Source organism: Kineococcus sp. TRM81007, assembly GCF_022669155.1.
Classification (GTDB): domain Bacteria; phylum Actinomycetota; class Actinomycetes; order Actinomycetales; family Kineococcaceae; genus Kineococcus.
On record NZ_JALBVB010000024.1, the window covers coordinates 1 to 82535 of the forward strand.

Consider the following 82535-nt stretch of genomic DNA (forward strand, 5'->3'; position numbering starts at 1 on the left):
GGCGGCCAGCTGGACGGCCTGGCTGCGCACCTGCTGCAGCAGGTCCCACACGCGGGCGACGACGAGTCCGATCAGCAGCACCGAGCCGGTGGCCAGCCACGCCACCGGTGTCGCGCGGCCGGTGGCGGCGAGCCCGGCGAGGACCAGGGAGGGCAGGGCCGCGGCGAGCGCCAGCACCGTCAGCCGCAGCGGCGTCAGGCCGCCGGTGGCGGCGGGCTTCTTCTCCGCCAGCTCGGGCGCGGAGGCGCTGTGCGCGGCCAGGGCGATGCCCAGGTAGAAGGACAGCCACAGGAGGTTCACCCAGCGGGGGGCGTCGTCACCGCCGACGGTGTGCTGCAGGACGGTCCAGGTGACGTCGGCGGTGACGGTGGCGGCGACACCGGCGACCAGCAGCCAGTACGCGCGGGTGCGTGCGCCCGGGCCGGTGACCATGCGGGCCAGCAGGTGCACGAGGACGACGTCGGCGACCGGGTAGGCGCAGCTGGTCAGGCGCACGAGCGCGCCCTGCGTGCTGTCGGTGGCCAGCGGCAGGACGACGAAGACGCCGAAGAGGGTGGCGGCGCTCAGCGTCACCACGCCGGCGTCCAGGAGGTGCCCGTGCGCGCCGCTGCCGCCGCGCTGCCGGTTCAGCCCGAGCAGGCCGATCGTCACCGGCACGTACGCCAGCAGGTAGGCGACGTCGGCGGGGGTGGGCCACGACTCGCTGCCCAGCAGGTTCAGGACCGTCAGCGCGCTCTCGCCGACCAGGTACAGCAGCTGCCCCGCGAACAGCCAGCGCCACGGTCCACGGCGGCCGCGCGGCACGCGCGGCACGGCGAGCGCCGTGAGGGCGACCGCGAGGACCACGGGAACGAGGTAGGCGACGGACCCGGCGCGCGAGGCCGGGTCGGGCAGGGCGGACAGCGGTACGGCGATCACCGCGACCGCGCTCACGACCGCGAGCCGCAGCCGTCCCGGGCCGGCGGCCCTCTCCTGGTTCACCTGCGCTCCTTCGGTGCGCGCGGGCCCGTCCTGGAGGGCGGGGCGGGCGCGTCACACGGGTGGCGCACCCCCCCGGTGGCGTCGGGGGCGGGGGTTAGGCTCGGCCCCGTGGTGAGCATCCCTGGCCTGAAGACCGTGCTGGACCGCCCGGCCGCGTCCGCGGAGGACCCGTCGCGCGCGCCCGCCCGGCTGACCGGCTGGGGCCGCACCGCGCCGACCACCGCGACGGTGCTGCGCACGGCGGACCTCGACGTGCTGGCCGAGGCGGTGCGCACCGCCGGCCCGCGCGGCGTCATCGCCCGCGGCCTGGGCCGCAGCTACGGCGACCCGGCCCAGAACGCCGGCGGCCTGGTGATCGACATGACGGCCCTGGACCGCATCCACGACATCGACGTGGACACCGCCGTCGCGGACGTGGACGCGGGCTGCTCGCTGGACAAGCTGCTGCGCGCGGTCGTGCCGCACGGGCTGTGGGTGCCGGTGCTGCCGGGTACCCGCCAGGTCACCGTGGGCGGCGCCATCGGCGCCGACATCCACGGCGGCAACCACCACACGCAGGGCACCTTCACCCGCCACGTGCTGTCGCTGGACCTGCTGACCGCCGACGGCGAGGTCCGCACCCTCACCCCGGACGGCCCGGACCGCGAGCTGTTCCTGGCGACCACCGGCGGCATGGGCCTGACCGGGATCGTGCTGCGCGCGCGGATCCGCCTGGACCGGGTGGAGACGTCGTACTTCATCGCCGACGTCGAGCAGGCCCCCGACTTCGACGAGATGCTCGAGCGGCTGACGAGGAACGACGAGAACTACACGTACTCCAAGACGTGGTTCGACTCGGTGACCAAGGGCGCCCACATGGGCCGCGGCTTCCTGCTCCGGGGTTCCTCCGCGAAGCTGGAGGACCTGCCGGCGAAGCTGCGCAAGGACCCGCTGAAGTTCGACGCCCCGCAGCTGGCGACCTTCCCGGACGTGTTCCCGCCGGGGATGCTGAACCGGCTGACGGCCAAGGCGCTCAACGAGTTCTACTACCGCAAGGCCCACACCCAGCAGGGCGTGGTGCAGAACATCACGCAGTTCTACCACCTGCTCGACCTGTTCGCGGACTGGAACCGGGCCTACGGCCCGCGCGGTTTCCTGCAGTACCAGTTCGTCGTCCCGATGGACCGCACCGACGTGCTCAGGGCGAGCATGGAGGCCATCGTGGAGTCCGGGCACATCTCCGCCTTGAACGTCCTCAAGCGCTTCGGGGAGGGCAACGACGCGCCGTTGTCGTTCCCGCGCAAGGGGTGGACGCTCGCGGTGGACCTGCCGGTCAAGCCGGGCCTGGACGCGCTGTGCGACCGGCTCGACGAGATGGTGCTGGACGCCGGCGGGCGGCTGTACCTGGCGAAGGACTCGCGCACCACCGCCGACCGCTTCGCGCAGATGTACCCGGAGCTGCCGGCGTGGCGGAAGGTGCGCGACGCGGTCGACCCGGAGCGCAAGTTCGCCTCCGACCAGTCCCGCCGCCTGCAGCTCGTCACCGGCTGAGGCGTCCCGCCGTGTCCGACCCGGTCACCCCGGAACCGGCCGCGAGCACCCCGGCGCTGAAGGAGTGGGGTGCGGTGGTGCACGCCCTGCTGCAGGGCCGGCAGTCGCTGCTGCTGCGCAAGGGCGGCATCCACGAGAAGCGGTTCACCGTGGGGGCGTCCCGGTTCGTGCTGTTCCCGACGGTGGCGCACAGCCACGCCGAGTCGGTGCGGCCCGAGCACCGCGACCTGCTGCCGCCGGGGGCCGCGGACGCGGCCGAGGTCGACGGCGAGGAGCTGGTGGTGCGCGCCGGTGCGGAGGTCGTGGCCGTCGTGCCCGTGGCCCTGCCGGAGCGGGTGGAGGAGCTGGAGGACCTGCACGTGTGGACGAGCGGTTCCGTGCGCTCCTCCCGCGTGGACTTCCGGCCCCGCCACCAGCTGACCGCTCTGGTGGTGCGGGCGGTGGAGCTGCCCGAGCCGGTGCGGCTGGTGCGCCGCCCGGAGCACCGCGGCTGCACCAGCTGGGTGGACCTGGACGTGCCCTGGCCGGCCGGGACCGGCCGCGTCGTGCACGACGACGAGCACCTGGCGGCGGTGGAGGCCGCCGTGCGCAGCCGCGTCGGCTGAACCGGGGCGGGCCGGCTCAGCGACCGCGGGGGCCGCAGCACCCGTCGGCGCAGCTCCCGCCGTCCTGCGGCCCGGAGGCGTCGACGTGCAGGGCCGCGCCGGGTGCGCAGCAGCCCTCCCCGCGCCAGGCCCGGAGCCCCTCCCTGACCGCGGTGCCGGCGATGACCAGGCCGGCGACCGGGTCGGCCCACGAGAGGCCGAACAGCGCGTTCAGGCCCAGGCCGATCAGCAGGACGGCCGACAGGTACGTGCACAGCAGGGTCTGCTGGGAGTCGGCCACCGCGGTCGCCGACCCCAGTTCGCGCCCGGCGCGGCGCTGGGCGTACGACAGCAGCGGCATCACCAGCAAGCTCAGCGCCGCCAGCACCAGCCCGACGTTCGACTGCTCGGCCTGCCCGTCGCCGAGCAGGCCGCGCACCGACTCGACGCCGACGAAGGCGGCCAGCGCGAAGAAGGAGACCGCGACGACGCGCAGCGCCCGGTGCTCGCGGGCCTCGCGGGCGGCGTGGTCGGGCGCGGAGAACTGCCAGGCGACCGCGGCGGCGGAGGAGACCTCGATGACCGAGTCCAGCCCGAAACCGATCAGCGCGGTCGAACCGGCCTCCGCGCCGGCGGCCAGGGCGACCACGGCCTCGACGACGTTGTAGGTGATGGTCGCGGCCACGAGCCCGCGCACCCGGCGGGTCAGCACGTCCCGGCGCGCGGCGCTCAGGGGTGGGCGGGTGGTGGTGGCCATCAGCAGCAGTCCTCCCCGGCGCGGGCGGCCAGGCACGCCTCGGGGTCGGCGGCCAGCACGGTGCCCAGCAGGTCGTCCAGCGCCTCGCGCAGGCCCCCGTCGGCCAGTTCGTAGCGCATCCGCTTGCCCTCGGGCACGGCCACGACCAGGCCGCAGCCGCGCAGGCACGCCAGGTGGTTCGACATGCTCGTGCGCGTCACGCCGAACTGCTCGGCCAGTTCGGTCGGGTACGCCCCGCCCTCGCGCAGCGCGATCAGCACCCGGGCGCGGGTCGGGTCGGACAGGGAGTGGCCGAAGCGGGCCAGCACCTCGACGTGGGTGAGCGTCTGCACGACCCCGACGCTACACGATCCGCTGACGTCAGCGAATGCTGAATCATCAGCTCCGGGTCACCCCTCCTGCCGAACCCCGGCCCGCCCGGACGCCCGCGGCGGCGTACCGTCGGACCGTGACCTCTGCCACTGACCTGCACGGTGACCCGCACGTCGAGCGGTACCTCGAGACGAACGGCGAGGACGGCTACCACTGGCGCAACGGCACCACCATCCTGATCCTCTTCACGAAGGGCCGGAAGTCCGGCGAGCAGCGCTCGCACGCGCTGATCTTCCGCCCGCACGGCGACGCGTACCTCGTCGTCGCCTCCAAGGGCGGCAGCGACGCCCCGCCCGCCTGGTTCCTGAACCTGCAGGCGGACCCGGACGTCGAGGTCCAGGTGAAGGGCGAGCGGTTCCGCGCCCGCGCCCGCGTCGCCACGCCGGAGGAGAAGCCGGAGATGTGGTCGTCGATGGTGGAGGTCTGGCCGGACTACGAGGACTACCAGCGCAGCACGTCGCGGGAGATCCCCGTCGTCGTCCTCGAGCGTGCCGGAGACACCGCCTGACGCAGCAGCACCGCGCGAACCGGCCCGGGCCCCCGCGGTGGGGGCCCGGGCCGTTCAGCGCCGCCAGTCGGCGATCGCGTAGCGCAGGCCCGCGCGGGAGGTGGACCAGCCCTCGGCGGGCGTGCGCTCAGCCAGGCGCCACCCGTCGCCGAACGCGGGCGCGCGGGTGTCGCCGTCCACGTCCACGTCCACGGTGGTGACCACCAGCCGCGTCGCGCGGGGCAGCGCCTCGCGGTACACCTGCCCGCCGCCCGCGATCCACACCCCGGGTCCGCCGCCCTCCTCGTCGGCGCCCAGCAGTTCCAGCGCCCGGTCCAGGGAGGGCACGACCTCCGCGCCGGGCAGTTCCAGCCCCGCCCGCCGGCTCAGGACGACGTTGCGGCGTCCCGGCAGCGGCCGGTAGCGCGGCGGCAGCGAGTCCCACGTGGCCCGGCCCATGACGACGGCCGAACCCCGCGTCAGCTCCGAGAAGTGCGCCAGGTCCTCGGGCAGGTGCCAGGGCATCCCGCCGTCGCGGCCGATGACCCCGTCGCGCGACTGCGCCCACACCATGCCGATCACGCGCGTCCCCGTCCCCGTCGTGCCGTCCCACCTCGTGCAGCGGCCGTGCCGGCCGGGACCACCCTAGGGTCGCGGGTGGTCCGCGCCGCCGTCCAGCTCGGCCGCCCACGCCTCGCGCGTCGTCGTCACCGCCCGGCCCGTGGCGGCGGACTCGGTGATCGCCGCCGCCACGAGCTGGTCCTGGGCGGCGGCGGCCAGCGGGTACGGCGCCGGGCCCTCCGCGCGCGCCCACGCGGCCGTGCGCACCAGCAGCGAGGCCACCGCGATCTCCTCGTCGGACAGGCGCTCACCGGGGAACGGGTTGCGGTGCAGGACGTCGCCGTCGAGGGAGAGGTGGTCCAGGGCGAAGCCCTGCACGTCCTGGTGGACGCCCGTCTGGCGGCGAACGATCGACGACTCCACGACCGTGCGCTCGTCCACCAGCCGCACGACGCGGTCGTCGACGATCTCGCCGGAACTCCCGCGCACCACCAGCCGCCGCGTGCGCAGCGGGTTGCGCGTCTGCGTCTCGGTGAAGTCGTACAGGCCGCCGCGGCCGTCCCCGGCGTCCAGCACGGCCACCGTCGAGGCGGTCGGGTGGGCGGCAGTGTCCCCGGTCCAGCCGCGGCGGTCCACCGGGTTCGCCAGCGGGGCGGTGCGCGTCACCGCGCTCACGCGCAGCGGCTCGGCGCCCAGCCCGGTGAACGCGCGGATCAGCGCGACCGCGTGGTGCAGCTGCGTGGACGAGACCTGCGCGTCGGAGACGGCGCCGATGAGGCCGCGGCGCACCACCTCCAGGCGCGCGGCGTTGCCCGGGTTCAGCGGGTACTGCTCGGCGACCTGCACCCGCCCGCTCGCGCCGACCTCCTCCCACAGCCGCCGCAGCGCGGGCACGTCCGCGCCGGGCGGGGTCTCCGCCAGCACCGCCGCACCCGCCGCCACCAGTTCCGGCACCAGCGTCGCGCCCACCGCCGGCGGTGCGGTGGTCACGACGAACTCCGGCGGCGTCGCCAGCAGCGCGACCGCGTCCCCGACGACCGGGGGCCCGAACCGGCGGGTCACCTCACCCGCCGCGCCCGGGTGGCGGGTCAGCACGCCGGTGACGCGCAGGTGCTCCGGCAGCCGGGCGGCCAGGCGCAGGAACATCCCTGCGCGGTAACCGGTGCCGACGAGCGCGAAACGCACCGGCCCGGCGCCCGGGCCCGCGACGCTCACACGCCCACCGTGGACTCGCGCACCACCAGGCGCGTCGGCATCGTCGTGGTGCCGGGGGAGGCGGGGCGCCCGGCCACGGCATCCAGCAGCAGCTCCCCGGCGCGCCGGCCCATCGCCTCCAGCCCGAGGGCGACCGTGGTCAGCGGCGGCCGCGAGGCCAGCGCGATGACGTCCCAGTCGTCGAAACCCACCACGGCCACGTCGTCCGGGACGCGCCGCCCCGCGTCCCGCAGCCCGTCGCACACCCCGCGCGCGATCTGGTCGCTGCCGCAGGTGATCGCGTCCACGTCCGGGTGCCGGCGCAGCAGCAGGTCGGCGGCCAGGCGTCCCCAGCGCTCGCTCCAGTCCCCGTGCAGCGGGTCGCACACCAGGTGCCCGGCGGCCTCGGCGGCGGCGGCCTCGCGGCGCACGACCGCGGCGTGGTGGTCGGACGGGCCGGTGACGTGGGCCACGCGCCGCCGCCCCAGGTCCAGCACGTGCCGCACGGCGGCGGACGCGCCGCCCGCCTGGTCCACGACGAGGCTGGCGTCGGCGGGGTCCTGCGAGGGCGTGAAGGCGTACACCACCGGCACGTGGCCCGGAGCGGCGATCGGCGGCCGGGGTTCGGTGCGCCGGCCGGTGACGATGATGCCGTCGACGCGGCGGGCCAGCAGCGTGCGCAGGTGGTGCTGCTCGCGCAGCGGGTCGTCGCGGCTGTCGCACAGCAGCACCACCATCTCCCCGGCGCCCAGGGTGTTCTCGGCGCCGAGCATCACGGGGATGGAGAACCGCCCGAAGCTGTCGGTGGTGATCAGGCCCACCGTGTAGCTGCGCCCGGAGGACAGCCCGCGCCCCAGTGAGTCGGGGGTGAACCCGAGCTGCTCGGCAGCGCGGCGCACCCGCTCGCGCGTCTCCGCACGCAGCTGGCCGGTGCCGTTGAGGGCCTTGGAGGCGGTGCCGGGGGAGACGCCCGCGAGGGCGGCGACGTCCACGATCCTGGGCGGCGCGCCCGCCGGAACGTTCGTTTCCGTCATGCCGCGCCTCCTCGTCCACGCCAGGCGCCCTCGTCGGCCCGGGAGCCCTCGACTGTACCTCCCTTGACGGGCGGGGGTGCGAGTCGTAGCGTGCGGCGCAGAAAACGTGTTCCGTCTTTTCCTGCGGAAGCGGCGGACGACTCGACGGAGAGCTGATGACCACCACCGCGCCCCCCACGCCCAGCACGGCCCCTGCCGCCGTCGCGCCCGCCGCCCCCACCGCGGACGCCGCGGTCGCGCTGCGCCCGGTGCCCTCGGGCGAGGCCCGCATCACCGGCGGTTTCTGGCACGAGCGCCAGGACGCCAACCGCCGCCAGGCCATCCGCACCGGCTACGAGAAGCTCGAGACCGCCGGCAACCTGCAGAACCTGCGCATCGCGGCGGGCACCGCCACCGGCGAGGTGCGCGGGCCGATCTTCATGGACTCCGACGTCTACAAGTGGCTCGAGGCCGCCGGGTGGGAGTACGGCCGCGAACCCGACGAGGAGGTCCTCGGCTGGATCCGCGAGATCACCGACGTCGTCGCCGCCGCCCAGGCCGAGGACGGCTACCTCGACTCCGTGCAGCAGGTCCGCGGGAACGGCGCGCGCTACGTCGACCTGCCGTGGAGCCACGAGCACTACTGCGCCGGGCACCTGTTCCAGGCCGCCGTGGCGATCCACCGCACCACCGGCGAGACCGGCCTGCTCGACGTCGCCGTCAAGCTCGCCGACCACCTCGTCGCCACCTTCGGGCCCGGGAGGACCGAGGAGGTCGACGGGCACCCGGTCGTCGAGATGGGCCTGGTGGAGCTGTACCGGGAGACCGGGAACCGCGCCTACCTCGACCTCGCGCAGTGGTTCGTCGACGCCCGCGGCCACGGCATCATCGAGCAGCACGGCAAGGAACCCACCTACTTCTCCGACCGCGTGCCGGTGCGCGAGGCGACCACCGTCGAGGGCCACTCGGTGCGCGCGGTGTACCTGACGGCCGGTGCCGCCGACGTCGCCGCCGAGACCGGCGACGCCGAGCTGCTCGCCGCGCTCACCCGGCAGTGGGAGGGCATGACCTCCACCAAGACGTACGTGACCGGCGGCATCGGTGCGCGCTGGGACTTCGAGCAGTTCGGCGACCACTACGAGCTCGGCCCGGACCGCGCCTACGCCGAGAGCTGCGCGGCCATCGGCAGCGTGCAGTGGTCCTGGCGGATGCTGCTGGCCACCGGTGAGACCCGCTACGCCGACCTGGTCGAGCGCACCCTGTACAACGCGTTCCTGCCCGGCGTCTCGCTGGCCGGCACCGAGTACTTCTACGTCAACCCGCTGCAGATGCGCGCCGGCGCCCACACCGACGAGGAGCGCAGCGCCGCGCACGGCCGCCGCCCCTGGTTCGACTGCGCCTGCTGCCCGCCGAACATCATGCGGACCCTGTCCAGCCTGGACGCCTACCTGGCGACCACCTCCGGCGACGGTGTCCAGCTGCACCAGTTCGCCACCGGCACCGTGCACGCGGACGCCGCCGGCGGCGTGGAGCTGGCCGTCAGCACCGACTACCCCTGGGACGGCACCGTCCGCGTGGAGGTCCGCGGAGCCGGCGAGGGGGAGTGGGAGCTCGCGCTGCGCGTGCCCGGCTGGGCCGAGGGCGCCACCGCCACCGTCGCCGGCGAGGACGTCGTGGCCACGGCGGGGGAGTACCTGCGCGTGCGCCGCACCTGGGCCGCCGGGGACGTCGTCGAGCTCGTGCTGCCGATGGGCGTTCGCGTCGTCGAGGCCGACCCGCGCGTGGACGCCGTGCGCGGCGCCGTCGCCGTCGAGCGCGGCCCGCTCGTGTACTGCCTCGAGCAGCCGGACCTGCCCGCCGACCTCGTCGCCGACGACGTGCGGGTGCGCGTGGCGGAACTGCGCGGCGCCCGTGCCGAGCACCGCCCCGACCTGCTGGGCGGGGTGTCCGTGCTGCAGCTGCCGGTGCACCGCGCGCTCGGCGCGGCCAGCGGGCCGCTGTACCGCCCGGCCGCCGACGAGGCGCCCGAGCAGGCCGCCCCCGAGACCGTCGAGGTCCCGGCGATCCCCTACTACGCCTGGGCCAACCGCGAGATCGGGCCCATGCGCGTCTGGCTGCCGCGGGCCTGACCCGTCCGCACGAGATCCGACGAGGATCAGAGACCGGAGGAGAGCGATGGTGCTTCCCCGCAGGAACGTCCTGGGCCTGGGAGGGCTGGCGGCGCTGAGCGCGCTGCTGCCCTCCTGCGCCTCCACCCTGCCCGAACCCGACGTCACCGCCGCCGGCTTCGGCGAGGACGCCACCGGGACCGTCCGGCTGTGGTGCCGGGCGGCGACCGTCGGCGGCGTCCGGCAGACCGTCGACGCCTTCAACGCCTCCCAGGACCGGGTACGGGTGGAGCTGACACCCGTCCTGGACGGGCAGTACGTCACGAAGCTCGCCACCGCGATCCGCGGCGGCAACGTCCCGGACATCGTCGACATCGACGACATCAACTCGATGCTGTTCATCTACCGGGACACCTTCACGGACCTCACCCCCCTGGTGGAGCAGCTCGACTTCGCCGACCGGCTCAACCCCGGCCAGCTCGGGCTGGCCACCCGCGACGGGCGGCACTACGGCGTGCCCTACATCGCCGACAACTCCGCGCTCTTCTACAACACGGAGCTGCTGGAGCGGGCCGGGGTGGACGTCGAGACCGCCACCGCCGACCTGGACGGGATGCTCACCGCGGCCCGCGCGGTGGGGGAGCTGGGCGACGGGACCTACGGCCTGTCCATCGACGGCAACGCCGCGGGCATCCTCGGGTTCGTCGTGCAGCCCCACGTGTGGGCCGCCGGCGAGCGCAACGTCGTCGGCGAGGTCGGCGACCAGCAGGGGAACATCGTCGGCAATGACGCCGTCCGGCGCACCTTCGAGTTCTACCGGACGCTGTGGGAGGAGGGCCTCATGCCGCAGGCCAACTTCTCCGGCGACGGCGCCCGCTGGGGCGCGGCCTTCACCGAGGGCACGGTGGCGCTGTTCCCGTCCAACTACGCCGTCGCGGTCCTGGGCGCCTCCCCGGAGATGCAGGCCAAGACGGGCGTGCAGCTGCTGCCCGGGCCGGACGGCGGCCGAGCGACCTTCGCCGGCGGCGACAACCTGTGCATCCCGCGCGGGGCGTCCAACGCGTCGGGGGCGTGGCAGTTCGCCCGGTTCGCGCTGGACCTGCCGCAGCAGACGAACCTTCCCGCGGGCGGTTTCATCCCGGTGCGCTCGGACGCGGCGACCGAGGAGTACCGCTCGACGTACCCGCTGGCGGTGCCCCCGCTGGAACAGATCGAGGAGGCGTACGCACCCGTGACCCTCGCCTACAACCTGCTGTTCAACCAGCAGGACTCCCCCTGGATCGCCGCCTTCCGGCAGGCCGTCTTCGACGGCGACGTCGACGGTGCCCTGGTCACCGGCCAGGAGGGCTTCGACCGCATCCTCGAGCAGGCGCAGCTGTGAGCGCCGTCGCGGACCGGGCCACGGCCACCCGGCCGGCCCGGGGCCGGAGAGCCGCCGCCGGCAGCAGCTCCCGGGGCAACTCCCTCACCCACCCGACGCGCACCGGCCTGCTGCTGGTGCTGCCGGCGCTGGCCTTCGTCGTCGTCTTCGTGCTCGTCCCGCTCGTCTTCGCGGTCTACATGTCGATGACGAACTGGCCGCTCATCGGCTCCTACGAGTTCACCGGCCTGCGCAACTACGTCGGCGTCGCGCAGGACCCGGTGTTCTGGAAGTCGGTCGGCTACACCCTGCTGTACACGGCGATCGTCACGCTCCCGATCCTCGTGGTCGGCTACGCGCTGGCCGTGGTGGTCCGCTCCAACCGGCGCGGGTCCACCTTCTTCCGCACGGTCTTCTTCCTGCCCTACGTCATCGGGCTGACCACGCTCAGCTTCCTCGTGGTGCTGGAGGCGCAGCCGAGCTCGGGTGCGGTGAACATCGTGCTGGAGCGGCTGGGCATCACCGACGGGACGACGGCCTGGCTGGCCGACGGCCCGCTGGCCACCGGCCTGATCTGCGTGATGATCATCTGGGCGGTGTCGGGGCTGACCATGGTGCTGCTCATGGGCGGCATGCAGGGCATCCCGCGCGAGGTGTACGAGTCCGCGGAGATGGACGGCGCGAGCTGGTGGCAGCGCGAGCGCAGCATCACCGCGCCCATGCTGCGGCGCACCATCGCCATGAGCCTGGTCATCTCCGTCATCGGCTCGCTGCTGGCGTTCACCCAGTTCTACGTCCTCACCCGCGGCGGGCCGGGGACGGACACCCAGACCGTCGTCATGTACATCTACCAGCGCGGTTTCGTGCAGCTCCAGCTCGGCGCCGCCTCGGCCCTGTCGATCGTCCTGGTGCTCGTCATCGGCCTGGTCACCGCCGCCCAGTTCCGCCTGCTGCGCGAGAAGGAGTGAGGGAGTCCCCGTGTCCACCACCGCGCCCACCACCGTCGCCACCGCACCCGCCACCGCTCCCCGGCGCCGCACCCGCACCCGCCCCTCGGGGGGTCCGGACCGCGCCCGGGCGGAGAGCCGCACCAAGATCACCCTCTACGTCCTCGGGGGGACCCTGGCGACGCTGGTCTTCCTCGTCCCGCTGGTGTGGTCCGTGCTGCGGTCCTTCCAGCCCAACGACGCCATCGTGTCGACCACCCCCACCTGGTCGCAGCTGACCGACTTCACGGGCGAGAACTTCCGCGCGCTGTTCAGCGGGAACGCCGACATCCTGCGCTCGGTCGGCAACAGCCTCGTCGTCTCCATCGCCACGGCGTTGCTGACGGCCTTCCTGGCCACCCTCGCCGGCTACGGGTTCGGGCGGTTCGGCTTCCGCGGCCGCAACCTCCTGTTCGGCCTGGTGGTCGTGACCATGATGGTCCCCTTCCAGGCGATCATCACGCCGCTGTACCTGCAGATGAACGCGATGGGACTGACCGACTCCCGGCTCGGCCTGGTGCTCTTCTACTCCACCGTGAACCTGCCGTTCGGCGTGTTCGTCATGCGCAACGCGTTCGAGTCGATCCCCGCGGAGATCGAGGACTCCGCCCACGTGGACGGCGCCGGGACGCTGCGCACGCTGACCTCCGTGCTGCGCCCCATGCTCGTGCCCGGCATCGCCACCAGCGCCCTGTACGCCTTCCTGGCGTCCTGGACGGAGTTCCTGGGGGCGCTGACCTTCCTCACCGACGACCGCAAGTACACCCTGCCGCTGTCGCTGGTGAACCTGCAGTCCGGTGCCTACGGCGCGGTGAACTTCGGCTACCTGGTGGCCGGCGCCGTCGTGGCGATGGTGCCGTGCGTGATCCTCTACGTGGCCCTGCAGCGCTTCTACGTCGCCGGCCTCGCCTCCGGCGCCGTCAAGGGCTGACCCCCGCCCCCTCCCGACGCCCCACCCCGTCCCTCCACCCGCGGTGATCCTGCACGGTTGAACGCTCACCCGTGCAAGATCACCGCGGGTTTCGTCGTGGGCGGGGCAACCTGGTGGGGGTGTGCGGCGTCTTGGAGGGCAGTCGTCGTGGAGGAGGGGCCGTGGAAGGGTCGTTCGAGGAGTTCGTCACCGCGGGCGGCGGTCGGCTCCTGCGGACCGCGCTGCTGCTCACCGGTGACCGCGCCGCCGCCGAGGACCTCGTGCAGGACGTCCTGGAGCGGGCGTACGTGCGGTGGCGCTCCATCGAGGACCCCAACGCCTACACCCGCACGGCGATGACGCGCGCCGTCACCGACCGGTGGCGGCGGGTGGCGCGGCGACCGCGGGAGGTGGAGCTGCAGGGCTGGCACGGGCGCCCCGTTCCCGACGGCGCCGCGGACCGGGCCGTGCGCGCGGACGTGGTGGACCACCTGCGGAAGCTGCCGCCGCGGCAGCGCGCCGTCATCGTGCTGCGCTACTTCGAGGACTGGTCCGAGGAGCGCATCGCGGACGAGCTGGACATCTCGCGCGGGACCGTCAAGAGCCAGGCCTCCAAGGGCCTGGCCAGGCTGCGCGAGCTCATGGGTGTCGACGAGGAGGCGATGAGCCGGTGGTGAACGAGGTCGAGGAACGGCTGCGGCGCGAGATGGCGGCCGCGGTGCAGGACGTGGAGTCGCCGGCGTGGCTGCCGGCCGCGGCGCGCAAGGGGGGACGCCGGCGGGCGAACCGGCGCCGGGTGCTGCTGGCGGCGCCCGCCACGGCGGCGGCGGTGGGCGCCGTCGGCGTGGCCTCGTGGGGCGGGTGGTCCCGGCCGGGGGAGACCTCGGTGGTCTCCCCGGCGGCCCCGGGCGCGCCGGCGGCGCAGCCCGGCGGGCAGGAGGCCCGGCAGGAGGCGGCGCGCGCCGCGGTGGAGCAGGCCAGGGCCCTGGAGGCCTACTTCGCGGCCGGGTACGACTACGACGACGCCGTGGAGCTGGGCCGGTCGTGGAACGTGGAGCCCGGTGAGGCCAAGGTGAGCGCCGGAGCGGACCTGCTCGCGGGCCGCCCGGTCCCGCTGGAACCGACCGGCGAGCCGTACGTCGGCGCACCGGCGGACGAGGAGCTCGTGGCGTACTTCGGGGCCGGTTACGGCTACGCCGACGCCGTGGAGCTGGGGCGGCTGTGGAACGTCGAGCCCGCGGAGGCCAAGACGACCGCGGGAGCGCACCTGCTGGCCGGTGAGGAGCTGCCGTTCGAGCCCGTCGAGCAGCCCGCCGAGCAGCCCGTCGAGCAGCCGGCCGTGCCGGCGGACGACCGGGCTCCGCAGCGCGAGGCGTTCTTCGCGGCCGGGTACGACTACGACGACGCCGTGGAGCTGGGGGAGGCGTGGAACGTGGACGCCTGGGAGGCGAAGGCGCTGGCCGGGGAGCGCCTGCTGGCCGGTGGGACGCTGCCGGTGCAGCCCTGAGCACCTCCGGCGGCGAGCCGGTCCTGCGCCGGCGCACCGGGGTGGAGGTGGAGCTGCTCGCACCGCGCGGGTCCAGCCGTCGGCACCTGGCCGACGAGCTGGCCCGCCGGTGCGGCGGCTCGGTGCGCCCGGTGTTCCACGCCGACAGCGAGACGTCGGCGACGGCGGGCGTCGAGCGGTTCTGGCACCTGACGCCGGGTTTCGAGGTCCTCGGCGCGGACGGCGCGGTCCTGTGCCGCCTGGTGGACGACACCACGATCGTGCAGGACCTGGACCCCTCGGCCGCACCGCTGCCGGGCTGGTACCGGGTGCTCACCGACGACGCGCGCCTGCTGCGCCTGGTCGCCGCCCGCACCGATCCGGCAGAGGGGATCGGGTCGGTGCTGGGACCGGTGGCGGAGCTGTTCGGCACGCGGGTCGCCGCGGTGGGTGCGGTGTTCCGCGTGGACGACGGTGCGGGGGCGAGCGTGGCGATGGCGGCGCCGCTGCCGGGGGAGCGTGAACGCCCCTGCGAGGTGATCACCCCTCCGCTGGAAGCGGACCACCTGGACGCGCTGGAGGCGCTGCTGGCGCCGGCGCGGGAACTGGGTTTCACCGTGCCCGCCGAGGCGGCGGTGCACCTGCACCTGGACGCGGCGCCGTTCCGCGACGTCGACGCCTTCCGGGGCGTGCTGCGGCTGTTCGGGCCGTGGGGGCCCGGGCTGCGGCTGCTGCTGGGCACCAACCCCGCCTGCCGGCGCCTGGGCCCGCTGCCGCCGGAGCTGGTGGCCCTGGCGGAGCGGGAGTGGACCGGCTGGGAGGAGCTGCGCGCCGCCGCGGCGGGCACGGGCGCCTCGAAGTTCCGCGACGTGAACCTCACCCACGTGCTCGGGGTGCGGCCGGGGCCGCCGACGCTGGAGGTGCGGGTCCTGCCGGGGTGCGCCGACGGCGGGGGGGTCGTGCGGCGGGCCGCGCTCGTCGAGGCGCTGCTGGACCGGTTCTGCTCCGGGGAGCCGCTGCCGGCGGCCCCCGGGGACGGTGCGGAGGCGGCCGCCGCGCTGCTGACCCTCGCCGGGCCCGTGCCGGCGCGGCGGTAGCGTCCCGGGCGACAACCGCCACCGCAGGAGGGGAACCCCGTGCCGTACTTCGTCGCCACCTACGCCTACACGCCCGACACCACCGCCCGCGACGAGGTGCGCCCCGTGCACCGCGAGTGGCTCGCCGGTCTGGGCGAGCGCCTGGTGCTGTCCGGGCCCACCGACGCCGACGGTGCCGTCCTCGTGTTCGAGGCGGCCGACGCGGCCGCCGTGGAGGCGCTGCTGGACGAGGACCCCTTCACCACCGGCGGGATCGTCGCCGAGCGCCGCGTCGTCGGCTGGGACCCCGTCCTGGGTCGCCTCGCCGGCTCCCTCTGACCGAACGCCCGGCGTCAGCGTCGCGCGGACGCGTACAGCTGCCGCACGACGTCGGCGACGTCAGGTTCCTCCACGGACAGGTCCCGCACCTCCGCCAGCCGCGACACACCGGCGAGGACCTCGGCGGCGGTGGTGGCGGTGGGGTCGAACGCCAGGCGCTGGCGCAACCCCTCCGCCTCCACCGCCACCAGGTCCGCGCCGGGCACGTGCAGCGGCGGGACGGGTTCGCGCAGGTCCACCACCAGGACGCGGCGGGCGCCGACGCGCCGCGCCAGGCCGGGCAGGTCGCCGTCGTAGGCGAGGCGCCCGGAGTCCACCACCAGCACGCGGTCGCACAGCCGCTGCACGTCGCCCATGTCGTGGGTCGTGAGCAGCAGCGTCGTGCCGTGCGCCTCGCGCTCGCTGCGCAGGAAGCGCCGCAGCCGTTCGCTGGACAGGACGTCCAGGCCGATGGTGGGTTCGTCCAGCAGGAGCAGCTCGGGGGAGTGCAGCAGCGCCGCGGCGACCTCCCCGCGCATGCGCTGCCCGAGCGAGAGCTGCCGCACGGGTGTGCCGAGGAACGCGTCCATGTCGAGGCGGTCGGCCAGTTCGTCGCGGCGCGCCCGCCACCGCGCGCCGGGCAGGCCGTGGATCGCGGCCAGCAACCGGAACGACTCGGCCAGCGGCAGGTCCCACCACAGCTGGCTGCGCTGGCCGAAGACGACGCCGATGCGGCGGGCGAGGTCGCGGCGGTTCGGTGCCGGGTCCAGGCCGCAGGTGCGCACGGTGCCGGACGTGGGCACGAGGATCCCGGTCAGCAGCTTCACCGTGGTGGACTTGCCCGCGCCGTTGGCGCCGATGAACCCCACGGACTCGCCGCGCTCCACCCGCAGCGACAGCCCGTCGACGGCGCGCACGACGCGCCGCTGCCTGCGGAAGCGCCCGCGGCGCACCCGCAGCACGTACTCGCGCACCAGGTCCTGCACCTCCAGGGCCGGGGCGCTCACGAACCCGCCCCGGTGTACCGGCGCACCCCGGCCCGCCACAGCAGCAGCGCTGCCGCCCACACCGGCACCGCCGCGAGCGGGGTGCACCAGCCCAGCCACGACGGCAGGCCCGCCGGGCCGGTGCGCCCCGTCAGCGCCAGCACCGGCAGGTACGCCACGAAGCTCGCCGGCACCACGTAGGTGAACACCCACCGCAGCGGTCCCGGGTACAGCGAGGCGGGGTGCTGGGCGGCGTTCGCGCCGCCGTAGGTGAACGAGTTCGCGGCCTCGCGGCCCTCCAGGAGCCAGAACTGCAGCGCGCCGGCGGCGACGAACAGCGCGCAGAACACCGCCGTGCCGCCCAGCACGGAGCCGCCGAGCAGCGCCAGCGTCGCCGCGGACGGCTCGACCCCGGCGCGGGGCAGCGCCACGACGAGCACGGCGAGCGCCACGCCGGCACGTCCCAGCCGGCGCAGCGAGACCTCCGAGGTGGCCAGCTGCCCCAGCAGCGGCAGCGGGCGCAGCAGGAACGCGTCGAGGGTCCCCTCGCGCACGTGCCGGGGCAGCTCGTCGACGTGCCCGACGAGCAGGTCCGCCAGGGCGAACGCGAGGTTCGCCAGCGCGAACACCAGGCAGGCGCTCCACACGTCCAGGCCACCGAGGGTGTCCACGCGCCAGAAGACGACGTACACGGTGGCGAGCTCGCTGATCCCGACGCCCACGTTCGCCAGCACGTCCGCGGCGAAGGAGGTGCGGTACGTCAGCTGCGCGCGGGCCCGGGAGGCCAGCACCGCCCGGTACGCGGCGAGGTCCGCGCGACGTTCAGCCACCCTGCACCACCAGTCGGCGCGACCCCGCGGCCAGCAGCAGGCGCCCGGCGGCCAGCACCACCACCAGCCACGCGGTCTGCACGGCCACCACGCGCAGCGCCGCCGCGCCCGTCACGACGCCGGTGAACACGTCCGCCGGCGCCTGCAGCACGGACGGGAACGGGGTGGCGGCGGCCAGCGCGGCCAGCCACGGCGGGAACCACGCCACCGGTACCGCCAGCCCCGTCAGGACGGTCGCGCACACCGTGTAGAGCAGCAGGACGCCGCGCACGTCGATCAGCCAGAACGCGGTGAGGTTCACGGCCCACCGCAGCGCGAAGGAGACCGACACCCCCAGCACCAGGGACGCGCACCCCAGCAGGTACCCGGCGGGCTCCGGCGGCAGCACCAGCCCGGTGGTGAGGGCGCCCACGAGCAGCGGCGGCAGCCCGCGCGGCAGCAGCTGGAACGCGGCGCGCCCCAGGTCGTCCGCCCAGGCGGCCAGCTGCGGGTCGACCGGGCGCGCCAGGTCGACGGCGACGTCGCCGGTGCGCACCCGCCGGGCCAGGCGGTCGTCGGCGAACACCGACACCGGCGCCAGCAGCGCCTGGCTGAGCCAGGCGAACGTCGCGGCCTGCGCGACGCCGTACCCGGCGACGCTGCCGCCCGCGGCGACCACGGTGCCGGTGAGCACGGCGGCCTTCACGGCCCCGAACACGGTGTTCGCCAGCGCTCCGGCCGCGGTGGCGGCCCGGTAGGCGGAGTACCTGCGGAACCCGGCGGCCGCCAGGGCGGGGTAGGCGGTCACCGGCACGACCGACGACCCTAGCGCCGGCGCGCGGCCCGCAGGGGGGACCGGCGGGCCGGGTGCGACGCGGTTCGCCTTGCCGCCCGCCCCGCAGTGCCTACCGTGGAGGGGGACGGGCCGGACCTGCGTGCCCGCCGTGCAGGTCTCGTCCTCGCTCCAGGAGGGTTCACCGTGAGCAGCACCCGCGCCTCGACGTCCTCGCGCCTGTCCGTGCACCGCTCCCCGGTCCAGCTGACGTCCCTCCTCGTCGGGATCGCGTTCCTCGTCGTCGGCGTCCTGGGGTTCGTCCCCGGGATCACCACCGACTACGGGCAGCTGAGCTGGGCGGGGCCGGACTCCCACGCCCACCTGCTGGGCGTCTTCCAGGTCTCCGTCCTGCACAACGTCCTGCACCTGCTGTTCGGCGTCGCCGGCGTGGTGCTGTCCCGCTGGCCGGGCGCGGCGAAGGCGTACCTGCTCCTCGGTGGCGTGGCCTACCTGGGTCTGTGGGTGTACGGCCTCGTGGTGGCGCAGGACGTGCAGGCGAACTTCGTGCCGCTGAACGCCGCCGACGACTGGCTGCACCTGGGCCTCGGCGCCGGGATGCTCCTGCTGGGCCTGCTCATGCCGCGCCGCACCTCGACGGGCACGGCGCAGACGTACGCGGGGCCCACCGCAGGCGGCGACGTGCAGTGACCGGCCGCTGAACCCGGTCCCGGCGGAGCGGGTCGGCGGCCCGCCGCGTCACCCGGCCCGCGGCCAGGTCCAGCCGCTGTTGTCGACCACCCGGCGCAACCCGGCGCGCCGGTCGGCCTCCGCGCGGACCGCCTGCTCGAAGGAGCGGCTGTCGGCGAGGGGGACGCCCGCCTCCGCGAGCGCGGTCAGGGCGGGAGCGTCCGGTGCGTCCGGGGTGGGCACCAGTGCGGACGTGGCGGCGACGGTCTGCGCGTAGCCGCTGACGGCCTCCCGCACCGGTGCCACGGCGCTGCCGTCGGGGCGGGCGTCCGCGGCGACACCGGCGCTGAGGATCAGCATGGCCTCGTCCAGGGTCGCGACGGCTCGCGACGCCGCTGCTGCGGCCTTGCCGGTGTGGCAGTAGTGCAGCACCGGGTAGGCCAGGTGCTGCTCGGCCACCTGGGCCACTTCGCTGCTGAGGCTCACGAGGTGCTGGACGAAGGCGGAGCTGAACCGCTCACCGTTCCAGCCGCGCGCCACCACCTCCTGGGGGTGCGCGCCCAGGGCGAAGACGTGCATCGCCAGGGCCCGGGAGGCGACGACGGCCTGCACCACCGAGAGCAGGTACGTGACGGCGAGGGTGATCAGCAGGAACCCGGTGAACCCGGCGACCGCGGCGAGCAACCGCCACCCCGGCTGGTTCGCGGTGTAGTCGCCCACGCCGAGGGTGGCGGTGGAGAAACCGGCGAAGTAGACGGTGTCGAGCACCCCCGCGGCCCGGCCGGTCGTGGAGTTGACGACGGCGCCGCTGCCGACGAACAGCAGCGACCACCCCGCCCACAGCAGCAGGACCCACGTCGACGCCGTCACCGTCAGCAGCAGCACCCCGGAGAACCTCAGCGGCGTGCCCTCCCGGCCCCGGGGGTGGCGCCACCGCAGGAGCCGCCACAGCGCTCCGGTGACCCGGCTCGTCAGCGGCCCGGCCCCGGTGCTCACGGACAACGTGGTCACCAGGGCGTCGACGAGGACGAGGACCACGAGCACGGCCCCCGCGATGATCTCCACTGCTGCCAGCACCGGTCCATGGTGCCGTCCGTCGCGGTGGGCTACGGTCGCGGGACGAGCACCGGGACGACAGGAGGCACCGTGGCCGCGACCCGGAGGATCCCCAGGACCGTCCGCCTCGTGGTGGACACCGACGCCAAGAACGAGGCGGACGACCAGTACGCGGTCGTCCACGCCCTGCTGTCCGAGACGCTGGACGTGCGCGGCATCGTGCCGGCCCACTTCGGCACCGGCCGCTCGGCGACGAGCATGGCGGACAGCCGCGCCGAGGTGGACCTGCTGCTGGAACTGCTCGGGCGCACCGGTTCGGTCCGGGTCGCCGACGGGGCCCCGGTCGCGCTACCGGACGAGCGCACCGCCGTCGACAGCCCCGGTGCCCGGCTGATCGTCGAGGAGGCGCTGGCCGACGACGACCGGCCCCTGTTCGTCACCCTGCTCGGCCCGCTGACCGACATGGCCACGGCGCTGCTGCTGGAGCCGCGGATCGCCGAGCGCGACCTCACGGTCGTCTGGATCGGCGGCCCCTCCTACGACGGGGTCTGGGACGGCGCTACGCCGGAGTACAACCTGTCCAACGACGTGCACGCGGCGAACGTCGTCTTCTCCAGCGGCGTCGAGCTGTGGCAGGTGCCGCGCTCGGTGTACACGCGCGTCGGCGTGGGGTACGCGGAGCTGGAGGAGCGCGTGGCCCCCTGCGGCCGCATCGGCCGCTACCTCGTGGACCAGCTCGTCGCCTGGAACGACGAGCACCACCCCCGGGCCATCGAGCACCGCTCCCTGGGGGACTCGCCCGCCATCGGGGCGGTGCTGAACCCGCAGGGCGCGGTGTGGCGCCGGCGGGTGGCGCCCCGGTTCACCGAGGAGTGCACGATGACCGGGGGCGCCGACCCGGAGCGCACGCTCCTGGTGTGCGAGGAGTTCGACACCCGGTACCTGCTGGAGGACTTCTTCGCCAAGCTGCGCCGCGCCACCACGGACTGACGGAGCCTCCGGCGGGCACGGCTGCGTGTCCGCCGGGGGTGCTCGCGCAGGGTCAGCGGCGGACGGCGTCGATGCGCAGCATCCGCGCGATGACGGTGTCGAGCTCGTCGTCGCGGAAGATCTTCTTCCAGTCGTCCTTGACGATCGATCCGCGGCCGTAGTCCATGGCGATGTGGCAGGCCTCGGAGAACGGGTTCGAGCCGCGCAGCGCGTTGGTCAGGGCGATGCCCACGTGGCCCCAGAGCATCGCGCGGGCGGCCTCGGCGGGGACCCCGACGGTGTTCACCGTCTCGTCCAGGGCCTCCTTGAGCAGGGCGCCGACCATGCAGGCGATGGTCTCGACCAGGGTGGGTTCGAGGACGGCGAGCTGCTTCACGCTGACCCAGTGCACCTGGATGACGGGGGCGTAGATCGTGGTGATGACCTGCTCGGCGACGGTGCGCACCTGTTCGTCGTCGACCTCGAGGGCGGCGACGACCTCCTGGGGGGCGGCGATGCCGCCGAAGGTGTCGGCGTACTCGGCGTCGGTGCGCCGCTCCAGGAACACCGAGGGGTGGCACGGGTGCGCCACCGCCTGGGCGACGCCCTCGCGGGAGGCGAGCAGCCCGGCGTAGGCGGCGGCCGGGTCGAGGGTCAGCAGGATCGAGCCGCCCTTCATGCGCGGCACGAGGTCCTGGGACACTGCGCCGAGCACGACGTCGGGCACGGCCAGGACGACGACGTCGGCGCCGTCCACCGCGGTGGCGGAGTCGACGACCTCGCGGCCGGCGGCCCGGACGCGCTCCTGCCCGGCGGGGGAGTTCTCGGCGTAGCGGACGGTGAAGGCGCTGGTGTCGAGGTTGTTCGACACCCGCATGCCCATCTTGCCGCCGGCGCCGATGACCGCCACGGTCAGGGCGCCGGTGTCCGTGCCGGTGGTCGCGGTGGTTTCGGCCAGGTCAGTCATCGCTGGTGCTCCTCGAGCGGGTTCGCGGTCAGGCGGGTCAGGGTGGTGGCCGTCCAGGCGGCCTCGGTGCGGGTGGTGGTCTCGGCGTCGCCCTGCCAGGACAGCCAGTGCTCGGCGATGCGCGTGATGCCGCGGCGCACCGGGTCCAGGGCCGTGAAGGTCGCGTCGTGGTCGAGCAGGCCCTCGCCCAGCGGGGTCCCGGTGAGCGAGAAACCCACCCACCCCTCCGCCCGGGTGAAGGCGAAGTCCTTCACGTGCCAGTTCTTCACGTGCGGGGCGCACCGGGCGGTGACCTCCGCGGGGTCCTCCAGGGCGGCGACGGTGTTCGCCGGGTCCAGGCAGATCCCCAGGTGCGTGTCGCCGACGGCCTCGACGACGTCCACGAGGGCGGTGGTGGGCACCTGCTCGTAGGTCTCCAGCGCGAGCGTGACGCCGGCGCGCGCGTAGTCGGGCAGGACCTCGCGCAGCCGGCGCTCGGTCTCGCCGCGGTCGGGGCGGTCCTCGGGGTCGGCGGGGCCGGCGGTCCACATGCTGCGCACCAGGCGGGCGCCGAGGGCCTCGGCGATCCCCAGGTGGCGCCGCAGGTGGTCGGGCCGGGTGCCGCGGGTGCCCACCTCCAGCGCCAGGCCGAGCTCCGCCGCGGCGCGGCGCAGGTCCGCCAGCCCGGCGCGGTCCAGCCGGTCCAGGCGGGGGTCGTCGCAGACCTGGAACACCTCGGCACCGAGGTGGGCGGCGTCCTCGAACTGCTCGGTGATGCTCATCGGGCGCTCCACCCGGTCGGAGGAGCGCCAGGAGTAGGCGTAGGTCCCCGCACCTGCGCCGGTGCTGCCCGGTGCGAACGGCGCGGGTGCGCCGGAGGCTGCGGTGTCCACGTCGACTCCCAGGGGTGTGCCTCGTCGTGCCTCGCTCGCCCGGCGGCGTGCCGGGGAGCGGTGGTGCCCGGCCGGCGGCTGCTGCGCCGCACGAGGAGTCTCCGACAGGCGACGGAGGTCCATCAACCGGTTGACCGAAAAAAGGTCAACCGGTTTGATGATGGTCCCCTCGGCGGTAGCGTGCTGCCCCGCCGGGACCCTTCGACGACGAGGACGGGCGAACATGGGCGGACGACTTCACGGCAAGCGCGCTCTGGTGACGGGAGCGGCCTCCGGCATCGGGCGGGCCGTGGCCACCCGGTTCGCCCGCGAGGGGGCGCAGGTGGTGTTCGCGGACCGGGACCTGGACGGCGCGCGGGAGGCGGCGCGGCAGCTCCCCGGTGCGGTGGCGGTGCGCGTGGACATCACCGACGAGGACAGCGTGCGCGGCGCCTACGAGGAGGTGCGCTCCGGTGGCGCCCCGCTCGACGTGGTGGTCGCCAACGCCGGGGTGCAGCTCTTCGGGCAGGACGCGCCCGTCGCCGACCTGGACCTGGACGTGTGGCGGCGCACGATCGACGTGAACCTCACCGGCACGTTCCTGACCGTCAAGCACGCGGTGCGCGCGCTGCGCGGGCGTGGCGGCTCCATCGTCTGCACCGGCAGCCCCACCGGGCTGAACGGTGAGGGGCGCGACTTCACCGCCTACTCCTCCTCCAAGGCGGGGGTGCACGGGCTGGTGCGCACGGTCGCCGCCGCCTACGCGCACGAGGGCATCCGGGTGAACACCGTCGTGCCGGGCTACACCGAGACCCCGCTGGTGACCGCCATCTCGGGCGACGAGACCTCACGGGCGGCGATCGTCTCCCGCACCCCGCTCGGCCGCGCCGGTACCTCCGCCGACGTGGAGGGGATCATGGTGTACCTGGCCGGCGACGAGTCGTCCTTCGCCACCGGCGCGATCTTCCGCGTCGACGGGGGGATGACCTCGCTGTGACCGGCGAGCACGTCGGTGCCCTGACCTCCCGCGCCCTGTGGCGGGACGACGAACCGGTGCCCCTGCGGGTGGGTGCCGCCGGCTGGGAACTGCTCGTCGTCGGGGACTCCCTCGACGCGATCACCCACGAGGGCCGGCCGGTGCTGCGCGCCGTCCGCTTCGTCGTGCGCGACCGGGACTGGCGCACCGTGCCCGCCGACCTGGATCCCGTGCAGGTGCGGCACCACCGCGACGGTGCGGACCTCACCGTGAGCGCCCGGGCGCGCGGCACCGGCGTCGACCTGGCGTGGACGGGGCACCTCGAGCTGCGCCCCGGCCGCCTGCGGTTCACCGCCGGGGCGACCGCCCTCGCCGGATCGCTGTGCAACCGCGTCGGCATCGTGCTGCTGCACGCCCCCGACCTGGCCGGCCGGGAACTGCTCGTGCACCACCCGGACGGGAGCACCACCCGCCAGGGGTTCCCCCGCGACGTCTCCCCGCACCAGCCCGCGCGCGACGTCGCCGGGCTGGAGTGGTCCGTCGACGGGGCGCCCGTCCGCGCGGAACTGGGCGGCGACGTCTTCGAGGTGGAGGACCAGCGCAACTGGACCGACGCCTCCTTCAAGACCTACAGCACACCGCTGGAGCACCCCTTCCCCGTCCTGCTGCCGGCCGGTCACCAGGTGCACCAGGAACTCGTCCTGGAACGTCCACGGCCCTCCGCTGGATACCCGGCCGTGCCGGCGGTGAGCGACGCACCGGTGCCCGAGCTGGAGCTCGTGCCGTCCTCCGCGGTCGTGCCGGAGTTCCTGGTGGGTGCGTCGACCGCCCCCTCCGGGGAGGCCCGGCGTCCCGCGTTCCCGTGGATGCGCTCGGTGGGCGTGCTCGTCGAGCTGGACCTGGGGTCCGCCGGCTGGCGCACCGCCCTCGACCGGGCGCGGCAGGACGCCGACGGAACCGCGCTGGACGTCCGCCTCGTCACCGACGACCCCGGGTCGCTGCGCGCCGCCGTGGACGCGCTCGAAGGGGTTCCGATGCGCCGGATCGGAGCCTTCAGCGCCACCACCCACGTCGGTGAACCCGCCCTGCTGGAGGAGCTGACCCGCCTCACCGCCGGTGGCGGCGCACCCGTGGAGGTCGTCGCCGGGACCCGCGCGCACTTCACCGAGCTCAACCGGAACCACGAGCGCCTCCCGCCCGGCGCGGCCTCGCTGACCTTCAGCACCACCCCGCAGATGCACGAGACGGGACGCACCCAGGTCGTGGAGTCCCTGGCGGTGCAGCGCCTGGTCGCCGAGCAGGCGGTGCGCCTCGCCGCGGGTCGCCCCGTGCACGTCGGCCCCGTCACCCTGCGCCCGCGGTTCAACGCGGTCGCCACGTCACCGCGCCCGGTGGACACCGCCCCGGACGTCACGGGCGGGTACGCGGCCCAGCACGTCCCCGGGGCCACCGACCCGCGGCAGCGCAGCGAGGCGTACGCCGCCTGGCTGGTGGCCTCCGCGGCCGCCCTCGCCGTACCCGGCGTGAGCAGCCTCTGCTTCGCCGAGGCGTGGGGCCCGCGCGGTTTCGGTGAGGCCGACGGCACCCCGTTCCCCGCGGCGGCCGCCCTGCAGCGCCTCGCGGTGCTCAGCGGGCAGCGCCTCTGGCGGTGCCGCGCGCAAGGGGTTCCAGGGACCGCGGTGCTCGCCGCCGACGCCGACGGCGTCCTCACCGTGCTGGCGGCGAACGCCACGGACGCACCGCAGCGGTTGCGGTTGGCGCTCCCCGCCGGATCCGGCCCCGGCCTGCTGGAACAGGTGGGCCACCACCAGGAGCCGGTGCCCACCCCGGGTGGTGGTCCTCTGGACCTCGACGTGGCCCCGGGCCGGGTCGTCGTCTGGACGGGGCGCCGCCCGGGGGAGTTGCGTTAGGTTCGCCCGGTGCCCTCCTTCCGCTCCGACGACCCCGCGCTGGCCCGGTTGCCGCTGACCGCGGTCCCGCGCGGTTCCGCCGTGGCGGAGGTCGCGCGCCAGCTCACCGAGTTCCTCGCCTCGGGGGAGTTCCCGCCCGGGTCCCGCCTGCCCCCGGAGCGCCAGCTGGCCGAGTCGCTGGGGGTCGGGCGCTCGGCGGTGCGCGAAGCGCTCGCGGCCCTGGAGATCCTGGGGCTGGTGACCGTGCGCCCGGGGTCGGGCACCTACATCCGCGACAGCATGTCGGAACTGCTGCCGACGACCCTCAGCTGGGGCCTCATGCTGGCCGGTGACCACACCGCGCAGCTGTCCGAGGTGCGCAGCGCCCTGGAGGTCCAGGCCGCCTCCCTGGCGGCGCAGCGCATCACCGACGAGGACCTGGAACTGCTGCGCGGCCACGTCGAGGCCATGGAGGACGACCTCGACGACCTGGAGGCGTTCGTCGCCGCCGACGCGATGTTCCACGGGCTGATCGGCCGGTCCACCGGCAACGACGCCCTCGGTGACCTGCTGCAGACGATCCGCTCGCTGCTGCGCGTGTGGGTGGAACGGCACCTGCGCGACCGCGAGCAGGCCGAGGTCGCCAGCCGCGAGCACCGCGCGGTGTTCGAGGCCATCGCGGCCCGCGACCCCGACGCCGCCGAACGGGCCATGCGCGCGCACATGCGCACCGCCGGCGAGCGCATCGAGCACGCTCCGGACGACGTCATCCGGCGCTGAACCGCTGCCCGCGCCCGGGAACCACCCCGCGCCCGTCGTCCTGCCCGCCGCCCGGGGCGGGTTCGAGGACCGTCCCCGTGAACGCGAACGGGATCCCCGCGGCCAGGGCGGGGCTCGGGCGGTCCATGAGCTGCAGGTGCAGGTGGGGTTCGCTGGAGTTCCCCGAGTTCCCGCACCCGCCCAGCACGTCGCCCGCGGCGACCACGTCCCCGCGCCGCACCCGCAGCGAACCGCGGCGCAGGTGCGCGTAGCAGGCGAAGCTGCCGTCGCCGTGGTCGACGACGACGTGGTTGCCCACGACGAGCCGCCAGCTCACCAGGTCGCGCAGCGCGCCCTCCAGGAACAGGAACGGCAGCGCCAACCAGCTGTTGCGGGAGCGGTGGTCGCGGGCCCGGCCGGAGGCGCGGACCACCCGCCCACCGGAACCGGCCAGGACGGGCCGGCCGAACGCCGGGAACCGCCGCGGCGGCAGGAACCCCCCGCCGGCGGTGAACGGCGGCCGGGAACCGTCTGCCGGGTCGGCCAGCAGGTCCACGGCGTAGGTCTGGCCGTAGCCGTGGGTGCCGTGGCTGGGCACCCGGTCGGCGGGTGTGGACAGCGCCTGCCAGCGCCCGGTGACGACGGGCCCGACCAGGCGCGCGGGCGGCCGGGGACCGCCGCCGAACCTCGCCAGCACCACCGCGAGGACCACGAGCACGAGAAGGACCGGTGCCACGAGCGGGTCCAGCGCCCGCGGCAGCCCCGGTCCGGGCAGCACCTCCAGCGCCACCAGCACGAGGACGAGGGCGCACAGCGCGCGCGCCGCGGCGCCGTGCACCCGGGCCAGCACCCGCACCCACCGGGGCAGCGGGGTGGCGGAGTCGGTGGTGCGCAGCGGGGGAGCGGTCCGGGTGGTCACGTCGGCCTCCGGGGCTGGGGTGTCGGGTGCGCCCCACCGTCCCGCGGCCGGCGGCGGTGCCGGTAGCCCCCGCGGGGCCGCGGCCGCCGGGAGGGTGGCCGGGAGCGTCGGTGCGAGGCGGCACACTGGAGCGGTGACGATGACCGACCCCGCCCCGGCGACCGGCACCGCCCCGGGCACCGCCCCCACCCCCGACGGGGCCGACCGCCTCGTGCAGCGCCTCGTCGCCGCGCTCGGCGCCGAGGCGGCCGACGGTGTCGTGGACGCCTCCACGCGCCGCCGCGCCGAGTACACCTCCGACGCCTCGAACTACCGCGTCGTGCCGCAGGTCGTCGTCTTCCCCCGCTCCACCGAGGACGTCGAAGCCGTCTTCGCCGTCTGCCGCGAGCTGGGCGTGCCCTTCACCAGTCGCGGCGCGGGCACGTCCGTGGCCGGCAACGCGGTGGGCACCGGTGTCGTCCTGGACTTCTCCCGCCACCTGAACCGCGTCCTGGAGGTCGACGCCGAGGGCGCCACCGCGCTCATCGAGCCGGGGGTGGTCCTCGACGACCTGCAGCGCGAGGCCGCCCCGCACGGGCTGCGCTTCGGCCCGGACCCGTCCACCCACGCCCGCTGCACCGTCGGCGGCATGATCGGCAACGACGCCTGCGGCTCGCACGCCCTCGCCTACGGCCGCACCAGCCACAACGTCCTCGCGCTGGAGGTCCTGGACGGGCACGGGCGCCGGTTCTGGACGGACGACCCGCCCGCCGACCTGCTCGGCGAGCTGGAGGCGGTGGCCGGCCGCCACCTCGCCACCATCCGCACGGGGTTCGGCACGTTCGGCCGCCAGGTGTCCGGGTACGCGCTGGAGCACCTGCTGCCCGAGACCGGTGGTCCGCGCGGCACCGCCCTGGCCCGCCTCCTCACCGGTTCCGAGGGCACCCTGGCGACGATCCTGCGCGCTCGCGTGCGGCTCGTGCGCCAGTCGGCGTCCACCACGTTCGTCGTGCTCGGCTACCGCTCCATGCACGAGGCGGCCGACGCCACCCCCGCCCTGCTCACCCACCGCCCGCTGGCCGTGGAGGGCATCGACCGGCGCCTGGCCGACGCCGTGGTGCGCCGCGGCGGCTCCGTCGACGGCCTGCCCACCGGCGACGGCTGGCTGTTCGTGGAGATGGGCGGGGACACCCCCGAGGAGTCCCTGGCCGCCGCGCGCGCCATGGTCGCCGACTCCGCGGCGCTGGACTCCGTCGTCATCCCCACCGCCGCCGACGCGCGCAAGCTGTGGCGCATCCGCGAGGACGGCGCCGGTCTCGCCGGGCGCTCCCCGGAGGGTCAGCCCGCCTGGCCCGGCTGGGAGGACGCCGCCGTCCCGCCGGAGAAGCTGGGCACCTACCTGCGCGAGTTCGACGCCCTGATGGCCTCCCACGGCGTCGACGGCCTCGCCTACGGCCACTTCGGCGACGGCTGCATCCACGTGCGCATCGACTTCCCGCTCTACGACGGCGACGGTGCGCAGCGCACGAAGGCGTTCCTGGAGGACGCCGCGCGCCTCGTCGCCGCGCACGGTGGCTCCCTCTCCGGTGAGCACGGCGACGGCCGCGCCCGCGGCGCGCTGCTGCCCCTGATGTACGACGCGGACTCCATCGCCGCGTTCGAGGAGGTCAAGCACGCGTTCGACCCCGCCGACCTGCTCAACCCCGGTGTGCTCGTGCGCCCGGCGCCGGTGGACGCCGACCTGCGCGTGCCCGCCGCCCGCCCCGCCCACGCCCTCGGCATGCCGCTGAAGTTCGCGTACTCCCACGACGCCGGCGACCTGACCCGCGCCGTGCACCGCTGCGTGGGCGTCGGCAAGTGCCGCGCCGACTCCGGCGGCGTCATGTGCCCCAGCTTCCTGGCCACCGGCGACGAGAAGGACTCCACCCGGGGTCGCGCCCGGCTGCTGCAGGAGATGGTCAACGGCACCCTCGTCACCGACGGCTGGCGCGCGCAGGAGGTCCACGACGTCCTCGACCTGTGCCTGTCCTGCAAGGGGTGCACCGCCGACTGCCCGGCGGGCGTGGACATGCCCACGTACAAGGCGGAGTTCCTCGACAAGCACTACGCCGGGCGGCTGCGGCCGATGAACCACTACCTGCTCGGCTGGCTGCCGCGCTGGTCGAGGCTGGCCACGCTGCACCGGTTCGAGACGAAGCTCGTCAACGCCCTCACCGGCGTGCCCGCGCTGGCTGCCCTGGCCAAGCGCGTCGGTGGCATCGCGCAGGAGCGGCCGCTGCCGAGGTTCGCCGAGCAGACGTTCCGCGCCTGGTTCGGGCGCCGTCCCGTGCGCACCGGCGGGCAGCCGGTCGTGCTGTGGGTGGACTCCTTCACTGAGCACTTCTCCCCGGAGGTCGGGCAGGCCGCGGTGACGCTGCTGGAGCACCTGGGTTTCGACGTCTCCGTCACCACCGAGCGGGTCTGCTGCGGGCTGACGTGGGTCTCCACCGGCCAGCTCGACGGCGCGAAGAAGCAGTTGCGCGCCTCCCTGGACGCGCTGAGCGTGCCGGGCCTGCCCGCGGACGCCCCGGTCGTCGGCCTGGAACCCTCCTGCACCGCGCTGCTGCGCGAGGACGCCGCGGAACTCCTGCCGGACGATCCCCGCGCCCACGCGCTGAAGACCCGGGTGAGGACGCTCGCCGAGCTCATCACCGAGCAGCGCCCGGACTGGGTCCCGCCGCGCCTGGACCCGGACGGGGACGTGCGGGCCGTCGTGCAGCCGCACTGCCACCAGCACGCCGTCATGGGTTTCGCGCCCGACGCCGCGCTGCTGGCCAAGGCCGGGGTGGACGCGCAGGTCCTGTCCGGCTGCTGCGGCCTGGCCGGGAACTTCGGCGCGGAGGACGGGCACTACGACGTGTCGGTGAAGGTGGCCGAGCACGCCCTCCTGCCGGCGCTGCGCGGCATCGAGCAGGACCCGGGCGCGGTGGTCGTGGCCGACGGGTACTCCTGCCGCACCCAGTCCGACAACCTCGCCGGGGTGCGGCCCAAGCACCTGGCGGAACTGCTCGTGGAAGCGCTGCAGCGGCAGGGTTGAGGACGTCGTCACCGGTCCGCGGTGGCCGGGGAGCGGCTCTCCGGCCACCGCGCGGGTGCCCGGTCGCCGTGGCACGGTGGCGGGCATGGACGGTGTGACGCTCTGGTGGGACGGCTGGGCCCCGATCGTGCGGGCGCTGGTCGTCGGGACGCTCGGCTACGTCTGGATCGTGGGGATCCTGCGGATCAGCGGGCCCCGCAACATGGCGAAGATGACCCCGTTCGACTTCGTCCTGACGGTGACCCTGGGGTCGGCCTTCGGCCGGGTGCTCACCTCGAGCGACACCTCGCTGGCCACGGCCCTGGTGGTCTTCACCCTGCTGGTGGTCCTGCAGTGGGTGATGGCGTTCCTGCGCCACCGCTCCGGCGTCGTGAACAAGCTCGTCGCGACGAGCCCGGTCCTGCTGTTCCACGACGGCGAGTTCGTGCGCGAGACGATGCGCCGGCACCGCTTCACCGAGGCCGACATCCACTCCGCCGCCCGCGAGAACGGCTTGGGCTCGCTCGAGGGCGTGGCAGCCGTCGTGCTGCAGGCGGACGGGGAGTTCTCGGTGATCGAGAAGAGCTCGATGCGCGACGGCGCGTCGGTGGACCCGTTCGTCGTGCGCAGCTGAGCGTCCCGCCGCGGCCCGCGGTGCCCGTTCGCGCCGGTGCCGGGAGGGACCGGTAATTCCGTGGAGCGCGGCACCCGTTCGCAGTAGCGTTCCGGCCGCGTGGTCCGGGGGGAGCGCGCGGGAGCGCGGCGGGGGCCGCGCCCCACCACCGGGGGGGAACCGATGAACGCTCGACGATCCGTGCTGCCCGCACACGCCCGCACGAGCCCGGCGGGGGTGCCGGCACCGGGCCCTGACAAGACGACCACCAGGCGCGGGCTGCTCCGCTGGGGAGCCGCGCTGGGCGGCGGCACGCTGCTGACCGCCTGCGCGAGCGGCGGTGCGGCGGTGGCGCCGAGCCGAGGGAGCGAGCGCCCGGAGCGGGTCACCGACCCCGAGCAGGCGCTGGAACTGCTGCGGGAGGGGAACGCGCGCTTCGCCGCGCACCCCGAGGAGCACACCACCCGAACCGCCGCGCACCGCCTGCGGATCGCCGAGGGGCAGCACCCCTTCGCGGCCGTGCTCTCGTGCGCCGATTCCCGGGTTCCACCGGAACTGGTGTTCGACCAGGACCTGGGAGACCTGTTCGTGGTGCGCACCGCGGGCCAGGTCCTCGCACCGCCCGTCCTGGGCAGCGTCCAGTACGCCGTCGAGCACCTGCACGTGCCGCTGCTGGTGGTCCTCGGGCACGGGGGGTGCGGTGCGGTGAGCGCCGCCCTGGAGGCGGTCCAGCGGGGCTCCGCACCCTCGGGCACGGCGATCGACTCGCTCGTCGAGGCGATCCGCCCGGCCGCCGAGTCGGCGCTCGCCGGCACCGGCGCAGAGGACGCCCTCTCCGAGGCCGTGCGCCTCAACGTGGCCGGCGACGTGCTGGCGCTGTCCGCGGACCCGCTGCTGGCCGAGGCCGCCGGCGCCGGGCACCTGCGCGTCGTGGGCGCCACCTACGACCTGCACGACGGGGTGGTCACGTTCACCTGACGGGCGCGGGGACCGCCCGGCTCAGCGCCCGGGTGCCGGCCTCGCCCGCCACAGCAGCACGGTCAGGGCGGCGGCCACGGGCGTCCACAGCGCCCGCTCCACGAGCGAGGGCGAGGCGAGGTTCAGCGCCGTCCCCAGGGCCGTGACGCCGGCGGCGCCGGTGAGGACCCGCCGCCGGGCGTGCGGCGGCACGAGCGAGGAGCCGACCGTCACGGCCAGCAGCGCGTAGACGGCCGCCGAGCCGGCGCTGGCGGCGCGCAGCCCGGTGGGCAGGACGCCCGGGTTCGCGCCCCCCCAGGCGGCCGCCCCCCAGGGGGCGCCTGCGGCGAGCGCGACCTGGAACGCGGCCACGCCGCCGGTGAGGGCGCAGGCGGCGGTGGTGGTGCGGCCGGGGTGCGGGAGCGCGTGCGCGCTGGAGGACATGCCTGAAAGATAGTGTTCCTGCCAGATACCCTCAAGGGGTGGCGAGGACCTCCCAGACGCAGCTGGCCGTGCTCGGCGCGCTGTCGATCGAACCCATGACGGGCTACCGGTTGCGTGCCGAGATCGTGCAGACCCTCGGCCACTTCTGGCGCGAGAGCTTCGGGCAGGTCTACCCCGCGCTGTCCACCCTGGAGGAGGCCGGTCTGGTCGAGCGCGAGCGCGGCGACGAGCGGGCGACCGGCCGCTCCGGCAACGTGTTCCGCCTCACCGCGGCCGGCCGGGAGCGCCTGCGCGAGCTCCTGGCCGAACCCTTCCAGCCGCCCACCCCGCGCGACCCGCTCCTGCTGCGCCTGTTCTTCGGCCACCACGTCGACCCCGCGCTCGTGCGCACCTGGCTCACCGAGGCGCTGGTCGGGGCGGAACGCGCCTGCGAGCGCTACGACGAGCTGCGCGCCGAGATCGAGCGGGAACCCGACTTCGCCACCCGCGGGGTGTTCCGCCTGCTGACCGTCTCGGCCGGCCGGCACGCCGCCCGGGCGCGGGCGGACTGGGCGCGCGAGGCGCTGGAGCTGCTGGAGGCGGCCGGGGGCGGGAGGGGGCCGCGTGCGGATCGTGATCGCTGAGGACGACGCGCTCCTGCGCGAGGGGCTGACGCTGCTGCTGCGCGCGGAGTCCCTCGACGTGGTGGCCGCCACCGGCACCGCGTCGGAGTTCCTGGCGGCCGTCGACGCGCACCGGCCCGAGGTGGCCGTCGTCGACGTGCGCATGCCGCCCACCTTCACCGACGAGGGGGTCCTGGCCGCCGTCGAGGCGCGCCGCCGCCACCCCCGCCTGGCGGTGCTGGTGCTGTCCGCCCGCGTCGAGCAGGCGTTCGCGACCGAGCTGCTGGTGGGCGGGGCGGGCGGGCTGGGGTACCTGCTCAAGGAGCGCGTCGGCCACGTCCAGGAGTTCCTCGACGCCCTGCGGCGCGTGGTGGCGGGCGGCACGGCGATCGACCCGGAGGTCGTCGCGCAGCTGCTGACCCGCGTCCACGCCGACCGGGCCCTGGAACGCCTCAGCCCGCGCGAGCGGGAGGTGCTGGCCCTGATGGCGGAGGGGCTGGGCAACGGTGCGATCGCCCGGCGGCTGGTCGTCACCGAGGGAGCCGTCCACAAGCACGTCCGCGCCATCTTCGCCAAGCTGGACCTGGCACCCACCGACGACAGCGACCGGCGCGTCGCCGCCGTGCTGCGCCACCTGGGGCGGTCGGGGTGAGCGCGGGCGCTCCTCACGCCTGCGCGGGCAGGGTGACGCGGACCGTGGTGGGCCCCCCGGGCGGGCTGTGCAGCGACATCGTGCCGTCCAGCGCCTCGACGCGGCGCCGGACGCCGTCCAGGCCGGTGCCCGCGCGCTCGTCGGCGCCCCCCGCGCCGTCGTCGTGGACCTCCACCACCAGCCGGCCCGCGTCGGCGCGCAGGTCCACCCGCACCCGCGTGGCCCGGCCGTGCTTGGCGGTGTTGGTCAGCGCCTCGGCCACGGTGAAGTAGGCGGCCGCGGCCACGGCGGCCGCCACGGGGGGCAACGGCTCCTCCCGCACGCTGCACGGGACGGGGCTGTGCGCCGCCAGGCCGGCCACGGAACCGGCCAGGCCCCGGTCGGCCAGGGCCGGCGGGTAGATGCTGCGCACCACGTCCCGCAGGTCCGCCAGCGCCTCCTCGGCGGCCGTGCGCGCCGCCAGGACCACGGGCAGCGCCGCGGCGGGGTCGCGCTCGAGGGCGCGCTCGGCGATGCCCAGGTGCATCGCCACGGCCACGACCCGGTTCTGGACGCCGTCGTGCAGGTCGCGCTCGATGCGCCGCAGCTCCACGGCGTGCGCGTCGACGGCGGCCGCCCTGGTGGCGGTGACCTGCGCCAGCCGCCGGGCCAGCGCCGCGGGCGGCGGCGCCAGGCGGGCGGCGTTCAGGCGCAGGTACCCGTGCGCCAGGGGCGGGACGACGAGGACGCCGGCGGCGGCGTACCCGGCGGCGATCAGGACCGTCAGGCCCGCCTGCCCCCACGAGGCCACCGGTGTGTTCAGCGTGGAGACGGTGCCGGGGAACAACGGCCACGCGGCGGCCAGCGCGAGGTTCTGCACGAGCCCGATCGGTGCGCTCAGGGCGGCGACCCCGGCCAGCGTGCCGGCGGTGGCGTGCAGCACCAGCCAGCCGAGGTCGCGGCGCACCGCGGGAGCAGGCAGCGTGCCGTGGGCCGACGGCGGGTGCCCCAGGTGGCGCCCGGTGCGCCGCCGCTCGAACTCGGCCAGCGCGCCGACCGCGCGCAGCAGGCGCGGCACCAGGGGCCAGGTGACGACCAGGGCCGCGCAGACGGCCAGCGCCACCAGCAGGGCACCGGCCGCCAGCGCGGTGCCGGTGCCGTCCACGAGGAACCGGAAGCCGCGCAGGTGCCCCTGCCAGCGGCCGGTCGCGGTCAGCGCGTCGTCCACGCCGGCATGCTCCCGGCCCCGCTGCGGCGTTGTCGAGCCACCGCGGCGGAGCACGGCGCGGACACCCGCGCGCCGTTCAGGCGGTCGGCGCCGGCTCGCCCAGGAACTCCAGCAGCGCCTCGGTCACCTCCCGGTGGTGGGTCCACAGCAGCCCGTGCGGAGCGCCCTCGACCTCCACGTACGTCGCCGAGGGCAGCTGCCGCAGCGTCTGGCGCGCGGTGGCGTCGATCGGCAGGATCCGGTCCTCGGTGCCGTGCAGGACCAGCACCGGCACGTCGAACTTCAGCAGGTCCTCGCGGAAGTCGGTGAGCCACGTCGGCACGCACGCGGAGGCGGCGTGCGGCGAGGAGGCGACGGCCACCGCCCGGCTGGCGTCCACCGCGGCCTGGCTGATCCGCTCGCCCAGCGTCCGGTCGAGGTTGTAGAAGTCCGCGAGGAAGCCCTCGAAGTACGCGTAGCGGTCGGCGGTGACGGCGCTCAGGATCCCCTCGAAGACGGCCCCGTCCACCCCGGTGGGGTTGTCGTCGGTCTTCAGCAGGAACGGCTGCAGCGAGGCCAGCAGCGCGACCTTCGCCACCCGCTCGGAGCCGTAGCGCCCCAGGTAGCGCGTCACCTCGCCGGAACCCATGGAGAAACCCACGAGCACGACGTCGCGCAGGTCCAGGGCGGTCAGCAGCGCGTCCAGGTCGGCGGCGAAGGTGTCGTAGTCGTAGCCGGTGGTGGGCCTGCTGGAGCGGCCGAAACCGCGCCGGTCGTAGGTGATGACGCGGTAGCCGGCCTCCAGCAGCGCCGGCTGCTGCTTCTCCCACGAGTCCCCGTCCAGGGGGTACCCGTGGATGAGCACGACGGGCTGGCCGGTGCCGTGGTCCTCGTAGTGCAGTTCGACCGGAGCGCTGTTCTCGGTGCCGACGGTGGTGCTGGGCATGGGGCCTCGTCCCTCTCGGTGGTGGTTCCGCGGCGCTGGGCGTCCGGGGTGGCACAGACGCTAGGCGGGCGCGCCGGGGCCGTCGATGACGCTGGCTACCCCGCCGCAGGTACAGCCTGCTGCACCCCCGGCACCTCCGGGCCGGGGCGCGGGTGCGCTCGACCGCCTCCCGGCCGTGGCACGCTGACGCGGTGGCAGCACCCCCCCGTCCCGCCGCGGTGCGCCGCGGCTCGAACCTGCCCCGCGTCGGCGACTACAACCGGGTCGTCGTCCTGGACGCCGTGCGCCGGCACGCCGAGGGCCTCAGCCGCGTGGAGCTCGCCGCCCTGACGGGCCTGTCGGCGCAGACGGTCTCCAACATCTGCCGGCACCTGCTGGAGCAGGGGCTCGTCGTCGAGGCCGGCAAGCAGGGTGGCGGCCCCGGCAAACCCCGGACCATCCTCCAGCTGGCACCGTCCGGGCGCTACGCCGTCGGCGTCCACCTGGACCCGGTCGTGGTCACCACCGTCGTGCTCGACCTGCGCGGCGGGGTCGTCGCCCGCTCCGACGCCCCGCTGGTGCCGGGGGCACCGCCGGCGGAGACCCTGGCGCTGATGGCGGCTGAGGTGGCCGCCACCGTCGAGGCGTCCGGGGTGCCGGGTGACCGGCTGGCGGGCCTGGGTGTCGCGGCGCCGGGGCCCGTGGACGGGGCGGCCGGGGACGTGGTGGGGGCACCGAACCTGCCCGGGTGGGCGCGCGTGCCGGTGCGCGCGGCGCTCGCCGAGGCCACCGGCCTGCCCGTGCTGCTCGACAAGGACGTCGTCGCCGCCGCCGTCGCCGAGATGTGGGCGGGCGGTGCCGGGCCGACGGGCAGCTTCGCGTTCTTCTACCTCGGCACGGGCATCGGCGCCGGGCTCGTGCTGCGCGGGGAGGTGCTGCGCGGGGCCTCCGGCAACGCCGGCGAGGTGGGGCACCTGGCCGCGGACGGGGAGGGGCCGTTGTGCGAGTGCGGGCAGCGCGGCTGCCTGGGCGAGCGCAACGCGCCGCGCTCGCTGGTGCTGCAGGCGCAGGCGGCCGGGCTGGGGCCGTGGCCGCTGGACGACGAGCTCGCCGTCGACCGCGCCCTGGGGGAGGTGTGCCGGCTCGCCGACGAGGGGGTGCCCGCGGCCGTCGCGGTCGTGGACGCCGCGGCCGCCCGCGTGGCGCGCGCCGTCTCCGGGGTGCAGAACCTCCTGGACCTGGACCTCGTGGTCTTCGGGGGGCCGCTGTGGCCGCGGCTGGAGCGGCGCTTCCTGGAGGTCGTGCCGACCCTGGTGCGCGCCCAGGAGGTCGCCGCGCCGTTGCACGCGGTGCAGATCCGCGGCACCCGGGTGGGCCGCGACGTGGCGGCCGTCGGGGCCGCGTGCCTGGTGCTCGACGACGCGTTCAGCCCCCGGTCGTCGGTGCTGCTCGTCAGCTCTTGACGGGAGCAAGTCCAATTGATTTACATACTGCGTGGTGGGTCGACGACGACCCCCGTGGGATGCGGAGGAGCACCATGGCGCGCAGACGGCACTTCCTCGCAGCGGCCGCGAGCACCGCGGCCGCCACCCTCGCGCTCGCCGCGTGCGGGGGATCGAGCACCGGTGGCGACGACGACGGGACCATCCGCGTCGCCTACCAGCGCACGGCGCAGTTCACCCAGCTCGAGGACGTCCTCGAGAAGGCCAAGACCGAGTACGAGGCGGCGAACGAGGGGAAGACCGTCGAACTGGTCCCCATCGAGGCCGAGCAGGACCAGTACTTCACCAAGCTCGCACTGATGAACCGCTCGGCCTCCACGGCACCCGACGTCATCTACGAGGACAGCTTCCAGGTCCGCTCCGACGCGGCCGCCGGGTACCTCGCACCCATCGACGACATGCTCGCCGAGTGGGAGGACTGGCCGCAGTTCGACGACACCGCCAAGGAGGCCGGCCTAGGCGACGACGGCAAGACCTACGGCGTGTCCATGGGCACCGACACCCGCGGCATCTACTTCAACAAGCAGATCTTCGAGCAGGCCGGCCTGCCCACCGACTGGCAGCCGACCACGTGGGACGACGTGCTCGACGCCGCCCGCACCGTCAAGGAGCGCGTCCCCGACGTCATCCCGCTGAACATCTACGCCGGCCGGGCGGCCGGCGAGGCCACCTCGATGCAGGGGTTCGAGATGCTCCTGTACGGCACCGGCGACGAGCTGTACGACGCCGAGAGCCAGAAGTGGATCACCGGGTCGCAGGGCTTCCGCGACTCCCTCGGGTTCTACGACACCGTGTTCTCCGAGGGCCTGGGGCCGGAGACCTCGCTGGTGCTGGACGCCGCGCTCGGCAGTCGGGTCAGCACCGAGCTGCTCCCGCAGGGCCGCCTGGCCATGGCGATCGACGGCTCCTGGCTGCCCGGGGCGTGGATCACCGGGGAGAACGAGTGGCCGGAGTGGGAGCAGACCATGGGCATCGCGGCCATGCCCACGCAGAACGGGCAGGAGCCTGGCCGGACCTCGATGTCCGGCGGCTGGCTGCTCTCGGTCGGCGCGAACGCCGCCGACCCGCAAGCCGCGTTCGACTTCATCACGGTCGCCCTCAACCGCGAGAACGCGCTCAAGTACGACACCGAGAACAGCCAGATCGCGGTGCGCGAGGACGTCGCCCAGGACCCGGCGTACCTGGACTACAACCCGTCCTTCGAGTTCTTCTCCTCCCTCGTCCCGGTGACGAACTTCCGGCCCGCCACCCCGGACTACTCGCAGATCTCCGCGAACATCCAGGTCGCCGCCGAGGCCGTCGCCACCGGCAGCCAGACCCCGGAGGAGGCCGCCGCCGCCTACGACGAGGGACTCGTCGGCATCGTCGGCGAGGACCGCACGCAGGCGGCGAGCTGAGCGTGACGACCGCCGTCACCACCCACGGCCCGCGCCGGGCGGAGCGGACCCCCGCCCGGCGCGGGTCCGCCACGCTGCTGAAGCTGGCGCCGCTGCTGCCGGCCTGCGCGCTCATGCTGGTGTTCCTCGCCGGGCCCATCGCGTACGCGCTGTACGGCTCCCTCACGAACGCCGCCCTCACCGGCTACCGCGCGGCCGACCCGGAGTTCGTCGGCCTCGACAACTACGTGCAGCTCGTGGGCAGCGCCGAGTTCTGGCGGTCGGCGTGGCTGACGCTGTTCTTCGTCCTCGCCTCGGCCGTGGTGGGGCAGAACGTGCTCGGCATGGGGATCGCCCTGCTGCTGCGGGCCGCCCGGGGGCCGCTGCGGTCCGTCGTGAGCGCTCTCGTCGTCACCGCCTGGGTCCTGCCCGAGATCGTCGCGGCGTTCACCCTCTACGCGTTCTTCTCCACCGACGGCACGCTCAACGCCGCGCTCGGCGCCGTGGGCGCCGGCGGCACCGCGTGGCTGGTGTCCTTCCCGATGATGGCGGTGGTCCTCGCCAACGTCTGGCGCGGCACCGCCTTCTCGATGATGGTCTACGGCGCGGCGCTGTCCGAGGTCCCGCCCGACGTGGCGGAGGCCGCGGCCCTGGACGGGGCGAGCGGTGCGCAGCGGTTCTTCCGCATCACCCTGCCGATGATCCGGCGGTCCGTCTCCACGAACCTCATGCTCACCACCCTGCAGACCCTCGGGGTCTTCACCCTCATCTGGGTCATGACCGGCGGCGGCCCCGGCACGCAGAGCTCCACGCTGCCGGTGCTGGCGTTCCAGGAGGCGTTCAAGTTCGCCCAGGTCGGCTACGGCACCGCGATCGCCGTCGTCACCCTCGTCGTCGGCGCCGTGTTCGCCGCCGTGTACGTCCGCGTGCTCAAGCCGGAGGTGGACTGATGGCCGGTGCAGGAGCAGGAACCCGGGCTGCCGCGCCCGTCGCGGTGGCGCCCGCGGCGCCGGTGCGCCCCCGCCTGCGCGTCACCTCACCGCACCCGCGCGGTGCGAGCATCGCCGCCAACCTCGCCCTGCTCGTCGTGGGTGTCGCGTTCCTCGTGCCGCTGGCCTGGATCGTGCTCGCCTCCCTCGACGGCGACGCCACCGTGTCGGTCTCGCTGCCCGAAGCCCCCACGCTGCAGAACTTCCGCGACGTCCTCACCTACGAGCTCACGCTGCTGCCGCTGTGGAACTCCCTCGTCGTCTCCGGCGGCGCCGCGCTCGTCACGGTCGCCGTCGCCACGCTGGCCGCCTACCCGCTCTCCCGGTACCGGATGCGCTTCAACCGTTCCTTCCTCTACGTCATCCTCTTCGGCAGCTGCCTGCCCATCACGGCGATCATGGTGCCGGTGTACGCGCTGTTCGTCGCCCTGGGGATGCTGGACTCCCTCACCGGCACGGTCCTCTTCCTCGCCGCCACGTCCCTGCCCATGGCGGTGTGGATGCTGAAGAACTTCATGGACAGCGTGCCCGTGTCGCTGGAGGAGGCCGCCTGGGTGGACGGTGCCAGCGCCATGACCGCGCTGCGCCGCATCGTCGTGCCGCTCATGCGGCCCGGCATCGCGGTGGTGTTCATCTTCGTGTTCACCCAGGCGTGGGGGAACTTCTTCGTCCCGTTCGTGCTGCTGCTCGACCCCGCCCGGCAGCCGGCTGCCGTCTCGATCTACACCTTCTTCGGCACCAACGGTGCCGTCGCCTACGGCCAGCTCGCCGCCTTCTCCATCCTCTACGCCACGCCCGTGCTGGTCCTGTACCTGCTCGTCCAGCGCCTGGCCGGTGGCTCGTTCGCCCTGGCGGGCTCCGTCAAGGGCTGACACGCTCGAACGGCCGCCGCCTCGCCACCCCGACCGCGATCCCACTCCGAACCGCCCCAGGAGCCGCCCCGTGCACGTCAACCCCGCCCTCGTCGAGATGCGCGTGGAGCGCTTCGTCCGCGAGCGCCTCGAACCGGCGACCTACCGCAGCCGCGTGCCGCTGGAGGTCACGGCGTGGGTGGCGCCGGGCGAACCGGTGCCGTTCGCCGAGGCGGCCGCCGCGCGCTACGAGACCTTCGCGCCCGGCACGGCGTGGGGCCGGCCGTGGGGCACGACGTGGTTCCGCCTGACCGGTCGCCCCCCGGAGGGCTTCGGCGGTGACGGCACCCGGGCGGAGGTCGTCGTGGACCTCGGCTACTCCGACGTCCAGCCCGGTTTCCAGGCCGAGGCCACCGCCTACCGCCCGGACGGGACCGTGGTGAAGGGCCTGCACCCGCGCAACCGGTACCTGCCGCTGGCCGCGGTGACGGGCGCGGACGGTGCGGTGGACGTCCTGCTGGAGGCCTCGTCGAACCCCGACGTCTCCGGCGACGGCGTGTTCGCCACCCCCACGCGCCTCGGCGACCCGGCCACGGCCGGCACCGAGCCGCTGTACCGGTTCGCGGGCGCCCACCTCGCCGAGCTCGACGTCGAGGTGTGGGAGCTGCAGCAGGACGTGTGGACGCTGCGCGGGCTGCTCGCCCAGCTCCCCGAGTCGTCCACCCGGCGCGCCGAGGTGCTGCGCGCCCTGGACGACGCCGTCGACGCCGTCGACCCGTGGGACGTGGCGGGCACCGCGCACGCCGGCCGTGCCGCGCTCGCCGGGGTGCTGGCCCAGCCCGCCTCCGCGAGCGCGCACCGCGTCACCGCCGTCGGGCACGCCCACATCGACTCCGCGTGGCTGTGGCCGACGCGGGAGACGGCGCGCAAGTGCGCCCGCACGTTCTCCAACGTGCTGGCGCTGATGGACGAGGACCCGGACCTGGTGTTCGCCTGCTCCTCGGCGCAGCAGTACGCGTGGGTGCGCGACGCCCAGCCGGAGCTGTTCGAGCGGATCAAGAAGCGCGTCGCCGAGGGTCGCTTCGTGCCCGTGGGCGGCATGTGGGTCGAGTCGGACACTAACATGCCCGGCGGGGAGGCCCTGGCCCGCCAGTTCGTCGCGGGCAAGCGGTTCTTCGCCGAGGAGTTCGGGGTCGAGCCGCTCGACGTGTGGCTGCCGGACTCGTTCGGCTACACCGCCGCACTGCCGCAGATCGCGGTGGCGGCGGGTGCCCGCTGGTTCCTCACGCAGAAGCCGTCGTGGAACGAGGTGAACCGGATGCCGCACCACACGTTCGCGTGGGAGGGCGTCGACGGCACCCGCATCTTCACCCACTTCCCGCCGGCGGACACCTACAACTCCGACCTGGGCGGGGAGGACCTGGCCCGAGCCGAGCGGCAGTTCGCCGAGAAGGGGCGGGCGCGCAGCTCCCTGCTGCCCTTCGGGTACGGCGACGGCGGTGGCGGCCCCACCCGCGAGATGCTCGCCGCCGCGGCGCGCACCCGCTCGCTGGAGGGCTCACCGGTCGTGGAGGTGGCCGGGCCGCACGACTTCTTCCGGCGCGCCGAGGCCGAGTACCCCGACCCGCCGGTGTGGAGCGGTGAGGTGTACCTGGAGTTCCACCGCGGCACCTACACCTCGCAGGCGCGCACCAAGCGCGGCAACCGCCGCAGCGAGCACCTGCTGCGCGAGGCGGAGCTGTGGGCGACCGCCGCGCACGTGCAGCGCGGCGCGGACTACCCCTACGAGGCGCTGGAGCGGCTGTGGCGGGTGGTGCTGCTGCAGCAGTTCCACGACATCCTGCCCGGCTCCTCGATCGCGTGGGTGCACCGGGAGGCCGAGGCCCGCTACGCCGAGGTGGCCGCGGAGCTGGAGGAGCTCATCGGCACCTCGCTGGGGGAGCTGGCCGGTGCGGGGGACGACGCGGTCGCCTTCAACGCCTCGCCGTTCCCCCGGCACGGCGTCGCCGCTCTGGGGGCGGCCGCGCCGCAGCGGGGCGGGGCCGCCCGGGCGTCGTCCGCCGACGGCGGGTTCGTGCTGGAGAACGACCGGGTCCGCGTCGCCGTCGACCGCGACGGGCTGCTCTCCTCCGTCCTCGACCTGGCCGCCGACCGGGAGGTGCTGGCCCCCGGCGCCCACGGCGGCCTGCTGCAGCTGCACCGCGACACCCCCACCCAGTGGGACGCCTGGGACGTCGACGAGCACTACCGCCGGCACACCACCGACCTCGTCGCGGCGGAGTCCGTCGAGCTGGTGGAGGAGTCCGGGGAGCGCGTCGCCGTGCGCGTCGTGCGGCGCTTCGGGGACTCGCGCGTGGAGCAGGTGGTCTCGCTCGCGGCGGGTGCCGCCGCGGTGGAGCTGTCCTTCGACGTCGACTGGCACGAGCGGCAGAAGCTGCTCAAGCTCGCCTTCCCGCTGGACGTGCACGCCGACCGGGCCGCCTCCGAGATCCAGTTCGGGCACGTCCTGCGCCCCACCCACGCGAACACCTCCTGGGACGCGGCGCGGTTCGAGACGTGCGCGCACCGCTGGGTGCACGTGGGGGAGAGCGGTTACGGCGTGGCTGTGGCGAACGACTCCACCTACGGGCACGACACCGGCCGCACGACGCGGCCCGACGGCGGCACGACGACGACCGTGCGGCTGTCGCTGCTGCGCGCCCCGCTGTTCCCGGACCCGGACGCCGACCAGGGCCGGCACGTCCTGCGCACCTCGTTGCTCGTCGGCGCGGGGATCCCCGACGCGGTGCGCGAGGGGTACCGGCTGAACCTGCCGCTGCGCGAGGTGCGCGGCGAGGGACCGGTCGACCCGCTGTTCGCGGTGGAGGGCGCCGGCGTGGTCGTGGAGGCGGTCAAGCTCGCCGAGGACCGCAGCGGCGACGTCGTCGTCCGGCTCTACGAGGCGCACGGCGGGCGGGCGCGGGCCACGGTGCGGCCGTCATTCGCCGCGGCCGCGGTGACCGAGACGGACCTGCTGGAGCGGGACGCCGAGCAGCCGCGCGCCCTGCGCGAGGCCCGCCCGGACGCCGCCGTCCTGGAGCTGCGCCCGTTCCAGATCGCCACCCTGCGCTGGCGCCGCGCCTGACCTCCCCACCCCTCCGTGATCTCGCCCGGTCGAGCGTTCACGCGTGCAGGATCACGGAGGGGGAGGGGTCGGGGGCCGGGAGGGGTCAGCTGGGGGAGGGGTCCTGGGACGCCGCGGCCTCGCGCAGGGCCGGGACGATCTCCGACTGCGCCGCGCGCAGGAAGTCCTCCTGGTGCTCACCGCCCACCTGCACCAGCGCCAGGTCCGTGAACCCCGCCTCGAAGTAGGCGCTCGCCGCCTCCACGATCGCGTCCACGTCGTTCCCGCACGGGATCTGCTGCGCCACGTCCTCCGGCCGGACGAACTGGGTGGCACCCGAGAAACCCGCCGTGGTCGGCAGGTCCGCGTTCACCTTCCAGCCGCCCGCGAACCAGCGGAACTGCTCGTGCGCCCGCTCCACCGCCGCGTCCCGGTCCGCGTCCCACGACACCGGCATCTGCCCGATCCGGCGGCTCGTCGCGGCCTGCGCCGGGTCGCGAGCCTCGTCCCACATCGGCCCCAGCGAGGGGTCCGGTTCCACGGCGATCAGGTGGTCGGCCAGCGGCGCGAACCGCGAGCACGACTTCTCGCCCGAGACCCCCACCGCGATCGGCACCCGCTGCGGCGGGCGGTCCCACAGGCGCGCCGAGTCCACCCGGAAGTGCTCGCCGGCGTAGCTGAGCAGGTCCCCGTCGAACAGCGTGGAGATGATCTCCAGCGCCTCCACGAGCATGTCGTGGCGCTCCTCCACGGCCGGCCAGCCGTGCCCCACGACGTGCTCGTTGAGGTTCTCGCCCGAACCCAGCCCGAGGGTGAAGCGGCCCTCCGACAGCAGGCCCACGGTCGCCGCCTTCTGCGCCACCACCGCCGGGTGGTACCGCATCGTCGGGCACGTCACGTAGCTCATCAGCTCCACGCGGGAGGTGACCTGGGTGACGGCGCCCAGCACGCTCCACGCGTACGGGGCGTGCCCCTGCGACGTCAGCCACGGCGAGTAGTGGTCGGAGAAGACGACCAGGTCGAAACCGGCCTCCTCCGCCGCCGCGGCGTCGCGCACCAGCCAGCGCGGGTCGGACTGCTCCGACATGCACGTGTAGCCGATGCGGACCTCGCTCACGCGCCCGCTCCCGCCAGGTGCTCCAGCAGCGTCTTCGAGAACGCCTCCAGGTCGTCCGGCTTGCGGCTGGTGATCAGGGGACCGGGGCCGGAGGTGTCCACGACGACCTGCTCGTCCACCCACTCCGCGCCCGCGTTGCGCAGGTCCGTGGCCAGGCTCGGCCACGACGTCATCCGCCGCCCGCGCACCACGTCGGCCTCCACCAGCGTCCACGGGGCGTGGCAGATCGCCGCGATCGGCTTGCTCGACGCCGCGAACTGCCCCACGAACGCCACCGCCTCCCCGCTCGTGCGCAGCGCGTCCGGGTTCGCGACCCCGCCGGGCAGCACCAGCGCGTCGTAGTCGCCCACGGTGGCGTCGAAGACGACGACGTCCACGTCGAAGGTGTCCGCCGCGGTCAGGTGCTCGAACGCCTGCACCTGCCCCGGCTTCGTGGAGATCAGCACCGGCTGTCCACCGGCCTCCTGCACGGCCTTCCACGGCTCCGTCAGCTCGGCCTGCTCGATGCCCTCCGTGGCCACCAGGAAGGCGACCTTCTTCCCCTGCAGCTGCGTCTCGCTCATGCCCCCACGCTGGCACCGCCGCGCGCGCCCGGCACCTCGGGACGGTCCGCGCGGGAGCGCCCGGCACCTCGGGACGGGGTGATGCACACCTCCGCGACACACCTGCCCCGCCCCGGCCCCCTCGTGGAAGGATCGGGGCGCCAGAGCCGCAACGACGAGGAGTCGCCATGCCCATCGCCACCCCGGACGTCTACGCCGAGATGCTCGACCGCGCGAAGGCAGGGTCCTTCGCCTACCCGGCCATCAACGTCTCCTCCTCGCTGACGCTGAACGCCGCCATCCGCGGCTTCGCCGAGGCCGAGAGCGACGGCATCGTCCAGGTCTCCACCGGTGGCGCCGAGTTCCTCTCCGGCACCACCGTCAAGGACATGGTCCTGGGCGCGCAGGCGCTGGCCGAGTACGCCCACCACGTCGCCAAGGCGTACGACGTCAACATCGCCCTGCACACCGACCACTGCCCGAAGGACAGGCTCGACGGGTTCGTGCGCCCGTTGCTGGCGATCTCCCAGGAGCGCGTCGACGGCGGCCGTGAGCCGCTGTTCCAGTCCCACATGTGGGACGGCTCGGCCGTTCCCCTCGACGAGAACCTGCAGATCGCCGAGGAGCTGCTCGCCCAGGCCGCCGCCGCCAGGATCGTCCTCGAGGTGGAGATCGGCGTCGTCGGCGGCGAGGAGGACGGCGTCGCCAACGAGATCAACGACAAGCTCTACACCACCGTCGAGGACGCGATGGCCACCGTGCGCGCCCTCGGCAGCGGCGAGAAGGGCCGCTACCTGACGGCGCTGACCTTCGGCAACGTCCACGGCGTCTACAAGCCCGGCGGCGTCAAGCTGCGCCCGGAGATCCTCAAGGAGATCCAGGAGCAGGTCGGTGCCGAGGTCGGCAAGGACAAGCCGTTCGACCTCGTCTTCCACGGCGGCTCCGGTTCCCTGCCCGAGGAGATCGCCGCCGCCGTCGACTACGGCGTCGTGAAGATGAACGTCGACACCGACACCCAGTACGCCTTCACGCGCCCGGTCGTCGACCACTTCTTCCGCAACTACGACGGCGTCCTCAAGGTGGACGGCGAGGTCGGCAACAAGAAGACGTACGACCCCCGCACCTGGGGCAAGGTCGCCGAGACGGGCATGGCCGCCCGGGTCGTCGAGGCCGCACAGTCCCTCCGCAGCGCCGGCCGCCGCCTGAAGTGACACCCCGGACGGCCCGGGCCCCGCGGGGCCCNCCCGGGCCGTCCGCGTGCCGTCCGCCGTGACCGGGTGGGTGGCGGGGAGGACGTGAGAACGGCCCGGACCCCGCGGGGGCCGGGCCGCGCGCACGTCGTCCGTGCCGACCGGAGCAGTGCGGGTCCGCGTGGCCCGGCGACCAGCACCCCTCCCCACCCGCCAGGGCGACCCCCGGGGGCGGGCGGAGGCCTCAGGCCGGCTCGGGCCCGTCGTCCTGAGCCTCGGTGCCGGTGCCGGTGCCGGTGCCGGCGACCGGGCGCGGTTCCTCGTCGACGACGTCGAGCAGCTGCACGATGTTCGTGGTCTCGATGAGGAACTTCACCACCGCGGGCGGCCGGATCAGCGTCACGCGGCGGCCGCGCGAACGGGAGGCGAGGCGGGCCAGGAACGCCAGCCCCGTGGAGTCCATGAAGGTGACGTGGTGCGCGTCCACCTGCAGGGGGCGGCCGGAGGACAGGGCGTCCTCCGCGGCCTCGAGGAGGTCCGGGCCCAGCTCGGCGTCGATCTCACCGGTCAGCACCACGCGCGTGGCGCGCGGCTCGTACAGCACGTGCACCGACCCGGGGTCGACCGAGCGGACCTCGGGCACGCGGGACGTCTCGCCCGGGGGTGTCGCGTCGTTCGTCATCGTCCCTCCGCAGTGCCGCGCTGAACACCGTGCCCGGTGGCTGCAGGCAGCTGTGTGTCCGGCGCGGCTCGTCGCCGCACACTAGGTCACGACGGCGCACCTGCGCGACGTGCACCCGCTCGGCGCAGCGGGACACCTTCGGCGCGCGGCCCGTCGAGGCCACCTGCATGCTATCGACCGAGGTCGAGGTCGCCGTCGCGCACCTGCGACGCACCACCGCACTCGAGGAGCCCCACGGATGCCCGGCAGCCGACCGCAGCCCCTGCTGCTGAGCGCCGATCCCGCCGCGGTGCTCCTGCTGGACCTGCCCGCGGACGGTGCCGGGCCGGCCGCCGTGGCCGCCGCCGACGACGCCGCGACCCGCCTGGCCGCCTCCGCCCCGGCGGGGGAGGTGCCCGTGGACCTGCCGTCGTTCTGCCGCGCCGCCGGGCTGCCCGCCGGCGTGGCGGAACGCGCCCTGGACGGGCGGGTGCCCGGTGAGCTCGTCGCCGGCCGCTGGTGGCTCACGGTGGCGCCCGTGGCGGCCGGGCGCGCGCTGCTGGCGCTGCACGGGGCCGCGGCGGCCGCCGGTGGTCCCGGTGCGGGGCCCGAGCCCGTGGCGGCGACCGCCGGTGCCGCGCTGACGGCCGTGCCCGCCCGGGTCGCGGGTGGTGCCCCGGACGGTGTCGTGGACGGTGTCGTGGAGTGGGCCGACTCCGGCTGGAGCAGGGTCACCGGCGTCCCCGGCACCGACGTGGTGGGCCGGGACTGCTCCGGGCTGCTGGTGGCGGTCGGCGAGGCCCCGCCCGCCCTGCGCGGGGCGGCCCGCACCGGGGAGCCCGCCGACGCGACCCTGCTGGGCGAGCGCCCCGACGGCACCCGGTTCCTGCACCGGGTGCGCGTGACGCCGCTGCGCGACCGCACCGGTGCGGTGCGGCACGTGGTGACCTGGCACGAGGACGTCACCGCCCGCCCCGGCGACCCGCTGCCCGACCTCCTGCGCGAGGTGGACGCCCTCGGCGGGCCGGTGCCGACCCGCGAGACGGTCGCCGCGGGGCTGGGCGCCGCGGTGCGGACGCTGGCGCGCGAGGTGGTCCCCGCCGCCCTGGTGGCGCTCGTGGACGACGGCCCGGCGCGCGCCGCGGGCGGTGGCGCGGAGGTCGTCGCCGCCGCGGGCGAGCCGTTCGAGCCGCTCGTGGGCCGGGTGTGGCGGCGTCCGCCCGGCGCCCGCGCCGACGACCCGCTGCTGCACCCGCCGGCGCCCGGGGGACCGGCGCTGCTGGCCCTGGACGGGGGCGATCCCGCGGCCCCCTCCGGGTGGCTCGCGGAGCTCACCCGGGCGGCGGGCCCGGACGTGCGGGTGCTCCCGCTGCCCGGTCACGGGCACGTCCTGGGGTGGCTGGTCGTCCTCCCTGGTGGGGCCGGCCCGGCGGACGAGGCCGTCCTGCGCGCCGCCGCCCTGCGCACCGGGCTGGCGGTGGAGAACGCGAGACTGCGCGCACGGGAGCACGAGTTGTCGGAGACGCTGCAGCGCAGCATGTTGCCGGAGGACACCGCGGTGGAGGGGCTGGACGTCTGGGCGTTCTACGCGCCCAACGCCGACCACGCGCAGGTGGGCGGTGACTGGTACGACGTGTTCCAGGCCGCCGACGGCAGCGCCGGCGTCGTCATCGGTGACGTCGTCGGCCACGACGTGGAGGCCGTGGCCGCGATGGGCCAGATGCGCTCGGTGGTGCGCTCGGCCGCGCAGGAGCTGGACGACCCCGGCAGCGTCCTGATGCGCGTGGACCAGCTCGCGGCCGGCGTGGGCGTCTCCCGCATGGCGAGCCTGGTGTACGCCACGCTGCAGCGGCTCGACGACGGCGGCTGGGAGGTGGCGTGGAGCAGCGCCGGGCACCTGCCGCCGCTGCTGCGGCGCGCCGACGCCGGGGGCGGCCCGGCCGTGGAGGTCCTCAACGACGCCACCGGCACCCTCGTCGGCCTGGGGGAGCGCCCCCGGCCCACCCGCGAGCGGGCGCTGCGCCCCGGCGACGTCCTCGTCCTCTACACCGACGGGCTCATCGAGGCCCGGCACCGGCCCATGCGCGACGGCATGGAGGTCCTCGTGGAGGTGCTCGCCGGCACCCGCGCCGGTGACGCCGCCGGGGTGGGCGAGGAGCTGCTGCAGGGGCTGGGGGAGTCCCCCGAGGACGACACCGCCATCGTCGTGGTCCGGGTCCCGGAGGAGGCCGAGGGGGCGCCGCAGCGGGTGGCGGACACGCCGCGCCGCCGCCGCTGGCAGCTGCCGTCGGAGCCGTCGTCGGTGGGCAAGGCCCGCCACGCCACGCTGCGCGCCTGCGCGGTGTGGGGCCTGGGCGTGGGCCCGCAGGCGGAGATCGTGGTCTCCGAGCTGGTCGCCAACGCGGTCCTGCACGGCTGGGGACCGGTGGGGTTGCGGCTGTTCGACCTGCCCGGCGCCCTGCGCGTGGAGGTCGAGGACGACAGCCCCGAGCAGCCGCGCGTGGTGGACGCGCGCCCCGACGGCAGCGGCGGCCACGGCATGCGCGTGGTCGCCACCCTGGGCCGCTGGGGCACCACCCCCACCCGGCGCGGCAAGATCGTCTGGGTGGAGATCCCCACCACGGCACCCGCGGCCCCGGCCGCCCCCCGAGAGGAGCACCCGTGAACACCGGCACGAACCTGCTGGGCGGCCCCCCGCCCACCCACCTGCCCGCGCAGCCGGAGGTCGACGCCGCGCTGGCGGGCGGCGGCGGCGCCGAGGACGTGGCGGCCGCCCACCCGGCCGCCTCGCTGCCGTGGGCGCTGCTGGCCGAGCGCGCCCTGGACGAGGGCCGGGCCGTGACCGCCTACGCCTTCGCCCGCACCGGGTACCACCGCGGGCTGGACGCGCTGCGCCGCGCCGGCTGGCGCGGTCACGGGCCCGTGCCGTGGTCGCACGAGCCCAACCGGGGCTTCCTGCGCGCGCTCGCCGCCCTCCAGCGCGCCGCCGAGGCGATCGGGGAGGCGCCCGAGGCGGAGCGCTGCCGGGACTTCCTGCGCGACTGCGACCCGGCCGCGCCCGCCGAGCTGCTGCCGTGAGGTTCCCGTGAGCGCGCAGCGCCCGCCCGTGCTCGTGGTGGGCGCGGGCATCGCCGGGGCCGCGTGCGCGCGGGTGCTCACCGACGCCGGCGTGCCGGTGCGGGTGCTGGACCGCGGCCGCCGCCCCGGCGGGCGGATGAGCGGCCGGCGCGTGGAGACGTCCGCGGGCGTGCGCGTCGCGGACCTGGGCGCCTCCTACTTCACCGTCCCCCGGGAAGGGTCGCAGGACGACCCCGGCGGCGCCTTCGCCGCGCAGGTCGCCGACTGGGAGGCCCGCGGCCTGGCGCACCGCTGGACGGACACCCTCGCCGTCGTCACCGGCCGCGCCGCCGACGGGGCGCGCGTGGACGGGGCCGCCTCCACCGGCCCGTGGCGCTGGGGCGCGCGGGCGGGGCTGCGCAGCCTCGTCGACGACCTCCTCGCCCCGCCGGGCCGCGCCGAGGTGCGGGTGGAGGGCTCCAGCGACGTCGAGGCCGTCGAGGCCGGTCCCCGCGGGCCGTCCGCGGACGGGCAGTCGGCCGCCGCCGTCGTGCTCGCGGTGCCCGACCCGCAGGCGGCCGACCTGCTGCCGCGCATGGTCGCCACCAGGCTGGACCTCTCCGCGCGGTGGAACTACCGGCCCGCGATCGCGGTGTGCGCGGCCTGGCCGCAGCGCTGGTGGCCCGGGTTCGACGCCGCGTTCGTCAACGACAGCGACCTGCTGACGTTCCTCGCCGACGACGGCGCCCGCCGCGGCGACGGCGCCCCCGTGCTCGTCGCGCACACCGCGCCGGACGTCTCCGCCGACCACCTCGACGACCCCGACGCCGTCGTGGCGGACGTGGTCGCCGAGCTGGGGCCGCTGCTGACCGGGCGGCCCACGCCGGTGCCGTCGTGGAACCGCGCGCACCGCTGGTCCCTGGCGCAGCCGCTGCGCCAGCACGCCGAGGACCTCTTCGGCCTGGACGAGGCCACCGGGATCGCGGTGTGCGGGGACTCGTGGGGGCGGACCTCGAAGGTGAGCACGGCGTGGGTCTCCGGCACCGCGCTGGGCCGCCGCCTCGGCGAGCAGCTCGCCGGCTGAGCACCCCGCCGGCGGTCCCCGTGCGCTCGCCGGTCGCGCCGCGACCGGGCCGGTAGGCTCTGCGCGGTCTGCGCCGACCTCCACCGGAGGTCCGTGGGGGCCTCGTGCACGCAGGACCGCGCAACCACCAGGAAAGACAGGGGATGTCATGCCCGCGATCGTGCTCATCGGCGCCCAGTGGGGGGACGAGGGCAAGGGCAAGGCCACCGATGCCCTCGGTGCCCGCGTCGACTACGTCGTGAAGTTCAACGGCGGCAACAACGCCGGGCACACGGTCGTCGTCGGCGACGAGAAGTACGCCCTGCACCTGCTGCCCTCCGGCATCCTCACCCCCGGCGTGACGCCCGTCATCGGCAACGGCGTCGTGGTGGACCCCGAGGTGCTGTTCGAGGAGATCGACGCCCTCAGCGCCCGCGGCGTGGACTGCTCCAAGCTGCTCGTGTCCGCCTCCGCGCACGTCATCGCGCCCTACCACCGCTCCCTGGACCAGGTGAGCGAGCGGTTCCTCGGCAAGCGCAAGATCGGCACCACGGGTCGCGGCATCGGCCCCACCTACGCCGACAAGATCAACCGCGTGGGTGTGCGGGTCCAGGACCTCTTCGACGAGAGCATCCTGCGGCAGAAGGTCGAGGGCGCCCTCGACCAGAAGAACCACCTGCTGGTGAAGGTCTACAACCGCCGCGCCGTCTCCGTCGACGAGACCGTCGAGACGCTGCTGTCGTACGCCGAGCGGCTGCGCCCCATGGTCCGCGACGTCGGCCTGGAGCTGACGCGCGCGCTGGACCGCGACGACATCGTCCTGTTCGAGGGCGGGCAGGCCACGATGCTCGACATCGACCACGGCACCTACCCGTTCGTCACCTCCTCGAACGCCACCGCCGCGGGCGCGTGCACCGGCACCGGTGTGCCGCCGAACCGCATCGACCGCATCATCGCCGTCGTCAAGGCGTACACCACGCGCGTGGGCGAGGGCCCCTTCCCGACCGAGCTGCTGGACGCCGACGGCGAGAAGCTGCGCCGCGACGGCGGCGAGTACGGCACCACCACCGGTCGCCCCCGCCGCACCGGCTGGTACGACGCGCTCGTGGCCCGCTACACCGCCCGCGTCAACGGCGTGACCGACTTCGTGCTCACCAAGCTGGACACCCTCACCGGGTGGGAGCGCATCCCCGTCTGCGTCGCGTACGACGTCGACGGCGTCCGGCACGACGAGATCCCCATGTCGCAGAGCGACTTCCACCACGCGAAGCCCGTGTACGAGCACTTCGAGGGCTGGACCGAGGACATCTCCGGCGCCCGCTCGGTGAACGACCTGCCGAAGAACGCCCAGCGCTACGTGGAGGCGCTGGAGGAGCTCTCCGGCGCCCGCATCTCCGCGGTCGGCGTCGGCCCCGACCGCGAGCAGACCGTCGTGCGGCACGACCTGCTCGGGTGAGCACCAGCGGTCTGCCCCTGTACGAGGCGGCGCTGGACGACGTGCCGCCGCGCGTCCTGTACGAGCTGCTGAAGCTGCGCGTCGACGTGTTCGTCGTGGAGCAGGAGTGCGCCTACCCCGAGCTCGACGGGCGCGACCTCGAACCGGACGCGCTGCTGCTGTGGGCGCAGGACGCCGCCGGCCGCGTCGCCGGCACGCTGCGGCTGCTGCGCGACCCGGACGGCACCGTGCGCATCGGCCGCGTCGCCACCGCGCGCGAGGCCCGCGGGCAGGGCGTGGCGGCCGACCTGATGACCAGGGCGCTGGAGCTGGCGGGGGACGTCGAGGTCGTCCTGGGCGCCCAGGCCCACCTGGAGCACTGGTACGGCCGGTTCGGCTTCGCCGTGGACGGCCCCGGCTACGACGAGGACGGCATCGCGCACGTGCCGATGCGTCGCCCGGCACCGGGGGCCTGAGCGCCGCCGTCCCGGCCCGCTGCGCCCGGGTCGTGGCCCGCGGCTTCCTCCGCCAGGATGCGGGGCGCCCGACGTCCCCGTTCGACAGGTGCCCGACATGCCCACCGACGACACCGCCGCACCAGGCGAGGCATCCGCCGGACCTCTCGTCCACGACGCGACGGCCCCGACCCGGGCGGTGCCCCTGCTGGTGGGCCTCGCCGCCGCGGTCGTCGTCGTGGCCGGTGTGCGCTCCTTCTCCGCGACGATCGGTCCGGCGGTCCTGGCGCTCGTGCTCGTCCTCGTCGTGCACCCGGTGGAGCCGTGGCTGCGCCGGCGCGGCGTGTACGGCTGGGTCAGCACCCTGGTCGTGCTGGTGGTGCTGTACACCGTCGTGTTCGGCCTGGCCGCCGCCCTGGGGTGGTCGCTGGTGCGGCTGGCCATGCTCCTGCCGCAGTACACGAGCCGGTACTACGAGCTGCAGGGGCAGGTCCTGGAGCTGCTGGACCGCCTCGGCGTCGGCCAGTCGCAGATCACGCAGGCGGTGGCGAGCATCGACCCCTCGCGCTTCGTGGGGCTGGCGCAGACGGTGCTGGAGCAGTTCGTCGCCGCCCTCACCGCGTTCTCGTTCCTGCTCTTCCTGCTGTTCTTCCTGGCGCTGGACGCCGCCGTCTTCCCCAAGCTCCTGGCGCAGGCCAGCTGGTGGCACCCGCGGCTGGTGGGGGCCCTCACGGCGTTCGCCGCCGGCACCCGGCGCTACCTGCTGGTGGCCACGGCGTTCGGCGTGGTCGTGGCGGTGATCGACATCGGGATCCTCTACTGGCTGGCGGTGCCGCTGCCGCTGGTGTGGGGGCTGCTGGCGTTCCTGACGAACTACATCGCCAACATCGGCTTCTTCCTCGGCCTGGTGCCGCCCGCGCTGGTCGCCCTGCTCGACAGCGGCCCCCGCGACGCCCTGCTCGTCGTGGTGCTCTACACGGTCGTCAACGTCACGATCCAGGGCCTGCTGCAGCCGAAGATCGTCGGAAACGCCGTCGGGCTGTCGGCGACGCTGACCTTCCTGTCCGTGATCTTCTGGGGGTGGGCCCTGGGCAGCCTCGGCGCGCTGCTGGCGGTCCCGCTGAGCCTGCTGGTGCGCACCGTCCTCGTCGACGCGGACCCCTCGGCCCGCTGGCTGCTGCCGCTCGTCAGCGGCAACCCGCGCGGCGTGCGGCGGCAGGGCGTGCGGCTGGGGCGCACCGGGGCGATCGGCGCCACCGTGGCGCCCCCGGCAGGGTCCGAGGCCCCGCCCCCGCCGCCCCCGCCGGAGGACCGCCCGGAGTGAGCCGCGCCCCCGCGCGTCCCGGCCGGGCGCGCCCGGGAACCGGGTTAGGGTTCCGCGTGACTTCCGCCCCGCACCACCGCACCACCTGGGCCCGGGTGCTCACCCACCGCGATCCGGCCGACGGCTGCGTCGCCGAGCTGGCGCGCTGGACCACCCCGGACGTCGTCGCCGAGGTGCTCGCCGACCGCGGCCGGGGCCTGACCGCGCAGCTGGACGCCCTGCCCACCGAGCGCGACTGGGTCGGCGAGTGCGGGGGCCTGTCCGGTGCGGTGCTCGTGCTCGCGGAGGTCGATGCCGCGCACCGCTGACGCGGTTCCTGAAAGTGCAACCCCGGGTCGACGAAGCCGTCAACCCGGGGTTGACTCGTCCCCGTGGAGCTGTTGTCGCACCAGGTGCCGGACTGGACGCAGGTGCTCGCGCACCGCGCCCCCGGCGACCACGCCGACGCCGCGGAGCGCCTGGCGCGCTGGACCACCCCCGCCGTCGTCGCCGACGTCCTCGCCGACTCCGGCCGCGGGCTGCTCGCGCAGGTCGAGGGCGCACCCGCCGGGCGCGACTGGGTCGCCGAGTGCGGCGGGCTGCTCGGCGCCGTCCTGGTCCTCGCCGAGGTCGACGCCGCCGCGTCCGCGCTGCGCTCCGCCGTGGCCCGCGCCCGCTCGCACGCGCTCGCCGAGCTGGTCCTGGACCACAGCCTCGTCGAGCTCGCCGCCGAGCTCGGCGTCACGCGCCAGGCGCTGCACAAGAGCGTGAGGGGGGTCCGGGGGCTGTGAACCGCAGGACGAGCGAGGGGGGACGCCGTGGACGCGCACGTCGAGGAGCGGGCCGGGGCGCACCCGCTGCGGCAGCCGGGCGCCGGGCGGCGCCTGTACGCGGCCGGGCTTGGGCTGCAGCTGGGAGGGGTGGTCGGGGTCCTGGCGGCGCTGGTGCACCCCGCGCTGACCGCGGCCCCCGAGCTGCCGGCCGTGGTGGCCTGGGCGCCGCTGCTCAGCCTGGGCGTGCAGCTGGCCGGCCACCGGCTGTGCGCCCGCGCGTGGTGGCACGTCCCGCTGCGTTCCCCGGCGCCGCTGCCGGACCCGGTCGACCGGGTCTTCTGGACCGTGTTCGCGCTCGCCGTGTCGGCCACGGCCGCCGTCGTCTGCTTCGCCCCCGCCCGGCCCGAGCCCACGCTCGTGTGGTCGCTCGCGGTGGCCGCGTCCCTGCTGGCGCTGTCGCCGCGGCTGGAGCGTCCGGGCCCCGAACCCGACGCGGACCCCACCTGGCGCACCGTCGTCCTGCTCCTGGCCGTCGTGGTCGTCCTCGTCACCGCGGTCCTCGCCGGGCTGGTGTCTCCGCGGGCGGCCTCGCTCGCGCTCGCCGTGCTCGGGGTGGCGGTGGTGGCGCAGCGCGCCTGGCTGCGCCACCGGTACCGCTGAGCTCAGCCCTCCGCGGGGGCGGTGCGGATCGCCAGGCCGTCCAGGTAGCTCGCCACGTTCGCGCGCACCTGCTCGACGCTGTCGCCGCCGAACTTCTCCAGCAGGGCGTCGGCCAGCACGAGGCTGACCATCGCCTCGGCGACCACGCCCGCCGCCGGCACCGCGCACGCGTCGGAGCGCTGGGCGATGGCCTGCGCCTTGCCGCCGGAGGCGGTGTCGACCGTGTCCAGGGCCCGCGGCACCGTCGAGATCGGCTTCATGGCCGCGCGCACCCGCAGCACCTCGCCGTTGCTCATGCCGCCCTCGATGCCGCCGGCGCGATCGGTGCGCCGGCGCACCGTCATGCCCTCCGGGCCCTCTCCGCCGTCGGTGCGCTCGATCTCGTCGTGCGCGGCCGAGCCGCGCCGGCGGGCCGTCTCGAAGCCGTCGCCGACCTCCACGCCCTTGATGGCCTGGATGCCCATGAGGGCGGCGGCCAGGCGCGCGTCCAGCTTGCGGTCCCAGTGCACGTAGGAGCCCAGCCCCGGCGGCAGGCCGTGCACGACGACCTCCACGACACCGCCGAGGGTGTCGCCGGAGGAGTGCGCGTCGTCGATCTCGGCGACCATGCGCGCGCTGGTGGCCGGGTCGGCGCAACGCACGGGGTCGGTGTCGACGCGCTCGCGCTCACCGCGGCCGGGCACCACGCCCGCCGGGGCCTCGACGGTGCCGATGGACACCACGTGGGAGACGAGGTCCACGCCGGCGGCCTGCGCGAGGAACGCGCGCGCCACCTCGCCCAGCGCCACGCGGGTGGCGGTCTCGCGCGCCGAGGCGCGCTCCAGCACGGGCCGGGCGTCGTCGAAGCCGTACTTCTGCATGCCCGTCAGGTCCGCGTGACCGGGGCGCGGGCGGGTCAGCGGCGCCGAGCGGCCGCGGGCGGGCAACCGGCCGGGCTCGTCGTAGCGGCGGCCGTCGGCGTCGGCCGGGTCGGCGGCCATGACCTCCTGCCAGCGCGGCCACTCCGAGTTGCCGATGCGCAGCGCCACCGGGCCGCCCTGGGTGCGGCCGTGGCGGATGCCGCCGATGACCTCCAGCTCGTCCTGCTCGAAGCTCATCCGCGCACCCCGCCCGTGCCCCAGGCGCCGGCGGGCCAGGGCGGCGCGGATGTCGGCGCTCGACACCTCCACGCCCGCCGGCAGGCCCTCGAGGATGCCCGCGAGCGCCGGACCGTGGGATTCGCCTGCCGTCAGCCACCGCAACACGCGCCCGATTCTGCCGCACGCGCGCAGTGCTCCCGTCCGGGCCGGTGCTCCGGGTCAGTCGACGAGCTCGTTGAGCAGCGGGTCGATCCGGTACGGCACCAGCTCGCGCATGGCCAGGGAGGTGCGGGTGCGCACCACGCCGGGGATGGCGAGCACGTCCTGGCCCACCCGGTACAGGTCGTCGGCGTCGCGGGCGACGACGCGGCACATCAGGTCCCCGTCGCCGGTGATGCCGTGCACCTCGAGGACCTCCGGCGTCTCGCGCAGCCGGCGCAGGGTGTCGTCCTGCTGGCCCTGCTCGATCTCGACCATGACGAACGCGGAGATGGAGAACCCCAGCGCCGCGGGCGACAGGCGCCGCGAGAAGCGGTGCAGCACGCCGTCGGACTCCAGGCGCTCCAGGTGCGCCTGCACCGTGCCGCGGGCCAGGCCGAGCTGGCGCGACAGGCCCAGGACGGTCGCGCGGGGGTCTTCGTCCAGCGCGAGCAGGATCCGGGCGTCGATGGTGTCGAGGCGGCGCACCGGGACATCTTCGCGCATCCGACCCGCCCGTGAGTGTGCATCGTGCTCAGCGAGCGGTGAGGTCGCTGGGCACCCGGCCGGTGTCAGCCGCGGGGGACGCCGACGTGCACGAGGACCCGCCCGCCGACGACCTCGACGCGGTGGGTGCGCACCGGGCTCGTGGCCGGCGGGCCGGAGGGGACGCCGGTGCGCAGGTCGAACGCGGAGGCGTGCCGCGGGCACTCCACGGCGCAGTCCTCCACCCACCCGTCGGCCAGCGACTCGGCGGCGTGGGAGCAGGTGTCGTCGATGGCGTACAGCTCGCCGTCCACGTTGAACACCGAGACCGGGGCCGTCGTGCCGGGGCCGTCGTAGCGGACGACGCCGCCGTCGGGCAGCGCCTCGAGAGGGCACACGTCGACCGGTGCGGGGGTGTCGGGCACGGGGGACCTCCTGGTGCGGGTTCGGGCCGGGCCAGTGTGCCGGACGCGCCCGCGCGGCGCGGGCGGGGTGCGCGCCGTCGGTACGGTTGACCCGGTGGAAGCGGATGCGGTGCTCACCGGTCGCCGGGCGCTGGAGCGGCCGGCGTGGGGCGCGCGGGAGGCCGCGCACGCCCAGCGCGCGCGGGCGCTGACCGGCGCCGCCGCCGAGCGCCGCCGCCGCGGCGGGGCGCACCCGGTGGAGGACTTCCTGTTCACCTACTACTCGTGGGCGCCGGGCAAGCTGCTGCGCTGGCACCCCGGGGTGGGCGTGGAGCTGCTGGACGCCGGTGAGCGGGCGGGGTGGGCGCACTACGCGAGCACCGGCCGCGGTGCGGTGGTGGACGCCGCGTCGCTGCGCGCGCAGCGCGAGCCCACGGTGCGCCTGGCGCGCGACGTGCTGGCCGCCACCCGCACCCGCCCGGCGCAGCTGGGCTGCTTCGGGCTGCACGAGTGGGCGATGGTGCACCGCGCCGCGCCGGAGGAGGTGCGGCACGCGGGCCTGCCGCTGCGGCTCGGGCACGCCGGCACCGACGCGGTGGTGGAGTCGCACCGCATCCGGTGCAGCCACTACGACGCGTTCCGGTTCTTCACGCCGAGCGCGGTGCCGCGCAACGAGCTGACCCCCACCCGCGAGGGGCAGGCCGCGCAGGAGCAGCCGGGGTGCCTGCACGCGACGATGGACTGCTACCGGTGGGCGGTGAAGCTCTCACCGGCGGTGCCGGGGGAGCTGCTGCTGGACTGCTTCGAGCTGGCGCGGGACGTGCGGGAGCTGGACATGCGGGCCTCGCCGTACGACGTGACGTCGCTGGGGTACGAGCCGGTGCCGATCGAGACGCCGGAGGGCAAGGCGCAGTACGTGCGCGCCCAGCGGGCGTTCGCCGAGCGGGCCGACCCGTTGCGCGCGGCGCTGGTGGAGGTCTGCGACGCCGTCCTGGCCGCATGACTCCCCACCCCGTCCCCTCCTCGCCCCCGCCCGGGGCGAGGAGGGGACGGGGTCAGGCGGGGGAGGGCACGGCGGTGTCGTCGGAGGCCACCGAGGCGTTCCAGTCCTGCTTCTCCTCGCGCCAGCCCTCCTCGGTGCGCCCGCGGCGCCAGTACCCGGAGGCGGACAGCAGCTCGCGCGGCACCCCCAGGTCGGTGCGCGCCCAGCGGCGCACCGCGCGCACGCAGTCGGCCTCGCCGTGCAGGAACGCGTGCGGGGCTCCGGGAGGCAGCTCCAGCGAGCGCAGCAGCGCCACCAGGCCCTCCGGGTCCGGTCCGTCGCCGTGCAGCCAGTGCACGCGCAGCTCACCCGGGCACGGCAGCGCCTGGTGCTCGGCCGGCCCGTGCACCTGCAGGACCGCGACGGCGGTGGCGCCGGCGGGCACCCGCTCCAGGGAAGCGGCGATCGCCGGCAGGGCGCTGGCGTCGCCCACCATCAGGTGCCACGGCGCGGCCGGGTCCGGCGAGTACGCCCCGCCGGGGCCCATCAGGTGCACGACGTCACCGGGCCGGGCGGCGGCCGCCCACGGCCCCGCCAGGCCCTCGTCGCCGTGGACGACGAAGTCGACCGTCACCTCACCGCGCTCGGCGTCCACGGCGCGCACCGTGTAGGTGCGCAGCACCGGCCACTCGGTGCGCGGGCGCGACTCGCGGACCGCGGCGACGTCGAGCGGCTCGTCGTAGGTCACCCCGGCCGGGGGGAAGAGGAGCTTGACGTAGGAGTCGGCGTGCTCGGCGCGCAGGTCGGCGAGGTCCTCCCCGCCGAGCACCACGCGGACCATCCCCGGCGTGATCCGCTCGGTGCGGACGACGACGGCGCGGCGCTGCCGCCGGCCGCCCCGGTCCGGGCCGCCGCGCTCGCGGCGGAGGGGGTTCTTCAACTCGGGTTCCTCCAGATCCGGGCGCTCAGGCGCCCTCGGCGCGACCCTCGCGCCAGTAGCCCATGAAGGCGACGGAGGCGCGCGGCAGCCCCACGTCGCGCACGAGGTGGCGCCGCAGCCGCTTGACGACGCCCGCCTCGCCGGCCAGCCACGCGTACAGGCACTCCGGGCCGGCGGCGACCGCTTGCTCGGGCACCTCCCACAGGATCCCGGCGTCCAGGTCGACGTCCTCCGGGTCCACCGCGCTCGCCCGGGACGCCTCGTCGACCAGGGGGCCGGCGATCTCCTCCACGCGCGGCACCAGCAGCTCGCCGTGCGCGTGGCGGCCGGCTCGGGGCAGCCACTGCACCGTCAGGTCGGCGCGGGAGCGCACGTCCACGGCGTCGCCGATCTCGGGCACCTCCAGCACCGCCACGGCGCGCGCCGTGGCCGGCAGCTGCTCCAGCACCGCGCACACGGCCGGCACGGCGGTCTCGTCGCCGGCCAGCAGCAGGGTGCGGGCCTCCGCGGGCGGTGCCCACTCCACGCCCCACATCCGCCCGGTGCCGGGGGCCGAGGGCCCCACGAGCACCACCTCGTCGCCGGGGCGGGCGGTCGCCGCCCAGGAGGCCGCGGGCCCGGGGGCGCCGCCGCCCACGCCGTGCAGCACGAAGTCGACGTCCAGCTCGGCGTCGGACGCGGCGGTGGCGGGGCGCAGCGCCCGCACGGTGTAGGTGCGCATCACGGGGCGCACGTCGTCGGGCAGCGCCCGGTACCAGGCGTACCAGTCGTCGCCGGGTGCGCCGAGGGCGTCCCAGGGGGCCGTGGGCAGCAGCACCTTCAGGCGCTGGTCGAAGCCGCCGGGGCCGAAGCCGGCCAGCTCGGGGGAGGAGAAGGTCAGGCGCACCGAGCTGGGGCAGGACTGCTCCCGGCGCACCACCGCCACCCGGAACAGCCGGTAGTCGGGCCGGGGCTGCTCGCGCACCACCTGCAGGCCCCTTCGTGCGCCGGCCGCGGTCGCGGTGCGCTCGGTCGTGACCGTCATCGGGTCCCCCTCGTCGATCGGTGAGGACAGCCTAACCACAACGGGCGGGGTGAGGGGAAGCGCCGGTGACCACCGTCACCCGGTCGTCACCCGCCCGTCACCCCGCCCCCGCCGCCCTCCCGCACGCGCGACGGCCCGCCTCCCGGGTGCGGGCGGCGGGCCGTCGGGTCGGCTCGGCGGGACGTCAGAGGACGCCCTTGTCCTTCACGTACTTCTCCTTGGCGGCCTTGGACCCGACGAGGATCGCCAGGCCGAGCCCCAGGTGCAGCCAGTTGGTGGCGTCGTCCACCGGCAGCTCCGGGTTGGGGGAGTTGAAGACGAGGCCGGCGCCGCCGATGGCGGCCGTGATCAGCAGCAGGCCCGTCCACACGACGGTCTTGTGCCCCTGGCGCGGGGAGCCGGAGAACGCCACGCACAGCGCGCCGACCGTCATCGTCAGGATCGCTCCGGTGGCGGACACCGTGAACAGCCCGAACAGCTGCGCGCCCGAGCCCCACGCCTCGAGCTCGTCGTAGTTCGTGGTGACGCCGGGGACGAACTGCAGGGCGCCCAGCACGATCAGCAGCGCGCCGACCGCGCGGGCGAACTTCGCGATGGGGCCGTCGTCGGCGGGTGGGGCCTCGATGGCCACCGGGGTGCTCGGGGAGGCGCTCATGACCGCATCATCCCAGGACGTGCGCGGCCCGTCACCGCGGGCGGTGGGGCGGGCGGTTCAGCGGGGCAGCAGCCGGTGCGTCTCCGCCGGCGGCACGCCCTGCGCCTGCAGCAGGTCCACCACCACCGAGCGCAGCTGCGCCACCACCACCGTCGCCGACAGCGACTCCGCGCCGAGGGTGCGCGGGCCCAGCTGCGCGGCCAGCTCCCTCAGCGTCGCCGCGGACGGCGGAGCCGTCTCCCCCGGGTAGGGAGGCTGCCCCAGCGAGCGCACCGACGCCGCCAGGGAGTGCATCACCCCGGCGAGCGGGTCCGGCAGCTGCTCGCCGTACTCCAGGGCGGTGGTCACCCGCCGCAGCGCCACCCGGGCGTTGCGGGTCGCGCGGTCCACCCCCGACTGCAGCCGCTGCTGCTCGCGGACCTCCGCGCGCCCCCGGCGGCGCAGCGGGGACAGCCGCTGCACCTCCAGGGCCGCGCTCACCGACTGCGCCCACGCGTCCAGCTCCCGCTGCGTGCCGCGGGCCCGCTCCAGCACCGCCGCGGCGGCTCCGGCGTCGCGGGCGCGCACCGCCTCGGCGGCGTCGTCCAGCAGGTCGGCGAGCTGCCCGCTGAACGCGGCCGCCCGCGCCCGCACGTCGCGCCGGGGGTCCGACGGCAGCAGCGCCGCGATCGCCAGCGCCACCACCACGCCCGTCATCGCGTCCAGCCAGCGCGCGGACCCGCCACCGGGCTGCGGGGGGAAGGCGACGATGAACGTCGCCTGCAGCGCCGCCTGGTTCACCAGCAGCATCCCGGAGTCCAGGAACCGGGCGATGAGCATGGCGGCGACGACGATGAGGGAGATCTGCCACGCGCCGCGGCCGATGAGGTGGACGACGGCGGTGCCCAGCAGCACCCCCACGGTGACCCCGACCCCCAGCTCCGCCACGCGCCGCAGCCGGGCGTTGTTCTGCACGCCCAGGCACACGACGACCGCCACGCACGCGAACACCGGGTACGCCTGGTCCCACAGCGCCCGCGCGAGCGTCCACGCCACGCCGGCGCCCAGCCCGCACTGCAGGACCTGCCACCACGAGCCCTGCCAGCGCTGCCAGCCGGTGCGGGCCCGCCGCCGGACGGCGACGGCGAGCGGCGCGGTTCGGGGCACGGGCGGATCATCCCGCACCGGCCCGCCGCGCGCGCGTCACGGACCCCTCCGGCCAGGGCCTACGCTCACTCGCCGTGGACGTCCTCGTCATCGGTTCCGGCGCCCGTGAGCACGCACTGGTGCGCGCCCTGCTCGACGACCCGGGGGTGGAGCGCGTCGTCGCCGCACCGGGCAACGCGGGCATCTCGCTGGTGGCCCCGTGCGAGCCGGTCGACGCCACCGACCCGGCGGCCGTGGCGGCCCTCGCCCGCCGCCTGGGCGCCGGCCTCGTCGTCGTCGGCCCCGAGGCCCCCCTCGTGGCGGGCGTGGCCGACGCGGTGCGTGCGGAGGGGATCGCCTGCTTCGGCCCCTCGGCCGAGGCCGCCCGGCTGGAGGGCTCCAAGGCGTTCGCCAAGGAGGTGATGGCCGCCGCCGCGGTGCCCACCGCGATGGCGCACGTGTGCACCACCGAGGACGAGGTCGCCGCCGCGCTCGACGCGTTCGGCGCCCCGCACGTCGTCAAGGACGACGGCCTCGCCGCCGGCAAGGGCGTCGTCGTCACCGACGAGCGCGAGGAGGCGCTCGCGCACGCGCGCACCTGCCTGGAGCACGGGCCGGTGGTGGTGGAGGAGTTCCTCGACGGCCCCGAGGTGTCGGTGTTCTGCCTCACCGACGGCGAGAGCGTCGTGGCGCTGGCGCCCGCGCAGGACTTCAAGCGCGCCCTGGACGGCGACGCCGGCCCGAACACCGGCGGCATGGGCGCCTACTCGCCGCTGCCGTGGGCACCGGCGGACCTCGCCGACGACGTCGTGCGGCGCGTCGCGCAGCCGGTGGTGGCGGAGATGGCCAAGCGCGGCACCCCGTTCAGCGGCGTCCTGTACTGCGGGCTGGCGCTGACCTCCCGGGGCCTGCGGGTGGTGGAGTTCAACGCCCGCTTCGGCGACCCGGAGACGCAGGTGGTCCTGGCCCGGCTGGCGACCCCGCTGTCGGAGGTGCTGCGCGCGTGCGCGACGCCGGGTGCGCTGCGCGACCTGCCGCCGCTGCGCTGGCGCGAGGACGCCGCCGTCACCGTGGTGCTCGCCGCGCCCGGGTACCCGGAGGCGCCCGAGCCCGGTGGTGCGCTGGGCGGCCTGGAGGACGCCGGCGCGGTGGAGGACGCGCACGTCCTGCACGCCGGCACCGCGCTCGCGGCCGACGGCACGGGCATCGTCAGCTCCGGCGGGCGGGTGCTGTCCGTGGTCGGCACCGGCGCGGACCTGGCGGCGGCGCGCGAGGCCGCCTACGCGGCGGTGCGCTCGGTGCACCTGGCCGGCGGGCGCTTCCGCACCGACATCGCGGCCGCGGCGGCCGGCGCGTGAGCGCCCCGCAGCCGCCCGCGCCGGTGGAGCTGCCCGGTTGGCGGCACGCCTACTCCGGCAAGGTGCGCGACCTGTACGTGCCCGCGGACGGCGAGCGCGGCCGGGTCCTCGTCGTGGCCAGCGACCGCATCAGCGCCTACGACCACGTCCTCAGCAGCGAGATCCCCGGCAAGGGGGCGGTGCTGACGGCGATGTCGCTGTGGTGGTTCGAGCGGCTGGCGGACCTCGTGCCGCACCACGTGCTGTCCATCGACGTGCCCGCCGCGGTCGCCGGGCGGGCGATGGTGTGCCGGGAGCTGGAGATGTTCCCCGTGGAGTGCGTCGCCCGCGGTTACCTGACCGGTTCGGGGCTCGCCGAGTACCGCGCGGGCGGGGCGGTGTGCGGGATCCCGCTGCCGGCCGGCCTGGTGGACGGCTCGCGGCTGCCGGAGCCGATCTTCACGCCCGCCACGAAGGCGCAGCTCGGAGAGCACGACGAGAACGTCACCTTCGACCACGTCGCCGGTGAGGTCGGTGCGGACGCGGCGGCGCAGCTCCGCGCGCTGACCCTGGCGGTGTACGAGCGCGCCGAGGCGATCGCGCGGGAGCGCGGTGTCGTGCTGGCCGACACGAAGCTGGAGTTCGGGCGCGCCGACGGGCGCACCGTCCTGGGCGACGAGGTCCTCACCCCGGACTCCTCCCGGTTCTGGCCGGCGGAGGAGTGGGAGCCGGGCCGGGCGCAGCCCAGCTTCGACAAGCAGTTCGTGCGCGACTGGCTGACCTCGCCGGCCTCCGGGTGGGACCGCACCGGTGACGCGCCGCCCCCGCCGCTGCCCGCGGAGGTCGTGGAGCGCACCCGCGCCCGCTACGTGGAGGCGTACGAGCGGCTGACCGGCGAGTCGTTCGCGGGGTGAGGGCCCGTCCCGCTCCCGCTGCGGCGGGAGCGGGACGCCGCTGCCCTCGTGCCGGTGTCAGCCCAGGGTGGCGAGCAGGTCCTGGCAGGCCTTCTCGCACGCCCGGCACGCCTCGGCGCACACGCGGCAGTGCTCGTGCATGGACGCGTGCTGCCCGCACTCGTCGCCGCACGCCTTGCAGGCGGCCGCGCACGCCTGCAGCACGGCGCGGGTGACGTTCGCGTCGTAGCCGGTGTGCCGCGAGAGCACCCGGCCGGTGGTGTCGCACACGTCCGCGCAGTCGGTGTTGGTGCGGATGCACTTGGTGAGTTCGGCGACCGAGTCCTCGCTGAGGCACGCGTCCGCGCACGCGGTGCACGCCTGCGCGCAGCGGAAGCACTCCTCGATGCAGGCGATGAGCTTCTCGCGGTCCACGCCGCCGAGGTCCTTCGGGTAGGTGCTGACCATGTCGCTGACGGTGCTCATGTCGTGCTCCTCTCCGCAGGGGACGGCGCCGGTGCGCCCCGGTGGCCACCTCGGTGCAGCGCCGCTCCCACCACCGGGGGATACCCGTACGGCCGCTCGGGTAACGCGCTCCGGCGCGCGGGTCCCGGCGGGCCGGGTGAGGCTGCACGAGTGGTGCCGCTCCTGCCGCCGTCCGTGACCGGCCTGCCCGCCCGGGCCCGCCGCACCTTCCGGGAACGCGTCTCCGGCGACCCGACGGGCGCACCGGGGTGGGTGCACGACATCGCCCTCGTGGGGGAGGGGCCCGGCTGGTTCGAGCCCGGCGGGGTGGTGTGGCGGGTCCACGGCGACCTGTCCACCCTGGTCGGCGGGGTCGTGGCGCTGCTCGGGCAGGGCGCGCACCCGCTGGCGATGGCCGGGGTGCAGCGGCACTCCGGTTACCGGCAGGACCCGTGGGCGCGGCTGGCCGGCACCGCCCGCTGGCTCGTGGTCTCCACGTTCGGTTCCGCGCAGCTGGCCGAGCGGGAGGCGGCGCGGGTGCGCGCGATGCACGAGCGGGTCCGCGGCACCGACGACGCGGGGCGCGCCTACTCCGCCTCCGACCCCGGCCTGCTGCGCTGGGTGCACCTCGTCTTCACCGACGCCTTCCTCGCCGCCCAGCGCGAGGTCGGCACGGACCGGCTGGCGCCGCGGTTCGGCCGGCGCTGGCCGGACGCGTACGTGCGCGAGTGGGCCCGCACCGCCCGCGCGCTGGGGGCCGCGGACCTGCCCGGCAGCGCGGCGGAGCTGGCGCAGGCGCTGGAGGCGTTCGCGCCCGCGCTGGAACCGGTGCCGGCGCACCTGCTGCGGTTCCTCGCCGCCCCACCCGGCCTGGGCCGCGCGGAGGGCGCCTTCTACGGCGGCCTGGCGGGTGCGGGGGCGCTGCTGCTGTCCCCGGTGGTGGCGCCCCTGGCGGGGGTGCCCGGCCGGGCGGTGCGGGGACCGCGCGAGCGGGCGCGCCTGGCGGCCACCGGTGCCCAGCTGCGCGCGGCGCGGGCCCTGCTCGGCCCGTACAGCCCCTCCGAGGAGGCGGCCCGCCACCGCCTCGGGCTGGGGCCCGCGCCCTCCTGGCTGCGCTGAGCTGCCGGGGTCTCCGCCCGAGACGGGACCGACCACCTCCGGTGGTGGCGGCGCCCCACCGCCGCGATGCGCGTCCTTCGAAGGTCGGGGAGGGGTGACGTCGGAGCGCGGGCCGCCCGGGCAGGCTCGTCGCCGGTGGCCCGGCGCAGGACGGAACCCCGGGTTCGGTGAAGTCCGTCTCGGAAGGCTGTCGATCCGGGCTGGTGGCGTTCGTGTGGAGGATGAGCGCCGGCACCGGACCGGCCCAGGACACCAGGAGGAACCGTGACCCAGTACCTGCTCAGCGTGATCCAGCCCGTGGGTGAGCGGCCCGCTCCCGAGGCCGTGGCGCGCATCGGTGCGGACGTGGCCGCCTTCCACGAGGAGCTGCGCGCGGCCGGGGCGTGGGTCTTCGCCGGTGGCCTGCACGGGCCGGAGTCGGCCACGGTGGTGCGCGTCGGCGGTGACGGGGGGCAGGAGGTGCTGTTGACCGACGGGCCGTGGATCGAGGCCGAGGAGCACCTGGGCGGGGTGTGCGTCGTCGAGGCCGCGGACCTGGACGCGGCGCTGGAGCGGGGCCGCGAGGCGGCCAGGGCCACGACCTTGCCCATCGAGGTGCGGCCCTTCCTCGGCTGAGCCCCGTGCCTGCTCCCGTGCCCGCGGCGCAGCTGAGCGTCGGCGTGGACGACGTCGAGGGCGTCTTCCGCGCTGAGCACGGCCGCGCGCTCTCCGTCCTGATCCGCTTCCTCGGCGACATCGACGCCGCCGAGGAAGCGGTGCAGGACGCCTTCACCACCGCCGTGCAGCGTTGGCCGCCCCCAGCCCGGCGGGGTGGATCATCACCACCGCCCGCCACCGGGCGGTGGACCGCCACCGGCGCAGGTCGCCTTGACGCTGCGCCTGCTGGGGGCTTGAGCACCCCGCAGATCGCCCGGGCGTTCCTGGTGCCGGAGGCGACGATGGCCCAACGGCTGGTCCGGGCGAAGAGGAAGATCCGCGACGCCGGCATCCCCTACCGGGTGCCGCACGAGGCGGACCTGCCGGCACGGCTGCGCGGGGTGCTGGCGGTGCTCTACCTCATCTACACCGAAGGGCACTCGGCGACCTCGGGGGAGGACCTGGTGCGCGCCGACCTGTGCGCCGAGGCGGTGCGCCTGACGCGGTCGCTGGCCGCGCTGATGCCCGATGAGCCCGAGGTCCTCGGGTTGCTGGGTCTGCTGCTGCTCTCGGAATCGCGCCGCCGTGCACGCCGACGCGCGGGCGCCGCAGGACACCGACTGGCGGCAGGTGCTCGCGTTGTACGACCACCTGCTCGCCCTGCTCCCCACCCCCGTCGTCGTCCTCAACCGGGCCGTCGCCCTCGCCGAGGTCGAAGGACCAGCCGGGGCGCTGGCCGTCGTCGAGGGTCTCGACCTGCCCGGGTACCCCCGCTGCACGCCGTCCGCGCCGACCTGCTGCGCCGACTGGGACAGCGGGAGCAGGCCCTCCACGCCTACGACGAGGCCATCAGGACGGCCGGCAACGACGCCCAGCGCGCTCACCCCACCCGGCGACGCACCGAGCTCGAGACGTGATCGGTCGAACGTGATCCGCGAGCCGGTCCACGCGCCCCCTCGCTGCACCGACCACGGCGGCGAGCCCTTCGCACCGTCGCCGTGACCGCGCGGGCGTCGACAAGACCGCGCGGTGTTCGCGGCTGCTTGTTCACCGGACCACGACCGAGCAGTCGGGTACCGTCACGTCCCCGACGGCAGCACGGGTCCCTCGGCGCGGACAGGACCCGGATGGAGGCTGGTGATGGGCGAGGTGGGCCGAGGACGGCAGCGAGAGCACGGTGCGGAGGACACCGGAGAGGTGGTCCTCGCCCTGGACGGAGGGCCCGCCCGGCACCCGGAGCACCTCGGCGATCAGCGCCCACCGCGGTGGGGATCCGGTCTTCGAGGCCGCCTGGACTGCGCTGCAGCAGGGCCCGGACACCAGCGACGACGATGCGTTCCTCGCGACCGCCCCCGTCTCCGACCTCGTCCAGCGCCTGCGGGCCCTGGCCGCGCCGGTGCTCGTCGTCGCGGGAGAGCAGGACGCGTTGACCGGCCTCGCACCCGTCGAGGCCCTCGCGCGGCTCTTCCCGGCCGGACACCTGGCTCTTCTCGGCGACTGCGGCCACTACCCCCCGGGTGGAACAGCCCACCGCCTCCCGCCGGGCCGGCGACCCGTTCCCGCAGTCCCCGCAGTCCACTTCCGAGGCCGGTCGAACGACCACCGGTGCCCGGCACCCACCCGCCGGCAGGACGCCGATCTCACCCGCCAGGGCGGTTCAGCCGGCGGCCGGGTGCCTTGCGCGGTGAACTCGCCAGCGCTCCGCTGTCAGCTCGAACGTCGCACGGTCGACCGTCTCGGACACGGGTGTGAAGCCGAGCTTGCGGAGCACCTCGATGGACGCCACGTTGGCGGGAACGACGACCGCGGACGCTCGTCGCAGCCCGAGCTCCTGGAACCCGGCGTCCACGAGGGTGCTGGCCGCTTCGGTGGCCAACCCACGTCCCCAGCGGTCACGTCGGATGGCGTAGCCCAGCACCGCCTCGTCATCGGCCTCGCGCAGCAGCAGCGCCTCGCCGATCACCGTGCCGCTGTCGATCTCCTCGACGGCGAGCACGACGGCTTCACCGGCTGCGGCAGCCTGTCGCTGCCCGATGCGCCTCGTGAGGGCGTCGTGGGTTCGTGCCCGGTCGCGGGTGGGCCAAGGCGTGTAGCGGGTCACCTCCTCGTCGCCGTGGAACACCACCAGGTCGTCGAGGTCGCCAGCGCGGTGCTCGCGGAGCCGCAGGCGCTCGGAGGTCAGGGGGAGGGGAAGCCCCCACGCCGGACGGGGCACGGGTCGAGCCTAGAGCTGCGGAACCTGTCGAGTGCAGCAAGTGATCCAGCACGTCGACCACCGTGGTCGAGCACCAGGAGCGGACGCGATCGAGGTGCTTCGTGACCTTCCGCAGGTCGGCACGCCCGCGGAGTCGCGGCACCGTCGCCGGTGCCCTCGAACGCGTCGCCGTCGCCGTCGCCGCCGTCGCCGTCGCCGCCGTCGCCGTCGCCGCCGTCGCCGTCGCCGCCGTCGCCGTCGCCGTCGCCTGCGGACCGTCCACCCGGTTCCCCGGGCGCCGGGCGTCGGCGCCCGTGCGGTGAGCGGTGAGTCCTCCCGTCCCGGACGGTCCACCCGTCGTCCACCACGTCCGGCGCACCGACGAGGAGCGATCGTGCCCACCACCCTGCCCTGCCTCTGGTTCGACGGCGACGGCCTGGCCGCCGCGGAACGCTACGTCTCCCTCTTCCCGAACTCGTCGATCACCTCGGTGGCCCCGGGACCGGACGGTTCCGCGCTCCTGGTCGAGTTCTCCCTCGACGGGCGCGCGTACCTGGCCCTGAACGGCGGGCCGCAGTACGCGCTCAGCCCGGCGTTCTCCGTCCAGGTGCTGTGCGACGACCAGGCCGAGGTCGACCGCTACTGGGACGCGCTGCTGGAGGGCGGTGAGGAGAGCAGGTGCGGCTGGCTGACCGACCGGTGGGGCGTCTCGTGGCAGATCGTGCCGCGGCGGCTGCTGGAGCTGCGGGCCGACCCCGACCCGGGACGCGCCGAGCGCGCGGTGCGGGCGATGCTCGGCATGCGCCGCCTGGTGGTCGCCGACCTGGAGGCCGCGGCGGACGCCGCTCCGGCCCGGCCCTCCACCGTGCCGAGCGGTGCAGGGGTCAGCGGTTCGCCGCGAGCGCGCTGAGCGCCACGGCGGCGACCGCGAGCAGCACCACCGCGGCCCACGCCACGGCGAGGTGGGCCGCGCCGCTGCGCCGTGCCCGGCGCACCTCACCCGCGGCGGCCAGCGGGTCCACCACCGGGTCCGGGCGCAGGGAGCCGCCCGACAACGCGCCCCACGACGCCAGGACCAGCCCGGGGAGCAGCAGCGCGAGTGCCGGCACGGGGGCGGACAGGGCGTCGGTGAGCTGGTCCGCGAGCGCCCCGGCCACCGCCAGCGCGGAGGTCGCGGCGCCGGCCCCGGCGGCCCAGGCGAGCCCGGCGACGCGGCGCGCGGTCGCCAGCCGCTCCACGAGGCCCGGCCCCACGAGCGCCACGACCGCGCACACCAGCAGCGAGGGCGCGGTGACGCGCGCCGCCTCGCCGCCGAGCAGCGCGCCGGCGCCGCCCACGGCCCACCAGACCCCCGTGACGAGCGCGAACCGGCGCGCGAACCCCAGGGCGCGCTCGCGCCGGGTGGGCGCCGGGGCGGCGGCGGTGAGGGCGGCCGCGTACTCGCCGGGTTCGCCGAACGCCTCGGCGGGGTCCTCGCCGCTGTCGGCGAGGTGGGCGCGGACCTCCGCGAGGACGGCGCCGATGCGCCCGCCGGGCACGTCGCGCAGCCGCAGCGCGACCACCAGGTCCTCGCACCAGCGCTCGGCGGTGCGGTCGAGGGCCGGTGCGCCGTGGGGGGAGTTCGTCATCGGGTGCCTCCGGCGGTGGGGACCTCGTGCACGAGGTCGCTGGTCAGGTGGGCGAAGGCGCGCCACCGCGCGCCCTCCTCGGACAGCCGGGCCCGGCCGGCGGGGGTGGCGGAGTACCACTTGCGGCCCGGGCCGGACTCGCCCTCGCGCCAGGTGGAGACCACGTCGCCGGCGTCCTCCAGGCGGGCCAGCAGCGGGTAGAGGGTGCCGCCCTTGACGGCGCCGAGACCGAGCGCGGCGAGGTCGGTGCCGATGCGGTACCCGTACGTCTCGCCGCGCGCGACGACGGCCAGGACGGCGAGGTCGAGCACGCCGCGCAGCCACTGGGCCGGCCACGCGGGGTTGCTCGCGGGAGTGGTCACGAAGACGATGGTGACACCACCTAGATGGCTGAGCGACCTACTTTCGTCGGACGGCCGGGTCGACCGTCCGGGGGCGCTGGCACCCTGACCCGGTGCAAGAACCCGGTGAACACCCCCCGCACCACCTCGGCTGGGGCCGGCACGTGCCGGCCGCCCTCGCCGCGCTCGCCCTGCTGCTCGGCCTGCAGCTGCTCGGCACCCTCCTCGTCGAGCTCACCGGCCTGCCCGTGCCCGGTGCCGTCGTCGGCCTCGTCGTCCTCCTCGCCGTCGGCGCCCGCCACCGCGGCCTCGTCGCCCGCGCCCAGCCCGCCGCCGACCCGCTCCTGCGGCACCTGCAACTGCTGTTCATCCCCCCGGGCGTCGGGGCCCTCACGCAGCTGAGCGCCCTCGCGGAGAACGCCGCACCCCTCGCCGTCGCCGTCGTCGGCTCCTTCGCCGCCGGGCTCGTCGTGGCCGGTGTGCTGCTGCAGGCGCTGCTGCGCCGCCGCGCGAGCGCCCCGGTGACGTCGTGAACGCCGTCGTGAGCGCCGTCGTCCACGCCCCCGGCTTCGGGCTGGCCCTGACCCTGGCCGCCTACCTCGGCGCCGACGCGCTGCACCGGCGCCTGGGCCGGCCCGCCCTGCTCGCCCCCGTGCTCGTCGCCATGATCGCCGTCACCGTCGTCCTCGAGGTGCTCGGCGTCGGCTACGACGAGTACCTCGCGTCCGTCTCCGTCCTCACCCTGCTGCTGGGCCCCGCCACCGTCGCCCTCGCCCTGCCGCTGCTGCGCTCCGGCGCCGCGCTGCTCGCCGACCGCGCCGCCGTCCTGATCACCCTGCTGGTCACCGGCACCGTCAGCGTGGCCGTCACCGTCGGCTCCCTCGTCGCCTTCGGCGTCGAGGACGAGGTCCTCCTCACCGCGCTGCCGCGCTCCGTCACGACACCCGTCGCCCTCACGGTCGGCGCGACGATCGGCGCGGACACCACCCTCGTCGTCGTGCTCACCCTCGTCTCCGGCGTCCTGGGGGCCACCGTCGGGCCGTGGGTTCTCGACCGCGTCCGCGTCGACGACGGCCGTGCCCGGGGTTTCGCCCTCGGGGCCGTCTCCCACGGCATCGGCACCGCACGGGCGCTCGCGCACTCCCACGCCGCCGGTGGGTGGTCGAGCGCCGCGATGGTGCTGAACGCGCTGCTGATGACGGTGACGCTGCCGGTCGCGGCCGCCGCGTTCACCGGCTGAGCGCGCCGGTCACCGGCCGGGGCCGGCCCCTCAGGGGTCACCTGCGCCGGGCTCCTCGCCCGGGGGCGGGGGAGGGGCCGCCCGGTCGGCCTTGCCGGCGTACAGGGCGGCGTCCGCGTCGGCGTACAGCCCCTCCACGCCCCGCTCGGGCCGGTAGGCGGCGGTGCCGGTGGTGACGGTGACGTCCCAGCCGTCGATGGGCTGCTCGCGGACGACGTGGCGGACGCGCTGCGCCAGGTGCTCGGCCGCCGGCAGGTCGGTGTCGGGCAGCAGGACGGCGAACTCGTCGCCCCCCGTGCGTGCGAGGAGGTCGGTGCGCCGCAGGGTGTCCTGGACGCGGGCCGCGATCTCGGCGAGGACGGCGTCACCGGCCTGGTGCCCGGCGACGTCGTTGATCCGCTTGAAGGAGTCGACGTCGATCAGCGTCAGCGCCAGGGGAGCGGGGTGGCGCTCGCACCGGGCGGTCTCCTCCGCCAGGCGCTCCTGGAAGCGGCGCCGGTTGGCGGCGCCGGTCAGCGGGTCGGTGCGGGACTGCTCGTGCAGCCGGCGCGTGAGGTCGTGCAGCTGCGCCCGGGACTCCTGCAGCTCCCGGACGGTCATGCGCAGCGCCAGCTTCGTGGAGACCACGGCGGCCAGGTCCTCCAGCAGCAGCAGGTCGTCCTCGGACCACTGCCGGGGCACGAAGTCGGCCGCGCAGAAGGCGCCCAGGGTGTGCTCGCCGTAGCGCAGCGGGTAACCGGCGTAGGCGCCGGCTCCCATCTCGACCACCGCCGCGTGCTCGCGGTAGGCGGGGTCGACGCGCGCGTCGAAGAGGACCACGGGGCCGTCCAGGTGGACCACCTGCGCGCACAGGGAGTGGCTCAGCGGCGTCGAGCGCAGCGACGCCCAGGGCTCCGGCAGGCCCACCGCGGCCTGCACGACCTCCTGGTCGGCGGCGATGAAGGAGACCATCGCCACGGGGACGCGCAGGACGCGGGCGGCCATCCGCACCAGGCGCTGCAGCCCGTCGCTGTCCTCGGCGGCTCGCACCGCTCCACGGACCGCTGCGAGGCGTTCGAGCTCCGCCAGCGGCCCCCTCGGCGGCTCCGCGGACGGGGGCACCCGGCCATGCTCGCCCGCCGCGGAGCCGCTGGCAACCCGACCGCCGGGCTCAGTCCGTCGCGGGCGGGACCTCGTCCGGCTCGTCGGTGAGGCCGAGCTCGCGGCGCTCGTGCTCGACGCGCATCTCCAGCTCGTCGTCGTTGGGCCGGGCCGGCATCTTGCCGTGCTCCTGGCGGTCCCGCGGGGCCGCGATCTCCGGCTCGATCACGTTCTCCAGGGTGGGTTCGTCGTTCTGCTGGCTCATGCCCCGACGCTAGGCACCGCGGTGCGGGCGCGCACCCGCAGCCGCGTCACGAGCGGCCGGCGGCGCGCGTGTGCTCGAAGATCAGGCTGGTCTCGGTGAGGGCGACGTCCTGGTCGCGGGAGAGGTGCTCGGCGACGAACTCGCGCAGGGCACCGGTGCTGGTGACCGCGACGTGCAGCAGGTAGTCGTTCGCGCCGGCCACGAAGTACACGTCGAGGACCTCGGGCTGGCGGCGGATGCGGGCCACGAAGGGCCCCATGCTGCCGCGGGCGTGCGCGGCGAGCCTCACGGCGATCATCGCCTGCAGGTGCAGGCCGAGGGCGTCGGGGTCCACGTCGGCGTGGAAACCGCGGATGACGCCGGCGGCGCGCAGGGCGCGCACCCGCAGCAGGCAGGTGGAGGGCGCGATGCCGACCCGCTGGGCGAGGGCGGCGTTGGAGATCCGCCCGTCCTCGGCCAGGACGTGGAGGATCGCCCGGTCGACCGCGTCCACGGCCCGCCGAACGTTCTTCGGCGGGACGGCCCGCCCCGCACCGTCCCCCGAAGGAACCGTCGTCATCCCCGGACGGTACCGAACGATCCTCGATCTCCTTGCCGACCCGTCGTCGCATCTTCACCCTGGTGGTGACCGTCACACCCCCCGAGCCGGAGGTCCGAAGTGCGCATCGGCGTTCCCCGCGAGGTGAAGAACCGCGAGCACCGCGTGGCGCTGACGCCCGCGGGCGTGCACGAGCTGATCGGTCACGGCCACGAGGTGCTGGTGGAGGCGGGCGCGGGGGAGGGCAGTTCCCTGCCGGACGCCGAGTTCGAGGCGGCCGGCGCGAAGGTCGTCGCCGACGTGGAGGAGGTGTGGGGCGAGGCCGAGCTGCTGCTGAAGGTCAAGGAACCGATCGCCTCCGAGCACCACCGCCTGCGGCGCGAGCAGGTGCTGTTCACCTACCTGCACCTGGCCGCCTCGCGCGAGTGCACCGACGCCCTCCTCGCCGCCGGCACCACCGCGATCGCCTACGAGACCGTGCAGCTGCCCGACCGCTCGCTGCCGCTGCTGGCGCCGATGAGCGAGGTCGCCGGCCGGCTCGCGCCCCAGGTGGGCGCCTACCACCTCATGAGCGCGAACTCGACCACGAACGGCCGGGCCGGTGCCGGCGGGCGCGGTGTCCTCATGGGCGGGGTGCCCGGTGTGCGGGGGGCGGACGTCGTCGTGATCGGGGCGGGCGTCTCCGGCCAGAACGCCGCCCGCGTCGCGCTCGGCATGGGGGCGGAGGTCACCGTGCTGGACCTGTCGATCCCCAAGCTGCGCGAGGTGGAGGCCCGGTTCGGCGGGGCGGTGCGCACCATCACCTCCAACGCCTTCGAGCTGGCCCGCGCCGTGCGCAGCGCCGACCTGGTGATCGGCGCCGTCCTGGTGCCCGGCGCGCGGGCGCCGAAGCTGGTGAGCGACGAGCTGGTGGCGCAGATGCGCACCGGTTCCGTGCTGGTGGACATCGCCGTCGACCAGGGCGGCTGCTTCGAGTCCACCCGGCCCACCACCCACGACGAACCCACGTTCACCGTGCACGGCTCCGTCTTCTACTGCGTGGCGAACATGCCCGGCGCGGTGCCGCACACCTCCACGTACGCGCTGACCAACGCGACCCTGCCGTACGTGACCCGGCTGGCGGACGCCGGCTGGCGCGAGGCCCTGCGCGCCGACGACGCCCTGGCGCACGGGCTGTCCACCCACGCCGGTCAGCTGACCAGCGCCGAGGTCGGGCAGGCCCACGGCCTGCCGTCGACCCCCCTCGCGCAGGCGCTGCGGGCCTGACCGGAGCCACCCGGCCCGGCCCCGGCGCGGGGTCAAGCCGGTGCCCGCGGGCGCCGATGGAGCGGCGTGCGACCCACCGGCCCCCGCTCGCCCGCGCGCCTGCTGCTCGCGGCGGGGGCGGTGGCCGCGCTGGTGTGCGCGCTGCTGCCGCTGGGGGCCCTGCGCGACGGCGTGTACGCGCTCGTCTGCTGGGGCAGCGTCGCGGCGGTGGTGGTGGGCATCCGCCGCAACCGCCCGCGGGAGCCCGCGGCGTGGTGGCTCGTGGCCGCCGGCGTGGCCTCCTGGGGGCTGGGTGACCTGACGTGGGACGTCGTCGCCGACGTGCTCCACGGCGACCCCTTCCCCTCCGCCGCCGACGTCTTCTACCTGCTCGCCTACCCGCTGCTGGCGGCTGGGCTGTGGCGCTTCGTGCGCGCCCGCACCGACGGGCGCGACCGCGACGGGCTCATCGACAGCGCCGTCTTCACCGTCGGCGTCGGCCTGCTCATGTGGGTCTTCCTGGTGCAGCCGGCGCTGGGCGACACCGGGGCGACGCCGCTGGCGCGGGTGGTGGCCGCCGCCTACCCGGTCGGCGACGTGCTGCTGCTGGCGCTGCTGGTGCGGCTGCTCACCACGGGCGGCGCGCGCGACACCGCGTTCCGCCTGCTGGCCGCCGCGGGTGCGCTCAGCCTGCTCGCGGACAGCGCCTTCCAGCTGCTCTCCCTGGACGGCGGCGACGGCGGCCGCCTCCTGGACGCCGTCTGGCTGGTCGCGTACACCTGCTACGGGGCCGCGGCCCTGCACCCCTCGATGCGGTGCATGACCGACCGGCAACCCCGCACCGGCGTGATCGTCGGGCGCGCCCGCCTGGTGGCGCTGACCGCCGCCAGCCTGCTGTCCCCGGCGACCCAGGTGCTCCAGCTGGCCCTCGGCCTGCGGCTGACCGGCTGGGCCGTGGCGCTCAGCTCGGTGGCGCTGTTCCTGCTCGTGGTCTGGCGCATGTCCGGGCTCGTCGCCCACCTGCAGCAGCAGGCCGCGCAGCTGGCGGCCCTGGCCCGCACCGACACCCTGACCGGGCTGGCCAACCGGCGCAGCGGCGACGCCGAGCTGGCGCGGATGCAGGTGCGGGCCCGGCAGGACGGCACCCCCCTCAGCCTGGCGGTGCTGGACCTGGACCGCTTCAAGGTCTTCAACGACACCTTCGGCCACCAGGCCGGCGACCGGCTGCTCACCGAGGCGGCGGCGGCGTGGAAGCGCCGGCTGCGCGGCACCGGGGCGCTGCTGGTGCGCTGGGGCGGTGAGGAGTTCACCGTCCTGCTGCCCGGGCACGACCTGGAGGACGCCGCGGCGCTCGTCGAGCAGCTGAGCGCGGTCACGCCCGCCGGGCAGACCTTCTCCGCCGGCGTGGCGCGCTGGGACGGCGAGGAGGACCCCGCCGAGCTGACGGCCCGAGCCGACCGGGCGCTGTACCGGGCCAAGGCCGCCGGGCGCTCGCGCGTCCTGACCGCCGCGGCACCTCCCGGGCCGCGACCGCCGGACCCGGTCGTCCCCACCACCACGGCGTGAGGCGCACCCGCCCTCAGCCGGTGCGCATCTCCTCCACCAGGGAGTCCACGACGCCCACCAGCGGGTTCTCCGCACCGGCCCGGCGCGCCGCGTCGAACGCCGCCCGCTGGCGCTGGTAGCTGGCGCCCACGCGCGGGACCTCCGCCACCAGGCGCAGCTCCTCCTCGCACCGCAACCGGCGCGCCACCGGTTCCAGGCGGGTCAGCCAGTCGTCCAGGTCGTCGGTGACGAGGCGCTCGCGACCGGCGGCGTCCACGATGATCTCGGCGTCCAGGCCGTAGCGCGCCGAGCGCCACTTGTTCTCCTGCACGTGCCACGGCGGCATCGTCGGCAGTTCCCGGCCCGCCTCCAGCTCACCGTCCAGGTGCACGACCAGGCAGTGCACGAGCGCCGTCAGCGCCCGCAGCTCCCGCAGGGTGGGCGTGCCGTCGCACACCCGCACCTCGATGGTGCCCAGCTTCGGGGAGGGGCGGACGTCCCAGCGCACGTCGGACAGCCCGTCGATGACGCCGGTGACGAGCATGTCCTCCACGTAGCCCTCGAACTGGGCCCAGGTGGCGAACTGGAACGGCAACCCGGCCGTGGGCAGCTGCTGGAACATCTGCGAGCGGTTGCTGGCGAAACCCGTGTCGTGCCCGGCCCAGTACGGCGAGGACGCCGACAGGGCCTGCAGGTGCGGGTAGTGGTTCAGCAGCGAGTTCAGGATCGGCAGCACCTTGTGCACCGAGTCCACCCCGACGTGCACGTGCACGCCCCAGATGAGCAGCTGCCGCCCCCACCACTGGGTCCGCTCCAGCAGTTCGGCGTAGCGCGGGTCGTCGGAGACCAGCTGGTTGTCGAAGACGCCGAACGGGTGCGTCCCGGAGCACATCACGTCCAGGCCCAGCGCGTCGGTGACGCGCCGGATCTCCGCCAGCGACGTCGTCAGGTCCTCGGTGGCCTCGGCGACGGTGTCGCACACGCCGGTGACGATCTCCAGGGTGTTGCGCAGCAGTTCCTTGGTGACCCGCGGGCCGTTCGCGTGGTCGGGCAGCTCCAGCGCCGTCAGCACCTCGGCGGCGGAGGAGGACAGGTCGCGCGTGCGGCGGTCGACGAGCACCACCTCCCACTCCACGCCCAGCGTCGGGCGCGGTGAGGCGTTGAAGTCGATCCGCGTCGCCCTGCCCACCGATCGATCACACCACAGCGACCCGTGGTGCGCGCGCCGCCGCCTGCGTACCGTCCGGGGCGTGGACACACGGGAGCGGGACACGGACGTCGTCGTCGTCGGGGCGGGGGCGGTGGGGGAGAACGTCGCCGACCGGGCCGGCCGGACGGGCCTGGAGGTCGTCGTCGTCGAGGACGAGCTGGTGGGGGGCGAGTGCTCCTACTGGGCGTGCATGCCCAGCAAGGCGCTGCTGCGCCCGGGGCAGGTGCTGGCCGGCGCGCGGCGGCTGCCCGGCGCGGCGGAGGCGGTGACCGGGGAGCTGGACACGGCTGCGGTGCTGGCCCGGCGCACGAGCTTCACCAGCGGCTGGGACGACTCCTCGCAGGCGCGGTGGCTGGAATCGGCGGGGCTGGGCCTGGTGCGCGGCCGCGCCCGCCTGGCCGGGCCGCGCCGGGTGGAGGTGACCGGCGAGGACGGCACCACCGTCCTGACCGCGCGGCGGGCGGTGGTGCTGGCGACCGGGTCGGTGCCGGTGCTGCCCGACGTGCCGGGGCTGGCCGCGGCGAACCCGTGGACCAGCCGGGAGGCCACCAGCGCCGACGCGGTGCCGGGGCGGCTCGCCGTCGTCGGCGGCGGGACGGTGGCCGTGGAGCTGGCGCAGGCGTACGCGCGGCTGGGCTCGCGGGTGACGCTGCTGGTGCGCTCGGCCCTGCTGGGCAAGGAGGAGGACTTCGCCGGGGACCTCGTCGCGGACGCGCTGCGCGACGACGGCGTGGACGTGCGCCTGGGCGTCTCCCCGGCGTCGGTGGAGCGCCCGCGCGCGGGCGGGGAGGTCACCGTCGCCCTGGACGACGGCTCGCGCGTGGTGGCCGACGAGCTGCTGGTGGCCACCGGCCGGCGCCCCGCCACGGAGGGGATCGGGCTGGAGACCGTGGGCCTGGAGGACGGCGGCGGCCTGGACGTGGACGACACCGGCCTCGTCGCCGGCGTCGAGGGCGAGTGGCTGCACGCCGTCGGTGACGTCTCGGGGCGGGTGCAGCTGACCCACCAGGGCAAGTACGAGGCCCGCGCCGTCGGCGACGCGATCGGCGCCCGCGCGCGCGGCGAGCTGGGGCGCGAGGCCCCCGCCTGGTCCCGGTACGCGGCGACCGCCACCCGGGTGGCGACCCCGCAGGTGACGTTCACCGACCCGGAGGTGGCCTCGGTGGGTCTGCGCGCCGCCGAGGCGCGCGAGCGGGGCCTGGACGTGCGGGTCGTGGACTACGCGATCAGCGACGTCGCCGGCGCCTCCCTGCTCGCCGACGGGTACACCGGCAAGGCCCGCCTCGTCGTCGACGAGAGCCGGCACGTCGTGGTGGGCGCCACGTTCGTCGGCCAGGACGTCGCGGAACTGCTGCACTCGGCGACGATCGCGATCGTCGGCGAGGTGCCGTTGGAGCGGCTGTGGCACGCGGTGCCCAGCTACCCCACGGTCAGCGAGGTGTGGTTGCGCCTGCTGGAGACCTACGGCCTCTGACCCCACCCCTCGAACCGAACCCCGCGGTGGTCCCGCACGGTTGGAGCTCCAACCGTGCAAGACCACCGCGGAGGGGAGGGCAGGGGCCTACTCGGAGGCGGTGGAGGTGTCGCCCTGGCGCTGCTCGGCGCTGGGCGGGCCCACCCACACCGTCTTGGCGTTCATGAACGCGTGCATCCCCAGGTCGGTGAGCTCGCGGCCGTAGCCGCTCTGCTTCACCCCGCCGAAGGGGAGTTCCGGGTAGCTGGTCGTCATCCCGTTGACGAACACCATGCCCGACTGGACGTCCCGGACGAACCGCTCGCGCTCGTCCTCGTCCTCGGTCCAGATGTTCGACCCCAGCCCGTAGGGGTGGCTGTTGGCGATGTCGATCGCCTCGTCCAGGCTGGAGACGGTGAACAGCGCGGCGACGGGGCCGAACACCTCCTCGTGGTACAGCTTCATCTCCTCGGTGACGCCGGTGAGCAGGGTGGGCCGGTAGTACCAGCCGGGCCCGTCGACGCGCTCGCCGCCGACGACGACGGTGGCGCCCCCGTCGACGGCGTCCTCCACGTACCCCTCGACGTCGTCGCGGCCGGACTCGGTGGCCAGCGGGCCCACCTGCGTGTCCTCGTCCATCGGGTCCCCGACCCGCTGCGCCGCCAGCTTCTCGGCGAACAGGCGCGTGAACTCCTCGGCGACGTCGGCGTGCACGAAGAACCGCTTGGCGGCGATGCAGCTCTGGCCGTTGTTCTGGCAGCGGGCGGTGACCGCGACCCCGGCGGCGGTCTCCAGGTCCGCCGACGGCATGACGACGAATGGGTCGCTGCCACCGAGTTCCAGCACGGTCGGCTTCAGCGCGTCCCCGGCGATGGAGGCCACCGACTGCCCCGCCGGGGCGCTGCCGGTGAGGGTGGCGGCGACCACGCGGTCGTCGCGCAGAACCCGCTCGATCGCGCCCGAGCCGATGAGCAGGGTCTGGAACACGTCGCCGGGGAAACCGGCCTTCCGGAACAGCTCCTCCAGGTACAGCGCGGTCTGCGGCACGTTGCTGGCGTGCTTGAGCAGGCCGACGTTGCCGGCCATCAGGGCCGGGGCGGCGAAGCGCATCGCCTGCCACAGCGGGAAGTTCCACGGCATGATCGCCAGCACCGCACCCAGCGGCTGGTACGTGACGTACGCCTCCCGCGCGCCGACCGCGTCGGCGTCCGCCGGGCGCGGTTCCAGGAAGGACGGGCCGTGCTCGGCGTAGTAGCGCAGCGCCTTCACGCACTTGCCCACCTCGGCCTTCGCCGCGGCGAGCGTCTTGCCCATCTCCGTCGTCATCAGGGTGGCCACGTCGTCGGTGTCACCCTCCAGCACGTCGGCGGCCGCGCGCAGCCAGCCCACCCGCTGCTCGGGCGTCGTCAGCCGGTAGGAGGCGAACGCCGCCGACGCCCGGGCGATCCGGTCCTCCAGGGCCTCCTCGCTCAGCGGCTCGAACTCCCGCACCGTCTCGCCGGTCGCCGGGTTGATCGTCGCGATGGCCACTTCGGGTCCCCTCCCGCACGTGCTCGTCACCGGCCCGCCGGGCCGGTGCTGCCGGACCCCGTCCTACCCGCCCCGCGGCGGGGCTGCCACCGCAGGGCCCCGCCCCGGTCGATCACCGGTCGTGCGGTGCCGGGTCCGCGCCGTGCCCGGCTCCGGGGTCAGCCGGCGCGCAGCAGGGGCACCACGTCGGCGGTGAACTGGGTCAGGAAGCGCGCCTGGTCGTGGCCGGGGGCGTGGAAGACCAGGTGGGTGAACCCGGCGTCGACGTACTCCTGCACCGCGGAGGCCACCTGCGCGGGCTCGGAGGCGACGATCCAGCGCTGGGCGACCTGCTCGATGGGCAGCTGGTCGGCCAGGCGCGCCATCTCCACCGGGTCGTGCACGGACGCCTTCTGCTCCGGGCTCAGCGACAGCGGTGCCCAGAACCGGGTGTTCTGAAGCGCCCGGGCCGGGTCCTCGTCGAAGGACAGCTTGATCTCGATGGTGCGGTCGATCGAGGTGGCCCGGCGCCCGGCGGCGGCCAGCCCCTCTTCCAGCGCCGGCAGCAGCGTCTCGCGGTACAGGTCCATGCCCTTGCCGGAGGTGCAGATGTAGCCGTCGCCGGCGCGGCCGGCGTACTTCGTCACCCCCGGCCCGCCGCCGGCGACGTAGATCGGCACCGGCTGCGTGGGCCGGTCGTAGACGGTCGCGTCGTGCAGGCGGTAGAAGTCGCCGTCGAAGGTGACGCGCTCGCCCGCCCACAGGGCCTTGATCAGGCGCACCGCTTCGCGCAGGCGGGCGAAGCGTTCCTTGGCCTCGGGGAAGGGCACGCCCACGGCGGTCTCGTTCAGCGCTTCGCCGGTGCCGATGCCCAGGATGACGCGGCCGGGGGCCAGGCAGCCCAGGGTGGCGAAGGCCTGGGCGATCACGGCGGGGTTGTAGCGCAGGGTGGGGGTCAGCACGCTGGTGCCCAGTTGCACCCGGTGGGTCTTGGCGGCCACCCACGGCAGCCAGGTCAGCGCGGCGGGGGCGTGCCCGTCCACGTGCCGCCAGGGCTGGAAGTGGTCGGAGATCCACACCGAGTCCAG

83 protein-coding genes and 2 pseudogenes are annotated in these 82535 nt (G+C 75.5%); 49 read left to right on the top strand and 36 right to left on the bottom strand.

Going from position 1 to position 82535, the window contains the following annotated elements; translation table 11 throughout:
• A pseudogene (locus tag MN205_RS01300) lies at positions 1-981 on the bottom strand (hypothetical protein); the annotation flags it as partial.
• Between the two features lie 138 nt (positions 982-1119).
• On the opposite strand from MN205_RS01300, the gene MN205_RS01305 reads away from it, so the two are divergent.
• The gene (locus tag MN205_RS01305) at positions 1120-2511 is read left to right on the top strand and encodes an FAD-binding oxidoreductase (protein ID WP_242123712.1); all 1392 of its coding nucleotides are present in this window, start codon (positions 1120-1122) and stop codon (positions 2509-2511) included.
• Between the two features lie 11 nt (positions 2512-2522).
• Complete coding sequence (locus tag MN205_RS01310; RefSeq protein ID WP_242123554.1) at positions 2523-3116, top strand: DUF1802 family protein; 594 nt, start codon at positions 2523-2525, stop codon at positions 3114-3116.
• Positions 3117-3132: 16 nt separating this feature from the next.
• Here MN205_RS01310 and MN205_RS01315 read toward each other — a convergent pair whose 3' ends face one another.
• Positions 3133-3852: a cation transporter gene (locus MN205_RS01315; RefSeq protein ID WP_242123556.1), complete on the bottom strand. Its 720-nt coding sequence runs from the start codon at positions 3850-3852 to the stop codon at positions 3133-3135.
• Complete coding sequence (locus MN205_RS01320; RefSeq protein ID WP_242123557.1) at positions 3852-4184, bottom strand: helix-turn-helix transcriptional regulator; 333 nt, start codon at positions 4182-4184, stop codon at positions 3852-3854. Before MN205_RS01320 ends, MN205_RS01315 begins: the two co-directional genes overlap by 1 nt.
• A 116-nt stretch (positions 4185-4300) precedes the next feature.
• Here MN205_RS01320 and MN205_RS01325 point away from each other — a divergent pair, with 116 nt between their 5' ends.
• Positions 4301-4732 carry a nitroreductase family deazaflavin-dependent oxidoreductase gene (locus MN205_RS01325; protein ID WP_242123559.1) on the top strand — a complete coding sequence of 144 codons (432 nt, stop codon included), beginning with the start codon at positions 4301-4303 and terminating at the stop codon, positions 4730-4732.
• Between the two features lie 54 nt (positions 4733-4786).
• Here MN205_RS01325 and MN205_RS01330 read toward each other — a convergent pair whose 3' ends face one another.
• From MN205_RS01330 to MN205_RS01340, 3 genes are all read right to left on the bottom strand, one after another.
• Entirely contained in the window at positions 4787-5284 is a 498-nt protein-coding gene (locus MN205_RS01330) for a dihydrofolate reductase (protein ID WP_255817521.1), read from the bottom strand.
• Between the two features lie 72 nt (positions 5285-5356).
• Entirely contained in the window at positions 5357-6487 is a 1131-nt protein-coding gene (locus tag MN205_RS01335; protein WP_242123561.1) for a Gfo/Idh/MocA family oxidoreductase, read from the bottom strand.
• On the bottom strand, positions 6484-7500 hold the full coding sequence (locus MN205_RS01340; protein WP_242123563.1) for a LacI family DNA-binding transcriptional regulator: 1017 nt from the start codon (positions 7498-7500) through the stop codon (positions 6484-6486). The genes MN205_RS01335 and MN205_RS01340 overlap by 4 nt, the downstream gene beginning before the upstream one ends.
• Before the next feature lie 155 nt (positions 7501-7655).
• Between MN205_RS01340 and MN205_RS01345 the strand changes: the two genes are divergently transcribed.
• The 8 genes from MN205_RS01345 to MN205_RS01380 all read left to right on the top strand — a co-directional run bounded on the left by MN205_RS01345 (position 7656) and on the right by MN205_RS01380 (position 15744).
• Complete coding sequence (locus tag MN205_RS01345; RefSeq protein ID WP_242123565.1) at positions 7656-9608, top strand: glycoside hydrolase family 127 protein; 1953 nt, start codon at positions 7656-7658, stop codon at positions 9606-9608.
• Between the two features lie 46 nt (positions 9609-9654).
• Positions 9655-10968, top strand: a complete 1314-nt coding sequence (locus MN205_RS01350; protein ID WP_242123567.1) for a sugar ABC transporter substrate-binding protein — start codon at positions 9655-9657, stop codon at positions 10966-10968.
• The gene (locus MN205_RS01355) at positions 10965-11915 is read left to right on the top strand and encodes a carbohydrate ABC transporter permease (RefSeq protein ID WP_242123569.1); all 951 of its coding nucleotides are present in this window, start codon (positions 10965-10967) and stop codon (positions 11913-11915) included. Before MN205_RS01350 ends, MN205_RS01355 begins: the two co-directional genes overlap by 4 nt.
• 10 nt (positions 11916-11925) lie before the next feature.
• On the top strand, positions 11926-12864 hold the full coding sequence (locus MN205_RS21405; protein WP_242123571.1) for a carbohydrate ABC transporter permease: 939 nt from the start codon (positions 11926-11928) through the stop codon (positions 12862-12864).
• 161 nt (positions 12865-13025) lie between these two features.
• On the top strand, positions 13026-13520 hold the full coding sequence (locus tag MN205_RS01365) for a SigE family RNA polymerase sigma factor (protein ID WP_242123573.1): 495 nt from the start codon (positions 13026-13028) through the stop codon (positions 13518-13520).
• Positions 13517-14350 carry a hypothetical protein gene (locus MN205_RS01370; RefSeq protein WP_242123575.1) on the top strand — a complete coding sequence of 278 codons (834 nt, stop codon included), beginning with the start codon at positions 13517-13519 and terminating at the stop codon, positions 14348-14350. The genes MN205_RS01365 and MN205_RS01370 overlap by 4 nt, the downstream gene beginning before the upstream one ends.
• A gap of 23 nt (positions 14351-14373) precedes the next feature.
• Positions 14374-15426 carry an amidoligase family protein gene (locus tag MN205_RS01375; RefSeq protein WP_305037145.1) on the top strand — a complete coding sequence of 351 codons (1053 nt, stop codon included), beginning with the start codon at positions 14374-14376 and terminating at the stop codon, positions 15424-15426.
• A gap of 39 nt (positions 15427-15465) precedes the next feature.
• The gene (locus MN205_RS01380; RefSeq protein WP_242123579.1) at positions 15466-15744 is read left to right on the top strand and encodes a YciI family protein; all 279 of its coding nucleotides are present in this window, start codon (positions 15466-15468) and stop codon (positions 15742-15744) included.
• 14 nt (positions 15745-15758) lie between these two features.
• On the opposite strand, the gene MN205_RS01385 is transcribed toward MN205_RS01380, so the two are convergent.
• Genes MN205_RS01385 through MN205_RS01395 form a run of 3 tightly spaced genes read right to left on the bottom strand, consistent with a single transcriptional unit; the run spans position 15759 to position 18332 of the window.
• Positions 15759-16730: an ATP-binding cassette domain-containing protein gene (locus MN205_RS01385; RefSeq protein WP_242123581.1), complete on the bottom strand. Its 972-nt coding sequence runs from the start codon at positions 16728-16730 to the stop codon at positions 15759-15761.
• Positions 16727-17539, bottom strand: coding sequence for an ABC transporter permease (locus MN205_RS01390; protein ID WP_242123583.1), 813 nt, complete (start codon positions 17537-17539; stop codon positions 16727-16729). Before MN205_RS01390 ends, MN205_RS01385 begins: the two co-directional genes overlap by 4 nt.
• Positions 17532-18332, bottom strand: coding sequence for an ABC-2 family transporter protein (locus tag MN205_RS01395; RefSeq protein WP_242123584.1), 801 nt, complete (start codon positions 18330-18332; stop codon positions 17532-17534). The genes MN205_RS01390 and MN205_RS01395 overlap by 8 nt, the downstream gene beginning before the upstream one ends.
• A gap of 165 nt (positions 18333-18497) precedes the next feature.
• Between MN205_RS01395 and MN205_RS01400 the strand changes: the two genes are divergently transcribed.
• Positions 18498-19001 carry a DUF4383 domain-containing protein gene (locus MN205_RS01400; RefSeq protein ID WP_242123586.1) on the top strand — a complete coding sequence of 168 codons (504 nt, stop codon included), beginning with the start codon at positions 18498-18500 and terminating at the stop codon, positions 18999-19001.
• A gap of 48 nt (positions 19002-19049) precedes the next feature.
• Here the strand turns inward: MN205_RS01400 and MN205_RS01405 are convergent, their stop codons facing one another.
• Positions 19050-20057, bottom strand: coding sequence for a potassium channel family protein (locus tag MN205_RS01405; RefSeq protein ID WP_242123588.1), 1008 nt, complete (start codon positions 20055-20057; stop codon positions 19050-19052).
• Positions 20058-20126: 69 nt separating this feature from the next.
• Here MN205_RS01405 and MN205_RS01410 point away from each other — a divergent pair, with 69 nt between their 5' ends.
• On the top strand, positions 20127-21026 hold the full coding sequence (locus tag MN205_RS01410; RefSeq protein ID WP_242123590.1) for a nucleoside hydrolase: 900 nt from the start codon (positions 20127-20129) through the stop codon (positions 21024-21026).
• 52 nt (positions 21027-21078) lie between these two features.
• On the opposite strand, the gene MN205_RS01415 is transcribed toward MN205_RS01410, so the two are convergent.
• Both MN205_RS01415 and MN205_RS01420 read right to left on the bottom strand, forming a co-directional pair.
• Positions 21079-21972: a phosphogluconate dehydrogenase C-terminal domain-containing protein gene (locus MN205_RS01415; RefSeq protein WP_242123592.1), complete on the bottom strand. Its 894-nt coding sequence runs from the start codon at positions 21970-21972 to the stop codon at positions 21079-21081.
• Positions 21969-22844 carry a sugar phosphate isomerase/epimerase gene (locus tag MN205_RS01420; RefSeq protein WP_242123594.1) on the bottom strand — a complete coding sequence of 292 codons (876 nt, stop codon included), beginning with the start codon at positions 22842-22844 and terminating at the stop codon, positions 21969-21971. The genes MN205_RS01415 and MN205_RS01420 overlap by 4 nt, the downstream gene beginning before the upstream one ends.
• Before the next feature lie 223 nt (positions 22845-23067).
• On the opposite strand from MN205_RS01420, the gene MN205_RS01425 reads away from it, so the two are divergent.
• From MN205_RS01425 to MN205_RS01435, 3 genes are read left to right on the top strand one after another with little or no spacing between them, the layout of a single operon-like run.
• Positions 23068-23820: an SDR family NAD(P)-dependent oxidoreductase gene (locus MN205_RS01425; RefSeq protein WP_242123596.1), complete on the top strand. Its 753-nt coding sequence runs from the start codon at positions 23068-23070 to the stop codon at positions 23818-23820.
• Positions 23817-25709, top strand: a complete 1893-nt coding sequence (locus MN205_RS01430; protein WP_242123598.1) for a hypothetical protein — start codon at positions 23817-23819, stop codon at positions 25707-25709. Before MN205_RS01425 ends, MN205_RS01430 begins: the two co-directional genes overlap by 4 nt.
• A 9-nt stretch (positions 25710-25718) precedes the next feature.
• Complete coding sequence (locus MN205_RS01435; RefSeq protein ID WP_242123600.1) at positions 25719-26468, top strand: FadR/GntR family transcriptional regulator; 750 nt, start codon at positions 25719-25721, stop codon at positions 26466-26468.
• Here MN205_RS01435 and MN205_RS21410 read toward each other — a convergent pair.
• Complete coding sequence (locus MN205_RS21410; protein WP_242123602.1) at positions 26455-27366, bottom strand: M23 family metallopeptidase; 912 nt, start codon at positions 27364-27366, stop codon at positions 26455-26457. The two genes, MN205_RS01435 and MN205_RS21410, sit on opposite strands and share 14 nt — an antisense overlap.
• A gap of 139 nt (positions 27367-27505) precedes the next feature.
• Between MN205_RS21410 and MN205_RS01445 the strand changes: the two genes are divergently transcribed.
• The 3 genes from MN205_RS01445 (at position 27506) to MN205_RS01455 (ending at position 31991) form a co-directional block, all read left to right on the top strand.
• Positions 27506-30421: an FAD-binding and (Fe-S)-binding domain-containing protein gene (locus MN205_RS01445; protein ID WP_242123716.1), complete on the top strand. Its 2916-nt coding sequence runs from the start codon at positions 27506-27508 to the stop codon at positions 30419-30421.
• 85 nt (positions 30422-30506) lie between these two features.
• A complete protein-coding gene (locus MN205_RS01450) occupies positions 30507-31034 on the top strand; it encodes a DUF421 domain-containing protein (RefSeq protein ID WP_242123604.1) in 528 nt (175 codons plus the stop codon).
• 180 nt (positions 31035-31214) lie between these two features.
• The gene (locus MN205_RS01455) at positions 31215-31991 is read left to right on the top strand and encodes a carbonic anhydrase (protein ID WP_242123606.1); all 777 of its coding nucleotides are present in this window, start codon (positions 31215-31217) and stop codon (positions 31989-31991) included.
• 21 nt (positions 31992-32012) lie between these two features.
• Here the strand turns inward: MN205_RS01455 and MN205_RS01460 are convergent, their stop codons facing one another.
• Complete coding sequence (locus MN205_RS01460; RefSeq protein WP_242123607.1) at positions 32013-32414, bottom strand: hypothetical protein; 402 nt, start codon at positions 32412-32414, stop codon at positions 32013-32015.
• A gap of 38 nt (positions 32415-32452) precedes the next feature.
• Here MN205_RS01460 and MN205_RS01465 point away from each other — a divergent pair, with 38 nt between their 5' ends.
• Complete coding sequence (locus MN205_RS01465; protein ID WP_242123609.1) at positions 32453-33037, top strand: helix-turn-helix transcriptional regulator; 585 nt, start codon at positions 32453-32455, stop codon at positions 33035-33037.
• The gene (locus MN205_RS01470) at positions 33018-33668 is read left to right on the top strand and encodes a response regulator transcription factor (RefSeq protein ID WP_242123611.1); all 651 of its coding nucleotides are present in this window, start codon (positions 33018-33020) and stop codon (positions 33666-33668) included. Before MN205_RS01465 ends, MN205_RS01470 begins: the two co-directional genes overlap by 20 nt.
• A 13-nt stretch (positions 33669-33681) precedes the next feature.
• On the opposite strand, the gene MN205_RS01475 is transcribed toward MN205_RS01470, so the two are convergent.
• Positions 33682-34875, bottom strand: a complete 1194-nt coding sequence (locus MN205_RS01475; RefSeq protein ID WP_242123613.1) for a histidine kinase — start codon at positions 34873-34875, stop codon at positions 33682-33684.
• Positions 34876-34951: 76 nt separating this feature from the next.
• Positions 34952-35800, bottom strand: coding sequence for an alpha/beta fold hydrolase (locus MN205_RS01480; RefSeq protein WP_242123615.1), 849 nt, complete (start codon positions 35798-35800; stop codon positions 34952-34954).
• 191 nt (positions 35801-35991) lie between these two features.
• On the opposite strand from MN205_RS01480, the gene MN205_RS01485 reads away from it, so the two are divergent.
• The 5 genes from MN205_RS01485 to MN205_RS01505 all read left to right on the top strand — a co-directional run bounded on the left by MN205_RS01485 (position 35992) and on the right by MN205_RS01505 (position 43621).
• A complete protein-coding gene (locus MN205_RS01485) occupies positions 35992-37242 on the top strand; it encodes an ROK family transcriptional regulator (RefSeq protein ID WP_242123617.1) in 1251 nt (416 codons plus the stop codon).
• A 74-nt stretch (positions 37243-37316) separates the two neighbouring features.
• A complete protein-coding gene (locus tag MN205_RS01490) occupies positions 37317-38678 on the top strand; it encodes an extracellular solute-binding protein (RefSeq protein ID WP_242123619.1) in 1362 nt (453 codons plus the stop codon).
• A complete protein-coding gene (locus MN205_RS01495; RefSeq protein ID WP_374115804.1) occupies positions 38675-39607 on the top strand; it encodes a carbohydrate ABC transporter permease in 933 nt (310 codons plus the stop codon). Before MN205_RS01490 ends, MN205_RS01495 begins: the two co-directional genes overlap by 4 nt.
• A complete protein-coding gene (locus tag MN205_RS01500; protein WP_242123624.1) occupies positions 39607-40518 on the top strand; it encodes a carbohydrate ABC transporter permease in 912 nt (303 codons plus the stop codon). Before MN205_RS01495 ends, MN205_RS01500 begins: the two co-directional genes overlap by 1 nt.
• A gap of 70 nt (positions 40519-40588) precedes the next feature.
• Positions 40589-43621, top strand: a complete 3033-nt coding sequence (locus tag MN205_RS01505) for a glycoside hydrolase family 38 C-terminal domain-containing protein (protein WP_242123626.1) — start codon at positions 40589-40591, stop codon at positions 43619-43621.
• An 85-nt stretch (positions 43622-43706) separates the two neighbouring features.
• Here the strand turns inward: MN205_RS01505 and MN205_RS01510 are convergent, their stop codons facing one another.
• Together MN205_RS01510 and MN205_RS01515 are read right to left on the bottom strand one after the other, a co-directional pair.
• Positions 43707-44717, bottom strand: a complete 1011-nt coding sequence (locus MN205_RS01510; protein ID WP_242123628.1) for a TIGR03557 family F420-dependent LLM class oxidoreductase — start codon at positions 44715-44717, stop codon at positions 43707-43709.
• Positions 44714-45280: a type 1 glutamine amidotransferase domain-containing protein gene (locus tag MN205_RS01515; RefSeq protein ID WP_242123630.1), complete on the bottom strand. Its 567-nt coding sequence runs from the start codon at positions 45278-45280 to the stop codon at positions 44714-44716. Before MN205_RS01515 ends, MN205_RS01510 begins: the two co-directional genes overlap by 4 nt.
• A 167-nt stretch (positions 45281-45447) precedes the next feature.
• On the opposite strand from MN205_RS01515, the gene fbaA reads away from it, so the two are divergent.
• A complete protein-coding gene (fbaA, locus tag MN205_RS01520; RefSeq protein WP_242123632.1) occupies positions 45448-46470 on the top strand; it encodes a class II fructose-bisphosphate aldolase in 1023 nt (340 codons plus the stop codon).
• A 223-nt stretch (positions 46471-46693) separates the two neighbouring features.
• Here the strand turns inward: fbaA and MN205_RS01525 are convergent, their stop codons facing one another.
• Complete coding sequence (locus MN205_RS01525; protein WP_242123635.1) at positions 46694-47131, bottom strand: STAS domain-containing protein; 438 nt, start codon at positions 47129-47131, stop codon at positions 46694-46696.
• Positions 47132-47369: 238 nt separating this feature from the next.
• Here MN205_RS01525 and MN205_RS01530 point away from each other — a divergent pair, with 238 nt between their 5' ends.
• From MN205_RS01530 to MN205_RS01570, 9 genes are all read left to right on the top strand, one after another.
• Positions 47370-49775, top strand: a complete 2406-nt coding sequence (locus MN205_RS01530; protein WP_242123636.1) for a SpoIIE family protein phosphatase — start codon at positions 47370-47372, stop codon at positions 49773-49775.
• Positions 49772-50188 (top strand): DUF3151 domain-containing protein, encoded by a 417-nt coding sequence (locus tag MN205_RS01535; RefSeq protein ID WP_242123638.1) that lies wholly within the window; start codon positions 49772-49774, stop codon positions 50186-50188. The genes MN205_RS01530 and MN205_RS01535 overlap by 4 nt, the downstream gene beginning before the upstream one ends.
• Before the next feature lie 7 nt (positions 50189-50195).
• Positions 50196-51251 carry an NAD(P)/FAD-dependent oxidoreductase gene (locus MN205_RS01540; RefSeq protein WP_242123640.1) on the top strand — a complete coding sequence of 352 codons (1056 nt, stop codon included), beginning with the start codon at positions 50196-50198 and terminating at the stop codon, positions 51249-51251.
• A gap of 148 nt (positions 51252-51399) precedes the next feature.
• Positions 51400-52686, top strand: a complete 1287-nt coding sequence (locus MN205_RS01545; protein ID WP_242123642.1) for an adenylosuccinate synthase — start codon at positions 51400-51402, stop codon at positions 52684-52686.
• The gene (locus MN205_RS01550) at positions 52683-53141 is read left to right on the top strand and encodes a GNAT family N-acetyltransferase (RefSeq protein ID WP_242123644.1); all 459 of its coding nucleotides are present in this window, start codon (positions 52683-52685) and stop codon (positions 53139-53141) included. The genes MN205_RS01545 and MN205_RS01550 overlap by 4 nt, the downstream gene beginning before the upstream one ends.
• A gap of 97 nt (positions 53142-53238) precedes the next feature.
• On the top strand, positions 53239-54444 hold the full coding sequence (locus MN205_RS01555) for an AI-2E family transporter (RefSeq protein ID WP_242123646.1): 1206 nt from the start codon (positions 53239-53241) through the stop codon (positions 54442-54444).
• Positions 54445-54500: 56 nt separating this feature from the next.
• Positions 54501-54752, top strand: coding sequence for a hypothetical protein (locus MN205_RS01560; protein WP_242123648.1), 252 nt, complete (start codon positions 54501-54503; stop codon positions 54750-54752).
• A gap of 63 nt (positions 54753-54815) precedes the next feature.
• The gene (locus tag MN205_RS01565) at positions 54816-55214 is read left to right on the top strand and encodes a hypothetical protein (RefSeq protein ID WP_242123650.1); all 399 of its coding nucleotides are present in this window, start codon (positions 54816-54818) and stop codon (positions 55212-55214) included.
• Positions 55215-55241: 27 nt separating this feature from the next.
• The gene (locus tag MN205_RS01570) at positions 55242-55856 is read left to right on the top strand and encodes a hypothetical protein (RefSeq protein WP_242123652.1); all 615 of its coding nucleotides are present in this window, start codon (positions 55242-55244) and stop codon (positions 55854-55856) included.
• 2 nt (positions 55857-55858) lie between these two features.
• Here MN205_RS01570 and aroC read toward each other — a convergent pair whose 3' ends face one another.
• The 3 genes from aroC to MN205_RS01585 form a co-directional block, all read right to left on the bottom strand.
• On the bottom strand, positions 55859-57100 hold the full coding sequence (gene aroC / locus MN205_RS01575; RefSeq protein ID WP_242123654.1) for a chorismate synthase: 1242 nt from the start codon (positions 57098-57100) through the stop codon (positions 55859-55861).
• A gap of 54 nt (positions 57101-57154) precedes the next feature.
• Positions 57155-57640, bottom strand: a complete 486-nt coding sequence (locus tag MN205_RS01580) for an Lrp/AsnC family transcriptional regulator (RefSeq protein ID WP_242738730.1) — start codon at positions 57638-57640, stop codon at positions 57155-57157.
• A gap of 65 nt (positions 57641-57705) precedes the next feature.
• A complete protein-coding gene (locus tag MN205_RS01585; protein WP_242123658.1) occupies positions 57706-58044 on the bottom strand; it encodes a bifunctional 3-phenylpropionate/cinnamic acid dioxygenase ferredoxin subunit in 339 nt (112 codons plus the stop codon).
• 94 nt (positions 58045-58138) lie between these two features.
• On the opposite strand from MN205_RS01585, the gene MN205_RS01590 reads away from it, so the two are divergent.
• Entirely contained in the window at positions 58139-59026 is an 888-nt protein-coding gene (locus tag MN205_RS01590) for a 3-methyladenine DNA glycosylase (protein WP_242123660.1), read from the top strand.
• A gap of 52 nt (positions 59027-59078) precedes the next feature.
• Here the strand turns inward: MN205_RS01590 and MN205_RS01595 are convergent, their stop codons facing one another.
• The 4 genes from MN205_RS01595 to MN205_RS01610 form a co-directional block, all read right to left on the bottom strand.
• On the bottom strand, positions 59079-59858 hold the full coding sequence (locus MN205_RS01595) for a siderophore-interacting protein (protein WP_374115805.1): 780 nt from the start codon (positions 59856-59858) through the stop codon (positions 59079-59081).
• A 112-nt stretch (positions 59859-59970) separates the two neighbouring features.
• A complete protein-coding gene (locus MN205_RS01600) occupies positions 59971-60969 on the bottom strand; it encodes a siderophore-interacting protein (RefSeq protein WP_242123664.1) in 999 nt (332 codons plus the stop codon).
• A gap of 184 nt (positions 60970-61153) precedes the next feature.
• On the bottom strand, positions 61154-61624 hold the full coding sequence (locus tag MN205_RS01605; protein ID WP_242123667.1) for a DUF4383 domain-containing protein: 471 nt from the start codon (positions 61622-61624) through the stop codon (positions 61154-61156).
• Between the two features lie 57 nt (positions 61625-61681).
• Positions 61682-62770, bottom strand: a complete 1089-nt coding sequence (locus MN205_RS01610) for an aromatic acid exporter family protein (protein WP_242123668.1) — start codon at positions 62768-62770, stop codon at positions 61682-61684.
• 74 nt (positions 62771-62844) lie between these two features.
• On the opposite strand from MN205_RS01610, the gene purD reads away from it, so the two are divergent.
• Positions 62845-64107: a phosphoribosylamine--glycine ligase gene (gene purD, locus MN205_RS01615; RefSeq protein WP_242123670.1), complete on the top strand. Its 1263-nt coding sequence runs from the start codon at positions 62845-62847 to the stop codon at positions 64105-64107.
• Positions 64104-65000 (top strand): phosphoribosylaminoimidazolesuccinocarboxamide synthase, encoded by an 897-nt coding sequence (locus MN205_RS01620; protein WP_242123673.1) that lies wholly within the window; start codon positions 64104-64106, stop codon positions 64998-65000. Before purD ends, MN205_RS01620 begins: the two co-directional genes overlap by 4 nt.
• Positions 65001-65057: 57 nt before the next feature.
• On the opposite strand, the gene MN205_RS01625 is transcribed toward MN205_RS01620, so the two are convergent.
• Complete coding sequence (locus tag MN205_RS01625) at positions 65058-65465, bottom strand: four-helix bundle copper-binding protein (RefSeq protein ID WP_242123675.1); 408 nt, start codon at positions 65463-65465, stop codon at positions 65058-65060.
• A gap of 150 nt (positions 65466-65615) precedes the next feature.
• Between MN205_RS01625 and MN205_RS01630 the strand changes: the two genes are divergently transcribed.
• The 3 genes and pseudogenes from MN205_RS01630 to MN205_RS01640 all read left to right on the top strand — a co-directional run bounded on the left by MN205_RS01630 (position 65616) and on the right by MN205_RS01640 (position 68116).
• Positions 65616-66563 carry an oxygenase MpaB family protein gene (locus MN205_RS01630; RefSeq protein ID WP_242123677.1) on the top strand — a complete coding sequence of 316 codons (948 nt, stop codon included), beginning with the start codon at positions 65616-65618 and terminating at the stop codon, positions 66561-66563.
• A gap of 264 nt (positions 66564-66827) precedes the next feature.
• Positions 66828-67178, top strand: a complete 351-nt coding sequence (locus tag MN205_RS01635) for a YciI family protein (RefSeq protein ID WP_242123679.1) — start codon at positions 66828-66830, stop codon at positions 67176-67178.
• Between the two features lie 32 nt (positions 67179-67210).
• Positions 67211-68116 (top strand): annotated as a pseudogene (locus tag MN205_RS01640) (RNA polymerase sigma factor).
• 740 nt (positions 68117-68856) lie between these two features.
• Here the strand turns inward: MN205_RS01640 and MN205_RS01645 are convergent.
• Complete coding sequence (locus MN205_RS01645) at positions 68857-69414, bottom strand: GNAT family N-acetyltransferase (protein ID WP_242738737.1); 558 nt, start codon at positions 69412-69414, stop codon at positions 68857-68859.
• Between the two features lie 101 nt (positions 69415-69515).
• Here MN205_RS01645 and MN205_RS01650 point away from each other — a divergent pair, with 101 nt between their 5' ends.
• Both MN205_RS01650 and MN205_RS01655 read left to right on the top strand, forming a co-directional pair.
• Positions 69516-69716: a hypothetical protein gene (locus MN205_RS01650; RefSeq protein WP_242123685.1), complete on the top strand. Its 201-nt coding sequence runs from the start codon at positions 69516-69518 to the stop codon at positions 69714-69716.
• Positions 69717-69787: 71 nt separating this feature from the next.
• Complete coding sequence (locus MN205_RS01655; RefSeq protein WP_242123687.1) at positions 69788-70303, top strand: VOC family protein; 516 nt, start codon at positions 69788-69790, stop codon at positions 70301-70303.
• Here MN205_RS01655 and MN205_RS01660 read toward each other — a convergent pair.
• Both MN205_RS01660 and MN205_RS01665 read right to left on the bottom strand, forming a co-directional pair.
• Entirely contained in the window at positions 70278-71021 is a 744-nt protein-coding gene (locus MN205_RS01660; protein ID WP_242123688.1) for a hypothetical protein, read from the bottom strand. The two genes, MN205_RS01655 and MN205_RS01660, sit on opposite strands and share 26 nt — an antisense overlap.
• Positions 71018-71383 carry a PadR family transcriptional regulator gene (locus tag MN205_RS01665; RefSeq protein WP_242123690.1) on the bottom strand — a complete coding sequence of 122 codons (366 nt, stop codon included), beginning with the start codon at positions 71381-71383 and terminating at the stop codon, positions 71018-71020. The genes MN205_RS01660 and MN205_RS01665 overlap by 4 nt, the downstream gene beginning before the upstream one ends.
• A 92-nt stretch (positions 71384-71475) precedes the next feature.
• Here MN205_RS01665 and MN205_RS01670 point away from each other — a divergent pair, with 92 nt between their 5' ends.
• Both MN205_RS01670 and MN205_RS01675 read left to right on the top strand, forming a co-directional pair.
• Positions 71476-71895: a CidA/LrgA family protein gene (locus MN205_RS01670; RefSeq protein ID WP_242123692.1), complete on the top strand. Its 420-nt coding sequence runs from the start codon at positions 71476-71478 to the stop codon at positions 71893-71895.
• Positions 71892-72602, top strand: coding sequence for an LrgB family protein (locus tag MN205_RS01675; RefSeq protein WP_242123693.1), 711 nt, complete (start codon positions 71892-71894; stop codon positions 72600-72602). Before MN205_RS01670 ends, MN205_RS01675 begins: the two co-directional genes overlap by 4 nt.
• A 30-nt stretch (positions 72603-72632) precedes the next feature.
• Here the strand turns inward: MN205_RS01675 and MN205_RS01680 are convergent, their stop codons facing one another.
• The 3 genes from MN205_RS01680 to MN205_RS01690 are packed head-to-tail and all read right to left on the bottom strand — an operon-like array spanning position 72633 to position 74506.
• A complete protein-coding gene (locus tag MN205_RS01680; RefSeq protein ID WP_308220220.1) occupies positions 72633-73703 on the bottom strand; it encodes a sensor domain-containing diguanylate cyclase in 1071 nt (356 codons plus the stop codon).
• Positions 73704-73752: 49 nt separating this feature from the next.
• Positions 73753-73947, bottom strand: a complete 195-nt coding sequence (locus tag MN205_RS01685) for a hypothetical protein (RefSeq protein ID WP_242123696.1) — start codon at positions 73945-73947, stop codon at positions 73753-73755.
• Positions 73948-73993: 46 nt separating this feature from the next.
• Positions 73994-74506, bottom strand: a complete 513-nt coding sequence (locus tag MN205_RS01690) for an Lrp/AsnC family transcriptional regulator (RefSeq protein ID WP_242123698.1) — start codon at positions 74504-74506, stop codon at positions 73994-73996.
• Positions 74507-74605: 99 nt separating this feature from the next.
• Here MN205_RS01690 and ald point away from each other — a divergent pair, with 99 nt between their 5' ends.
• Both ald and MN205_RS21415 read left to right on the top strand, forming a co-directional pair.
• Complete coding sequence (ald, locus tag MN205_RS01695; RefSeq protein ID WP_242123700.1) at positions 74606-75751, top strand: alanine dehydrogenase; 1146 nt, start codon at positions 74606-74608, stop codon at positions 75749-75751.
• Between the two features lie 66 nt (positions 75752-75817).
• Entirely contained in the window at positions 75818-77296 is a 1479-nt protein-coding gene (locus tag MN205_RS21415; protein ID WP_242123702.1) for a diguanylate cyclase, read from the top strand.
• Between the two features lie 13 nt (positions 77297-77309).
• Here MN205_RS21415 and MN205_RS01705 read toward each other — a convergent pair whose 3' ends face one another.
• Positions 77310-78464, bottom strand: coding sequence for a glutamate--cysteine ligase (locus MN205_RS01705; protein ID WP_242123703.1), 1155 nt, complete (start codon positions 78462-78464; stop codon positions 77310-77312).
• A 61-nt stretch (positions 78465-78525) separates the two neighbouring features.
• Between MN205_RS01705 and MN205_RS01710 the strand changes: the two genes are divergently transcribed.
• Positions 78526-79959 carry an NAD(P)/FAD-dependent oxidoreductase gene (locus tag MN205_RS01710; protein WP_242123706.1) on the top strand — a complete coding sequence of 478 codons (1434 nt, stop codon included), beginning with the start codon at positions 78526-78528 and terminating at the stop codon, positions 79957-79959.
• Between the two features lie 87 nt (positions 79960-80046).
• Here MN205_RS01710 and MN205_RS01715 read toward each other — a convergent pair whose 3' ends face one another.
• The gene (locus MN205_RS01715; RefSeq protein WP_242123708.1) at positions 80047-81468 is read right to left on the bottom strand and encodes an NADP-dependent succinic semialdehyde dehydrogenase; all 1422 of its coding nucleotides are present in this window, start codon (positions 81466-81468) and stop codon (positions 80047-80049) included.
• A gap of 158 nt (positions 81469-81626) precedes the next feature.
• On the bottom strand, positions 81627-82535 hold a 909-nt coding region (gene fgd / locus MN205_RS01720; protein ID WP_242123710.1), incomplete at its 5' end, for a glucose-6-phosphate dehydrogenase (coenzyme-F420).

Coding starts and splice junctions, on each gene's coding strand:
- MN205_RS01315 (WP_242123556.1), bottom strand. CDS start 3,852: ATGGCCACCACCACCCGCCCACCCCTGAGCGCCGCGCGCCGGGACGTG.
- MN205_RS01330 (WP_255817521.1), bottom strand. CDS start 5,284: ATGGTGTGGGCGCAGTCGCGCGACGGGGTCATCGGCCGCGACGGCGGG.
- MN205_RS01340 (WP_242123563.1), bottom strand. CDS start 7,500: ATGACGGAAACGAACGTTCCGGCGGGCGCGCCGCCCAGGATCGTGGAC.
- MN205_RS01345 (WP_242123565.1), top strand. CDS start 7,656: ATGACCACCACCGCGCCCCCCACGCCCAGCACGGCCCCTGCCGCCGTC.
- MN205_RS01350 (WP_242123567.1), top strand. CDS start 9,655: ATGGTGCTTCCCCGCAGGAACGTCCTGGGCCTGGGAGGGCTGGCGGCG.
- MN205_RS01415 (WP_242123592.1), bottom strand. CDS start 21,972: ATGACTGACCTGGCCGAAACCACCGCGACCACCGGCACGGACACCGGC.
- MN205_RS01425 (WP_242123596.1), top strand. CDS start 23,068: ATGGGCGGACGACTTCACGGCAAGCGCGCTCTGGTGACGGGAGCGGCC.
- MN205_RS01445 (WP_242123716.1), top strand. CDS start 27,506: ATGACCGACCCCGCCCCGGCGACCGGCACCGCCCCGGGCACCGCCCCC.
- MN205_RS01450 (WP_242123604.1), top strand. CDS start 30,507: ATGGACGGTGTGACGCTCTGGTGGGACGGCTGGGCCCCGATCGTGCGG.
- MN205_RS01460 (WP_242123607.1), bottom strand. CDS start 32,414: ATGTCCTCCAGCGCGCACGCGCTCCCGCACCCCGGCCGCACCACCACC.
- MN205_RS01480 (WP_242123615.1), bottom strand. CDS start 35,800: ATGCCCAGCACCACCGTCGGCACCGAGAACAGCGCTCCGGTCGAACTG.
- MN205_RS01490 (WP_242123619.1), top strand. CDS start 37,317: ATGGCGCGCAGACGGCACTTCCTCGCAGCGGCCGCGAGCACCGCGGCC.
- MN205_RS01500 (WP_242123624.1), top strand. CDS start 39,607: ATGGCCGGTGCAGGAGCAGGAACCCGGGCTGCCGCGCCCGTCGCGGTG.
- MN205_RS01515 (WP_242123630.1), bottom strand. CDS start 45,280: ATGAGCGAGACGCAGCTGCAGGGGAAGAAGGTCGCCTTCCTGGTGGCC.
- fbaA (WP_242123632.1), top strand. CDS start 45,448: ATGCCCATCGCCACCCCGGACGTCTACGCCGAGATGCTCGACCGCGCG.
- MN205_RS01525 (WP_242123635.1), bottom strand. CDS start 47,131: ATGACGAACGACGCGACACCCCCGGGCGAGACGTCCCGCGTGCCCGAG.
- MN205_RS01530 (WP_242123636.1), top strand. CDS start 47,370: ATGCCCGGCAGCCGACCGCAGCCCCTGCTGCTGAGCGCCGATCCCGCC.
- MN205_RS01545 (WP_242123642.1), top strand. CDS start 51,400: ATGCCCGCGATCGTGCTCATCGGCGCCCAGTGGGGGGACGAGGGCAAG.
- MN205_RS01555 (WP_242123646.1), top strand. CDS start 53,239: ATGCCCACCGACGACACCGCCGCACCAGGCGAGGCATCCGCCGGACCT.
- MN205_RS01580 (WP_242738730.1), bottom strand. CDS start 57,640: ATGCGCGAAGATGTCCCGGTGCGCCGCCTCGACACCATCGACGCCCGG.
- MN205_RS01600 (WP_242123664.1), bottom strand. CDS start 60,969: ATGACGGTCACGACCGAGCGCACCGCGACCGCGGCCGGCGCACGAAGG.
- MN205_RS01605 (WP_242123667.1), bottom strand. CDS start 61,624: ATGAGCGCCTCCCCGAGCACCCCGGTGGCCATCGAGGCCCCACCCGCC.
- MN205_RS01625 (WP_242123675.1), bottom strand. CDS start 65,465: ATGAGCACCGTCAGCGACATGGTCAGCACCTACCCGAAGGACCTCGGC.
- MN205_RS01660 (WP_242123688.1), bottom strand. CDS start 71,021: ATGACGAACTCCCCCCACGGCGCACCGGCCCTCGACCGCACCGCCGAG.
- MN205_RS01685 (WP_242123696.1), bottom strand. CDS start 73,947: ATGAGCCAGCAGAACGACGAACCCACCCTGGAGAACGTGATCGAGCCG.
- MN205_RS01690 (WP_242123698.1), bottom strand. CDS start 74,506: ATGACGACGGTTCCTTCGGGGGACGGTGCGGGGCGGGCCGTCCCGCCG.